Below are 113,046 nucleotides of genomic sequence, written 5' to 3'. Positions count from 1 at the left end.
TAGAGCGCCCGCTTTGGGAGCGGGAGGCCGCAGGTTCAAATCCTGTCGCCCCGACTTCACGGCCCCCGAGAATTCAGGCATCCACACCTTACGACCGACCGCGCGTGCGCGCGGAACAGACGAGGAGAACGAACAGGCATGGTCACCAGCACCGTCGAGAAGCTCAGCCCGACCCGGGTGAAGCTGCACATCACGGTCAGCCCGGAAGAGCTGAAGCCGAGCATCACCCACGCGTACGAGCACATCGCACAGGACGTGCAGATCCCCGGCTTCCGCAAGGGCAAGGTGCCCGCGCCGATCATCGACCAGCGCATCGGTCGCGTGGCCGTGCTGGAGCACGCGGTGAGCGAGGGACTGGACGCCTTCTATCGTGAGGCGGTCACCGCCAACGAGCTGCGCGTGCTCGGCCGGCCCAACGCCGAGGTCACCGAGTGGCCGAACGAGAAGGACTTCTCGGGCGACCTCGAGGTCCAGGTCGAGGTGGACGTCCGCCCCGAGTTCGAGCTCCCCGCGTTCGAGGGCACCACCGTCGAGGTCGAGGCGCTCGAGGTCGACGAGGCTGCGATCGACGAGGAGCTCGACCGCCTGCGCGCGCGATTCGGCACGCTCGTGACGGTGGACCGTCCGGCGGCCTCCGGCGACTTCGTCGAGCTCGACCTGGTCGCGACGATCGACGGTGCCGAGATCGACCGCGCCGAGGGCGTGTCGTACGAGGTCGGCTCCGGCGAGCTGCTCGAGGGCATCGACGAGGCCATCGACTCGCTGACCGCGGGTGAGGCGACCACGTTCCGTTCGAAGCTCGTCGGCGGCGACCACGCCGGCGAGGAGGCTGAGGTCGCGGTCGTCGTCAAGGCGGTGAAGGAGCGTGAGCTCCCTGAGGCCGACGACGACTTCGCGCAGATCGCGAGCGAGTTCGACACCATCGCCGAGCTGCGCGAGAGCCTGTCCGAGCGCGTCTCGCAGCAGAGCGTCTTCACGCAGGGCTCGGCCGCGCGCGACAAGCTCATCGAGCAGCTGCTCGAGCAGGTCGACATCCCCGTCCCGGCCCAGCTGATCGAGGACGAGGTGCACAACCACCTCGAGGGCGAGGGGCGTCTCGAGGACGACGTCCACCGCGCGGAGGTCGCCGAGGCCAGCGAGAAGCAGTTCAAGACGCAGATGCTGCTGGATGCCATCGCCGAGAAGGTGCAGGTCCAGGTCTCGCAGGAGGAGCTCACCCAGTACCTCGTGCAGTCCTCGGCGCAGTACGGCATGGCCCCGCAGGACTTCGTCAACGCCCTCCAGGAGAACAACCAGCTTCCCGCGATGGTCGGCGAGGTCGCTCGGAACAAGGCCCTCGCGGTCGCCCTGGGCAAGGTCACCGTCGTCGACACCAACGGCAAGGCCGTCGACCTGACCGGATTCGTCGCGGTCGAGGACGAGTCCGATGACGCAGCCGACGCCGCCGAGGCCGACGCCGTCGAGGAGAAGCCCGCGAAGAAGGCCCCCGCCAAGAAGGCCCCCGCGAAGAAGAAGGCGGCAGCTGCCGACGACGCCGATGCCGCAGCCGATGACTCCTCGGCCGACGAGGCTCCGGCGAAGAAGGCTCCGGCGAAGAAGGCTCCGGCCAAGAAGGCGCCCGCGAAGAAGGCTCCGGCCGAGAAGGCCGACGCCGAGTAATCGCGAAAGTCACCGATGAGGGACGGGTGCTCCGGCATCCGTCCTTCGTCGTATCCGGCATCCGATCTGCCGAGGGCGAACACGGGCGGGTCGTCCGTGCCGCGCCGGTAGATTCGATGCGAAGCCGAGGAAACAGGAGCACACATGGCCGCAGAACCCCTTGTCGCGACGAGCGTCTTCGACAAGCTGCTGAGAGACCGCATCATCTGGCTCGGGTCGGAGGTGCGCGACGAGAACGCCAACGAGATCTGCGCGAAGATCCTTCTTCTCGCCGCGGAGGACTCGCAGAAGGACATCTACCTGTACATCAACTCCCCGGGTGGCTCGATCACGGCCGGCATGGCGATCTACGACACGATGCAGTTCGTGCCGAACGACATCGTCACCGTCGGCATCGGGATGGCCGCCTCGATGGGACAGCTGCTGCTGACCAGCGGGACGAAGGGCAAGCGCTACATCACGCCGAATGCGCGTGTGCTGCTGCACCAGCCCCACGGCGGGTTCGGTGGAACCGCCAGCGACATCCAGACCCAGGCGCAGCTGATCCTCGACATGAAGCGGCGTCTCGCAGAGATCACGGCGTCGCAGACCGGCAAGCCGGTCGAGCAGATCAACGCCGACGGTGACCGGGACCGCTGGTTCAGCGCTCAGGAAGCCCTGGAATACGGCTTCGTCGACCACATCCGCGAATCCGCGACCGACGTCATCGGCGGCGGCGGAACCGCGAACTGACGATCCGAAGGCGAAAGAGAGAGAACCCGGAATGCACACCCCCACCTTCGGCCCGTCGACCGGTCAGGGCGTCCAGATGCCCGGAAGCCGCTACATCCTCCCGCAGTTCGAGGAGCGCACGGCGTACGGCTACAAGCGTCAGGATCCCTACAACAAGCTGTTCGAGGACCGCGTCATCTTCCTCGGCGTGCAGGTCGACGACGCATCCGCCGACGATGTCATGGCTCAGCTGCTGGTTCTCGAGAGCCAGGACCCCGACCGCGACATCATCATGTACATCAACTCGCCCGGCGGCTCGTTCACCGCGATGACGGCGATCTACGACACGATGCAGTACATCTCGCCGCAGATCCAGACGGTCGTGCTGGGACAGGCGGCCTCCGCCGCCGCTGTGCTCCTCGCGGCCGGCGCGCCGGGCAAGCGACTGGCTCTGCCGAACGCTCGCGTGCTCATCCACCAGCCCGCGATGGGCGAGGCGGGTCACGGTCAGGCGTCCGACATCGAGATCCAGGCGGCGGAGATCATGCGCATGCGCACGTGGCTCGAGGCGACGCTGTCGAAGCACTCGAACAAGTCCGTCGAGGAGGTCCACAAGGACATCGACCGCGACAAGATCCTCTCGGGCGAGGAGGCCGTCACCTACGGCCTCGTCGACCAGGTGCTCACGACGCGCAAGCGCGTGCCGGCGGCGTTGACCTCGTAGCAGCGGATGCCGATCCTCGAAGCCCCGCCCCGGACGCACTCCAGGGCGGGGCTTCGGCGTGCAGCCGGCGGGATCCGACGCGGGTGTGACGACGGCGCGTCGCAATCCCCGCGCTTGTCGGCGGCACCGGTTAGGCTCGGAGGACGGTTCGGGGAGCACTCTCCCTGAGCGGAGAAGGAGGAGCGCAATGGCACGCATCGGTGAAAGCGCCGACCTGTTCAAGTGCTCTTTCTGCGGCAAGAGTCAGAAGCAGGTCCAGCAGCTCATCGCGGGGCCCGGCGTCTACATCTGCGACGAGTGCGTGGAGCTGTGCAACGAGATCATCGAAGAGCGCATGGCGGAGTCCGCCACCGGCGAGGTCGCAGAGTTCGATCTCCCCAAGCCCCGTGAGATCTACGCGTTCCTCGAGGAGTACGTCGTCGGGCAGGAATACGCCAAGCGGGCCCTGTCGGTGGCGGTGTACAACCACTACAAGCGGATCCGCGCCCACGGCACCCTGCAGACCGCTGAACAGCGGGCGGACGACATCGAGGTCGCCAAGAGCAACATCCTCCTGCTCGGACCGACCGGCTGCGGCAAGACCTACCTCGCTCAGACGCTCGCGAAGCGGCTGAACGTCCCGTTCGCGGTCGCCGATGCCACCGCACTCACCGAGGCCGGCTACGTGGGTGAGGACGTCGAGAACATCCTGCTCAAGCTGCTCCAGGCGGCGGACTTCGACACCAAGCGCGCGGAGACCGGCATCATCTACATCGACGAAGTCGACAAGGTGGCCCGAAAGGCCGAGAACCCGTCGATCACCCGCGACGTGTCCGGCGAGGGCGTGCAGCAGGCGCTGCTGAAGATCCTCGAAGGCACCGTCGCATCCGTTCCGCCCCAGGGCGGCCGGAAGCACCCGCATCAGGAGTTCATCCAGATCGACACGACGAACGTGCTGTTCATCGTCGCAGGAGCGTTCGCCGGCCTCGAGGACATCATCTCGTCGCGCGTGGGCAAGCACGGCATCGGATTCGGTGCACCGCTGCACAGCAAAGGCGACGACCTCAACCTCTTCAGCGAGGTTCAGCCCGAGGACCTGCACAAGTTCGGCCTCATCCCGGAGTTCATCGGTCGCCTTCCCGTCGTCGCATCCGTCTCGCCGCTGGACCGCGCGGCGCTCATGGAGATCCTCACCGAGCCCAAGAATGCCCTCGTGAAGCAGTACCAGCGCATGTTCGAGCTCGATGGCGTGGCGCTGGAGTTCGACATCGAAGCGCTCGAAGCGATCGCCGACCTCGCCGTGGCACGCAAGACCGGCGCCCGTGGCCTGCGCGCGATCCTCGAAGACGTGCTCGGGCCGATCATGTTCGAGATCCCGTCGACCGATGATGTCGACAAGGTGGTCATCACCCGCGCGGCGGTGCAGGACGGAGCAGCCCCCACACTGGTCCTGCGCCAGAAGCGCAAGAGCGCCTGACGCTCTCCGCGAGCGACAGCCGGGAGCGCCCGACGACCGGAGGCCGTCGGGCGCTCCGGCGTCAGGCGTTCAGCCCGCGGCGATCCAGCAGCGGGGCGATGTCGGCATCGCGACCGCGGAAGTCGCGGTAGGCCTCGAGGGGGTCCTTCGATCCGCCCACGCCGAGCAGCCGCTCACGGAATCGCTCGCCGTTCTCGCGGGTGAGTCCGCCGTTCTCGCGGAACCACTCGACCGTGTCCGCATCGAGCACCTCGCTCCAGATGTACGAGTAGTACCCGGCGCTGTACCCGCCGGAGAAGACATGGGCGAAGTAGGACGACGAGTACCGCGTCGGGACCGCAGGGTTGTCCAAGCCGATGTCGCGCAGTGCCGCAGCCTCGAATGCCGTGACGTCGATGTCGGTCGACGCCTCCTCGACCGAGAGCGAGTGCCACACCTGATCGAGCCATGCAGCAGCCAGGTACTCGCTGGTGGCGAAGCCCTGGTTGAAGCGCTCCGATGCGTGGAGCCGGTCGACCACGTCCGCGGGGAGCGGCTCGTCCGTCTCGACGTGGCGGGCGTAGGCCGCGAGTACCTCAGGCCAGAAGATCCACATCTCATTGACCTGACTGGGGAACTCGACGAAGTCGCGGAAGACGTTGGTGCCGGCGAAGTGGGGGTAGGTGACGGTGGCGAAGAGCCCGTGCAGGGCGTGGCCGAACTCGTGGAAGAGGGTGGTCACCTCGTCCAGCGTGAGCAGGGTCGGTTTTCCGGGACCGGGACGTGAGACGTTGAGGTTGTTGACCACGACGGGACTGGTGCCGCGCAGGCGGGACTGCGACACGATCGAGTTCATCCAGGCGCCACCGCGCTTGGTGTCCCGCGTGTAGAGGTCGAGGATGAAGAGCCCCAGCGCGGATCCGTCTGCTTCGTGAACCTCGAACACCCGGGCATCGGGGTGATACGCCGGCAGGTCCGGCCGCTCGCTGAACGTGACGCCGTACAGTGCGGTCGCAGCGCGGAAGACGCCGTCGTGCAGCACGCGCTCGGCCTCGAACCACGGGCGCAGAGCAGCCCGGTCGAGGTCGTACTCCGCGGCGCGCACCTTCTCGGTGTAGTAGGCCCAGTCGTGCGCTTCCAGGGCGAAGGGCTCCTCCTCGGCGTCGATGATGCGCTGCAGGGCAGACTGCTCGGTATGTGCATTCGCCGCCGCCGGTGCCGCGAGCCGGCGCAGCAGATCGTGGACGGCCGCGGGGGATCCCGCCGTCTGGTCGGATGTGACGTAGGCCGCGTGCGAGTCGTGTCCGAGCAGCGCGGCGCGCTCGGCGCGGAGCCGGACGATCTCACGCAGTGTGTCGCGGTTGTCATGCTCGTTGCCGCGGGCTCCCCGTGCTCGTGAGGCGTCGAGGATCCGGCGGCGGCTTTCGCGCCGCCTCAGCGACGCGAGGTAGGGGTGACCGGTGAACAGGGTCAGCGTGACCACGAATGCCCCGTCCAGACCTCGGTCTGCGGCCGCTCGCGACGCTGCGGACAACTCGCCTTCGCCGAGGCCCTCCAGTTCGGTCGCATCCTCGAACACCACCGCCAGGTCATTGGTGTCGGCCAGGAGGTTCTTCTCGAACGCGGTCGTCAGCGTTGACAGACGCTGATTGATCTCGGTGAGACGAGCCTTCGCCTCCGCGTCGAGTCCCGCGCCGGCCTGAGTCATCTCGCGGTGGAGGCGCTCGACGAGATAACGCTGCTCGGGGGTCAGCGCGAGATCCTCCCGTGCCGCGTGCACCGCCGACACCCGCTCGTAGAGCCCCGCGTCGAGCTGGATCGAATCGTGGTGCGCGGACATGAGCGGCGCGAGTTCCTGCTCCACCGCCTGGATCTCTGTCGTGGCGTCTGCGGAAGACACCGTGTAGAAGGTCCGCGCGACATCGCCGAGAAGCCGCCCGCTGCGCTCGAGCGCCTCGATGGTGTTCTCGAAGTCCGCAGGGTCCGGTGAACCGACGATCGCGGCCACCTCGGCGGTCTGCTCTGCGAACGCGCGCTCGAAGGCCGGTAGGTAGTGATGGGCGCGGATCGCGGGGTAGTCCGGCAGGAGATAGGGAAGGGGTGACGGAGTGAGAAGGGGGTTGTCGTCGAGCATGCGAGCCAGCCTATGGGGCCGACTCCGCCAATGAGGCCGGCATGCAGAGAAAATATTGCAAAGGAATGCTTGCAAAGGTCCCTTTGCAGTAATACTCTGTGACCATGAGCGAAGAACGAGGCGCCGCCGCTGACGTGCACGACGCGATCGCCCGCGTGGAAGAGCGTCACCGTGGCGACCGCGTGCTCGATACCGGCGCTCTGCGCGCTCTGGCGCACCCACTGCGCGTGCAGATCTACGACATCCTCAGCCAGTACGGACCGCAGACGGCCAGTTCCCTCGCAGAGCGGTTGGGAGAGTCAAGCGGCTCGACCAGCTACCACCTGCGGGCGCTCGCCAAGCACGATCTCATCAGGGAGGTCGAGGGGCGCGGCACCGCTCGGGAGCGCTGGTGGGAGCGGCCCGTGGGCGGGGTGTCGTTCGCGAACCCCGAGGCCATGAAGACGCCCGCCGGCCGCTCCGCCACGCAGTTGATCATGAGCGAGTTCCTGCGCAATCGACAGGAGCAGTTGATGCGGTTCCTGCGCTCGGGTATGGCCGAGGAGGGCGGCGACTGGCACGAGGGCAGCATGGTGTCCACCGCGACCGCGCGGCTCACGCCCGAGCAGAGCAACGAGCTCACGCACCGCATCATGGCGATCATCGACGAGACCGTCGACCGGTATCGCGACCAGACGGGGGAAGACGTCCGCCCCGTCACCATCCGCGCGGACGTCTTCCCCCTTCCCCAACTAGGAGACGCGTCATGAGCACGCTCACCGCAACCCACACCGTCCTCGGCACGACCTCGCTCGATCGGATGCTCCTGCGGGCGGCATCCGGAATCGACCGGCTCGTCGCCGCCCGCATCGTCCGCCGAGTGGACGCGATCGACGCCGCCCCCGCGTGGGAGCGCGCCGACGACGCACGGCGTCGCGCGCAGGCGCTCGGTGCCCTCGGGATGCTTCCACGATGACCGGAGCGGTCGCCTCCGGCACGGTCCGAGACGACACGGTGCGATCGCCGCTCGGCCGCGACTTCCGCAAGCTCTGGACCGCCGCCGCCTTCAGCAACCTCGCAGACGGCATCGGCCGTACCGCGGTCCCGCTGATCGCGACGACGTTGACGCGGGATCCGGTCGCCATCGCCGCCATCGGGGCGCTCGCGTTCGTCCCCTGGCTCGTGTTCGGCCTTCCCGCGGGCATGCTCGTGGACCGGTTCGATCGGCGCCGGATGATGGCGGTCGCCAACGTCCTGCGCGCGGGTGTGGCTCTGGTGCTCGCCGTTCTGACCGTCAGCGGCACCTTGACGATCTGGTGGCTGTTCCTGGCGGTCCTGGTCTTCGGTCTGGGCGAAACGCTCTTCGACAACGCCACGAATGCGATCGTGCCCGCGATCGTGGAGCGCCGCTCGCTGGACCGGGCCAACGGGTGGATGCAGGCCGCACAGGTGACGATCGACAGCTTCATCGCGACGCCGATCGGGGGCGTGCTCTTCGCCGTCTCGCTCGCCCTTCCGCTGTGGGTCGGGGCCGGCGGATACCTCGTGCCGGTCGTCCTGGCTGTGCTGCTGCCACTGAGCGCGTCACGGGCGCTGCAGGCTCACCTGGGTGCTGACGGCGGCGCGCGGGGCGATCGGGAACGACAGCCGACCACCCGGGAGGCACTGGACTATCTCCGCCGCCACCGATTCCTGCGCTCGCTCGTGGGCTTCACCGCGGTCGTCGGCTCGGCGTTCGCCTTCGCGCAGGCGCCCACCGTGCTGTACTTCCTCGACGAGCTCGCGGTGGCGCCGGCTGCGATCGGACTGGTCACGGCCGGAATCGGTCTGGGCGCGCTCGGCGGGTCGCTCATCGCCCCGCGGCTGGTGGCGCGCTTCGGCCGTGGCCCGGTCATGCTCGGCGCCAACGTCGTCGCGGCGATCGGCCTCGCAGGGGTGTGGGCGGCGCCCGGAATCGCCGCGGGAATCGTCTCGTACGCGGTGATGGCCTGCGCGGTGTCGTGCTGGAACGTTCCGTGGGCGTCGCTGCGCCAGGCCCTCGTGCCGCCGCAGATGTTCGGTCGCGTGCTCGGGACGATCCGCACCGTCACGTGGGGTGTCTTCCCCTTCGCGACACTCCTGGGCGGGCTCGTCGCCCGCACGGATCTTCGGCTGCCCTACCTGATCGCCGCGATCGTGACGTTGACAGCCGTCGTCGTCGCCGCCCGTCTGCTGCTTCAGGCGTCGCAGCAGACGGAGCACGGGGCCACCGCGCCGGCGACCGTCAGCTGAGCGGGGACTCGTCCCCGACGTGCGAGACGACCGCGTTGCCGTCGTCGTCGAGTGACACCAGCACGCCGCTGTCCAGCTCGGCGATGGGCTTGCCCTCGAGCCAGGTGAGCGTCCAGCGCGGGCGCGGCTGCCCCAGCTGGTCGCCGGGGATGACGGAGTCCACATCGCGGATGCCGCGAGCAAGGCTGTCCGGCACCGCGCGCGGCGGTTCGTCTCCGGACGTCCATCGGGTTCCGAGTTGCATGTCAGACCTCCTGTGGTGCGAGTTCGATGTGGTCGACGGCGAGGCCGTCACCGCCCGGCACGAGCTCCAGTGACGCGATCCGGCCGACCGCCTTGAGATCGTCGACGGCCAGACGCAGGGCCTCGATCCTGCGGTCGTCCGCGCGCAGCGTGAGCGCGGCGACGGGGGTCTTCTGCGATGCCTTGGCCTCGGTCTTGGCGCGGCGGACGCCGATGAGCGCTTCGCTCGCGGTGGAGAGGATGGCGGCGTCTCCGTCGATACCCAGCGGCTCGGGCCACGCGGACGAGTGGATCGAGCCGTCGTTGAACCACGACCAGGCTTCCTCGGACGCGAACGCGAGCACGGGGGCGAACAGCCGGAGCATGGTCGACATCGCGCTGCGGAGCGCGAGGGCGGCGGATGCCTGTCCCGGATCGGCCTGGTCGTAGGCGCGCTCCTTCACCAGCTCGAGGTAGTCGTCGCAGAACGTCCAGAAGAACGACTCGGTGACTTCGAGCGCCCGCGCGTGGTCGTAGCCTTCCATGGCCTTCGTGGCCTCACGGACGACGCCGTCGAGCGTCGCGAGCATGGACGCATCGAGAGGATGGGTCACTTCGGCGGCGTCGGCGGCGGGGAACGACAAGACGAACTTGGCGGCGTTCAGCACCTTGATCGCCAGGCGCCGGCCGATCTTGATCTGCGTCGGGTTCTGCGGATCGAACGCGGCGTCGGTTCCGAGGCGGCTCGACGCCGCCCAGTAGCGGACAGCGTCCGAACCGTGCTGGGTCAGGATGTCCGCGGGCGTGACGACGTTGCCTTTGGACTTCGACATCTTCTTGCGGTCGGGGTCGACGATGAAGCCGGAGATGGCGGCATCCCGCCACGGCGCGCGAGCATCCTCCAGGGCGCTGCGCAGCATCGTCGAGAAGAGCCACGTGCGGATGATGTCCTGACCCTGCGGGCGCAGGTCGAAGGGTGACACCAGCTGCCACAGTTCCTCGTCGCGCTGCCATCCGCCCGCCAGCTGCGGAGTGAGCGAAGAGGTCGCCCAGGTGTCGAAGATGTCGCTCTCGCCCTCGAACCCGCCGGGGACGCCGCGCTGGTCCGCGCTGAAACCGGGCGGAACGCCCGTGGTGGGATCCACCGGAAGCTGCGCGGCATCGGGCACGATTACTCGGTCGTAGTCCCGTTCCCCGTCGGCGTCGAGGCCGTACCAGACGGGAATCGGCACCCCGAAGAACCGCTGACGCGAGACCAGCCAGTCGCCGGTGAGGCCGTTGGTCCAGTTCTCGAATCGGACCCGCATGAAGTCGGGGAACCATCGCATCTCACGACCGAGACCGATCAGCCGCTCGCGGAGCTGCTCGTCCCGCGCGCCGTTGCGGACGTACCACTGGCGGGTCGACACGATCTCGAGCGGCCGATCGCCCTTCTCGTAGAACTTCACAGGGTGGGTGAAGGAACGGGGCTCGCCGATCAGATCCCCAGAGTCGCGCAGCAGCTCGACGATCTGCTTCTTCGCGCTGAAGACCGTCTTCCCCGCAAGCTGGGCGTAGGCCTGGCGACCGCGCTCGGAGACGATCACGTCGGGGGCCTCGGGCATCACGCGGCCGTCCTGACCCAGGATCGTGCGGTTGGGAAGGTCGAGCTCACGCCACCAGATGATGTCGGTCACATCGCCGAAGGTGCAGATCATCGCGATGCCGGATCCCTTGTCCTGCTGGGCCAGGGGGTGGGCCAGGATGGGCACCTCGACGTCGAACAGCGGCGTGCGCACGGTCGAGCCGAAGTGGGCGCGGTACCGCTCGTCGTCGGGATGGGCGACCAGAGCGACGCAAGCGGGGAGGAGCTCGGGACGGGTCGTCTCGATCTGGATGTCGCCGGAGCCGTCCGAGAAGGCGAACGACACGCGGTGGTACGCCGCCGGCTGCTCGCGATCCTCGAGCTCGGCCTGCGCGATCGCCGAGCGGAAGTCGATGTCCCACAGGGTGGGCGCGAGCGCCTGGTACGCCTCGCCGCGCTCGAGGTTGCGCAGGAAGGCCTGCTGGCTGCTGCGCATGGTGTCGTCCGAGATCGTCCGGTACGTCTGCGTCCAGTCGACGCTGAGGCCCAGGGACCGCCACAGGTTCTCGAAGTGCTTCTCGTCCTCGACGGTCAGGCGCTCGCACAGCTCGATGAAGTTGCGGCGGCTGATCGGGATCTGATCAGCCGCGCGGCTGCTCTTGTTGTCGCCGCCCTCGTACGGGGGAGCGAAATCGGGGTCGTAGGGGAGCGCCGGGTCGCAGCGGACGCCGTAGTAGTTCTGCACGCGGCGCTCGGTCGGCAGCCCGTTGTCGTCCCATCCCATCGGGTAGAAGACGGTCTTGCCGCGCATCCGCTCGAAGCGGACCTTCACATCGGTGTGGGTGTAGCTGAACACGTGTCCGATGTGGAGACTCCCCGAAGCGGTCGGCGGCGGCGTGTCGACCGAGTAGATGCCGTTGCGCCCGACCTGGCGTGCGCGGTCACGGTCGAAGAGGTACGTGCCCTGCTCGTTCCAGCGCGCGTCCCATGCGGCCTCCAGGCCTTCGAGCGCCGGCTTGTCGGGAATGGCGGCCATGGGTTCTCCTCGCGCGATATGTGCGGCACTGTGTGAGCGTGCCTGAGTGTGGGTGACGGTCGATTCTATCCGCCGGGGCGTTAGAATCGACGCACACGCATCGATCCGGCCATCACCGGGGAGCACTCGGAAGAACATCGGGGCCGACACCCTCGACCACTAGAACCGAGCGGGGCAGGCCCGTCACAGCCGCAGTGAGAGAGGGCACTCCTGCTTCTCGAGATGGCGCTGCCGGCGGCATCAGGGTGCGGGAGGGTCAATGCGGGGTGGTACCGCGGCTTCGAAGAGTCGTCCTCGCAGGAAGCATCGCAACCTGCTGGAGTGACATGACCTACCCGAAGTCCTCGTTCGGCCCCGCGGCCGACTCCGTCGTGCCGAGCCCCCGGTTCCCCGCCATCGAGAGCGACACTCTGGCGTTCTGGGAGGCCGACGACACCTTCCGCGCCTCGATCGCCCAGCGCGAGGGCTCACCCGAGTGGGTCTTCTACGACGGCCCGCCGTTCGCCAACGGCCTGCCCCATTACGGTCATCTGCTCACCGGGTACGCGAAGGACGTCTTCCCCCGGTTCCAGACGATGCGCGGCAAGAAGGTCGACCGCGTGTTCGGCTGGGACACCCACGGGCTCCCTGCCGAGCTCGAGGCGATGAAGCAGCTCGGGATCACCGAGAAGGACGAGATCGAGCGCATGGGCGTGGCCACCTTCAACGCGAAGGCCCGCGCGTCGGTGTTGGAGTACACCCGGGAGTGGGAGGACTACGTCACCCGGCAGGCCCGCTGGGTCGACTTCGAACGGGGGTACAAGACCCTCGACACCACGTACATGGAGTCGGTGCTGTGGGCCTTCAAGTCTCTGCACGACAAGGGTCTGGCCTATGAGGGTCATCGCGTTCTGCCGTATTGCTGGCGCGACGAGACGCCGCTGTCGAGCCACGAGCTGCGCATGGACGACGACGTCTACAAGATGCGGCAGGACCCGTCCGTCACCGTCACCTTCCCGCTCGTCGGGCTCAAGGCCGAGGCGCTCGGGCTGACCGGTGTGCGGGCGCTGGCGTGGACGACGACGCCCTGGACCCTGCCGACCAACCTCGCGCTGGCCGTCGGTCCCGACATCCGCTACGTGGTGGTCCCCGGCGGTCCCGCCGGCGCGGCCGACGTGCACCACGCCCCCGACGGCCACGCCGACGAGCCGGCCGAAGCGTACGCGCACCGGTACCTGCTGGCCGAGGAGCTCCTGGCCGGCTACGCGAAGGATCTGGGCTACGACTCGGCCGAGGCGGCTCGTGAGGCCGTCGTGCAGACGGTCCTGGGGTCGGAGCTGGCCGACGTGTCGTACGACCGCCTGTTCGATTACTACGCGGATGCCGATGTCTGGGGGACGCGCGACGCATGGCGGATCCTCGTCGACGACTATGTCTCGACGGCGGACGGGACGGGCATCGTGCATCAGGCTCCCGCATACGGCGAGGACGACCAGCGGATCACCGAAGCGGCCGGCATCCCGCTCATCATGAGTCTCGACGACGGCGGCCGCTTCCTCCCGCAGGTCGCCGACGTCGCCGGTCAGCTGTGGATGGACGCGAACACGCCGCTCATCCGACTGCTCCGGCAGAACGGGCGGCTGCTGCGGCTGGCCAGTTACGACCACTCGTATCCGCACTGCTGGCGCTGCCGGAATCCGCTCATCTACAAGGCGGTCTCGAGCTGGTTCGTGCGCGTGACCGACCTCAAGGACCGGCTGCTCGAGAACAACGAGCAGATCACCTGGGTTCCCGACAACGTCAAGCACGGACAGTTCGGCAAGTGGCTCGAGGGCGCGCGGGACTGGTCGATCAGCCGCAACCGCTACTGGGGGTCGCCGATCCCGGTGTGGAAGAGCGACGACCCCGCGTACCCGCGAGTGGACGTGTACGGCTCCCTCGAAGAGCTCGAGCGCGACTTCGGACGTCTGCCCGTCGACGAGGCCGGTCAGGTCGACCTGCACCGCCCGTTCATCGACGGGCTCACCCGCCCCAACCCCGACGACCCGACCGGCACGAGCACGATGCGCCGCATCGAGGACGTGCTCGACGTGTGGTTCGACTCCGCCTCGATGCCCTACGCACAGGTCCACTATCCGTTCGAGAACCGCGAGTGGTTCGACACCCACGCTCCGGCGGATTTCATCGTGGAGTACATCGGCCAGACGCGCGGCTGGTTCTACGTGATGCACGTCCTGTCGACGGCGCTGTTCGACCGGCCGGCGTTCACCGGTGTGTCCTGCCACGGCATCGTCCTCGGCAGCGACGGCCAGAAGATGTCGAAGTCGCTGCGCAACTACCCCGATGTGAGCGAAGTGTTCGACCGCGACGGATCCGACGCGATGCGATGGTTCCTCATGTCGTCGTCGGTCCTTCGCGGCGGCAACCTTGTCGTCACCGAGGACGGGATCCGCGCGGGCGTCCGCGAATTCATGCTCCCGCTGTGGAACGCGTGGTACTTCTTCGCCACGTACGCCAACGCCGCGGGCGGGCCGGACGGTTCGGGCTATGCGGCGACGTGGCGCACCGACTCGACGAACGTGCTCGACCGGTACATCCTGGCGCTGCTGGGCGATCTCGTCCGCGGCGTCGCCGAAGACCTCGAGGGCCTGGATTCGACGATGGCCGCGGCGAAGCTGCGCGACTTCGCCGAGGCGCTGACCAACTGGTTCATCCGCCGTTCCCGCGACCGGTTCTGGGTGGGGGTGTCGGACGACCCCGCCAGCCGCGAGGCGTTCGACACGCTCTACACCGTGCTCGAGACGCTGACGCGGGTGGCGGCTCCGCTGCTGCCGCTGGTCTCGGAGCGGGTGTGGCAGGGGTTGACCGGCGGGCGCAGCGTGCACCTCGCCGACTGGCCCGACGCCGCCGCGTTCCCTGCCGCCGACGACATCCGTTCGGCGATGGATGCTGTCCGCGAGGTCTCCAGCGTCGCCAACGCGCTGCGCAAGAAAGAGGGCAAGCGGGTTCGTCTGCCCCTCGCGCGGCTCACCGTGGTGCGGCCCGCAGCAGCATCCCTCGCCCAGTTCGATGACATCCTCCGCGACGAGCTGAACGTCAAGGCGGTGGAGCTGGTGGACCAGGGGCCGGGCACGGCGGCGCAGTACGGCATCAGCCACCGGCTGTCGGTGAACGCCCGCGCGGCGGGTCCCCGGCTCGGCAAGCAGGTGCAGGTGGCGATCCGCGCTGCGAAGAGCGGCGAGTGGTCGGAGGCCGACGGGGTGGTGACCGCAGGCGGCATCCCGCTGGAACCGGGCGAGTACGACCTCGTGCTCGAGACGACGGGCCGACCCGAGGGGGAGGCGCTCGCGCTCCTGCCCGGCGGCGGCTTCGTCCTGCTGGACACCGCCACCACGTCCGAGCTCGAAGCCGAGGGTCTCGCACGCGATGTCATCCGAGCCGTTCAGGACACCCGGAAGGCCGCCGGATTCGACGTCAGCGATCGCATCCGCCTGGAGCTGCGCTTCGACGACCAGGCCGACGCGGCCGCGGTCTCGTCGGCCTTCGACGTCGCCGACGTGGCGGGCGAGACGCTCGCCACCACGCACGCCGTCGTCGTCGGGGCGCGGCCGGACGCCACCCCGGGGCACGCCGCGACCTTCTCCGCCGGAGCGTTCGCGAACCAGGGCGCCTTCACCGTGACCGTCGAGCGCGCGACGGAGGCTGCCCGATGAGCGACGATCGGGCGCGCGCCGACCGCGTGTACGAGGCCCTGCTCGAGCGCCAGGGGGAGCGCTGGGTGCAGCCGCGCGTGGAGCGCACGCGTCGTCTGCTGGAGCTGCTCGACGACCCGCAGCGGACGTATCGCGTCATCCACGTCACGGGGACCAACGGCAAGACCTCGACCAGCCGCATCATCGAGAGCCTGGTGCGGGCGCACGGTCTGCGCACCGGGCTGTTCACCAGCCCCCACCTGGAGCGGTTCACCGAACGCGTCATGATCGACGGCGAGCCGATCTCGGATGCCGGGATCGCCGACGCGTGGGATGAGATCGCGCCGTTCGTCGACCTGGTCGACGCGGAGCTGGCAGCCGCCGGGGACGCCGCGCTCACCTTCTTCGAGCTGCTCACCGTCCTGGCGTTCGTCGCGTTCGCCGATGCTCCGATCGACGTTCTCGTGCTCGAGGTGGGCATGGGCGGTGCGTGGGACTCCACCAACACCGCGGACGGCGATGTGGCCGTCTTCGCGCCGATCGACATCGACCACGTCGACCGGCTCGGATCCACGATCACCGAGATCGCCGGCGTGAAGGCGGGCATCATCAAAGACGGAGCAGCCGTCGTCTCGGCACGTCAGGACGCCGCCGCCGCGCAGGTGCTCAGGGACGCGGCGGCGCGACACGGCGCCACCATCGCCTTCGAGGGCGAGGATTTCCGGCTTGCGGAGCAGCGGCTCGCCGTGGGTGGTCAGCTGATCACCGTGCAGGGACTCGGGGGCTCGTACGCCGACGAGTACCTGCCGGTGTACGGCGGACACCAGGGTTTCAACGCGGCGCTGGCGATCGCCGCCGTCGAGTCGCTCCTGGGTGCTCAGCGTCCGATCGCCGGCGACGTGCTGGCAGAGGGGCTCGGTCAGGCGACCTCGCCCGGCCGGCTTCAGCTCGTGGGCGCCGCCCCCACCGTCCTGGTGGATGCCGCGCACAATCCGCACGGTGCCCGCGCCCTCGTCGTCGCGCTGCGGGAATCCTTCGACTTCGACGAGTGGGGCGTGGTGCTCGGGGTCCTCGGAGACAAGGACGCAGCCGGGATCGTGGACGCCCTCGCCCCTGTCGCGACGCACGTGTTCGCCACCGTGCCCGACTCGGACCGCGCGGCCGACGCGGAACTCCTCGCCGACCTCGTGGAGGCCCGCGGCGGCCGGGTCACCGTGCACACCTCTCTTGCGGATGCCGCGGATGAGGCGCGCGCGTGGGCTGCGGCATCCGATCGCCGGGCCGTCGTCATCGCCGGATCGGTGGTCCTGGCCGGCGAAGCCCTGTCGCTCGCCGAATCCGAGGACTGGAAGGCGGGGTGGACGTCGTGACCGCCCCGGCCGAACGCCTCCCGCGTCGCCGTCGCGGAGCCCGGGAGTCGCTGGCGTCCATCGTGCTGGCCTTCGAGTCGGTGATCGTCTTCCTCGGCGGCATGACCGTCTACGGCCTGCGTGCCCTGCCCGAGGGCATCGAGCCCTGGTGGGGCATCGTCGGGGGAGTGGTGCTCGCGGCGCTGATGATCGTCACCGGCCGCCTGGTGCGGTACCCGTGGGGGATCGCCGTCGGCTGGGTGCTTCAGGTGATCGTCGCCCTCGGCGGGCTGCTCGTGCCGGCCCTGCTGCTGGTCGCCCTCATTTTCGGGGGCATGTACGCGTATGCGACGATCAAGGGAGGCGCGCTCGACCGGCGCAATGCCGGGCTCGCCGCAGACCAGCCGAACGGAGACTGACATGGCCACCGAAGAGACCCTCGTCCTCATCAAGCCCGACGGGGTCGCCCGAGGACTGACCGGGGCGATCCTCGCCCGCGTCGAGGCGAAGGGCTACTCGCTCGTCGACCTGCGCCTGGTGGAACCCGATCGCGCCCGTCTGGAGCAGCATTACGCCGAGCACGCCGGCAAGCCGTTCTACGAGCCGCTGGTGGAGTTCATGATGTCGGGCCCGTCGGTGGCGATCCGCCTCGCGGGCAACCGTGTGATCGAGGGGTTCCGCTCTCTCGCCGGCACGACCGACCCGACCACGGCCGCTCCCGGGACGATCCGCGGCGACCTCGGCAGGGACTGGGGGCTGAAGGTTCAGCAGAATCTCGTCCACGGCTCCGACAGCCCCGAATCCGCAGCCCGAGAGCTTCAGATCTGGTTCGGCTGATCTTCGGGCCGTCGTCGGTCAGAACAGCGAGCCCAGGACGTCCAGCTGCAGCTGTGCGAGCACGGCGACGATCGCGTAGGAGATGACCGCCAGCAGCGGCATCCACCCCATGAGCGTCTCGGCGCCCCGCCGGATCGGCGCGGGCGCCGGGACCAGTCCCGACCTCACGAGGTGCAGCAGGACCGCGTAGAACGTCGGAATCGTCACCGCCCAGGTCACCATGCACCACGGACAGAGCGTGCCCAGCACGTAGATGCTCTGGCTGATGAGCCAGAGCACGAAGCCGAAGGCGAACGTCATCCCGGCGGCGAACAGCCACCAGAACCAGCGGGCGAATCGAGCGCCGGCGAGGATCGCCATCCCGACCACGATGGGTGCCACCCACCCCGCCAGCCCGATCACCGGGTTGGGGAAGCCGAACACGCTGCCCTGCCACGCCTCGAGGTTCTTCGTGCACTGGACGAGGACGCTGAAGTCGCACGACGCGATCGCGTCCGGATCCTGCAGGAGGTGGAAGCGCTCCATGGTCAGCGAGAACGCCGCCCACCAGCCCACGGCCCCCGCGATGATCAGCCAGACGGCGAGCGCTGCGGGGCGGGTGTGCGTGCGGGCGTTCGGCATGCCTCGGATTATGGCATCGCGTGCTGTGCCCCTCCTGCCGACTCCCGACTGGCTTCCCGCCCGTGTGTGTCGTCCGGATCACGTGACCTCGCCGAGATGACGGGCTGCGTGCGGGCGGAGCGGGTGTTTTCGCCCCGATCACGCGATCCGGACGGGCGAGGGGACGCGTCGGCACGCAATTCGGGCGGGATAGTGCGATAATGGGGGCTGATCGGTCGCGGCCGCGCCGCCACCGCATCACCGAAGACTTCAGGGCGACGACCGCCCTTGCAGGGAGCATCCCCGCGACACGCGCCGGGATCGCCTCCACACCGAGTGAGTTCGCGGCACCGCAGGTGCGGCGCCGCACGAGATTTCGCCGGGCGACGCGCGGTGCGCCCGCAAGGAGTAAGCCAGTGATGGCCGATGAGACAACCGACCGAGACCACAACCACGACGCTGAGGCGACGCCGGAACCGATGACGGATGCCGCTTCGGCGGCCCCCGGGGAATCCCCGACGAGCGGGGGATCCGACCTGATCGCCGCTGCTGGCGAGGCGCCGGCGGTTGCCGCCGACGTCGGGACGGAGCCGGGCGTCGCCGACACGGACGCCGCCCCCGCCGCTCCTGAAACGGCCGCGGCAGACGGCGAGACCGCTGAGCCCGAGGCGAGCCTCACGGACGCACCCTCCGACGAGAGCTCGACGGACGCACCCTCGGAGCAGGCCGCCGCCGAGCTGACTGCCGCTGAGCAGGCCGCTGCTGAGCAGGCCGCTGCTGAGCCGGCTGCCGCTGAGCCGGCCCCTGCCGAGCCCGCTTCCACTGAGGCGACCGCATCGGAGCCGTCCACGGCGATCCCCGCGCACGCCGAGCCGACGGACGCGGAACCCGCCCCTGAGTCCGGCTCGCCCACCGCGGTGAGCTTGGGACTGCTTCCCGAGACGTTCGTGTCGGCGGTGTCCACGCAGCTCGTGTTCTACGCCCCCGAGATCACGCCGCTGCCCGCGCGTCCGGGCCAGGACCGGGGCCAGGACCGCGGACAGGATCGCGCGCAGGACGACGAGCCGCAGTCCGGCGCGGCCGGGAGCGGGTCGAGCTCCCGCCGACGCGGTCGCCGCCGCGGCGGATCCGGCGGCGACGAGACCCCCGAGGCCGTTGAGCGCGAGCCGCGCAAGCGCGCCGTCGAACTGATCACCGAGCCGCAGCGCATCAAGGGCTCGACACGCCTGGAGGCGAAGAAGCAGCGACGTCGCGACGGCCGCGAGGCCGGGCGTCGCCGGGCGGTGGTGACCGAGGCCGAGTTCCTCGCGCGCCGCGAGGCCGTCGACCGCGAGATGGTCGTCCGCTCGAAGAACGGCCGCGTGCAGATCGCCGTCCTCGAAGACAACGTCCTCGTCGAGCACTACGTCGCCCGCAGCCAGGACGCGTCGCTGATCGGCAACGTCTACCTCGGCCGCGTGCAGAACGTCCTGCCCAGCATGGAGGCGGCGTTCGTCGACATCGGACGCGGACGCAACGCCGTCCTGTACTCGGGCGAGGTGGACTGGGACGCCGTCGAGACCGGCAACCAGCCGCGACGCATCGAGCTCGCCCTCAAGAGCGGCGACAAGGTGCTCGTGCAGGTGACGAAGGATCCGGTCGGACACAAGGGCGCGCGCCTGACGAGCCAGATCTCGTTGCCCGGGCGGTACCTGGTCTACGTGCCCGGAGGCGCCATGAACGGCATCTCCCGCAAGCTTCCCGACACCGAACGAGCACGCCTGAAGAAGATCCTCAAGGAGGTGCTCCCGGAGTCCAGCGGCGTCATCGTCCGCACGGCGGCCGAGGGCGCGACCGAGGAGCAGCTGACGCGCGACGTCCAGCGCCTCACCACCCAGTGGGAGCACATCGGCACTCAGGTCGAGAGCATCCAGGCACCTGCGCTCCTGCACTCCGAGCCGGATCTTCTCGTGAAGATCGTGCGTGATGTCTTCAACGAGGACTTCACGAGGATGCTCATCCAGGGCGAGGACGCGCACCACACGATCTCGAAGTACCTCGAGTCCGTCGCGCCGGATCTTCTCGAGCGTGTCCAGGCCTACGAGGGCGACCACGATCCGTTCGACGAGTTCCGCATCACCGAGCAGATCGAGAAGGCCCTCGACCGCAAGGTCTGGCTGCCGTCCGGCGGATCGCTGGTCATCGACCGGACCGAGGCGATGACGGTCATCGACGTCAACACGGGCAAGTTCGTCGGTTCCGGCGGAAACCTCGAAGAGACCGTCACCAAGAACAACCTCGAGGCGGCCGAGGAGATCGTCCGTCAGCTGCGGCTGCGGGACATCGGCGGCATCATCGTCGTCGACTTCATCGACATGGTCCTGGAGTCCAATCGCGATCTCGTCCTGCGGCGTCTCGTCGAGTGCCTCAGCCGCGACCGCACCAAGCACCAGGTCGCCGAGGTCACCTCGCTCGGACTCGTGCAGATGACACGCAAGAAGCTGGGACTGGGCCTGCTGGAGACCTTCAGCGAGGCCTGCGACGTGTGCGCCGGCCGCGGCGTCATCGTGCACCACGATCCCGTGGTCAAGCACCGCTCCAGCGGCGGTTCGGCGCCTTCTGGTCGTCGCCCCCGCGGTGGCGGGAGCCCCGCGCCGTCCAACGGCAACGGAAACGGCGGCGGCACCCACGTGATCACCGAGGGCGTGAAGTCCGCGCTCGCCCAGATCGCGGCCTCGACGATCCACCATCACGACGAGGTTCCTGCGGCGGAGGTCGCCCCCGTACCCGAGGCGGCGGCCGAGCCGGCCGAGGAGCCGCGGAGCGCCGAGCGTCCGAAGAAGCGCAAGAAGCGACAGGATGCCGGCTCGCGCGCTCCGAAGACGGAGGCCGACCTTCTGCTCGACTCGGTGCTCAACGCGCTTCCCGAGCCGAAGGCGCCCGGCCAGGGACGCGGTCGACGCCGCGTGACCACGGCCGCGCTGACGGGCACTCCGGTCGCCCACACGCCGGACGAGGGCTGATCCTCACCGCCGCTGGGCGCGAGCTCAGCGGCGGTCCCGCGCGCGGACCCGCAGCCCCGAGGCGATGAGCCGGCGGACCAGCTCGTGGCCGGTGACGTGCTGCGCTCCCGCGGCGACGAGACGCGCGTGCGCGTCCTCGGGGACGTCGTAGTGGTCGAGGTCGAAGCCGCGGCGAGGAATGCCGTGGGCCGCGGCGAACGCGTGCAGTTCTCCGAGGTCGGAATCGCTGACCAGGTGAGCCCACAATCGGCCGTGCGCGGGCCAGCGAGGGTCGTCGATCAGAATCGCCACGGGCCGATCCTAAGGGCAGGGCCGGACACGCGGCCCGCGGCTTTTGCCTGTGGTCGCGGCATCCGGTAAAGTATCCCTTTGGTGCGTCGAGAAATCCGCACCGCGTCTTTGTCTGACATCCGAGCGCGTGCGCTCCCAGAAGAAAAACAGGTGTGAAGTGGTTTACGCAGTAGTGCGCGCCGGCGGCCGTCAGGAGAAGGTCGAGGTCGGCACGATCGTCGTCCTGGATCGCCAGGCCGCCAAGATCGGCGACAACATCGAGCTGCCCGCCGTCCTGCTCGTCGACGGCGACGCCGTCACGACCGACGCCGACAAGCTCGCCAAGGTGACCGTCACCGCCGAGGTCCTCGGCGAGGAGCGCGGCCCGAAGATCGTGATCCAGAAGTTCAAGAACAAGACCGGTTACAAGAAGCGCCAGGGGCACCGTCAGGACCTCACGCGCGTCAAGGTCACCGGCATCAAGTAAGCCACAGGAGACGCAGAGATGGCACACAAAAAGGGCGCAAGCTCCACCCGTAACGGTCGTGACTCCAACGCTCAGCGCCTCGGCGTGAAGCGCTTCGGCGGTCAGCAGGTTCTCGCCGGCGAGATCATCGTCCGCCAGCGCGGCACGCACTTCCACCCCGGCGCCAACGTCGGCCGCGGTGGCGACGACACCCTGTTCGCCCTGTCGGCCGGAGCGGTCGAGTTCGGTCAGAAGGGTGGCCGCAAGGTCGTCAACATCGTGGCGGCCGCGGAGTAATCCGCTCGGTCCACACACCTCGGGAGGGGGCGGGCTTCGGCTCGCCCCCTCCCTGCACTCGTACACATATCCACACCGACCCGAGGGGGAGCGCATGGTCACGTTCGTCGATCGCGTGACACTGCATCTGCGCGCCGGCAAGGGCGGAAACGGCTGCGTGTCGGTCCGTCGCGAGAAGTTCAAGCCGCTGGCCGGACCCGACGGCGGCAACGGCGGTCACGGCGGGGACGTCGTGCTCGTCGCCGACCCGCAGGTCACCACGCTTCTGTCGTACCACCACTCGCCGCATCGCACCGCGGGCAACGGTGGTTTCGGCATGGGGGACCATCGCTCGGGCGCGGCAGGCGAGTCGCTCGAGCTGCCCGTACCGGTCGGGACCGTGGTGAAGGACGACGACGGATCCGTCCTCGCCGACATGATCGACCCCGGGATGCGCGTCGTCGTCGCCCCGGGTGGCCTCGGTGGCCTCGGAAACGCCGCGCTGTCGTCGCCGAAGCGGAAGGCTCCCGGGTTCGCCCTGCTGGGCACGCCCGGCTGGGAGGGCGACGTCCACCTCGAGCTGAAGACCGTCGCCGACGTGGCCCTGGTGGGATTCCCCTCCGCGGGCAAGAGCAGCCTCATCGCCGCGGTCTCGGCGGCCCGGCCCAAGATCGCCGAGTACCCGTTCACGACGCTGCACCCCAACCTCGGTGTGGTGCAGGCCGGGGACGTGCGCTTCACAGTCGCCGACGTGCCTGGCCTCATCGAGGGCGCCAGCGAAGGACGGGGCCTCGGGCTGGAGTTCCTGCGGCACGTCGAGCGCTGCACCGCGCTGGTGCATGTGCTCGACTGCGCGACGCTGGATCCGGGCCGCGACCCGCTCACCGACCTCGAGGTCATCCTGGCGGAACTCGCCGCCTACCCCGTGCCGGACGGACAGACACCGCTCCTCGAGCGGCCGCAGCTCGTGGCGCTGAACAAGGTCGACGTCCCCGAGGCCAAGGAACTGGCCGACCTGGTCCGGCCCGACCTCGAGGCGCGAGGCTTCCGGGTGTTCGAGATCTCCACCGTCAGCCACGAGGGCCTGCGACAGCTCACCTTCGCGTTGGGCGGGATCGTGGAAGAGCATCGCGCGGCGGCCGCGGCGACGCCGGCTCCCGAGCGGATCGTCATCCGCCCGAAGGGGTCGGTTCGCGAGTTCACCGTACGTGTCGAAGGCGGCACGTACGGCAACATCTACCGGGTGCTCGGCGAGAAGCCGGTGCGGTGGGTTCAGCAGACCGACTTCCAGAACGAAGAGGCGGTGGGCTATCTCGCCGACCGCCTCGAGAAGCTCGGCGTCGAGGACGAGCTGCTCCGATCCGGCGCGCAGCCGGGCTCGACGGTCGTCATCGGTGAAGGCGACGGAGTCGTGTTCGACTGGCAGCCGGCGCTCAGCTCGGTGGCGGAGCTCATGACCGCTCCGCGCGGAACGGATCCGCGCCTGGACATGAACCCCCGTCGCACGACGTCGCAGCGCCGTGAGCGCTACCACGACATGATGGACGCCAAAGCGCAGGCCCGCGCGGAACTGGAGGCAGAGCGCCTCGCGCAGCGCGGACGGGACGACGAGGAGGAAGGGTGAGCGCACGCGAGCGCGGCGACATCGCCGCCGCACGCCGCATCGTGGTGAAGGTGGGGTCGTCGTCGATCAGCGGCGAGAACTCCGCCAAGATCCAGCCCATCGTCGAGGCGCTCTCCAGCGCCCACGGCCGGGGCATCGAGGTCGTTCTGGTCTCGTCCGGCGCGATCGCCACCGGGATGCCTTTCCTGTCTCTCGACGCCCGTCCCGCCGATCTCGCCACTCAGCAGGCGGCAGCGGCCGTCGGGCAGAACGTCCTCATCTACCGTTATCAGGAGGCCCTGCGGCCGTTCCGCATCGTGGCCGGGCAGGTGCTGCTCACCGCCGGCGACCTCGAGAACGCGACGCACCGTTCGAACGCGCGACGCGCGATGGAGCGTCTGCTGGGCCTTCGCATCCTTCCGATCGTCAACGAGAACGACACCGTGGCCACCCACGAGATCCGCTTCGGCGACAACGACCGCCTGGCCGCCCTGGTGGCCGAGCTCATCGGGGCGGACGCCCTCGTCCTGCTCAGCGACATCGAGTGCCTGTACACCCGCCCGCCCGGTCAGCCGGGCGCAGAGCCGATCCACCGCGTCGCCTACGGTGACGACCTCCACGGGTACGAGTTCGGCTCGGTCGTGGTCAACTCGGTCGGCACCGGGGGAGCGGCCACCAAGGTGTCGGCGGCGCGCCTGGCGACGGCGGCCGGAGTGGGGGTCCTCGTCACGAGCGCGGATCTGGTCTCCGAGGCGCTGGAAGGCGGCGAGATCGGCACCTGGTTCCAGCCGAACCCCGAGCCCGCGGCGCCCGCGCTCACCGGGCCCGTCCGCACCGGCGTCGGTACACTGGCCCGATGACCACGACCCTCACGAGCGCCCGAGAGCGGATGCTGCGGGCCAAGGACGCGTCGCGATCGATCGCTCTGCTCTCCGACGATGCCAAGCGCCTGGCGCTCGAGGCGATCGCGGCCGGTATCGAAGCGGCGACCGACCGGATCGTGGCCGCGAACGTCGACGACCTGCGGCGCGGCGAGGCGACCGGTCTGTCCGTCGCCCTTCGTGATCGCCTGCGCCTGGACGCGCCGCGAGTGCGCGCACTGGCCGGCGCGGTCCGCGACATCGCCGCACTGCCCGACCCGGTCGGTCGCGTGCTGGACGAGCGGGTGCTGGACAACGGGCTGCGTCTGACCAAGATCTCTGTCCCGTTCGGCGTGGTGGGCTCCATCTACGAGGCGCGTCCGAATGTGACCGTCGACATCGCCGCCCTCGCTCTGCGTTCCGGCAACGCGGTGGTGCTGCGCGGCGGTTCGGCGGCAGAGCGCACGAACGCCGCGCTCGTGACGGCGATCCGCGGAGCGCTGGCGGACTGCGGAATCGACCCCGAAGCCGTGCAGAGCGTCGACGAGTTCGGCCGCGAGGGCGCCCGCGAGCTCATGCGGGCGCGCGGAATCGTGGACGTCCTGGTTCCCCGGGGCAGCGCCCAGCTCATCGAGACGGTGGTCACCGAGTCGCAGGTGCCGGTGATCGAGACCGGCGCGGGCGTCGTGCACATCCTGCTCGATGCGACGGCGCCTGTAGACTGGGCGACCGACATCGTCGTCAACGCCAAGGTCCAGCGGCCGAGCGTGTGCAACGCGGTGGAGACGGTCCTCGTGCACCGCGAGGCAGCAGACCGGCTCGTCGGTCCTGTGGTGGAGGCGCTGCAGGCTCAGGGTGTGACGGTTCACGGCGACGCCGCGGTCGCGGCGATCGCCGCCGGGACCGTCCCCGCCACAGCAGACGACTGGTCGACCGAGTACCTCGGTCTCGATCTGGCGATGCGCGTCGTGGACGACCTGGATGAGGCCCTCGACCACATCCGGCAGTACTCCACCCATCACACCGAGGCCATCATCACCCGAGACGACGCCAGCGCCCAGCGCTTCCTCGCCGAGGTGGACTCCGCAGTCGTCGCGGTCAACGCCTCCACGCGCTTCACCGACGGGGGAGAGTTCGGCTTCGGTGCCGAAGTGGGGATCTCCACCCAGAAGCTCCACGCTCGCGGTCCCATGGGGCTCGCCGAGCTCACCAGCACCAAGTGGCTCGCGCGCGGCGCCGGGCAGGTCCGGGCCTGACGGCATAAACTGGATCCGCCCCGTGTCCGGGGCGGACGGAACGGAGTACGAATGACCTTCGCCACGATGATCGCCCTCGCCGCGGAAGAGGCCGAGCACCACGGCAACGTCGCGCTCGAGACCTTCTGGTACGGCGCCGTCGCCCTCGTCGTGTTCGGGGCGCTTGCGCTGGTCACCGTCTCGTACCGCAACGTGGCCAACCGCCACTCGCACAAGGCCGATGCCTACGCGCGTGCCCACGCCAACGACGTCCAGCGGGCGGGGCACGGCCACTAGGGCCGCCTGAATGTCGGCGACGAGATCCCCGAGGATCGGGGTGATGGGTGGGACCTTCGATCCCATCCATCACGGACACCTCGTCGCAGCGAGCGAGGTCGCGCAGTCGTTCGATCTGGACGAGGTGGTCTTCGTGCCCACCGGGCGTCCCTGGCAGAAGATCGATGTGTCGCCGAGCGAGCACCGCTACCTCATGACCGTGATCGCGACGGCGTCCAACCCGCGCTTCACCGTGAGTCGCGTCGACATCGACCGCGGCGGGCCCACGTACACGATCGACACCCTCCGCGATCTGAAGGTACTTCGCCCCGACGCGGACCTGTTCTTCATCACCGGGGCGGACGCCTTGGCGCAGATTCTCAGTTGGAGGGACCATGATGAACTCTGGGACCTCGCCCATTTCGTGGCCGTCTCGCGCCCTGGCCACGTTCTGAGCACCGAGGGCCTGCCGACCGAAGACGTCAGCCAGCTCGAGATCCCCGCCCTCGCCATCTCGTCCACGGATTGCCGCGAGCGGGTGGAGAGCGGGAACCCGGTGTGGTATCTCGTTCCCGACGGCGTCGTCCAATACATTGCGAAGCACCACCTCTACCGGAGCAAGGAATGACTGAACCCGAGCAGCCGGCCACCCCACCGCTCACCCGCAAGCAGCTGCGGGAGATCCGCAACACCGGGGCCAATCCGATCGTCACGACCGCCGCGATCGATGCGGCTACCGCCGGCGGCCAGCAGGAGGCAGTCGCGGTCGAAGAGCCCGCGCCCTCGGACGACACCACGGCCGAGACAGCCGAACCGACGCCCGTCGCTCCGCTGCCACGTGCGGCCGAGCCCGCCGTCGTCGCCGAGCGCCCCGCGCCCGATGCCTCCGTCGACCTCGGAGCATCGCCGCTGACCCGCCGTCAGGCGCGACAGCAGGAGCGGATCCGCACCGCGTCCGTCCCGGTGATCACCCCGGACCTCGTCGCTGCGCACGCCTCCGCCTCGGGCGCCGCGCAGAAGACGGCGGCTCGCGCCGTCCTCGAGTCCGAGCGCCCCGCCGATCGGCCGTCCGAGGACGTGACCACCGAGGCCGACGACCAGAAGGTCGAAGCGGAGGAGACCTGGCTCGGCGAAGGCGGGGCGCCTGCTCCGCGCGAGGACGACGACCGTGCGGCGGAGGAGCCTGAGGCCGAGCGCGTCGTGAACCCCGCGCTCGGCGCCGACCTGCTCGCCGGCGACGCCGCACCGGTGGAGCTGCCGCCCTCGTTCGATCAGCTCCTCTCGCGGTCATCGGCGGGATCGACCAGCACTCCGAACGCCCTCATCGTGTCGCAGGCTCCCGCCGCGGCACCCCTCGTTGCACCGATCACCTCGACCGGCGACGTGCTCATCACCGGGACGTTCAACCTCCCGGAGGGGCTGGGGTCCACCGGTCACGCGCTGGGCACAGCCGACGGCAAAGAGGTGGACGCGGTCCTGGTCGACGGTGAGCTGCCCGCCCACTCGTCGCCGACCCCGATCGCTGCGAGCGCGGCGATCAGCACGTCCAAGTCTGCGGGCGACATCATCAAGCCCCCTGCGCCCGAGAAGGGCAGCCGCCTCATGCTCACCCTCGCGATCACCGCCGGTGCGCTGGCCCTCGCGCTCGTGGGCGTGCTCATCCTCGCCTTCGTGACTGGAGTATTCGCATGACCGCCACCGAGCAGGCCCACCGGATGCTGCAGATCGCGGCAGAGGCCGCTGATGCCAAGGGCGGGGAGGACCTCGTCGCGCTGGACGTGTCGGGTCCGTTGCCGCTGGTCGACGTCTTCCTCCTTGTCACCGGCCGCAACGAGCGGAACGTGGCAGCCATCGCCGACGAGGTCGAGGACCGACTCCTGCAGGAGGGACACAAGCGTCTTCGGCGCGAAGGGCGTCAGGAATCTCGGTGGATCCTGCTGGACTTCGGCGACCTGGTCGTCCACGTCTTCCATGAGCAGGAGCGCATGTATTACGGCCTCGAGCGGCTGTGGAAGGACTGCCCTGTCGTGCCGTTCGAGCTGCCGGCCCACACCCCGCTGGAGTGACGACGCGGGTGCTGTCGTGGTTCGGAGCACGCCCGCGGATGTAGTAATCTAGTGGGGTTGCCCCGCGCGGGTGACAGTGAGGGCCTGTGGCGCAGCTGGTAGCGCACCTGCATGGCATGCAGGGGGTCAGGGGTTCGAGTCCCCTCAGGTCCACCAAAACTCCCGGTAAAGCACTGAATCTTCACTCCCTGATCAGGGAGCTCGAATGTTTGGTAGTCGTTTACTGGACACTTCGCCGGGTAGCCGCAGTGCGCTCTCGGACCTTCTCGAAGTATCTGGAAGGTACGCGGCATCGCCCGCGCACCTTCGCTATATGGACGTCGTTGGCACCTCAGAGTCGGGACACGGGAACTACGTGTCGCTGGCTGAGCTTGCCGCGCAACTCAAAGTCTCCGTGCAGACGATCTACGATCTGCGGAGCAAGGGCCGTGGACCCCGTGGATTCCGCGTCGGCACGCAGTTGAGGTTTCGCGAGAGCGAGATCGACGCGTGGGTGCAGCGCATGGAGCTGGCCGACGAGCAGCGCCACGCCGGCGGTGCGTCGTGAACGGCGGGCGGCCGCGCACGCTGATTGGCTCATACGGAGCTATCAGCGTCAGCAGGCGGGGATCGTCGTACGTGGCGTTGGCGCGCATTCGCGACGCCGACGGGCGCCTGCGCAGAGTGACGGGTGCTGCGCGTACGGAGTCGGCCGCTCGAGCCCGTTTGAAGGAGCGACTCCTGGACAGACCGGGGTTCGGGTCCGGAGGCCTGCTCGATCTCAGCAGCTCCTTCCGTGACCTCGCTGATCTGTGGCTCGAGGATCTGGAGCTGCGCGAGCTGTCCGATGGGACGAAGAAGAACTACCGTGATGATCTCCGCCTCCGCGTGCGGCCGCAGTTCGAGCACTTCGCACTCGGTGAGATCACGACGGGCCGCGTGGAATGGTTCCTGCGCTCTGAGAATGCGGTGTCACCCTCACGCGCCCACCACTCGCGGACGGTTCTCAACCAGCTCTTCGGTTTTGCTCTTCGGCACGACGCGATCCCGCGGAATCCGGTGCAGGGAACGAGTCCATTGCGCCGACAAAAGGGCGAGCGTCAGGCGTTGACCGTCGAGCAGATCAACGCGATCCGTGATGCCGCGGGTCGCTGGCGGACCGGCCCCGACATCAAGGGGCCAAAGCCCGATGGTCAGGTGCGCGACATCATCGAGGTGCTCCTCGGAACCGCTTTGCGCATCGGTGAGTGCCTCGCACTCCGCGTGTGCGATGTCGAGGACGGTCCCAGCGGGATGACGATCTCGGTGAATGGGACGGTCGTGTTGCGCACGGGCAGTGGCGCCGTGCGTCAAGACCACCCGAAGACCGAGCACTCTATCCGCCGGATCGCGGTCCCCGACTTCGCAGCGAACGTCCTTCGAGCACGGCTCGCTGGCATCCCGGCAACCGACCCTCAACGGACCATCTTCGCCAATCGTGCGGGCAAGCCACTGAGCCCGTTCAATGTGCGACGTACCTTCCGAGCGTTCCTCGAGCTGGCGGATCTCGCGGGGGAGGGGATCACCCTTCGCTGGTACCGGCGCACGGGCGCAACCGTCATCGCGCGCGGGGCGAGCGCCGACGCTGCCGCGACCTTCCTCGGCCACGGATCGACTGCGATCACAGAAGGGCACTACATCGAGCCCGACCGCAGCGTGGATCGGGGGCCGGCAGGAATCCTCGAGCGGACCCTACGACGCGTGAACCCCGATACCTCGCTGCTCTCGAACGATGACGGAGCGGGCGATGATCCGGCGCTGGACTTCCTCGACGAGGAAGACATCGAAGCGGCCTAGCAGCTACTCGATCGGTTGCCCTCGATCGTTCGTGCCCCAACTCGCGATTGGCCCGCCGTTCGGGCCGTGGTTCCGCAGGAACTCGCCGTGTACCCGCTCGCACGCGAGGCGGAGGGTTGATGACCAGCCGATGACCTCGCCCCGGAAGCTGGCCTGGTAGCGAACTTCAGTGGCGTTCAGCCGGCGGAGCTCGATGGTGCCGTACACCCGGTCGAAGCCGTCGACCAAGCTCCACGTGCCAGTGGGACCTTCCTGCGCTGCGAGAAGCGGGTGCCACCGGTGCGGTTCGGCCATTGTGCATCCTCCTCCGGCCGAACAAGCACGAGAGTAGCCCCACCAACAGACATCGCCACGCGAGCTGTTGGGCGCGGGATGCGCACCTTCCTGCCATGAGCGATCGTGAGCGGGCTGACGCTGTCCTGGAGCACGTGGCTGTGCTCGCGTTCCTGTACTACCCCGGCATCGAGGTGGATGATCCGAGCTACAGCCTCACCGACGACATCGACTGGTGTCTCGCCCGGCTCGGTGATGTGTCCGACGTCGCGCGCGAACGGATGCGTGCGCTCTTCGCAAGAGCGATCACCGACCCGACCGCGGCGCGCGAGGAGTTGTTCACAGCTCTCTCTGAGCTCGACGGCGCGCTCCTGGTGGATCCGATATGAGTGACGCACATCCGAGCGACGACGAGCGTGCTGCGCGCCTCGCCGCACAGCGGAAGGCATGGAACGAGGCCCACCCGTCCTACTACGCCGAGTACCGTGAGCGGAACCGTGAAGACATCCGCCGGAAGAACCGTGAGCGTGAGCGTGAGCGTGCTCAGCGTGAGCGTGCGGAGAAGGCGCGCCGCCAGAAGGGGATCGATCGCGCGAAGGCCTGGGCTAAGGAACACCCCGAGGAACGCCAGCAGGCACGCGAGCGGTACAAGCAGAAGCACCCGGAGACGTACAAGCAGGCGCAGCGCGACTACTACCACCGCAATCGCGACGCGATCGCTGAGCGCCGGCGTGCGCGTGAGGCCGCTGACCCAGGGAAGGCGAACGAGGCGCGACGTCGCGCGGTCGACCGTGCCCGGGCCGCCGGCCGCGACCCAGCATGGTCGCCCACTCCTGACCAACGCGCGACCTATCGTGAGCGCGAGAACGAAGCAAGGCGCCTGCAGCGGCGCCGCGCGCGCGCCGGGTTGCCCGAGCGACAGCTCCACCGGGTACTAGCGCCAGAGCGACGTCACAACGATGCCGCGGCCGACGCCTTCTTCGCGCAGAAGCGCAGCGGTGAGGACATCGCCCGAATCAGAGATCAGGACGCGCCGACTCCTCCCGATCTGGTGCACGCGTGGCAGGAGCGTTCGGAGACCCGGCGTGTGGTGCGCGAGATCCTAGCGATCGCTGACGAGTACTTCGCCGATCATGAGGTCGAGTTGCGGGCGAGGGTCGCCGAGGTATCCCGCGCGCGTTTCCGGGGCGGCATGCTGCCGCTCGACGTTTACACGGAGCCACGCCGTCACGCTCTCGAGTTCGCAAGCCGGGGCTATCTGCGCGCCAACGCCGCCTCCCCGACATCATCGCTGACGATCTTTCGCTGGCTCACGACCGAGTACGCCCAACGGCGACCCGACATCACGCTTTGATCGATCCGCATTCGGGAATGCTCGGGAGAGCCGAGCGCTTCGCGAATGGCGTCGCCGCGCACCTCTAGGCTGAGCGAATGGTCGACTATGGGGAAGCCGTTGGGGACGGCATTGCCGCAGGGTTCGGAATGCTGTGGGCCGGGATCACGGCGAACCCGTGGACGGTGATCTTGTTCGTAGCGGTTATCGTGGGCGCACTTTGGATACAACTGACACCGCCCCGAAGGCGTCGCCGCCGATGACGGCGACTGCGCCTGCGGACGCGGTCGGCTCTGTCCCCGCTGCGGCAGTGATCTCAGCGTGCCTTAACGCTCAGGCCGGTTTTCCTGCCCGATCCCGGGTGTCGCGCGTGTTCGGTCGGTCCCCGCTGTCGGTCGACTCGCGGCCCTGGTATCTCGGCGCACTCGGTGAGCTACAGGTCGCGGCGCGCCTGGCGAAGCTCGGGCCCGACTGGACGGTGCTGCATTCCGTCCCCATCGGCTATCGAAGGAGTGACGTCGACCACGTCGTTGTCGGTCCTGCCGGAGTGTTCACGATCAACACGAAGTTCCACGACGACGCCCGGATCTGGGTCGGAAGCACGCGGCTTCTGGTCAACGGCCAGAAGACCGACCACTTGCGCAACTCCCGCTACGAGGCGCAGCGGATCGCCAGGAAGCTGATGGCGGTCGTGGGGGAGCCGATCGACGTCTACCCGGCGCTCGTTCTCGTCGGAGCCCGCAGCGTCACTATCCGTGAGCGACCCGTGGACGTGACGGTGCTCCGCGACACCGAGCTGGTCCGCTGGCTCACCCGCCGCGCAGTTACGCTCACGGCTGATGCGCGCGACCGCCTCGCTGAGATGCTGACGCGCCCGGAGACATGGGCTACGTCATCCGGCGCCTCCCCGGAACCGGACCTGACAGCGTTCGCCGCTCTTCGCCGCGAAGTGGGCGTCGCGCGGCGCGTGCGGATGCTGTGGGGAACGGCCGGTCTGTTTGGCGGAATGGTGGTGGCCGCGGCTCTCGCCATCAACGCATACGCAACGCTCCTTGGCGGATAGGTCGCATGATTGACTCATGCCGCTGAGTTCGACCGTCGCGATGCTTCCCGATACTCCCGATTCGCGGCTGCTCGCCGAGTTGAGTTCCTACTCGGACGACCTGTCCGAGGCGAGTGACGCGATCGAGCAGGCGTTGGAAGCAGGACACGAATCGCCGCTTTGGCAGCCGCTGACAAGCTACGCCGTGATCGCCTACATGCGCGCGTTTGCGCACTCCAACGTCCGGTCCGGCCTCCTCGCACACGTTCCCGTCCCTGACGATCTGGTTGAAACGCACGACATGATTCGCGGCTACCGGAACACGACCATCGCGCATTCGCAGTCGGAACTCTCGATGTCATTGCCGCTTGCCTGGCTCACCACAGAAGGCACTGTCCGCCAGGTAGTGCCGATCACGATCCGCCACAATCTTCCACGGACCGCAGCTCGTCGCATCGCGGAGACTGCCGACCGGATGAGCGCCCTTGTGGCTGAGCTGATCAAACCGCTTGCCGAGGGGCTCACCTCCGAGTATCGACACGCAAGCCCTGCCACGATCGCCGGTTGGCCCGTCCCTGATTTCGATCACGAGCGCGCCGACCGATTCACAGCGCAATCAAGGAGGCGGCGCCAGCCGCGATTCGTTGCGTATTGGGACGTCGACGTCGAGCCTGTCGACGACCGCGGTCGTGCGGTCTAGAACGAGCTGAGGCGAGGTGCGGATGAGGCACGCTGTGTCACCGCCGATCCTCCAGCGAGCTGTGCTCGGAGTAGGGAGCATCTCCCCGCCCGTCCATACAGCGGAGACTGTATGATCAGCGAATGCTGACCATAACGACTCGTCTGGACGCGATGAACCGCCTCGGCCGCGCCATGGCCGACGCGTCCCGATCACGGATTCTGATGACCCTGCTGGAGGGGCCAAGTTACCCGGCCGTGCTGGCTCGCGATCTCGACCTGACTCGCTCGAATGTCTCGAATCATCTGACATGCCTTCGCGATTGCGGGATCGTTGTTGCGGAACCGGAAGGCCGTCAGACCCGCTACGAGATCTCCGACCCGCATCTCACTGCTGCCCTCACTGCGCTCGTTGATGTCGCCCTGGCCGTCGATGAGGATGCCCCGTGCCTGGACGCCGCGTGCACCGTTCCCGGTTGCTGTGAGGTTGCATCGTGACCGCCTTGACGACCGAACGCCGGGAGCGGCTGCACCGCCGCGTCCGTTTCATCGTGGCGTTCACCATCACCTACAACGTGATCGAAGCAGTCGTCGCGATCACCGCGGGTGTGCTGGCATCCTCGGCGGCACTGATCGGTTTCGGCCTGGACTCCGTCGTAGAGGTCCTCTCCGCAGTCGCGGTCGCCTGGCAGTTCACGCGAAAGGACCCAGAGCGTTGGGAGAAGGCGACCGTCCGGGCGATTGGACTCGCGTTCTTCGCCCTTGCCGCCTACGTCAGCATCGACGCCATCGTCAGTCTCATCTCGCAAGAAGGCCCAGAGCACAGCCCGCTAGGGATCGGAATCACGGCCCTCAGCCTGCTCGTGATGCCTTTGCTCGCCTGGTTTGAGACCCGCACTGGCCGCGAACTCGGATCCAAGAGTGTTCTCGCCGACGCGCGCCAACTGCTGCTCTGCGTCTACCTGTCCGGAGCCGTATTCGTGGGCCTAATCCTCAACAGCCTCTTCGGATGGTGGTGGGCAGACTCCGTCGCCGCCCTCATCGTCGCCACCCTTGCCGTCCGTGAAGGCATCGAAGCATGGCGCGGCGACGTCGAATCACCCTTCGAAGTGCTCACCGAGATGAAGGACGAATAGGCGCCACCACCACCAGCCTCCTGCCTCGTAACCCTTGCCTTTTGCGACGTCTCATGGAATTGGCCGGGCGATCGCAGGCTGGGTCTCGCCGGCCCCGGCCTGTGGAGCTTGGCGCTTGGTGGCGGCGTTCGGTTATCGCTCAATGTCAGTGCTCGGTCATCCGCGTTTGTCGTTGTGCGGCCGCAACGCGATCCAGAGACCGCAGCGTCGGCATACGTAGGCGGCGGTGCCGTGCAATGCGTGCACTCGGCGCCGGGGTAGGGTTCGGCCGCAGCAGGAACACCGGACCGCCGTGTCAGTGTCCATAGGCGGCGATCGCGTCGACGAGCTGTGCGGTTGTGGGGAGGCCGGCCAAACCGGTCGGAGTCGGATAGACCCTGCAGGCGAGGTCGGTAGTGCGCCCACCGCTCGGGAAGAGATCCTGGCCGTCGATCGTGATGGTGGGCGAACCCGCGAAGGGAACCTGGGCTGCGTCTTCGGGCGTGCTGATCAACCGGAACGTGATTGCCGTCACACCGAGCCCGGTTTCATGCAGTGCTTCGCGGAGACGGTTCCCGGCTTCGATCCAACTCGGGCACTCCTCGATGTGTAGTACCTCGATGTTCATCGCCCCATTCTCCGCCCGAACTGTGGCTCATGGTGATTCCGAGCCCGATTGCGGGTCGATCAGCGGGCCGAGCCCGATGATGAGTTGGACCAGGCGCGCGATGTTTACAAAGCCTCGGTCAGCGATTCCAACTTCGATCGTATGACCAGCACGCCGACATGCGCGGTGATCCTCGGTCGAACGGGCAGTACTCGCTAACCTCACCCGAGCGGGTTCATGCGTGATAACTCGAGTCCCCGGCTTCCGCGATGAACGCATCCTCGACGGCCCGCCTGCGCGCGACGTCTTCGACGACGAACCTGCGGAAGTCAGCTGAACGATCCTCGATGGGGATCTCTTCGACCGACGGCACCGGCTCCTCCCCGGGCCAAGCCGTCTGACGTGTAGCTCTGTCGCGGTCGAGGCGCGAACCGCAGGCGGCGACCCAGTCGTGCAGGCGCTCTCGGGCCTCGGCGAAGTCCTGGTGCCAGCCGAGGGGAGCGGAGCCATGCTGCTCCTCGTCGTAGGCGCAGAGCCAGTGCAGGTGGAGAGCGGAGAGCTCCCAGACGAGTTCGGAGTGGCGATGCCACAGCGGCGGGATGATCGACGGTCCGAGCCCGTAGGTGCGGCGTAGCCAGTTCACCCACCTATCGAGCTCGACCCACTCGAATGCCGCTCGATCCGAGGTGAGCACGTTCCAGTTCACCGGGCGGGGCACGCTCGGCAGGCCATCGGCCTCACCTTCGGGGCCGTCCGGCGTCGGTGGCTCGAACTCGTACCCGGGAAAGTGCAGGGGCTCGTCGGTGGTCATCAGGCGCTCAGATGGCCAAGGGACGGACCGCCGGCTTTGCCGTCGACGGGGCGGATGCCGCCACAGACGGAAGCGCGTTCCGGCGGCGTTGCAGGATGTAGTTTGTGCGCGCGGAGTCGTGGCCGAGGCGCTTCGCGACGAACTCCTCGGTCTCGACCGTCTCGCCGTCGCGTTCCCGCGTCGAGGTGTGCGTGTATCCCTCGGCGATGAATACGTCGCCCTTGTTGAACATCGCGTAAGCCCGCTCCGCGTTGCGGCGGAACATCACGAGGTCGTGGTACGTGGTCTCAGTCTGGGTGAATGTGCCGTCTTCATTGCGTTCGAAGTGCTCCTGCCCGATGCGCACCCAGAACCGGGCTTCGCCTTTCGCGTTGAACGCGAGTTGCGGCTGCGACGCGATGAACCCGGAGAGAGACTGCTGGGTGTGGATAGTCATCGGATGCTCCTACCAAAGGGCCGCAGGTCGGCCATCACCTGGTAGGTGCGTCCCCTATCCCCGCCGCAGTTGTTCCTCGACGCGAGCCCGATCGGCACGGAGGTCCGCGGCGTCGGGGCGGGCAGTCCATTCGCGCATGCGCGTGACGATTGGTGGCGCCGATCTCAGCAATAGGAGGGCCGTGCCGTACGGCAGCGTGCGAATGACGTCGGGCGGCATGATCGGAACCCGGCGTGTTGATCGCTGGTTGGAGCGCATGCCGCGTTCACCGATAGTGATCGAGTCGGTGGCCTCGTCGCGGTCGCCAATCAGGGTGGCGATGTCCTGGAGGTCTCGAGACCCTGAGGCGCCACCGAGCACGATCTTGGCGATGCTCGCGTCCCAGATCGCCGTGGCTGCGTTGTCGCCCCACCGCTGACGGGCCTGCGCGAGCGACTGAAGCACCGGCATCGTGGTGACACCTGTGCCCCCGCCTTCGGCCATCAGGACAGGCAGCGACGGCAGGGGGGCGAGGTTGCCGATTTCATCCAGTGCGAGAAGCAGCGGCGGGTCGAGGCGAGCGCCTGGGGATCTCGCGGCAACGCGCCTCGCGGTTTCTACGAGGTCTTCGACCAGCGCGGCGACGAGGGAGGAGGATGCGCCGGCACCCGCGCCCGTGGCGAGAAGGTACAGGGTGCCGTTGCGTCGGAGAAAGGTCTCCGGATCGAACTGCTCGTCCTCGCTCGGGCTGACTGCATCGAGAACACGAGGGTCAGCCAGAGCGGCCAACGCCAGCGAGACGCCCTGCCAGATCGAGTCGCGCGTACGCGGGTCGGCGTCGATCATCGCCTCAAGCGACTCGGCCCATCCCGTCGCGGCGGCCGGGTTGGATGTGAGGATCGCGACGGCGTCCTTCGCCGCGGCCGGGTCGAGCGTCCAGCGAAAGAGCTCACCCGGTGAGCGGCCGTCGAGCGCAGCGGCGTGCAGCAGCGACTGAAGGGCTGTGCGGGTCTTGCCCTCCCAGAAACCGCCATTCTCCACTCCGACGCTCGACAGGCCTGTACCGGCGGCGAGTCCCGCGGCGCGAATCATGGCGGTGAGTGGGAGCTCGCATCCGCGTACCGGCGACCAACGCAAGCCCGCCGGTACGCCCGGAGCAAGATGTTGCGGATCGAACACGGCGACCGGCCCCCGTCTCATGCGCGAGCGAATGGTGGTCGTGAGGTTGTCCGGCCTGGTGGAGGTCGTGACGACGGCACCAGGTGCATCGAGGATCGCGTTGATGACGATGTGGGCGCCCTTGCCCGACCGGGGAGGGCCGATCACGAGGATCGAGTCCTCGACCGACGTCCACACCTTCGTTCCTCGTGCCACGCCCACGAGATAGCCGACATCCTCGGATCGTGGCTTATCGACCGACGCGCGAAGGTGGGTAGCGCGCTTCAGCAGCGCGTGATCTGAGGCAGCGCGGCGCACCTCAGAGGTAGTCGCGATTCCAGCGATCCGGTTCGGATCGGATCTGGTGTGACGAGTGTGGTTCCGGATGACGCGCCACACCCGCCACCCCGAAACGCTGAGCAGCGCCAGGAACGCTCCGACGACGGCCCAGTACGCAACGGCGTTAAGCCCAGGGGATCCCAGAGCCGCCCCCGGGTCAGCGGGGGAGCCGAGGACACCGAGCCCCGCTGCCAGACCACCTGTCGGCTGCTCCGCTCCTGACACAAAGGCGGCGAGATTGCCGCTCACACGCAGGATGCCGGCGAGCGCGGCGGCTCCACCGAGAGCGAGCAACGCGATATTGGTCAGCCCGTCGGGACCGGAGACATCGACACCGCGGGTCCCGCTCATGTGACGATCCCGAAGATGCACGTGCCAGAGACTCTCCCTACGAGGACGACCTCGCCCTCGGCGCTCGCTCGGCAGAGCCCCGGTTCCAGCAACGCGCGAGCGGACCCGTCCGCAGAAGCCTTGATGTGACGCACGATGATCGCTAGGGCTACCTCTTCGCCCGGGAGGAAACCCTCTTCGCCGTAGACCACGCGAGGCCGCTCGATCAAGGGCGTCGCATCGATGAGTGCTGCGGGTGCGGCCAGTGGCTCCGCCGGAGCGCTCGACCCTCCGTCCCGGACATGCGGCGGCGCACTCAGGGCGACCGAGCCCTGCAGCGGCCGGGTGAGGAGGTCGGTGAAGACTGTGCCGTCTGCCTCGTGGACGACGACCCGCACCGGCGACCCGTGAGCGAGCAGGACCGTGTCTATGACTTCCGCAAAGGACGCGCGGGCCCAGGGTGCCCCGAATCGAGGCGGTTCGAACGGCGTCCCGTCGACGGCGACGGTCATCGTGCCGTCGGCCGAGATCGTCATGGTGATCACGGGAAGGACCGCCGGCACGTGGATCGCGTCGATGGATCGTCGTATTGCGTGCGCTGTCGTCATTTCACGCCCTCCGTCATCCGGCTCGTCGTGTCGAATGCTGCAAGCTCGGCGGGATGCAGTTGGTGCTGAACCACAAAGCTACGATCCTTAATCCGCCAGAGACCTTGACCAGTTGCCAAGCCGGGCAGCAGGCTCTGCTCAGTGCCCGTGAGGCCGAGCGCGGTCGCAGTCGCTCCGAGTTGGTCCGATTCCTGCCGGTAGATGATTCGGGTCTCCGCGTTGGCGAGGAGCGACGATGCGATCGCACGCATGGCGGAACCCTGGTCGCCGACGTTGTCCAGGTCGGAGAGCTTGTGGAAGACGAGCAGGTTCGCGATTCCGTAGTGGCGCGCGAGCCGCCACTGCGCATCCATGCGTCGCAGGAGGGCGGGATGCGACATGAGGCGCCAGGCTTCGTCGTAGATGACCCAGCGCTGCCCACCGTGAGGGTCTAGGAGGGCGGACTCCATCCAGGCGGAGGAGCACGTCATGAGGACAGAGACGAGCGTCGTATTCTCGGCAACGCGCGACAGGTCGAGCGAGATCATCGGCAGGCTCGGGTCGAAGGTGACGGTGCTGGGACCGTCGAACAGTCCGGCGAGATCTCCGGCGACCAGCCGACGGAGTGCGTGCCCAACGACCCTGCCGTCCTCGACGAGGCGGCGGTCGGCTCGCTGGGATACGTCCGGGGAGAGGATGCGTTCCACGACCATCGGCAGAATCGGGGTCTCACATGAGCGGACAGTGTCCGCGAGAGCGAGGTCGATCGCAGTGTGCTCCAGTGGGCTCAGTGGTCGTTCGAGCACGGTCTCGGTCAGGGCGCCGATGAGGTCGCGGCGACGAGAGGCGACCTGACCAGCCCAGCTCTCGTCGGAAACGCCGGATGGGCGATGTCCTTCGTCGAGCGGATTGAGTCGGTTCGCCATGCCGTGCCCGAGCACGATTGCCTGCCCACCGACCGCTTCGGCGACGGCAGTGTGTTCGCCCTTCGGGTCGCCGGGTACGTAGACGCGGCGGCCGAAGGGGATCGAGCGCGTGTAGAGGCTCTTCACGAGCGATGACTTACCGGAGCCCACGATCCCTGCCAGGACGATGTTCGGCGCGGTGATCATCCCGCGTGAGTAAAGCACCCACGGGTCGTAGACGAACGATGCACCCGAGTAGAGGTCCTGGCCGACGAAGACGCCCTGCGAGCCGAGTCCGCCTTCGGCGAGGAATGGGTAGGCTCCGGCGAGCGTCGCACTGGTGTCCTGGTGGCGCGGTATCCGCAGGCGGCCGGGGGTTCGGAGCGCCGTGGGGCGCGACTCGCCGGACGCGGGCAGGTAGGCGGTCGCGCGTAGATCCGCGCGCTGTGCTTCGGCCTCGGCACGGTCGGATGCGGTGGTGGCAGCGCGAGTGGCGGCACTGAGACGCTGGAATGCCTTGCGTCGGGCGCGACGCTCCTTCCTGCGTTCGCCTGCCGGGTCCACGAGCGTTGTGGTGTGTATACGCTCGCCCCCCTGCGCGTTCACAGCGACATCCCGTTGCGGCGGTGAACTTTCGCACCAGACCCCTGGAGGGTGAAGCGTCCAGGGCGCTGAAACGAGTCGTTCGGATTGACGCGGGGCGCGAGCGATTCCGAGACCGGCGGCGCGGCGGCGGCGGAGGATCCCCATGCAATTCGGCCGGAGTGCTGAGATGCCCGATCCAGGGCCAGGCCGGCCCGAGCGACAAGGGTCGACGCACGGCGCAGCGCGAGGGCGGCTGCATGGGCTTCCTCCACCCCGGCCCAATGATCGCCGTCGTCAGTTCGGGCGATCGCGTCCGAGCTGGTGTGCGCGAACGCGAGCTGATCGAGTACCTGTTCGAGCGACCTCAGGCCGCCCAGCAAGTCCCCGACGACCTCGTACGTCTGTGCTGGGTCATCGAACGTGCGCGTGGCGTGCGCGAGAGCGCGCAGTGCGTGACACGCTTCCTCGCCGTCGACGACAGGATCCTGAAATGTAGGCATTGCGTGTCCCTTGCAACAGAAGTCGTCAGTCAGGTGCGCGAGGTGTCCCCGCGCGTCATACGGGCCGGCACAGGGGTAGCGCGGCGACGGTGAACGCTTGCGCCTGCTGACCCACGAGCCTCCGTGTTTCGCAGGCAGCTTGCACGGCGGCCTGCTCGATCGCCGCGACTGCGGCATCGAGCTCGTCGACGCTCGGCGCCGACACTGCCACGAGCCCGGTGAAACGCAGCACGCCGTGACCAGCCGTGAGGTCTGACTCTTGCTGCACGACGTCGTTGTATTCGGCGGTGCGCGCGGCATCCTCGATCTGCCCGACTTTCGCCCGCTGCGCGGCATCCGAGAGAAGCCCCACCTTCTTTCTCCTGATGTCCCTCGCGGCGAGGTCGGCACGGACCGGCGTGCAGGTCAGAGTGAATGTGCGTTGGATACCCGAGGTCAGCAGCAAGGGGGAGAGGAAGCCTGGGTACACCTGTGACCTCGGCCACTCCGAGATCCAGAGGACCGCGTGGTGGGCCGAGTCGGTACGCAGCCGGTCCCAGGTTTCGGAAACTGCGATGGGGCCGGCCGTTGCGAGACATCGACCGATGTCCCCGTGTCTCTCGAGCGCGGGAGCGACTGCGGGATCGTATGCGGAGCGCAGCACGACCGCGACCTCGCCTGGGCTCAGCCATCCTGTGGGCGTTAGGTCGGCTGCCCGCAGTGCTGCCACGAACGTCGTCATCTCCTGACGCAGCACGCTCGCGGCCCCCTTCATGCCACCCCCGGCGACGCGGATCTGGCGGGCCGCCGCGCGCATGTCGAGCGCGAGGGCGATTGTTGTCTCATGCCGTTCGCCGGCAGGGCCGGCGCGCTCAATGAGCTCCTTGTACGTGACCGCGGGCCAAGAGTCATCGTCGACGCCATGCCGGGCCCACCATTCGGCGAGCCCGCTTCCGGAGCTGGGCACTGTGCGCTCGGAGATCTGCACGCGCGCGATGCGGCCCGACCGGCAGACCGTCGCGAGCACTCGCCCCCAGCCGGCCACCCGACGCTCCTGTTCGCCGCTGTCGAGAAGAACGAAAGCCGGATGGGTGATGCCAGCGATCGCCGTCAGGGTCTGAGCGTGAGGATCTTGGATCATGGCGGCGCCCGTCTCGGGGTCGACCCACTCTCGGAGCGCGGCGGCGTCGCCAGGGAGTGCGAGCGTGCCCGCGGGGCGCGGCTTGACCAAGTCCGCGCGGAATCGCAGCTGGCCGCCGACGCTTCGCCACACCCAGCGCGTTGAGATCGGCACCCATTCAATGAGCTTCCGACCACCCACGGGGACGAAGGCAAGAGCGACGCTCGTCACCCAGATCGGTGAGGTGAGGCCGAAGAGGATGCCGCCGCCCAGGTACACCGCACTGGTGAACGCGACTAGCCCGATGGCGAGTGTCACGAGCTGTGTCAGGGAGAGGCCGAGCATCACGCCTCGCTTGGACAGACGGGAGAACTGAACCGGGTGCAGCTGGTTCGAGCGCGGGGGGTTGTTCGCTGTCATGCTGTCGTCCTTTCGGGCGGAGTGGGGATCGGCCGCGGGTGCGGAGTCGGTGTGCGCGGCTGTGGGATCGGTTGCCCGGCCGCCGGGGAGGTCGTCGGTGACGGTGGTATGTCTGTCGGAGTGGCGCCCTCGGTATGTCCCATGGCTGCTGATCCGGTGGCGTTGCCGAGCTTGGGTCCGGCGGAGGCTGCCTTGCCGACCACCTGACCGCCGACGATGACTGCGGCGGCCGGGCCGGCGGCCGCCGCAGCGCCTGAAGTTCCTGCGCCGGACGCTGCTGCACCAGACGCACCCGCGCTGGCACCAGATCCAGCGGTGTTGGCAGCGGCGCTCGTCGCCACCGGGCGCGCCGACTCGCTCGAGGTGCCACCTCCGTCGAGGATCGACTTCGCCGACTTCGCACTCGCGGGGCTAACCGGCACCGGGACGGGCCGATTAAGCGCTCCCTTAGCCTCCTGTTCGGTCGACATCGCGTGGTACATATCGACGCCGACGAACGAGATGAACTTGTAGGTCATGTATGGCGCGAAGGCTGCGACGAGCATCAGTACAACTCCGGCCACAGGATCGCTGATGGAGGCGAGATCAAGGTCGATCGGCGCCGCGGTCTGGTTGATCGCGACGAGGAAGAGGACGACAAGCACGAGCTTGGAGAACACGAGGGCCACAACGAACGCCACCCACTTGCCGAACCAGCCGCGGGTAGCATCCCAGGAGAATCCGGCCAGTGCGATGGGCGCGAACACGATCGCCACGAGGAGCAGGGCTTTGCGGATGAGGAGCGAGAACCACACAATCGCGGTGGCTGCGATCGCGAGCCCTGCGAGGAAGATCGTCATGATCGCGCCGACGCCGGGGCTCGCGATGTTGATCGCGACCAGCCCGGCGGCCATCAGGGCGATTCTGTCGCCCATTCCCTCCATCGTGTTTCCGGTTGCCCGGACGATCCCGATGGCCAACTGATCCGTGACCTCCAGCAGCGTCCCCGTCAGGGCGATCGCGACGAACGATCCGAGCACGGACTTGCCGAGCCCCACAGCAGCCCGGGAGAGCGCGGTTGGATCGCGATGCGCCAATCCGGTGATCAGTTGCAGGCAGAAGAACACGAGCATGACGAACAGCGCGACGCCGAAGAGCAGGTTGTACACCTGGGTGTACTGGTCACCGGTGACGTCGACGAGGGTGGTCGTGTCGAACACCGCCCAGACGGCTTCGAAGAACCACGCGGCGGCTGCGGCGAGCGTATGGGCGAGCCAATCGAAGGGCGCGGCAACGAGCGAAGTGACACCCGACCCGACGGTCTGGCATACCTCGGCGATCGCCGGGATATCGCAGACCCCGCCCACTCGCGTCGTTCCTCTCAATCGGCCGCGTCTTGCTCAGACGGACTGGCCGACACCCCAGAAGAAGTTCACGAGCGTGACCGACGCCCCGCAGATGAGTGCCGCGCCGCACGCTACTAGGACGCCGAGCTTGCCCCGTGAGGCGAGATGGGGGTTCGATGAGTTGGCTCCATACCCCCACGCGACAGCGGCAATGATGAGGGCGAGAACGGCGAGAATGAGCCCGACTGTCATCACTGCGCCGACGATGACGCGGAGTTGCTCGATGCCGGGAAGTCCCGACCCGTTGGGAACAATGTCAATCACGGTCGTGCTCCTTGTCTGCGCAGAAACGAACCTGCGTACAAGGTGCGTGCGGCGTCCCCGAGATCCGTCGACTCGCCCAGTCCGTGCACGCACTCTGGCTAGAGCTGTTGCCCGACCCCAATGAGGAAGTTCATCCAGGCGACCGCCGCGCCGGCAAGTGCCGCTGCGCCGACGGCAACAAGGAGGCCGGTACGGGCTCGCATGGCCGACTGGTAGTTCCCGCTCGTAGACGCGATCGCCCATGTGGCGGCGCAGATGAGGATCGCGAGTACCCCGAAGATCAGGACGTACATGAGGAGCGCGCCGACGATCGCGCGGAGGTCACCCGCTCCTCCAACCGCTCCGAAGTCCGGGAAGATGTCCATTTCGCTCACCTCATGCGCCCGACGCGCACGCTGTCCTGCCAGCGGTAGCGGCGTCCAATCCTTCCGCCCCGTGCTCGGCGAGCCACGGGTCTGCGTCTGTAGCCGGTTCGAACGCACCGCCGGGACGGATCTCGAAGTGCAGGTGCGATCCCGTGGACTTGCCGGATGACCCGACGTCACCGATGTGTGCGCCGGCGGTGACGCGCTCGCCGACCGTCACGTGGACACCCGTTGGCCACATGTGCGCGTACGCCGACGCCACCCGCTCTCCCCTGACCGTGTGCTCGATGACGATCAGCTGTCCGTAGCCCCCATACGGCCCAGCCCAGCTGACGATCCCGTCTGCGATCGCGAAGATAGGCGTGCCGTCTGCCGCAGAGAAGTCGGTTCCTGCATGGAATGCGGGTCGACCGGTCATTGGGTCAGTGCGCCCGCCGTAGCCGCTTGCCCGCACCCACGTGTCGCTCGGGAGGGGAAAGACGATGCGGGTCGTCTCAGGGACGGAATCGAGAGATGTGCCCCCTCCGGGCGACGATGAGGGCGGCCGGGTCAGCGCGACGAGGATGGCTTCCGCGACGGGCTGATACCGCTGGTAGCGGTCGGGGAAAGCTGAGCGCTCGACAGCTTGCGCAGCCGAGCCGGGATCAGCTGACTGCCAACCCGGGATGTCGAGGAGCCCCGCAGGGGAGGGGAAGTTGGGTCCGTCTGCTCCGCCGAAGAATGCGCGCACCTGGTAGTCCGGATCCATGAGCTCGTCGACGGTGCCCCAACCAGAGGTCGGGCGCATCTGAAACAGGCCGAGTGAGTCGTGGTCGCTTCCGACGCCGTCGTTGGGCATGCTGAGCGACGCGGGATGGGCGGGGTTCGCCAGCATCCGCAGGGTCGACTCGGTGAGCGCAGCCATCAGCCCGATCACCACCCCCTGGCGCCCGACACCTTCAATACCGCTGCCTACCGTGATGATCGTCGCGGCACGAGTGAGTTGTGTGTGCCCGAGGGTTACCGGCACCCCGTCGCTCCGTGTTGCAGTCAAGTTCTCCGGGACCTCGGTGACCACGAGCTGGCCGGATGCCTGGCAGGCAGCGAGCGCGGCGGGGGAGAGGACGAGGGGGAGCGCGATCAAGCCGGCGAGCGGCAGCGTGAACAGAACGACCGCGAGGACGATCACGAGCTTCTTCATGTTCGGCGCCCGTCAGCGGAGCGGGTTGTCGACCTCGGACAGCCGGAGCAGGCGGCATTCGTCGAAACTCGGCTCGCAGGCGATGAAGAGGGTGAATGCGATTGGTCGAGAGGTCTCCTGCGCCTGGGTCCCTACGATGCCCGCGCGGTGGCGTGTTCCCGTGATCGTGTACGCGATGGTTCCGGGGAGGATTTGGCCAGGCGTCGCTTGATCGATCGCGTCGTTCCAGGATGCCGGCACGAACGCTTCATCGATGGTGAGCCACTGGCGCGTGCCGTAGCTGCGCAGCGTCATCCAGGCTTCCGGCGTCGGCAGGTAGATGCGTACATCGGAGGCAAGGCCGGCGGTCTCAGCTCCAGAGGGATCGCCTGCATCGACGATCACCTGTGCGTAGTCGACCGGATCGAAGTCGGTGGCGGTGTCCCAATTGATGAGCGCGGAGGCAGCGTCGCGCGCGAAGGACTCGGCATCCGATGTCGAGCGGATCGGCGGAAGCTCTGCGCTCGAGGCGCTCGGTTCGGGCTCACCGGGTGGGGTAGCCGGCGCTGCCGGATCGACAGCAATCGTCGGCGTGCTTGGCGTCGGCGCTAGGGCCAAGCCGTACAGCCCTACGCCGACGAGCGCGGCCAACACACCGAATCCGATTGAGAGGAAAAGTACGAGGCGGCGCCGGGGCCGCAGCGTGGCGACCATTACGCGATCTCCCGCCTCAGTTGCACCCTCGCGCTGCGGAGCGTCGAGAAGAACTCCACGGTGGACGCGAGAGTCGACTCGAACTGCTCGAGTTGCTCGTCAGTCAGTTCGGAGGCCACAGCTGCGACATCGAAGTGCGTCCACCAGAGGTCGAGGTCCTCCCACACACGCACGAACGCCCGGACGGGAAAGACATGCGTCGCGACGGCGCGGGACCGGGTCGTGCGCCGATTCCGCTTGGCTTGCTTGACTCTCGCAAGCGCCGCGCTCGCCAATTGCTCGAGTTCGTCAGGCGGCTCGAAGTCTTCGGGCGCTTCGAAGTCCTCGAATTGTTGTGGCGGTTCCGGCTCAAGGAGTTGCCGGATTCGCGCGTGCGACGCGGCGACACTTCCTCCCTCGTCGATGAGCCGCAGCTCTTCGCTCGCCTTCTCCTTCAGCGCAGGGTCAGCGCCAGGGTCAGCGACAACGCGCTGCAGTTCGGCGATGCGCTCCAGCGTGGTGTACGACGCCTTGCCGGTGACCATTTGGGCTGCCTGCGTGCGACTCTTGCCTGACCTGAACTGCGGTGGTGCCACGGTGGCACCACCGTCACTTCCATGCCGAGCATCGGGACGGCCGAAGCGGGTCGCGGCCTGACGGCGAGTCGCGTCGTCGGCGATGTGATCCTTCAGTTCGGTGTACAGGGCTGCCGCCTCTGTCGGTGTGAGCGGCTTGTGCAGGAGGTTCTCGGCCTGCTCTGCCAACAGCTCGGCGAGCCGATCCGAGATGCCAGACCGCACCCACACCTTGATCGTCTTCTCGCCCAGCCGCTTCAACGCTTCGAGCCGACGAGCGCCACACACCAAGACGCCTTCCGGGGTCACGGTGACCGGCTGCAGCAGGCCGTCGCGGGTGATCGAGTCGGCGAGCTCGTCGATGTCCCCGTATTCGGTGCGGTGTCGCTTCCCGACGACGATCGATTCGATCGATCGTTCGAGCTCGATGTGGCCGGTGTTGGTTCCCACGGTCACCGCCTCGACCGCTCGGCGGGTGCGGCGAGACTGACCGCGAGGACGAGGTCATCATCCGTCAGGAGAGAACGCAGCGGTTCGCCGATCAGCAGGCGAAGCAGGATGCCGCGGCCAGCTGTCGTCCGTGCGACCTCCGGTTCCGGGTTACCGAGGACGGCGCGGAGCAATCCATTCCACGACGCGGACGACAGATCGAGGAGGGTTCTTCCGTGAACGTCGCGCCGGAGCGATTCCCAGGCCGTCGCACGCGAAGGGACCTCGCTGAGCCGTGCGCAGATGTACTCCATCGCCGTGCGCGCCGGCGTGCGCGGCCAGCCGAGCAGGGTCATGAAGGCGATCGCATTCTCGACTGCATCACCTATCCCGGCGCCGTCAGATGTGTGGCCATCATCGGGCACGTCCCCGATCGACTGCACACGAAGTGCCGGGTGATAGTCGCTCAGGGGGTTCTCCCGGTCGCTGAATCGCTCGGGGTCATGGAACGACGAGAACTCCGGCCGGCGCGCCTGGTAGACGGAGCACAGCAGTCCGTTCGCGCGTTCCTCAGCGATCAGCGTCACCTGCACCGCCCGCGTGACTACCGCCCACGGATCGTCGGCATTGCGCACGGACGCAGAGCGCATCGCATCGAACGCCGCTGCGGCAGCATCCCATGGATCAAGCCCGTGCTTGCGAGCGAGCTTGGCGTATCGCCGAACCACGTGCCCCATGAGGGCTGCCGCCTCGGCGTCGCGGCGCCAGGCACCGTGATCTTGCGCGGCCAGACGTTCGAGCAGCTCACGCAGACCCTCCGAGCTCTCGAACGCAGCGGGCTTGCTCGCTGACTCCGACGAGTCGTTCGTCCGCGTCGAGCGCGCCGACGCTGCGCCAGCTGACGGGAAACCCTGGTTCGACATGGCAAACCTCGCTACCGACCGATTCCAGATCGGCGGACCGATCCGTGAAGAGCGCGACCGTTCCCAAACGCCCCGACCGGCGGGAGGCGAAGCGCCCGTTCACGGATTGCTCGGCGAGTTGCTGCGACTCCCTGCGTCGGGATGGTGCGCGCTCGCCGCGCGAGCGAGGACTCGAGGTCGATTCCCTGCCCCGCGACGCGCCCCGTGACGGCGGGAACGAGTTCCGTAGGTCGCATCCAGACGACCTCACTTCGAACCGGCTCAGCGCCGGAGGGGGATAGTGGCTGCCTCGCGAGTGAAGGATCGCCGTGCCGCGCCAGTTCGGAAACCTCCTCGGGGGACGGCTTGCCAGAGAGTTCCCGTTCCCGCTCCGACGTGCCAGGGCGTAGTGGCAGACGAGACTGATCGACTCGCTCGTACTCGTTCATGACGTAGCTCCCTTCTGTACCTCAGGTGTGCCGATCGCCCCCGCGAACCATCGGCCGACTGTCGACGGATGAACTCCCGTGGCGCTCGCGATCTCCTTGTTCGACATCCCGCGCTGACGCATCAGCGCCGCAACGTCTCTGCGGGCACCCTTCTCCGGAATATTGGGCAGCGGGCGAAGTCGAACGACTTCTGTGGATAGGTCCGGTGACGACTCGGTTGTGGAGGAGACCTGAAACCGGAATCGCTGGGTGAGAACGACCGTCAGGTGTGTGATCGCGAGAAGCACCAACGGAGGCACTGCGGCCACAGACGCCGCCAGAACGGGAAGAACGTCGGCGTCGGCCGCGACAAGGGCGTGGATCGAGTTGGCGGCGACCGATACGGCCGCACCGATCATGAGCAGCATCCACGGATACCATGCGCCCCGCTCTCCGGCGAGCGCTACGACGGCAACGGTTCCGACGACGATGATCCCGTCCACGATGAGTGGCCACGCCCACGCCTGCGTCGGCGCGATACCGGAACTGCGAGCGAGGTCCGTGAGTGAAGTGAAGGACAACCAGAACGCACCGACAGCGATGAATACTGTGCCGACAACCGCGGTCCACACGGCAATCCGTCCTGACCGCGGGTCCGTAGCGCCGAGGATCACGAGATCACCTGCCTGCTGAGCGAGCGGGATGCTGGGCTGCCACTACTGATGCGAAAGGGTGGCGTCGGCCCCACCACCGTTCGGTACGCAGATCGAATGGTCGTCAGGATCTCGGCCTGATGCAGCCCCGCGTGCTCCGCCGCCGGTCCGAGCACATTGCGCGCGCTCTGATCAGTGACGCCGTTCTCGGCGAGCCGGCATGCGGCCCAGTAAAGGGCGCGGTTCCGCTCGCCCTCAGCACGTGCGGCCAGCCACGCCGCGAGACGCTCCGAGTCGACATCGCGGCGGGCCTGCGCGGGCATCGCAGCAGCGGCCGGCCTCGGGTCAAGGAACTGTCGAAGCGCCGATCCGTCGATAGACACGGCGTCCCCGCGTCCGGCGCCGATCAGCTCATACGCCGATCTGTTGCCTTCGAACAGCACTTGCGACGGCGGTACGATCACGTAGCCGCCCTCACCCCGGAAGTCGATGCCGGCGCGGGCGGCCTGCCACGATGCCTGAACGCGATCAGGGTCTGCGGGGTAGTAGGCGTGCATCCCACCGGATGCCGTCTTCACCAGCGCCTGCCAGCGATCCACGAGACCTTCCCGGCGAGCGAGTTCGAAGGCAGCGAAACCGCGCACTCGCCCGTGCACATCGATGTCTACGACCTCGACGGCGGAAGCTCGCCCGGTCGGCATTCCGATGTTCGCTTCGGGCCATCGAGACCACCATCGGCCGATCTGGCGGTCGTCGGATGTCGCGTCGTGGAACCCGTGCTCTGTGAGCGGCCGCTTCTCCGCTGGCCGGCAGGGGAAGATCGGGACTCCTGCCGCAGCAAATCGAGCGGCGCCTTCCCGCGGCGAGAGACCAATCATTCCGGCGAACAGCTCGACGGTGTCCATCACAGATCCCGGGCCGAGGCTACGGATTGGACGAACGAGTTCCGACTCCTCGCAGATCGGACATCATCGAACCGTTCCAGCGAACCAGCAAGGCCTGACCGAAGTGCACCGTGACCCGCTTCCCTCGTCAGACCGGGCGGATCGCCTGAGCCGATTTGCACCGTCGGCAATCCCTTGAGGATCGTGACCGTTGCCGTCCGGACTCGCTCACCAGCCGTTTGCACGACTTCCACCGGCGTCTTTCCGTCGACGGATGCTGCCCAGGTCGCCACGTACGGGATGGTGAAACCCGATGTGTCGAGGCCGTGGGCCGCTCCGATCATCAGGGCAACGGACTCCGCCTCGACCTCCCCGATCCCGCGATGGAGTTCGGCATCCGCGTTGTCGGGGCCGTGCAGCATCACGTGCGCCAGCTCGTGCGCCAAGGTCTTCGTCCGAGCCGCGGGGTCTATGTCGCCCCGAACGGCAACGCTCCGCGTGATGTAGTCAGTGATGCCGTTGGCTCCGCCGAGATCGCGATCGCTCCCAACAATGCGAAGTGTGTACCCGTGTCCGCGTACCAAGGACGCCAGGCCGTCCCAAAGGCCTTGTGGCGCCTCGCCCGCGAGCAACTGCGGAGTCGGCGCGTGGGGAATCGGGACACCGCTCGTCTGCGACGCATCCCACACGTATGCAGGCCGCACGCCGATCATTCGCGTGCGCACTTCGTCATTACCTCTCGGGTTCTCGCGAGGCGCAAGACGACGCCATGACTCGGCGACCTGTGGGGTTTGGGACGCAAACCGCCCGAGGATCGGCGCGAAGATCATGTAGCCGGTCTGTCCGCGGTCGACCGACCTGCCGAGCGCCTGCCACTGCCGGAACCCCGCCACGTACGTTGGTGCGGGCTCAGCCACCCTGCCCTGCTCGAACGCAGCGAGGTGTTGCATCCAGATCAGCAGGGTGTTGTTGAACGAACGAGAGCGGAATCGCGCGGCGAACTCAAGAGCTCGCACCCAGTCATCGCTCGTCACCAGCGTGGCCACGGCATCCGCCAGCTGAGCATGCAGCCGTTCGAGCTTCGCCTCAGTGGAACCGACGGCAGCGGATTGGTGAGTCATGGTGTGGGCACCTCCTTCTGAACAGCCGGCATAGCGGCTTCCTGTGGGAGGTACGCGAGATCTCACCGGAGCCGACGGGCGAGCGCGCGAACGACCGACCCGAGACGGTCGCACAACTGTTGAGGCTCTAGCAGGCGTCCCCATGAAACTCGGGCGCGCCCTCGCGCGGCTGGGTGGAGTGCCGGCCACTCCGATCATCAGTGCTGGGTGAGTACCTCCTGGTTGAGCATGCTCAAAGTTGGTGTGGCATGGGCGTGAGGAAGGAATTGGTGACAACTGATCGTTAGTGCCGGGAGGCGCTGGCGGGGAGGATGTCATCATGCCTGGTCCCTATCCCAGAGAGTTCCGCGAGGACGTTGTCGCGGTCGCTCGTAGCCGCGAGAGCGGCGTCACCATCAAGCAGATCGCCACTGACTTCGGCATCAGCGAAGCGACGTTGCAGAACTGGCTCCGTCAGGCCGACGTCGAATACGGCAACCGTCCTGGTCAGACCGCTGCAGACGCAGCGGAGGCGCGGGAGTTGAAGAAGCGGATCCGGTTGCTCGAGCAGGAGAACGAGGTCCTCAGGCGAGCGGCGGCGTATCTGTCGCAGGCGAACCTGCGCCTCGGTGGCTCCCCAAAATGACATACCCGCTCGTTGCTGAGCTCGCCGACGCGGGGATCCCCGTGTCGGTGTCGTGCCGGGTCCTTAAGCTCGCCCGCCAGCCCTACTACCGGTGGAGAGGCGACCCGATCCGGGACGCGGATGTGCTCCGCGCCTATCGGATCAATGCGCTGCACGATGCGCACCACGAGGACCCGACGTTCGGCTACCGATACCTGGCCGACGAGGCGCGCCGGGCTGGCTGGCGGATGAGTCGCCGGACGGCGTGGAAGCTGTGCTCGCAGGCCGGGATCCTCTCGTCCGCGCAACGCCGCCGGCGGGGCAAGGGCAAGAAGGCCGGCCCTCCCGTGTTCGACGACCACGTGCAACGGGTATTCCGTGCCAATGCGCCGAACAGGCTCTGGCTCACGGACATCACGGAACATTGGACGAGCGAAGGCAAGCTCTACTGCTGCGCGATCAAGGACGTGTTCTCGAACCGGATCGTCGGCTACTCGATCTCGGATCGGATGACAGCGAAGCTCGCCGTCGATGCCGTGCGCAACGCCGTCACCCGCCGCGGTGAGGTGGCCGGCTGCATCCTGCACGCGGACAGGGGCAGCCAGTTCCGGAGCAGGGCGATGGCCCGCGAGCTGCGCCGTCACGACATGGTCGGATCGATGGGGCGCGTCGGCGCGGCCGGGGACAACGCGGCGATGGAGAGCTTCTGGTCACTGTTGCAGACGAACGTCCTCAACCAGCAGCGGTGGGCGACGCGGCAGGAGCTTCGCCTCGCCATCGTCGTCTGGATCGAGCGGAAGTATCACCGCCAGCGAGCCCAGGACACCCTCGGCGGGTTGACGCCCATCGAGTTCGAAGCCAAGCTAACCGAGCCGCTCACACTCGCGGCCTAAACCGAAACTGTCACCAGTTCGTTCCTCACGCCCGCCATCGATCAAGGCGCGCGTCGCGTCTTTCTTTTCGGCTGGTCGATGGGAGCACAGGTCGCGCTCCAGCTCGCTGCGCGGCCGCGTTACGGGCGGCTGATCGCTGGGCTCGTGCTTGAGTCGCCCGTTCTCGACTGGGTCGCGACGATCAAGGCGAACTGCGCTCGCGCCGGGTTGCCTGCCGCGGCGGGGCTCCTCGCCCTCCCGTGGCTCATGTCGCCTTTGCTCGCACGCGCAGTCGGCTTGCCTGGCGCCATCTCTCTCGGGGATCTCGACTGGATCGCACGCGCGCGAGAGCTGGCAGTCCCTACTCTGATCCTCCACGGAGCGCATGACGACTCGGCGCCCCCTGCCGTCTCTCGCAAACTTGCAGCACTGCGCCCAGATCTCGTTCAGCTCGAAATCTTCGATGCGGATCACACGATGACGTGGAACTCCGGCCAAGAGCGCTGGCGATCCACTGTCGCCGCCTGGCTATCCAGCCGCTCCTGAGCCCCATCCAGCTGTAATTCGAATGCACTACGCGCGCCGCGGCTGTAGCAGACGGCTTAGCTTGTCCACTGCGCGCACTAGATGTACCCGGCAGGGACGTTGGTGACGTTCTTGTGAGATGAGGAGACCTCCTGGCTTAGTGGAGCTGTCTAGTTCTTCACTGCCAGGAGGTCTCGTGTCTCACGCTAATGCCCGACTGAATGTCCGTGGCCGAGTTCTGCTCGTCGAGCGGGTGCTGGTGCAGCATCGTCCGGTCTCTCACGTCGCCAAAGAGCTTGGGGTGTCGCGTCAATGCGCGCACCGCTGGGTCAACAGGTTCCGGGCTGAGGGTGTCGCCGGCCTCGGTGACCGGTCCTCGCGTCCGCATTCCATGCCGCGCCGGACGCCGCTCGAGGTGGAGTTGCGGGTGGTCACGGTGCGTCGCCAGCTGCGGCAGGGCCCCGATCGCCTCGCCGTGATGACAGGTGTTCCTGCGCGCACGATCACCGCGATCTTGCGCCGGCATCACGTGCCGCGTCTGGTCGAGTGCGACCCGCTCACCGGGGTCGTCATCCGCGCATCGAAGACCACCACTGTCCGCTACGAACGCGCCCGACCGGGCGAGTTGGTCCACATGGACGTGAAGAAGCTGGGCCGCATCCCTGAGGGTGGTGGCTGGCGTGCGCACGGCAGATCGGCCGGCGACACCGCCGCGCGCAAGAAGGCGCGGATCGGGTTCGACTACGTCCACTCACTCGTCGATGATCACTCCCGACTGGCGTACTCCGAGATCCACCCGGACGAGAAGGGCGCGACCTGCGCCGCGTTCCTCGCGCGGGCCGCCGCATACTTCCGAGATCGTGGCATCACTCGCATCGAGCGGGTCATGACCGACAACCACTTCAGCTACCGGCTCTCCAACGATGTCCGCGACGTGCTCACCGCGCTCGGCGCCAAACACGTGCTGATCCGCCCCCACTGCCCCTGGCAGAACGGCAAGGTTGAACGACTCAACCGCACCCTGCAGACCGAATGGGCATACCGACAGATCTTCACCTCGAACGACCAACGCGCCGCCGCACTTGCGCCCTGGATCGAGCACTACAACACTCAGCGATACCACTCAGCCATCAGCGGCACCCCACTCAGCCGGGTGTCACCAACCTGACTGCCGGGTACAACTAGAGCGGGCAATCGGCGAGAGATTTCCGAGTACCACGTCACTGTTGCGGTCGTCATCCGCTGCGTCCTTAGTCCAGCGAGCCAAACGCGCGCCAACAGCGAGGAGCTGACCAATAGTGAGCGGGTTCTGCTTGGTGCAGCTGACGGCGCTCAGCGACGCGGATGCTGGCTTGCCAGTTGCGGGCGCCGGCCGTCGTGCGCATGTCGAGTACCGCGGGGACGGTGACCGCACCTTGACGTCGTGAGATTACTCCGAGCCGTAGCCCCGCCGATCGAGCAGGCGGACAAGCGCGTCGAGAGCGGTTCTCGCACCGCGATTTAGCGCAGATGCACCCGCAAAGTGACGAGCGAGCGGTGGGCTGATTGCGTAGTAGATGCGGATAGCCACCTTTCCGATCGGCGACCGCGCGAGGACGCGATCGCGGAATCGGCGAAGCGTTAAGACTGGGGTCGCATCGTAGGATCCGTAGACCGCGGTTGCGATGTAGCAGCCGCCACGGTCGATTTTCTTGATTTTTGCCATGGTGTCGCGGACGAGCTGCTGGTACTCACGCCAGTCGCGGAGAATTTCGGGATACGCGCGCGGCAACTTGTACGACGCGTTCCCGTTTATGTCGCGGAGGTACCCAACAAGTGCGTGTTCGCTCTCGACGGCGTCGATCATTCGGGCGCCGTGGTCCGAGGTCTGTGACTCGTTGCCGACGATCCGCTCGATGTCACTCAGCAGTCGGTACGCAAGTACAACGTCCCCCGCGCTGGCGACAGTCTTGTATAGCCCGAGGAGTAGCTGAACGTAGACGACCCCTGAAGTCCGAGACAGCTGGACATACCTCGCGGCGGAGTCGAAGAAGTTGCCTTGCCTCTTGCTGGCTACGGCCTCCGCGAGTTGGCTATCCCAGTCCGCTGGGCACCGTTCCGTCGATGTCGATAGGGGGCCGCGAAAGTCATACTCGGTGCGGAGTGCTTGCACCAAAGCGCTCATCTCGGTCAAACGCCCGTCCGCGCGGTAGGGAATGCCACCTCTGGGCGCGAATGTGTAGCTGTCCGGCTGGTCTTCGCGCAGAGTCACGGATCCAGGGGTCTCTCGCCGGCGAGGCCCGGCTTCCAACCACGGTGCTCGAGCGCGGCCTTCGGGAGTCAGGTAGGCGATCGCCCAATGGTCGTGATTCTTGACCAGACTGCTGACCTCGCTTCGAGGCGCTGTCTCGCCACCCCTTACCAACACGAGGCCGGCGTCATACATCGGCCCTGGATCGGCGCCGGCACGAAGCAGTTGCACAACGATGCGTGCGAACTCGCTCGACGGGACATCGGGCATCCGCTGTCCGAGCGGTGATGCCATCTGGGCTGCGATTGTCAGCGGCGTATGGCCTGAGTCGCCTGGATCCGTGTCGCAATCCGCGCCGAGCTCAAGCAGTCCCTCAACGGTGGTCCGACGACCCTTGGACGCGGCATAGAAGAGAACGGAGTCCCCCTCATCGTCGCATGCATCAATGTCCGCGCCGAGATCGGCAAGCGCGGCCACGCTGGCGTCACAACCTGCTCCGGCTGCGAGCATCATCGGCGTGATACCGATATCACGTGCCGAGTCCACTTCTGCGCCGTTCGCGACCAGCAGTCGTATCCCTTCGGCCCAGTCGATGCCCGCAACGGCATGGAGGATCGTAAGCCCAGGCTCGCCCGCGGCGCCTGTGCTGGGAGCATTGGCATCAGCGCCTCGACCGAGGAGAAGACTGAACAGTCCCGCGCTCTTGGTGCCCATCGCATATCGCAGGACGCCATCGCCGTCTTCGTCTGCTGCTGCGGCAAGGTCGGCACCGTTGTCAAGCAAGGAGCGAACCTGGGCTTCGTCGCCTACTGCCGACCAATGGAGGAGTGAGCGCGCCGTGATGGCCGCGTCGGGCTCATCGCGCTGGTCTCCTTCGTCCCGGAACTCCGTCGTCGAGGTGGTCTCGCCTTGCGGCGAGTCGAGTTGATCGTTTGCCTCAGCTCCGGTGAGATCGGCCGGCACCTCGAGCGCAGGCCATCGCCGAGCAGAGAGACCCATCTCGGAGTTCTGCTGGGCCATGTAATCGATACTCGGGCTCTTGAGCACAACGATCGTGCCGCTGCTAGTCAACGCAACAAAGGAGTTATGGCTCCCCTCCATCGTGGCGCCGGCGATCGCAACCACGTTTTCGAGGTCGGCCGGAACCGGGAATCCGCCCGCCCAGCCACCGTCGGAGACGACTGTGCCGTCGTCCAGGATCGCGAGTCGATGCTTCCAGCCGTAGGTGATCGATTTGACATTGCGAAAGCTGTCCGGGACTCCAATAAACGCATGGTCATTTCCCCAGTCGATGACCCAGCCATCGGCGAGGATCGCGGAGCTGTTCTCGTATCCGGCCGAAATGGCGATGACGCCGCTGAGGCCGAACGGGACGTGGCGTTGGTCGGAGTCGGGATGTCCCCACGCAACGACGCTTCCGTCGCTGCGGAGTGCAAGGCTGTGCCACCCCCCGGCCGCAATCGCTGTTACGTCGCGCAGGAAGTATGGGGGCTCAGATTGGCCATCATCGTTCGCACCCCAGCCCACAACGGTTCCGTCGCGGCGTAGTGCCAGGCTGTGGCGCCCGCCAGCGGCGATCGCGACGACACCGCTGAGGCTTTCAGGCACATCGGCTTGGCCAGCACCGCTATGCCCCCAGCCCGCGACAGTGCCGTCGCGCAATAGCGCGAGGCTGTGCACCGAACCGGCGGAAATCGCAACGACCTCATCCAGATCATGCCTGGGCTTGTACGCGTTTCCCCAGGTCCTGATCGTCCCGTCATCAAGGAGCGCGAGTCCATGCTGATCCCCGAGGGCAATCGCGGTGACGGTTCTCGGAGGACGCGCGGGTCGATCAACCATGCGGTGAGCATATCGATCCCGCTAACGCTGCCCCGGCCTTTCATGCGACTGTCGCGCCCAACGAATACGCTTGCCCGAAGCGGAATCGACCCGGCCCGGCCGCGTAGGCCTGGGCGCATCGCGCGTCGAGTGACGGCAACCGCACCGGGCTTCACACCGCTAGCCGAAGAGCGCGCCTCGTGGAGCGGCATCTACTTCCTGACGCCCATCGATGCGGGCCTCAGCGCATACGACATCGCCATCCCCACTCCGTCGGGGCCTGCGCCAGCGTGGCGCATCGATGGCAGCGACTCGCAGTCAACGAGGTGGGCTATCCACATCCATGGGCTCGGCAGCCCGCGAGCCGGAACGCTGCGAGGTGTGCGAGTCACCACCGAACTGGGCTACACGTCCCTCGTCGTCAGCTACAGGAACGATGGCGAGGGCCCGAGACGCGGAACTGGTCGGTCAACCCTCGGCGCCACCGAAGTCGACGACGTGGACGCTGCGATCCGGTACGCCATCAATCAGGGCGCGCGTCAGGTCGTTCTCTTCGGTTGGTCGATGGGAGCACAGGTCGCGCTCCAACTCGCTGCGGGGCCGCGTTACAGGAGGCTGATAGCCGGGCTCGTCCTTGAGTCGCCCGTTCTCGACTGGGTAGCGACGATCAAGGCGAACTGCGCTCGCGCCGGGCTGCCTGCCGCGGCGGGGCTCCTTGCGCTCCCGTGGCTCATATCGCCTTTGCTCGCACGCGCAGTCGGCCTGCCTGGCAGTATCCCTCTCGGGGATCTCAACTGGATCTCGCGCGCGCAGGAGCTGGCAGTACCTACGCTGATCTGCCACGGAGCGGATGACGACTCGGCGCCGCCAGCCGTCTCTCGCAGGCTTGCAGCGCTGCGTCCAGATCTCGTTCATCTCGAAGTCTTCGACGCGGATCACACGATGACGTGGAACTCTGACCAAGAGCGTTGGCGGTCCACTGTTGCTGCCTGGCTTATCGCCGAGGTTACAAACTGACTGATGCTGGAGTAGTGCCCCTTAGCGTGGTGTAGCCCTCTTTTGCCCGGACCGGGCCAGGACCTACCGAGATTGCGCAACAGCCTGTTGCGCAATTGCCGTAGGGCAACATCACCGTGCTCCTGGACAAGCTCCTCGGTCCCGAACTGCGGGACTGGTACGCCGGCCAAACCCTGACGCACGGATGGACCGGTGCCACGCTCGAGCACCCCATCAAGACCACCGCTCACCTGCGGTTCGGCGGGGCGCCGACGAACTTCGATCGCATCCTGGACCCGGGTGCGTCCGAGCTCGCGCAGCAGATCACGAAGGATCCGTACGTCTTCGACTTCCTTCGCATCGAGCCGGGCCACGCGGAGCGGGAACTCGAGCAGGCGCTGGTGGAACGCGCCATAAAGACCCTCGGAGAGTTGGGCAGCGGATTCAGCTTCGTCGGCCGGCAGGTCCCGTTCGACGTGGACGGCGATGAGTTCTTCGTCGACCTGCTGTTCTTCCATCTCGAACAGCTGCGCTACGTCGTAGTGGAGCTCAAGGCAGGTAAGTTCAAGCCGGAGTATGCCGGCCAGCTCGGCTCCTATGTGGAGCTTGTGGAGGGACAGCGACCCAGATCGCATTTGCTTCTGCCAGAACCGCCAGGACGCCAACCTAGAAGGCAGCCCGCCAACGCCGATTAGTCGCCCAGCGAGCAATGGTCCGAGCGTGTAGCCGAGGCTCTTCCACGACCCATAGCGACCGAAGTAGCGCCCCGTGCGACCAGCGCCGGCCAGGCGGGCAACCGTGGCAGACGACGCTGGCGAGAACGCTGCGGTGGCGGCGCCCTGCCCCCAGTCGTGCAACCGCCAGCATGATGGTGTTGTCAGCGCCAAGCCCGAACGGCGACAGTCCCGCAAACGCGAGGAGACCGCCGACGATCACGGGTTTGGCCCCGATCCGATCCGACAGGGATCCGAACAGCGGCTTCAGCAGGAGTTCGGCGACGTCTTACAGCGCCAGGATGTCCATCACCCGTGCGGCGGCGTTGGCACGGTAGCCGAATCATCATCGCCAGCCGAAGGTGGGTACGCTTCAGGAGTCTCCTGAGGGAGGGAGGACGGCGTGAACCTGGAGCTGGCGGTGGTCCTCGCACTTCTGATCGCGGCGATCGTGATGTTCGCGATCGGCCGGCCGCGCATGGATGTGGTTGCGCTATTGATGATCGTCGCGCTGCCGTTGACCGGCATTCTCTCCGTCCCGGAGACTCTCGCGGGTTTCGCCGATCCGAACGTCGTGCTGATCGCCGCGCTCTTTGTCGTGGGTGAGGGGCTCTCCCGCACGGGGGTCACGTACCGGCTCGGGGATTGGCTGGCGCGTACGGCGGGTGCGAGTGCGACGCGGGTGATCGTGCTGCTCATGCTCTGCGTCGCGCTGCTCGGCGCGGTGATGAGCTCGACGGGCGTCGTCGCGATCTTCATTCCGGTCGCGTTGAGCGTGGCATCCCGAACGGGCATCTCGGTCAGGCAGCTGTTGATGCCGATCAGCTTCGCCGGTCTCATCAGTGGCATGCTTACGCTGATCGCCACGACGCCGAACCTAGTGATCGACGCTGAGCTGCGGCGGCACGGTCTGAGCGGTTTCGGCTTCTTCGCCCCCACCCCGTTCGGGCTTGTCATCCTCGCCCTGGGCATCGGCTACATGCTGGTCGCTCGTCGGTTCCTCGGCGCGGAGGCGATCGCGGATGCCGGTTCGCGCACCTCCTTCGGGAGCCTGATCCTCGACTACGGTGTGGACGCCCGCACCCGCCGATATCGAATCAATGCAGGATCGCCGCTGATCGGCCAACGACTGGCGGATGCCGAGTTCGGCGGCGGCGCGATGGTCGGAGTCCTGGTGCTCGAGCGCACCCGCCTTTGGCGTAAGACCGTACGCACCTCCGACGACGACACGATCCTCACGGAGGGCGACATCGTGGTGGTGGACCTGGAGGTGCCCAGCGCGGAGAGACGTCGTCTCCGGCTCGAAGAGCTGGCATTGACACCCGACTTCTTCGAATCGTACTCACGTCAGGTGGGTATGGCCGAGGTCATGATCGCGCCAGACTCGTCCGCGCGCGGCCTCAGCGTGCGGAGCATCCGGTTCCGGGAGAAGCACGATCTCGTCGTGCTTGGCGTCCGTCATCGGCGCGAGGCCGCCGGGCCGGCATTCCCCGTGATCCGCCTCGCCGCCGGCGACACACTGCTCGTCGCCGGCGGCTGGGATTCCATCCACCGGCTCCAGGCGCAGCGCCAGGATTTCATCATGCTCGACCTCCCGGCCGAAGTGAAGGAAGTGGCCCCCGCCGCCAACCAGGCCCCCTTTGCGATCGGCGCGGTGCTCGTGATGGTTGCGCTGATGATGACAGGCATCGTCCCCAACGTGATCGCCGCGCTCATCGCGTGCCTGCTGATGGGGCTCTTCCGCTGTGTCAACATGCCCAGCGCCTACCGATCGATCCACTGGCCGACGATCCTGCTCATCGTCGGAATGCTGCCGTTCGCGCTCGCCCTTCAGCGCACCGGCGGCGTGGACCTCGTCGTCGATGGCCTGCTCGGCGGGCTCGGCGACGCGAACCCGACGATCCTGCTTGGCGGCGTCTTCGTGCTGACCGCCGTCATCGGGCTCTTCGTGTCGAACACTGCGACGGCCGTGCTGATGGGTCCGATTGCGATCGGCATCGCAACACAGCTGGGGGTCTCGCCCTATCCGTTCGCGATGGTTGTCGCTCTGGCGGCTTCCGCCGCGTTCATGACACCCGTGTCTTCGCCGGTGAACACCCTCGTGGTCGAACCCGGCCGCTACAGCTTTCTCGACTTCTTCAAAGTCGGAGCACCCTTCACCATCGTCGTCCTCCTCGTCAGCGTGTTCATGGTGCCCCTCGTCCTCCCCTTCTGACCGACACCACGCGCCCGCCGAGGAGTGCACCCCGTCACGGTTTCACCCGCCAAAAAAGTGACGCCGCCCACCGACGGGTTCAGCGACTTCACTTCTCAACCTCGCGCAAGGATGACGGCGTTCCGAACTGGCGGCGCGCGAGACCGGATCGAAGTGCGTATGCACTCGGGAAGCCCGCAACGCCGGATTCAGAGCGCTGGCGACGACCTCGTTGCACTCCAGCACGCTTCTTTGCGTGACGCACCGAATTGCCTCTGACGGACGCATTGTGATTATCGAAACGGGTGTCTACAATCAGGGGATTGCAATCGCGTCGGCGGCGCACAGGTCACAAAGCAAAAATGAGCTGGAGGCCGACAGCAGTGCAGTCGCTCGCTCACTGCGGTAGCGCAGCGTGCGCTGGACGGGCGATCATGCGTAACCGCACCCTGCCAAGGAGCACGCCAGATGAATATTTCTGAGACCGACCGCTCCCGCGCCGAGGCGCCCGCAGCGTCCTGGGCCATCACTGGGGGGGAGGTGTTGCGCGCTGTCGCTAGCGGGCCAGAAGGCCTGACGGAAGGCGAGTCCGAATCCCGTCTCGCGCGCGACGGTCGCAACGAATTGCCGACTCCGCCCGAGCCGTCCGTCTTCAAGCGTCTGCTGGCCCACTACGCTGACGTTTTGATCTACATCCTCATCGTGGCGGCCGTGCTGAAGGCGATTAGGGGTGACTGGGTCGACTTCACCGTGATCGCTGTTGTGATCGTGGCTACTGGGCTGATCGGCTTCATCCAGGAAGGTCGTGCGGCGTCGGCGCTCGCGGGATTGCGCAAGATGCAGTCGTTGAGCGCGCAGGTACGGCGCGACGGGACCTGGGGAGTGGTCGACTCCGCGACCATCGTCGTCGGTGACGTCGTCCGCGTTCGTAGCGGCGACCGGGTGCCGGCGGACGTCCGGCTGTTAACCTCCGGGCGGCTGCAGATCGACGAGTCTGCGTTGACAGGCGAGTCGGTGGCCGCCGACAAGAGCGATGAGATCGTGGCTGCGGATGCGGGCATCGGGGACCGAACGTCGATGCTCTTCTCAGGGACGATCGTCACCGCGGGCAACGGCGAGGGCGTGGTGGTGGCTACGGGGCGGGACACTGAGATCGGCCGTATCTCGGTGCTCGTGTCCGAGCAGGACCAGATGGACACCCCGCTCGCCCGACAGCTCGCCCACCTGGGTAAGCAGCTGTCGATCCTCATCGGCGTGCTCGCCGTTGTCATGTTGCTCGTCGGCTGGTTCGTGCACGGCCTGGATGTTGATGAGCTCATCTCGGCGGCCATCGGGTTCGCCGTGGCTGCGGTGCCAGAGGGACTGCCCGCCCTGGTGACGATCACGCTAGCGCTCGGCGTGCAGCAGATGGCTAAACGCCACGCAATCACACGCAAGATGGAGGCGGTTGAGACCCTCGGCTGCACGACGACCATCTGCTCTGACAAGACTGGGACGCTCACTCAGAACGAGATGACCGCCCGGACGGTCGTCACGGCAGTAAGCACATACACAGTCGAGGGCACCGGCTATGACCCCGTGGGTCGGGTCGTCAACTCCGACGGCCAGACCGCCGACCTCGCCGTCCACCCCGACCTCTCCGATCTCGTGCTGGCCGCCGGTCTCACCAACGACGCCCATGTCGAACAGACGGAAGACCGCTGGCGGGTTGTCGGCGTGCCGACCGAGGGAGCCCTCGACGTCCTGGCGGCGAAAGCCGGCGCAGCCACCGGCGCCGTGACCCGCGTCGGCGCGGTGCCGTTCGAGTCAACCCACAAGTTCGCAGCCACCCTCGACGAGCTCCCGACCGGCTCAACCCCCGACGGCGTGACCCGATTCGTCCACGTGGTCGGCGCCCCGGACCGCCTTCTCGACCGAGCCGACACCGAGCGCTCTGCCGACGGCGGCACCGCACCGCTCAACCGGGCGGCGTGGGAGGAGCGGATCGACGCACTCTCGGCCAAAGGACTGCGCGTGCTGGCCGCAGCCACACGCCCGGCCGACGGTGTCGACAATATCGCGCTGGGCGACCTCGATGGCGGCCTGACTTTCCTCGGCATCATCGGCATCGTCGACCCACCACGCCCCGAGGCAACTGCGGCGATCGCCGAGGCCCACGCTGCAGGTATCCGCGTGAAGATGATCACCGGCGACCACCGCGGGACTGCGACGGCGATCGCCCGTGAGCTGGGCATCGCCCCAGCGGAGGGCGAAGTTCTCGCCCTGACCGGCGCCGACCTCCAAGCGATGGACGACGACGAACTCCGCCGGGTCGTACGTGACGTGGACGTTTACGCTCGTACCTCCCCGGAGCACAAGCTGCGGATCGTGCGCGCCCTGCAGTCTCACGGCGAGGTCGTCGCCATGACCGGCGACGGCGTCAACGACGCCCCTTCGATCACGCTCGCGGACGTTGGCGTGGCCATGGGCATCAAGGGAACCGAAGCGACCAAGGAAGCGGCGGACATCGTTCTCGCCGACGACAACTTCGCGACTATCGAACGCGCTGTCGAGGAAGGCCGGCGGATCTATGACAACATCCGCAAGTCCGTAGTCTTCCTGTTGCCAACCAACGGCGCGCAGGCCCTTGTGATCATCGCTGCGGTCCTGGCGGGGATTGCTCTGCCGCTTTCCCCGGTGCAAATCCTTTGGATCAACTTGGTCACCGCGCTCACGTTGTCGTTGACCTTGGCGAGAGAGCCCGCAGAGCCAGGCATCATGCGGCGCATGCCGCGCTCAGCGACGGAGCAGGTCCTGTCGTCGCGGGCGATCGCCGTCGTCCTCACCGCCTCGGTCGTCATCGGCGTCGCGACCTTCGTCGTTTACCTTCTCGAGCGCGACCGCACCGGCGATTACGCCGTGGCGCAGACGTCCGCAGTCCTGATGCTCGCCCTCGGCCAGCTCGCTTTCCTTTTGAACTGCCGTCTGCTCAACGGTTCCGCGTTCACTGTTCGGGTACTTACCGGGAACCGCAACCTGTGGATCTCGGCCGGCCTGCTGATGGCTCTGCAGATCATGTTCACCTACGCGCCGTTCATGAACGACTGGTTCGACTCAACCCCCATCGGTTTCCACAGTTGGGCACTGACAGCTGGCCTGGCCGTCGGCGTTTTCGTGGTGATGGAAGGTGCCAAGGCCGTCATCCGACGGATTGGAAACCGCACGCCGCGACAGCAGGGAGCACTGCCCGCAGGAAACGCGACGCATCGGGCTTGACGCTAAGCCTGTATCCACCGGTCGACGTGAGATTCTGACGGCTCGTCAAACCGAGAACGCTCATCTGATCAGGTGCAATAGGACTTGTCTAGAGCTCACTAAGGCTGCTCAGCAGCTCTGGACGTCATAGCCTGAACCCATGCGCGCAACTTTGATTGATGAGCGGGATGTCACGGAGGAGATCCATGACGCGGTGTTCCGCGTGTGGGGCCATCTGAATGGCGATGGCGCGGTCGCAGTGTATGAGATGGAGGGCGCCAGCCTGGTTGAGACTATCGACTGGGCGCGCGCGAACTTTCGTGAGGCCTGGTCCCTTTCAGCCGACATCCGCGGGTCGGACCGAGTCACAGCGGTGTGGCTTGTGGGCTCTGACCCGTCCGACCGCGCGGACCGTTCTGTCTAGATCGTTCTCCAGATTAGGTAGTTGTCACAACACACCGACAGCCGATCAGGTGGGTCCGAATGAGACCGTCACCCTGGTCTCCACTCAGGTTGTCACAGACAGCGTGACCACCTCTTCTTGGCAAGGCTGCGCAAGCCGCCGTGACGGCTCGCGCGCCTCGAGCACCTCGCCATCTCGTTTGCGATCCCGCTCATCGCACGACGATGGTGGTTGTCGCGAGCCGGGCGAGAACCTGTTCACTGGTGGAGCCGAGGAGGAACCGTGCCATCGCCCCGCGGCGGTGCGATCCGACTATGGTGAGGCGCGCGTGCGCCGCGACACGGTTGATGAGGAGGGCCGGTTCGCCCCGTTCAACGACCAGTTCCAGTCCCAAGTCCGGGTACTTCGAGGGAAGCCCACCAACAGAGCCGGCTAGCGTTTCCGCGGCCATGCGGTGCATGATGCCCAGGTAGTCGTCGGGGTAGGACCTGAGACCGAGAGGTACCGTGACTGGCGACCAAGCGCTGACGGCGGTGAGCACCTCTGCGGACCGGTCCGCCTCGGCGGCGGCGAACGCGATGGCGGCCTCGGACACATCTGCTCCGTCGATGCCGACGACGACCCCGGTTCTGCCAGTCAGGTCCAGGTCGGGTACGACGGCGACCGGACAGTGTGCACCGGCGGTGATGCGGATCCCGTGCGGGCCGCGCGCTGGCCCGGTCTCTGGGCCGCGGTAGTCGCTTCCGATGACCAGCAGAGCAGCTCCCTTGGAGGCGTCGATGAGCTGTTCCACCGGTTTGCCCCGCCCGATCCGCGTCTCGACGGGCACGCCGTGCGCTCGGACGCGCTCAGCCTCCCGATCGAGAAGGCTTCGTGTGAGCTGGAGGGCCTCCTCGATGACTGGTCCCTCCCCGCGGACACCTTTCGCGCGGCCGATGATCGATACCAGCTCGAGCCGGTCACCACGCGCTGCAGCTCTCTCCACGGCCCAGTCCACGGCCCGACGAGACGCAGACGCATCCGTCACACCGACAACCAACTTCTCATTCATGTTGCACTCCTTCTACTCGAGGACGAACGCTCGTCCAACTGCAAGGTGAACGTGACGACCACGACACCGTGGCCCTCCGTCTGGTCAGGGTTGTGGTGGGCGATTTGACTGCCCCGATCACTGATCGGACTGGTCATCTCACGACCACGGTCGTCGTGGCGAGTCGGTTGAGGACCTGCTGGCTTGTGGAGCCGAGGATGAAACGCGCGACCCGACCGCGACCATGTGACCCGATGACGGTGAGCCGCGCACGTGATGCGATGCGATTTATCACCAGATCCGCACCGTGACTGCTTTCCACAACCCGTCGCACGTCCAGGTCGGGGTACATTTGCGCGATGCCCGCGATCGATATGGCCAGGGACTCTTCGGTCAACTGTTGCATGTTCGTCAGGTAGTTCTCGGGGTAGGAACGTACCCCGAGTGGGATGGCGACTGGCGACCAAGCGCTGACGGCGGTGAGCACCTCTGCGGACCGGTCCGCCTCGGCGGCGGCGAACGCGATGGCGGCCTCGGACACATCTGCTCCGTCGATGCCGACGACGACCCCGGTTCTGCCAGTCAGGTCCAGGTCGGGTACGACGGCGACCGGACAGTGTGCACCGGCGGTGATGCGGATCCCGTGCGGGCCGCGCGCTGGCCCGGTCTCTGGGCCGCGGTAGTCGCTTCCGATGACCAGCAGAGCAGCTCCCTTGGAGGCGTCGATGAGCTGTTCCACCGGTTTGCCCCGCCCGATCCGCGTCTCGACGGGCACGCCGTGCGCTCGGACGCGCTCAGCCTCCCGATCGAGAAGGCTTCGTGTGAGCTGGAGGGCCTCCTCGATGACTGGTCCCTCCCCGCGGACACCTTTCGCGCGGCCGATGATCGATACCAGCTCGAGCCGGTCACCACGCGCTGCAGCTCTCTCCACGGCCCAGTCCACGGCCCGACGAGACGCAGACGCATCCGTCACACCGACAACCAACTTCTCATTCATGTTGCACTCCTTCTCATCGAACGGGTTCTCAGCCCTGCGTCAACGGCAGATCGGCCCGACGCCGCATCCTCCGTCACGTCGGGCTCCGGGCTGGACAAAGAGGCTGCTGCGCGGTCGAAATGAAGAATCGGGGCGCCGCCGAGGCTGCGGAGCACTGTGTGCAGCGGGCCTCTGTGGAGCTGACCCGAGACACGAGTGGACGGATCCTTCGCGCGAATCTCGCCGACCAGCCGGCAAAGCTGCTCCCTGGCCTGGGAGGCGTGGCAATTCCGTTCGGCGATGGTCTCCCATGCTCGGTCTTCGACGACGCGAATGATACGGACGCCACCGCTTGTGCGAGCAGCGCCAGCCCAGGCGTCCCGAACGGTCTCCGGCGGTTCGCTCTCTCCGGTCAACAGCACGACGGCCCCGGCATCCATGGGACGAGTCGGACAGCCATCTTCAGAACGCGATCGGAGGGGTTGTCCGTGTGCAGTGCTCATGGGTCTCTGCCTCCTTCTTCTACTATCCGGGGGCCAGCCCGGCGCACGTAGGGCCGGAGGTCCTGTTGGCGGGGCCTCCAGCTGTTCCGGTCGAGCACGGCCGGCGGGATCGAGGTTGGGCTGCGAGGTGGTCAAGGATTGCAGGTCTCGCACCATTGCGGGTCGGCGAGGGTTGAGGTGCGTGGTCGGGTGTGGGTGGTGTCGCAGGTGCTGCAGGCGTGGATGTCGGCGGCGGGCAGATGCGTGGGTTGACCGCACGTGCCGCAGGGGAGTCCGGGGATGGTCTTTACTCGCCCGTATCCGGGGCTGCGGCAGCCGGGGCAAGGGGTGGAGAGGCGCCTGGCCATGCGGGAGCAGAGATCTCGGAGGATGTCGGCGCGGGCGGGTGAGCGATGCGCACGATAGTCCGGCAGCACCGACACGGGCACGTTCTGGTCGAGGAGCCGGTTGACGGTGATCTCAAGTTCGGCCGGGCTGTGGGTGTCTTTGTGGGCGTGGGATCCGTGGTCGTGGTGGGCTTGCACGATGACGCCTTGGTGGGGAAAGCCGAGGCTGGTGGCGTAGGAGAGGGCTTGCGCGCTGGTGAGGATGTGCCGGCCCGGGGGCAGGGGGAAGCTGGCGGTGCGGGATTCGACAACCTCGATCCCGCGGTCCTCGTCGAGGAAGAGGACGAGTTCGTTGTGTCGGGTACTCCACCCGTATTCGGTGGTGAAGCTGCCTTCGCTGGCCAAGCCTGCTGTGAGGCCTGCGGTGCGGATTCCGAGGCGCGCTTTGGCGCGCGCGGTTTCTCGTGGGGGGAGGGTGCGAGGAATGTCGCCGGCGAAGGTTCCGAACTGGTCAGTGTCGATTCCGGCCACGCCGAGAACTGTGGCGCCGAGGATTGTGTGGAACGGGCCACGGGCGAGATGTTCTTTGCCGTGCATGGTGGCGAACGCGATGACGGCACCGCGGTAGGGGTGCGGGGTGGGTGTCATTGGAAGTAGTCAGGTCGGCTGACGTAGGTGTCGGTGGCGAACATGACGCCGCTGCAGCTGGTGAACAATTCCCGTGCTGCGGTGATGAGCTCTTCGGCGCGGTCGGTGGGGAGGACGGTGATCAGCATGGTGAGGGTGTCGTAGTCGTTGAACAGCAGCGCACCGGAGTGTTGGCCGTGGTGGCCGATGCCGGAGACGCCGGAGACGGCGGTGTAACCGGTGGCGCCGGCAGCGGTGATCAGGGCGCGGACCGAGGGGGCGTCGCGGCCGGGGACGACGAACTCCACCTTCGTCATTTGGGTCAGTCCGTGCATGAGCGGTTCTCCTTGTTGTGTGTGTGGGCGGGTGGGCTCGACCAGCCGTAGCGGGTGTACCGGTGCCAGGGGGTGTTGGGGGAGGGCGGGCAGTGAGGGTGATCCAGTCGTTGTCGAACAGGCCGCGCAGGACCTGGTTGCCGGAGATGATGTCGCCGATCCTTTCCAGCGGGGCTTGGATGATCACGCTCAGGCGCAACGGTTCGTGCAGGTAGTTGTCGCCGACGGCGACGGATTGCCAGGGCAGTCCGCGGCGCAGGTCGCCGCTGTGGCCGGCGAGGACGCCGATGCCGCCGATGGCGTTGTGGATGGTTTTGGTGCCGGCGGAGAGCAGGTCGGGGTTGAGGGTGGAGAAGTAGTACTGGTGGTTGATCCACTGCGCCACGATCATCGGGGCGGTCAGGATGGTTTCCAGCCCCGTCCCGCCGGGGTCCATCTCGGCGCGGTAGGAATGCAGGAACACCCGGCGATGCAGGTTCACACTGGCGGTCATTTCCCGGGGTCCGATGATCATGGCGGCGTTGCCGGCCAGTCCCAGCTCTGGGTAGACCTCTGCCCAGTCGTGTGCGCGGGCTCTCAGCCGCGCCAGGGACTGGTGCGGGTGTGCGCCGGGGAGGCCAGTGGCTCGCTCGCGGACGAGGAGATCGGCGGCGTCACGTGCGCGCGTGCTGAACTTGGCCAGTTCGGCGGCGTGGGTGCTCGGGACCAGGTGCGGGTCCAGCACGGTGATGGTGTCGGCGACGGTGTTGTGCAGTGCGGCGACGAAGATGGTGTCCTGCGGGATTGTGATCCCGCGGGGGGCGAGCGCTGCCCGGACGGTGGGGTCGTTGAAGATCGCTGCGGCTGCTCGGGCGTTGACTGCGCCTGGGTTTCCGCCGCAGGCGCCGCAGTCCAACGCTGATTGGTAGAGGTTGTTGGTGCTGGTGGATCCGTGTCCGGTGAGGACGATGAGCGGCGCGAACTGGTGCAGTCCCATCATCGTGACCGCAGCTTCGGCCAGCGTCGCACGCTCTTCGAGGCTGAAGGCATCCGAAACGGTGACCTCGCTGGAGGAGGGCGGCGCGATGAGGGTCCGCCACGTGCGGGTGAGGGTGTGGTGCAGGCCGGGGGTGAGGGTGCGGGTGAAGGTGGCGGCGCCGTAGAACCAGCCTGCGGTTTCGGCCAGCGCGAACGGGGTCGCTGTTGCGTTCTCGGTGGTGTGCAGGGCGTGTGCGGCGGCGTCGATGAATCGGAGCCCCTGGCCGCGTCGGTGGGCGCGTTGGGGGCTCGTGGGTGATTCGGTGACGGCGTGGCGGGGACGCAACAGGGCGGGAAGCGAGTCCACCGCCCCGCGGCCCTGGTGGGACGTGAACCGGACGGGGACGCCGAAGAACCCGGCGAAGCCGAGCGTCTCCACCCCCGGTTGCGTTTCCAAGTGACGGCGTACCCCTTCGGAGCGCGGGTCGATACACATCACCACCTGCACCGCCGGCCGGTCCGGTGCGGTGCTGCTCTGGGTGATCGACTGAAGCAATGCGGCCCGATAGTGGCCGTCGTAGGCGGCTTGCCAGGTGAACGGATGATCGGTAGGGGCATGCAGGATCAGGATCCGGGCCACCATCGCCACCTCGGCACGGGTGGGCGCGGTCGCCAGGGTGGCGGAGATCTGTTCGGCGCGCTCCCACAATTCCCTCCCCGGGGCTGGGGTCTCCTCGCCTGCCGGTGTGGGGTGGGCCGCGGAGGGTGACAGGGGCAGGTCGAGGGCATGGCGGAGGGCGAGGCGGACGGCGAGATATTCGGTCAAGTCGATGTCGCTGTTGTGCTCGGACCGCCATTTCAGGTAGCTGGTCCACCCCGGAAGCGCAGCCAGCTCTGCTGTGAGGGTCTCCACGGTGGTCGTGTCTCCGACCCCGAGATGAGTGAGGGTTGCCGTCAGCGCGGGCAGAGCCCGGTCGGGGAGGGAGCGGATCCGCCGTCGTGCCAGCCTGGTCAGGTGCGGGTCGTGGACGGCCAGGGCGTGCCAGGCGCGGTAGAACCCGTGCTGCCGTCCGGGTATCGGCCACTGCGGGTCGGGGTCCACGAATGCGGCCACCCACTTTGTGATGTGCTGCTCGAGCGGATCCGCCGGCGGCGATGTCCTCGGAGTCGGCGGGCGGGTGTCGGGACGGAGCAATTCCGCGACCAGGATCTCTTCTGCCGACCAGGCCATCCCGCCGAGCTCGATGACAGGTAGCCCGGCGAGTTCCCCGATCCGCTCCCGCAGAGCGGTGATCAGGTCGGCGCGCGTGATGCGGCCTGACGCGAACTGGGCGTGGTACCGCGGGAGAGTCTGGGTGAGCGCGACTCCGGGTTCGGCGATGTTCTCGAATCGGGTGCTCTCGTGTGCAGCGAGCGGGTTGAGCGCGATGAACGATCCGATCGGCCAGCTGGCCATGACGTCGTGGGCGGCTTGGGCGACATGGGCCTGGACCAGCAGACTCATCACACGGCCTCCTTCTGACGGGCACGGGCAGGGCCGATCCGGGTGGGCGCGGAGACCGTCGATTCGGCGAGGGTCCGCGCATACAGGGCGCTGTGCATCCGGCTGGCCGTGCGCGGGGAGTTAACGAGCAGCTCCAGACCAAGCAATAGGGCGGCAGGGATCAGCAGCCACCAAGGCGATGCCGGCTGGATTGACGCAGCGGGAGTGATCAGGTGTTCGAAAATGCCGAGGAAGGCGACGTACGAGAATCCCAGGACAGTGAGTCCGATCGCCGCGGCCGTGAGAGTGGCCGCTGTCATCGAGCGGCGCAGCCCGGCTGCGACGGCAACGGCGGCGGTAAAGGCGACGAATCCGAGCAGGGCCAGGCTCGCGGGGGTTGCCTGGGGGGCGAGCATTCCCTTCGCTGCCACGAGCACCGCCACAGGCAGGGCGGTGGCGAGCAGGACCGCTGCGACCGTTCGGGAGCGGGGGGATGGTTCCGGGGCGGGCCAGGTCCGCTGCTCGGCGTGGTTGGCCACTCCGGTGCCGGCGGAAAGGAACAGGGCGGACTTGTAAAGCGCGTGGGCGATCAGGTGGAAGATGGCCGCAGCGAACGCGCCCAGCCCGACAGCCATCATCATGAAGCCCATTTGACCGGCGGTGGAGAACACCAGCCGGCCCTTCACGTCAGGTTTGACCAGCCGAACCGCCGTGGCGTACACCAGCGTCGCCGCGCCGGCTGCGAAGATGACCAGCATCGCCGCAGCCACGGGCGCGATCAGCGGGGAGAACCGGATGACCAGGATGGCGCCGGCGTTCACGACCCCGGCGTGCAGCAGCGCAGAGACGGGGGTCGGGGCCGACAGTGTCGCGGGAAGCCACCGGTGGAAGGGGATCTGGGCGGACCGGCCAAGTGCCGCGACCACCAACAGCAGAGCCACCGCGACGACGATGCCCTCCGGCAGTGTCGCTGACACCGATCCCACCTCTGCGAGGCGAATATCTCTCCCGGCGGCCAGCGTCAGGACCAACACCGCCACCACCAGGGGGGCGTCCGCGATCAGGAAGCTCAGCCCAGTCCGCCGGACCCCTTGACGGGCCTGTGGCAGCGACCCATAGGTGTGCAACAGGAAGACCAGGGAAACGCCCGCCGCGATCCAGCCGATGGTGAAGGTGACCACCGTCCCCGCACACACCATCACCACGGTGCTGCCCGTCAACGCGTTCGCCCACACTGCGAACCATCGTTGCCGTAGGTCGCCGCGCAGGTAGCGGAGCGCGAACATCTGGATCACCGCGCTCAACCACAAGACCAGCGTCAGCATCAGCACCGCCACCGCGTCGCCGGCCCAGAGGCCCCCGGACGGCGGCTGCTGCCCAGCTAGTACCGCCAGCAGCCGGGCGGCGATAGCAGCGAGGGCGCCTGTTCCCGTCGCCCATGCAGCGGCCCGCGCCACGGTCCCGGCCGATGCCGGGAGCAAGGCGGCGACCACGACACCGACCCACGGTGCCGCTATCGCGATCGTGAAGACCACACTCCCCATCAACCACACCCGCTTTCACCTGTCACTGGAAACACGAAAAACATAGCACGTATTGTGATTCGGTAAATGCGTATGCGGAAACAAGTGGGGTGGAACGGTAAGATGGGGTGATGGCGCAGTGGACCTTTCTCACCAATCACGCCCATGTTCTGCTGTGCGTGGCAGCCAACCCGCAGATTCTGTTGCGGGACGTCGCGAGCCTGGTGGGGGTGACCGAGCGTGCGGCGCAACGCATCGTCAGTGAGCTTGAGCAGGAGGGGTACCTGACCCGGGAGAGGGTCGGGCGGCGCAACACCTACCGGCTCAACCCGGACCGTCCGTTGCGGCACCCCCTGGATCGGGGCCATCACATCGGCGAACTCCTGGCCGTCTTCTCGGCGTCGGATGCATCAGAACACGCGCCCAGCGCAGCCTGATCTCAGCCGCGCGTTCGCAAGGGCTCGCCGGTAGGCGCTACGCAGGAGGAGGGGAGCGATGGCCGAGTGGACGTTCTTGACGCATCACGCGCACGTATTGCTCGCGATTGAGGGTAACCCAGACGCGACCGTCCGTGATATCGCTGCGGTGGTCGGAATCTCTACACGCTCGGCGCTCACGATCCTCAACGATCTCGAGAACGCTGGGTATCTGGAGCGGGAGAAGCGCGGACGACGCAACCACTACGTCCTGTATCAGGACCGTCCGCTGCGGCATCCCGCGAACGCCGCGCATACCGTGGACGACCTGATCCGCGCACTGCTGGACATCCACTAGACCCGCTCGTTGTCGCTCGGCTGAACGGGCACCCGGACGCGGTCAGTGCACGAGTGCCTTGAGGGCGATCAGAGCGAGTCCCATTCCTGCCGTTGCGGCGGCGGTTGCCACCTTCACCACCGTGGAGGCATTGCGTTGCCGGGCCGCCCACCATCCCAATATGGCGAGGCTGACGACACCTCCCCACAGAGAAATGTCCACGGCGACATTCATCGAGAGTCCGAGGAACACGGCTACGGTCAGACAGGCGACCGGGACGATGAGTGCCCACAGGAGTCCTGCGGAGCGCTGCAGTCCTTCGCGGACCGCTTCCCGCCAGCTCATCGCACGGTTTCCGACGATCTCGGCGTAGACGTGTGCACCCCAGAACACGAGGACGGTCCCGATGGTGCGGGCGATGAGGACCGGCAGTGTCGGGTTGTAGAGAGAGTACGCGGAAATGAGACCCGCGGTCAGCACGGTCCCGTAAACGGCCTCCGCGTTCATTGCCCGAGACACCCACGGGTAGCGTCGGAGCCCCGCATCGAGGTCGAATCCTGAACCCTTCACCCACCCACCGTATTTCGCCGCGTAGCTGACGAGCAACCGGGATTCAGCGTAGTCGCGTCAGACGGCCGTCACGGCGGCCGGAACTCGTCCATGTGCAGAGCGTGGCTCCGGACCTGTTTCGCGAGCAGACTTGACATGAAGCATGCTTCTCCTGTTTGATGGCTCGAGAAGGGGAGTAATCCTCGCTCCGCATCGTCAATACGTTCCCTCCGCGGGATCCGGTGCGCAGGGGCCCGCCAGGCCGATGAGACCTTCACGAATCTTTCGTGGAGGTCTTTGTCATGACTGTCCCTTTGTGGGCCTGGTTCGCCGTTCTGGGTGTGATCCTGGTCATGCTCGCCGTTGATCTGGTCGCGCACCGTAAGGCGCATGTGATCGGGGTGCGGGAAGCCGCGGTTTGGTCGATCGTCTGGGTGACGCTCGGTGTCGCGTTCGGTGTGCTGGTCTGGTCGCTGTGGGGGGCGGAGTACGGGCAGCAGTACTTCGCCGGCTACCTGATCGAGAAATCCCTCGCGGTGGACAACGTGTTCGTCTGGGCGATCATCTTCGCCGCGTTCGCCGTGCCCCGCGAGTACCAGCACCGGGTACTGTTCCTCGGTGTCCTGGGTGCGCTGATCTTCCGCGGCATCTTCATCGCCGCCGGTGCCGCGCTGATCGAGAACTTCTCCTGGATCCTTTACGTGTTCGCCGCGTTCCTGATCTACACCGGATGGCGGATGTTCCGCTCCCGCAACGACCACATTCACCCGGAGAAGTCCAAGATTCTGAAGGTGTTCCGCCGGTTCGTGCCGATGACCGACGCGTACCACGGGCAGAAGTTCCTTATCCGCAAGGCCGGGATCGTCGTGGCCACCCCGCTGCTAGCAGTGCTGGTGCTGGTGGAGATCACCGACATCATCTTCGCCGTCGACTCCATCCCCGCGATCTTCGCCGTCACGTCCGAACCGTTCCTGGTCTTCACTGCCAACGCGTTCGCGATCCTGGGGCTGAGGGCCATGTACTTCCTCCTCGCCGACCTCATCCACCGGTTCATCTACCTCAAGGTCGGACTCGCGTTCGTCCTGATCTGGGTCGGGATCAAGATGTTGCTTCTGGACGTGCTCTACATCCCCACCACCATCAGTCTCGCCGTGGTCGCCACCATCATCACCGTCTCGATTATCGCGAGCCTCCGCGCTACCCGCGGTCAAGGCCGCCGGGAGGTGCAGACCGAAGCTGCCGGAGCGTTCCGGCTCGCCAGCGACGAGGAGCTCGCTGCGGCCGAGCCGGTCTTCCGCCGCCGGGGCAGAGTGCGCGCAGATGGGAAGGTGAGTTCCGATGACTGACCGTGACCCCTCGGCGGCCCTGGCCCCCGATTCCCAGCCGGTGAGGAGGGGTCGCCGAGGTTCGACGGTGGCAGTGGTTGTGTTGCCGCTGCTCGCGGTGACCGGGATCCTCGTAGTCGCGTGGACTGTCGGTGTCGGTGACCGCTGCGGCGGACCTCTGCCGGGATGCGGGAGCCTGCGCAACGCCGGAGACAATCCGGTTACCTTGCGTGAGGTCACTGATCAATCAGTGACCGAAGTTGTCGTCGCGGCGGGGCAGCGGGTCTTGCTAGGCGGCAAGAGCAACGAGCTGCACGTGGGTGCTGGGCAGTGCCTCATCGTCGAGGGAGGTCCATTCTGGGACGCCCGGACAGTGATCGACCGGACTGCTGCGGCCACCGGTGTGCTGCATCCGATTGATGACTGGGGCGCGCGCGTGCAGCTACACGACGATGCCTGCCCGGATCGGAGCTGATCGTGATTACGAAAGAACACGATCTGTGCTTGCTGCGTCACGGTCAGCTCACCACCCCGATCGACCGCGTCATCGTCGAAGCGCCCGTATGGCCCAATGATCTCCGCTCGTTCGTCGGGGACTGTGATCTGTGCGTGCACATCGCCCTGCCGCGCCAAAGAGTCCGGTGGAACGGACTGTTCACCGCGGTACGGCTCCTCGCAGAGCGCACCGCCCATGTGGGAGTACACGTGCAGCCGGAGCGGGCAGGGTTCAGCCTCGACCCGGCGGTCCTGCTGCATTCTCGCGCTCGACGGCACAGCGAGATTCTCACCGCGGTGCTCGCGGATGCCGCCGCCGCGGGGGTTGAGCTGACCCCCGAGCAGGTGCGCGTCGAAGCCTACTCAGCCACACGTTCTTCCCTCCGCCTCCCACCATCCGCTGGTCGGGCCCAGGCGTGGGGAGTGATGTCCGTAGCCTGGCTCCCGCTCGCCTGACCTGCCACAGGATCGACCAACGTTCGTGAAGCAGGAGGGACGACCACCCGCCCGGAAGAGGCGCAATCACGTTCCACAGCACCCCAGCACCCACACAGAAGGAAGACGCTCATGACCATGTTTGACCGCCTCACCGGCCTGGCCCAACGGGCACTCAACAAGACCCCAGCGCCTGCGAAGACCACCGGCAGCGCACCCCGCGACTGGAAAAGCACACTGCGTGGTGCGGTGGGCCCCATCACCGGCGCCGCGCCCCCCCGCCTGCCCCGGTCAGCGGACCGGCGACACCCGTCCCGCCACCGGGACCCGAGCATCCGCTCACCCCACCTGCCGGCGCACCCGCCGGTACTGCACCCTCGAACACCGTCGGGCTGACCCCACCCCCGGCAAACGATCACGCGCCCGAGCGTGCCGCAGTGGCCCGTTACGAATACCTCCTTCATGCCGCCGAGCCTGCCCAGCTGGAGCGGATCCACGCCGCTGCGTTCCGCCGACTCACTCCCGCAGAACGAAACCAGATCCAGGCGCGACTGCGGACCGAACTCCCCCTCGCAGAGCAGCCCCGCACATCCCAACCGGCTGATCTTGCCCGCACTGCCACCCGCGCCGAGGCAGCTCGGCCGGGTGTTCTGGCAAGGATCCTCGCTCGAACCCCTCGAACAGGAAACGCCACCACCGGGCAGAAGGCCGGCGCGGCCGCCGCCGGTGCTGCCGGTGGGCTCTTGGTTGTCGTCGCCACCGGAGCGATCGGAAGTGCCCTTGCCACGCCCCTTCTTGCCGAAGCGCTCACCGCGGGCGTCGATTTCGATGCGCTTGCCGGTGCGGTCGACCTTTCCGCGCTTGCCACGGGACTGGAGGACGTCACCGCCACGGCCACCGACATTGCCGGCGGGGCGAGCGATCTAGCTGGTGGGGCGAGCGACCTCGCTGCCGGAGCCACAGACAATTTCGCGGGCTGGGGAGAGAACATCAGTGGCTTCGGGGAGCAACTCTCCAACATCGACATCCCGGGCTGGGGAAACCTCTTCGGCAGATGACTAACTACCCCGAAACGGGGCACTCGCGCCACTGAGATTGATGCCACACGGGAGCGGGCGGGTCTTTCGCGCAATCTCACGGTGACTTGGAGTCGGCATGGTCTGCCACTCTTGCTCGCAGGTTGCTAGTCGCCCTGAGCGATGTCCCACGGCTTCGCTGTGCTCGATCTCCACGTCAACTTGGCTCGTTCCTGTGGTGCCATGCTGGCTTGACCTGCATCAGCGGTGCACACTTCCAGCTCGCAGCGCAATTCGGCGCTGTGCTCAGTCTTGGACGAAGGGGGAATGATGATGGCGTTAGTTGACAACGAAGTGTACGTGAACGGCGTTCGTACAGAGAGCCCGGCGAACCTGGATGAGACCTTTGAAACGATGCGATCTCGTGGCGGGATGGCATGGATCGGGTTGTATCGGCCGAACGAGGCCGAGGTGCGCGCAGTCGCCGAGGAGTTTTCGCTGCATCCGCTCGCGGTCCAGGACGCGCTGACCTGGCATCAGCGGTCCAAACTGGAACGCTACGGTGACACCCTGTTCGTGGTTCTGCGCCCGGCCCGCTACCTCGATGCTGTGGAAAAGGTTGAGTTCGGCGAACTGCATCTGTTTGTCGGCCCGGACTTCATTGCCACTATTCGGCACGCCGAGTCCCCAAACCTGGCTCAGGTCCGTCACCGCCTGGAGAGCACGCCCGAACTGCTGTCGATGGGGCCGGAGGCGGTGCTCTACGCCATTATCGATGAAGTCGTCGATGAGTACGGACCAGTTATCGCCGGTCTGGAAAACGACATCGATGAGATTGAGAATCAGCTGTTTGCTGACGAAGACGGCGTGTCACGGCGCATCTATGAGCTCTCCCGCGAGGTGATTGACTTCCAACGCGCCTCACAGCCGCTGGTCGGCATGCTCGAGGCGCTGTTGCGCGGCTCAGAAAAGTACCAGGTTGATAGTGAACTGCAGCGCTACTTGCGGGGCGTGCTTGACCACGCCCTCCGCATCGTCGAGCGATCGGCGTCGTTCCGAACCATCCTCGAGAACGCGCTCACCGTTGACGTCACGCTGCTCGCGCAACGGCAGAACGACGAGATGCGGCGGATGACAGAACTCAACCTCGCGCAGAATGAGGAAATCAAGAAGATCTCTTCGTGGGCGGCGATCATCTTCGCCCCAACCCTGGTCGGCACCGTCTACGGGATGAACTTCGAGTACATGCCCGAACTCGGGTGGGAACTGGGCTACCCCTTCTCGCTCGTTCTGATGGTCGGTGTCGCCACCGGGCTGTACGGCGTCTTCAGGTGGAAGCGGTGGCTTTGATCGGATCATGCCGGTAGCGTTGAGTCGGCCGCAGATTGGGTATCCGCTTCGCGTAATGTCCTGGCCCAATCCTAGGAGGACCCTTGCCGGACGTCAGACCTAGGGACGCCGCGGGGGATCCGTCAGCTGCCATACGAACCGACTGGCACGATCGGTCAGTCGATCAGACCGTCCGTGAGCTTGAAACCGATCTCCGGGCGGGTTTGTCGGATGCGGAGGCGACTAACAGACTGCGGCGTTTCGGGCCGAATGAACGGGCGTGAGGAAGGAATTGGTGACAACTGATCGTTAGTGCCGGGAGGCGCTGGCGGGGAGGATGTCATCATGCCTGGTCCCTATCCCAGAGAGTTCCGCGAGGACGTTGTCGCGGTCGCTCGTAGCCGCGAGAGCGGCGTCACCATCAAGCAGATCGCCACTGACTTCGGCATCAGCGAAGCGACGTTGCAGAACTGGCTCCGTCAGGCCGACGTCGAATACGGCAACCGTCCTGGTCAGACCGCTGCAGACGCAGCGGAGGCGCGGGAGTTGAAGAAGCGGATCCGGTTGCTCGAGCAGGAGAACGAGGTCCTCAGGCGAGCGGCGGCGTATCTGTCGCAGGCGAACCTGCGCCTCGGTGGCTCCCCAAAATGACATACCCGCTCGTTGCTGAGCTCGCCGACGCGGGGATCCCCGTGTCGGTGTCGTGCCGGGTCCTTAAGCTCGCCCGCCAGCCCTACTACCGGTGGAGAGGCGACCCGATCCGGGACGCGGATGTGCTCCGCGCCTATCGGATCAATGCGCTGCACGATGCGCACCACGAGGACCCGACGTTCGGCTACCGATACCTGGCCGACGAGGCGCGCCGGGCTGGCTGGCGGATGAGTCGCCGGACGGCGTGGAAGCTGTGCTCGCAGGCCGGGATCCTCTCGTCCGCGCAACGCCGCCGGCGGGGCAAGGGCAAGAAGGCCGGCCCTCCCGTGTTCGACGACCACGTGCAACGGGTATTCCGTGCCAATGCGCCGAACAGGCTCTGGCTCACGGACATCACGGAACATTGGACGAGCGAAGGCAAGCTCTACTGCTGCGCGATCAAGGACGTGTTCTCGAACCGGATCGTCGGCTACTCGATCTCGGATCGGATGACAGCGAAGCTCGCCGTCGATGCCGTGCGCAACGCCGTCACCCGCCGCGGTGAGGTGGCCGGCTGCATCCTGCACGCGGACAGGGGCAGCCAGTTCCGGAGCAGGGCGATGGCCCGCGAGCTGCGCCGTCACGACATGGTCGGATCGATGGGGCGCGTCGGCGCGGCCGGGGACAACGCGGCGATGGAGAGCTTCTGGTCACTGTTGCAGACGAACGTCCTCAACCAGCAGCGGTGGGCGACGCGGCAGGAGCTTCGCCTCGCCATCGTCGTCTGGATCGAGCGGAAGTATCACCGCCAGCGAGCCCAGGACACCCTCGGCGGGTTGACGCCCATCGAGTTCGAAGCCAAGCTAACCGAGCCGCTCACACTCGCGGCCTAAACCGAAACTGTCACCAGTTCGTTCCTCACGCCCCTGTGAGGGCGTCGCGCGGTCGAGGGCTCGGTGCGGTCGATGGTCGTTGTAATCGACGCGGAACCGGTCCAGCTGTGTTTGGAGCTCGAGGATCGTGGTCGCGGTGGGCTGCTGGGCGAGCCAGCGTTTCTGGGTTTGATGGAACCGTTCGATCTTGCCCTGGATCTGGGGGTGACCGGGTGAGCCGTTCTTCTGCTTGACCCCGAGGGCGGGCAGGAGGTGTTCGAACGCGTTTCGTCCGCCGCCGAACCGTGCCGTGTAGACCCGGCCGTTGTCGGTCAGGGTGGATGCGGGGATCCCGTGTTCCTCGGTCGCGGCCAGGAACGTCGTCACGACATCGTCGCCGGTGACGGGGCGGTGGGCGGTGCAGGACAGCAGCAGTCGGGAGTGGTCATCAAGCCAGTTCAGGATCTCCGCGTCGGTGCCATCCGCCAGACGCCAGTGGGTGAAGTCGGACTGCCAGGTCTCGTTCGGTTGGGCAGCTTCGAACCGGACGTAGGAGGAACGCGGACGCTTGCGCGGTTCCGGGGTGATCAGCCCCGCTCGGGTCAGGATGCGGTGGATCGTCGCGTGCGACGGGACGGGAAGCCCTTCACGATCCAGATGCCAGGAGATCGTGACCGGCCCGGCATCGAACCCGTGAGCGATCAGTTCCGCGCGGAGACGGAGGACGCGTTCGACAACCTCGGGTGGCGTGGCGTGCGGGTTTGTTTTCGGTCGCCGCGACTGCGGATCGACGGCCTCGATACCGCCCTCCCGGTAACGGGCCAGGAGTCGATGCAGCTGCCTCCGCGACAACCCGTACTGCACGGCCGCTTCGGTGACGGTGAGCTGATTCGCGATGATCTTCAGGACCACGACCCGATGCTTCGACATGCATCGGACTGTGACCTATGTCGCGAGACACCAGCGACACATCACCTGTGACATATGTCGTGAACCCGGACACCCTCAGGTCCACCGCACGAAACGCCCTCGGATTCCGGGGGCGTTTCGCGGTTTCGGCCCTGTGTCCTTGACCACACGACGGTGGGCACACCAGAGTGGACGCGACGTCTGGAGGCAGCCCATGACCGCCGTGACCCCGTTCCTGTGGTTCGACCACGACGCCGAAGCGGCGATCGCGTTCTACACGTCGCTCGTTCCGGACTCGGAGGTCGTGTCGATCGGTCGCTATCCCGACGAGGTGCCGGGAATGGGCGGCGCGGTGATGCACGCGCATTTCCGGCTCGGCGGACGTGATTTCTTCGCGATGGATGCCGGTCCCCAGTTCCCGTTCACCGAGGCGGTCTCCCTGTATGTCTCGTGTGCCGACCAGTCCGAGATCGACCGCTACTGGGACGCTCTGACGGCGGACGGCGGCCAGGAGCAGCCGTGCGGCTGGCTCAAGGACCGCTGGGGTCTGTCGTGGCAGATCATCCCCGACCGACTGGTCGAACTGATCCGCGATCCCGACCCCGTTCGCGCCCATCGCGCCGTCCAGGCGATGCTCGACATGCGGCGGATCGACCTGGCCGCGCTCGAGGCCGCGGTGTCCTCTCCGTGAGGTGCGGCGCATAGGCTGGAAGGATGCCTCGCCTGAACCGTGCTTTCGCGATCGCGTCCGGCATGGCTGCCCTGTCGACGGCCCTCGCGCTGCACGCGTCGCCCGCGGCGGAAGAGGCATCCTGGCTCTCGTCGGCCGCGCCGGACGCGTCGGTCCACGTGATAGCCGCCGACGACGAGTCGACCTCGCGCACGGCCGAGGACATCGTCGCCGCCATGTCTGTCGAGCAACGGGCCGCATCGGTGGTCATGGGACACGTCGCAGGCACGGACCCCGATCGGCTGGCCGCATACATGCGCGACACCGGCATCGGCGGCTTCATCCTCATGGGAGCGAACGTGCCCGGAGATGAGGAGCGCCTTCGCGAGATCACCGCGGCGCTCACCGTCGACCAGAGCCTGCCGCCGCTGCTGGCCATCGATCAGGAGGGCGGCGACGTCACTCGGCTCCCGTGGGACGGGTTCCCGTCATCGCTGACGCTCAAATCGGCCACGCCGGACGAGGCCGAACAGGCATTCTCGGCCCGGGCGGCGCTCGTCATGCGCTCGGGCATTGGCGTCAACTTCGGCATCGTCGCCGACGTGGCGCCAGACCGAGCGTCCTTCATCCATCGCCGATCCCTCGGGACCACCCCGTCGGAGACCGCCGACCGCGTCGCCGCCGCCGTCGCGGGTGAGGCGCCCGGGGTGCTCTCCACGCTGAAGCACTTCCCGGGCCATGGTGCGGCTCCCGGGGATTCGCACGTCGGCATCCCACGGACCTCGCTGTCGCGGGATGCGTGGGAGAGAACGGACGGGCGTCCGTTCGTCGCCGGCGTCGAGGCGGGCGCGCCGCTGCTGATGTTCGGTCATCTCGCCTACACCGACGTGGATGACGCGCCGGCGTCGCTCTCCCCGGAGTGGCACCGCATCGCCCGCGAGGATCTCGGATTCGACGGCGTGGCGATCACCGACGACCTGGGGATGCTCCAGGCGTCGGGTGCCCGCTCATTGCGAGATCCCGTGCGCAACGGAGTGCGGGCCATCGCGGCGGGAAACGACATGGTGCTCACGGTCATGTTCTCGGACGCGCGCACGGCGCCGCGCATCGCCGCCGGCATCGCCGACGCCGTCGCGGACGGCTCTCTGCCCGCCGAGCGTCTCGACGACGCGGCGCAGCGGGTCATGGAACTGCGCCTGCGGATCGCGGATGCGGGAGGCGCGATGCTGCCGTGTCAGGTGTGCGAGCCGGTCGGCTGATCGGTACGGGGAAGCGGCTCGATCAACTCGGGACCGTTGTTGCGGACGTTCCCCACCGCCTTTCCCACGACATGGTCGTCGAGGGTCTCGGCCACCGCCGGAGCCGCGTCGATGGCGGCGTCCAGCACATCACGGACATTGTCGGTGGTGGGATCGAGCCAGGCGTCGGCATGGTCCGGATCCATGAACAGCGGCATCCGATCATGGATGGAGCCCAATCGCCCGATCGAGTCCCGGGTCAGGATCGTGAAGCTCAGCAGCCAGCGATCCGCGTCGTCGTCCGCCTTGGACTCATCGCGCCACCATTCGTACAGCCCCGCCAGGAACACGGGGGAGCCGTCTGCGGCATGGATGAAATGGGGGACCTTCGCATCCCCTTCCCGCTTCCATTCGTAATAGCCGGATGCCGGTACGACCGCGCGTCGCTTGGCGAGCGCTCCGCGGAACATGGGCTTGTCCTCGAGCTCCTCGGAGCGGGCGTTGAATGCCCGCGCGCCGATCGAGGGGTCCTTCGCCCAGCCGGGCACCAGCCCCCATCGCGCCGATTCCAGACGCCGGGTGGGAGGTTCCGTGTTGGCGGAGTCGAGCACGATCGCGACGCGATCGGTGGGAGCGACGTTGTAGGACGGTGCGGGGAGGTCGTCGCCCTCGACGTCGACGCGGAGAACGCCGACCAGCTCGGATCCGACTGCCGCCACGACGAAACGTCCGCACATGCCCCCAGCGTACGGCCGCCCGACGACATCGTCAGCGTTCGACGATCCCGACGTCTTCGAGCCGCTCGAGCAGGCCCGCGCCGTCGGATTCGGTGACCCACGGGACCGCCGCCGCGGAGTGGTCGTTGACCGCGGTGCGGCCACCCGCGAGGACCGCCTCGGCGGGTGAGAGCCGGCGGATGGCGACGCCTGCGACGTTTCCGGGGTGTTCGCTGGTGAAGGTCGTGTAGAGCTCGTCATCGTGCTGGCCGTCGTCGCCGATCAGCAGCCACTTCACGTCCGGGAACTCCTGGGCGAGGCGACGCAGATTGGTGGACTTGTGGATCTTGCCGCTGCGGAACCAGCGGTCGTGCGTCGGGCCCCAGTCCGTCAGCAGCATGGCGCCCGACGGGAACAGGTGGCGTCGCAGGAAGCGGATGAGCGTCGGCGCCACATTCCACACGCCGGTGGAGAGGTAGATCAGCGGCGCACCCGGATTCTCCCGCACGATGCGCTCCAGGAGCACCGCCATCCCCGGCACCGGCTGACGGGCGTGCTCGTCGACCACGAAGGAGTTCCACGCCGCGATGAGCGGTCGAGGAAGCGCCGTCACCATGACCGTGTCGTCCACGTCCGACACGATCCCGAACTTCTGATCGGGCGCGACGACGAACGTGCGGGTCTCGACGGGGTCGCCCCCCTCCACGGACATCGTGAACGTCTGCCACCCGGGCTCGAGGCTCGCCGGCAGCACCGCGTCGATGACGCCGCCCCGATCGGAGACGACCTCGTGGGTGACACCGCCGATCGTGACCTGCACCTGGGCGAACCCGATGGGGACGGCCGCGAAGCTGCGCCAGCCGCGCACGCTCGCGAACTCGCCTTTGCCCGGTCGCGGCGACGGCGGGAGGATCAGCACCCTCCCGAGGACGCGCACCCAGTCGGTGCGCGCGTAGCCGGGGAACGGCGTCACGCTCGGCGTGAGGCCGCGCGCGCGGGCCCGGCGCTCTCGCCACGAGTGGAATCGGTGCTCCAACCGGGCGAGCCACAGGACGTCGGGGCGCAGGGAGGCGTCGGAGTTCGGCATCCCCGTCAGTCTTTCACGTCGTCCTGAACCGTGTCGGCGTGGCGGTCGTCCGCGTCGATGTGCTTGCGCTCCACCCGCTCGATGACTTTCTTGCTGAGCCATATCAGCACCAGGAACGCAGCGATGATCGCGACGAAGATGTATCCCGCCGAGTGCAGGGTCTCGGAGAGCTCGCGGTAGGTGCCCGCCGCCGCGGCGGCCACCGACACGTAGAGCACGGCCCAGAGCGTGCATGCCGGCAGGGTCCACGCCAGAAAGCGCCGATAGGGGAATCCGCTCATGCCGACGGTGAGGGGCACGAGAGAGTGGAGGACGGGCAGGAACCGCGAGAGGAAGATCGCCGGCCCGCCTCGACGGCGCAGGTAGCGTTCGGATCGGACCCAGTTCGCTTCGCCTATCCGGCGCCCGAGCCGGGAGCGGCGGATGGCGGGGCCGAGGAGGCGGCCGAGCCAGAAGCCGATGCTCTCGCCGATGAGGGCGCCCAGCACCACCGATACACCGAGGAGGACCCCCTCGAGGGGTGAGGCCACCGCGGTGCCGGCGACGATGACGATGGTGTCTCCCGGCACGATGAGTCCGATCAGGACGCTCGTCTCGAGCATGATCGCGAGTCCGGCCAGCACTGTGCGCAGCACCGGGTCGACGCTCTGCACGGCATCCAGGAGCCATGTCAGGAACTCGTTCACGCCACGAGCCTAGAGCGCGATCGAGGGCCCTAGCCTGGGAAGATGACCGACTCGCTGGTCGCCGTGCCCCTGGCGAGGTGGGCCGACCCCGCCGACGTGCACGGCGGGATCTTCGCCCGGGCGTACGCGGGATTCTGGCTGGATGCCGGTCCGCGCTCCGAGGAAGGCTGGAGTTTCGTCGGCGAGGGGGCGCCCGTCGCCGCGGAAGAGGTCCGTCCCGCGCGTCTGGCATCGGAGCCGCGGACCCCTTGGCCGGCCGGTCCGTTCCGTGGGGGACGGGTGGGCTGGTTCGACTACGAGGATGCCGCCGCGAGGGCGGGCGCACCGGTCCATCGGCGGGGCGCAGAATCCGCGCTGTGGATCCGCGCCACGCGGTGGGTGGCCTTCGACCACGCCCGCCGACGTGCGTGGGCGGTGGCCCCCGCGAGCGAGGCGGCCGCCCTGGCGACCCGCGCGGCCGGTGCCCGTCGAGAAACGGACGCCCCGGCATCCGATCGCGTCGTCCGCGCGAACGCCCGGCACGGGCCCGACGAGTACGCGGCGCTCATCGAGTCCGCACGGGGGGCGATCCGCGAGGGGGACGCCTACCAGCTGTGCCTCACCACCCGCTTCGACGTTGCGGGCGGATTCGACCGCACCGCTGTCTACGCCCGCCTGCGTGCCGCTCATCCGGCGCATCACGGGGGTCTGGTGTGGTGCGCCGGGCGGGCGCTGGCCAGTGCGAGTCCGGAGCGCTTCCTGCAGGTCGCAGACGGCCGGGTGTCGACGTCCCCCATCAAGGGAACGCGGGGTCGCGGCGCCACCGCAGAGGAGGACGCCGCTCTCATCGCGGAGCTCCGGACGAGCGAGAAGGAGCGTGCGGAGAACATCATGATCGTCGACCTGATGCGCAACGATCTGTCGCGCGTGTGCACGCCGGGGTCGGTCGGCGTCGACGCGCTTCTCGAGGTCGAGAGCTATCCGGCGGTTCATCAGCTCGTGAGCACCGTGTCGGGGCGGCTCGCCCCCGGCATCACCGTCGACGATCTGCTCGATGCCGCGTTTCCCGCAGGCAGCATGACCGGCGCACCCAAGCTGTCGGCGATGACGATCCTCCACGATCTCGAGGGTGCGTCGAGGGGCGCGTTCGCCGGATGCTTCGGCTGGGTCGGCGATGACGGCACCCTCGATCTCGCGATGGTCATCAGGTCGATCGTCCTCCACGAGGACGGGGCCTACGTCGGTGCCGGCGGCGGGATCACCTGGAAGTCCGCCGCCTGGGAAGAGGTCGGGGAGGTCGCTCTCAAGGCGCGCGGACCGCTCGCCGCCCTCGGGGCGGGTCTGCCGGCCGAGTGGGCCCGCGTGGAGGTCCGGTAGCCTGGTCCCTGCGCTCCGCGTCTCCGTCATGCCCAGGATTGGTACCCGCTCCGTGAGTCAGACTTCGCCCGAAACCGCCGTGCCCGCCGAGAGCGGGCACGACACCCACGCCGTGCAGCAGAAATGGCAGGCCCGGTGGGCCGAGGCCGATCCGTTCCGTGCGGGGGGAGACGACGACACGCGCCCGCGCAAGTACGTCCTGGCGATGTTCCCGTATCCCTCGGGCGACCTGCACATGGGTCACGCGGAGAACTACCTCTACTCGGACATCGTCGCGAGGGCGTGGCGGCACCGCGGCTACAACGTGCTGAACCCGATCGGGTGGGACTCGTTCGGCCTCCCCGCCGAGAACGCCGCGATCAAGCGCGGAGCCGACCCCCGCGACTGGACGTACGCCAACATCGCGCAGCAGAAGACCGGCTTCCAGCAGTACGGCGTGTCGTTCGACTGGAGTCGTGTGCTCCACACGAGCGACCCCGAGTACTACCGCTGGAATCAGTGGCTCTTCCAGCGCATGTACGAGCGCGGTCTGGCCTACCGGAAAGAGAGTCCGGTCAACTGGTGCACCAACGACCAGACGGTGCTCGCCAATGAGCAGGTCGTCGACGGCCGCTGCGAGCGGTGCGGCGCCGAGGTGATCAAGAAGAAGCTGACGCAGTGGTACTTCAAGATCACCGACTACGCCGACCGGCTGCTGGACGACTTGAATCAGCTCGAGGGGTTCTGGCCGCAGAAGGTCATCCAGATGCAGCGCAACTGGATCGGTCGTTCGGTCGGTGCCGACATCGACTTCGAGATCGAGGGACGCGACGAGAAGATCACGGTCTTCTCCACGAGACCCGACACGCTGCACGGCGCGACCTTCTTCGTCGTGGCCCCGGACAGCGACCTCGCGGCCGAACTGGCCTCGGGCGCGTCCGCCGAGGCTCGCATGCGTTTCCAGGACTACCTCGACCGGGTGCAGCGCGAGACCGACATCGAGCGGCAGAGCACGGATCGGCCCAAGACCGGTGTGTTCCTGGAGCGGTACGCGATCAACCCCGTCAACGGCGAACGCCTGCCCATCTGGGCCGCGGACTACGTGCTGGCGGACTACGGTCATGGCGCGGTGATGGCCGTGCCCGCGCACGACCAGCGAGACCTCGACTTCGCGCGCGCGTTCGACCTGCCCGTCAAGGTGGTCGTCGACACGACAGCGCCCATCACCGGCGCCATTCCGGTCATCGAGCTCGATGCCGACGGCGAGCCGGTCGACCCGTCGCTGGCGGGCGACGGTCTGGATGACATCCACCCCGCCCGGACCGGCGTCGCGCTGACGGGCGAGGGGCGCATGATCAACTCCGCGTCGCTGGACGGTCTCTCCAAGCGCAACGCCATCGCGCGGATGATCGACCAGCTGGAGGCTTCGGGCGATGGCCGGGCGGCCAAGACCTATCGCCTGCGGGATTGGCTCATCTCGCGTCAGCGATTCTGGGGGACGCCCATCCCCATGGTGCACACCGACGACGGGCGCATCGTCCCGGTTCCGGATGACCAGCTGCCGATCCGCCTCCCCGAGGCCAAGGACCTGGATCTGACCCCGAAAGGCACCTCGCCGCTCGGCGGCGCGGCCGAGTGGGTCACGACCGTCGACCCCGAGTCCGGGAAACCCGCCCGCCGCGACCCCGACACGATGGACACCTTCGTCGACAGCTCGTGGTACTTCCTCCGCTATCTCTCACCCACCAGCACCGACGAGCCGTTCTCGACCCGCGAGGCGGACAAGTGGGGACCCGTCGACTTCTACATCGGCGGTGTCGAGCACGCGATCCTCCACCTCCTGTACGCGCGCTTCCTCACCAAGGTCCTGTTCGACATGGGACTGGTGGAGTTCACTGAGCCCTTCTCGAGCCTCATCAATCAGGGGATGGTGATCCTGGGCGGGGCGAAGATGTCCAAGAGCAAGGGCAACCTCGTGCTCTTCCAGGACGAGCTGGACGCCCACGGCGCCGATGCGCTCCGCGTCGCCCTGGCCTTCGCCGGGCCGGTGGAGGACGACAAGGACTGGAACGACGTCTCGACCACGGGGGCGCAGAAATTCCTCGCCCGCGCGCTCCGCGTCGCCCGCGACGTCACGAGCGAGCCGGACGTGGTGTGGGCCGAGGGCGACGCCTCCCTCCGCCGCGTCACCCACCGCCTGCTGGCCGACACTCCCGGGCTGGTCGAGCAGACCAAGTTCAACGTCGTCGTCGCTCGTCTCATGGAGCTCGTCAACGCGATCCGCAAAGCGATCGACACCGGCGCGGGCCCCGCAGACCCCGCCGTGCGGGAAGCCGCCGAGGTCACGGCCATGGTGCTGGACCTCGTCGCGCCCCACACCGCGGAGGAGATGTGGGAGATCCTCGGCTACGAGCCCTTCGTCGGCCTGGTGCCGTGGCGGGCCCCCGACACGACGCTGCTCGTGGAGGACTCCGTGACGGCCGTCGTGCAGATCGACGGCAAGGTACGTGCGACGCTCGACGTGTCGGCGCGCATCGACGCCGCCGAGCTGGAGGCCCTGGCCCGAGGCGATGAGCGCGTGGTGCGATCGCTCGGCGACAAGCAGATCGTCCGTGCGATCGTCCGCCCGCCCAAGGTGGTCAGTTTCAGCACCCGCTAGCTTCTCCTCCCCAAACGCTCTCGGCCGCGCGCCCGTCCACGGATACGCTCGGGCGCGCGGCCCGCCGGTGGGTGCAGGGTTGACTGCGAGGCGTGGGCAACGCTGAGGGGGAAGCGCCGGCCGACGCCCGGCGCCGCCTCGGTCTGGGCGCCGCGGTCGTGCTCGTCATTGCTGCACTGGCGGTGACGGTGGGGATCGGGCTCGTCCGCAGCGCGGCATCGCCGGTCGACGTCGTGCCGATGGAACCGGCGGAGGACTCGGCCGCGCCGAGCGAGGAGCGCTCTGCACGCGAGCTCTACGTGCACGTCTCGGGTGCCGTCGGCGCTCCGGGACTCTACGTTCTGCCGGCGGACGCGCGAGTCGTGGACGCCGTCGCCGTCGCAGGCGGCTTCACGAGCGACGCCGACCGCGCCACCGTCAACCTCGCGCGACCGCTCGCCGACGGAGAGCAGCTGCACGTCGCGGTCGAGGGCGAGGCGAGCGAGGGCGCGCAGGGCGCGGGTGCTCCTCTCGCCGGCGCGGCTGCGCCGCCCGGGACCGGCGCCGGCCTGATCGACCTGAACACCGCGGACCTGAGCGCCCTCGACACGCTGCCGCGCATCGGTCCCGCACTCGCGCAGCGGATCATCGACTGGCGGGAGGAGAACGGACGATTCACTAGCGTGGACGATCTGCTCGCGGTGCCGGGCATCGGTGACGCGGTCCTCGCCGGCCTCCGCGATCTGGTGACGGTGTGACCGCCGACCTGCAGCGCGCGCTGCGGCTCGTGCCGGTCGCCGCGGCCGCATGGCTGGCAGCCGGGATCACGATCGCCCACCCTGACACCGCGCCGACGATCGGGGCGTGCGCGTGGTGCGCCGCCCTGGTCGTCCTCGTCGCCGCAGCCGTGGTCCGCACGCGAACGACGGGACGCCGGCTCGTCGTCGCGGTCCTCGCCCTCTCGCTCGCCGCCGCGGCCGCGACCCATGTCGCTGCCGCAGAGCCCGCCCGTGCCGCCGCGCGTGAGGTGGCAGGCGGGTCCGGACGCCACGTCGAGGTCGACGCCGTCGTCTCGGGGAAGGTGGAGCCGCGCCCGGGCGGGAGGGTGGCGTTCGACGCCGTCACCGAGCGCATCCGCGCGGGTGAGCAGGTTCGTCGGACGGCCGTGGCGGTCACGGTGTGGATGGACGCCGGGGAGGCGGGTCAGCTCGACGTCGGCAGCGCCATCAGCGTCGCCGGCTCCGTCCGGGACGCCAGACCCTCCGATCGGGCGTTGTTCGTGGTCTCCGCGGCCGAAGGCGGAATCTCGCTCCGCGCTCCGCCGCCGCCGATCCTTCTCGTCGCGGCGGAGCTGCGGCGCGGGCTCGTCGGCTCGGCCGCCGGCCTCCCGGGTCCGGGAAGCGGCCTGGTGCCGGGGCTGGCCGTCGGAGACACCAGCGCGGTGAGCGACGAGCTCGATGCGGCGATGAAGGCCGCCTCCCTGTCGCATCTCACCGCCGTCTCGGGTGCGAACTGCGCGCTCGTCGTCGGGATCGTGTTCGCCCTGTGCGCCGCCCTCGGGGCCGCTCGGGCCGCGCGGGTGGGCGCGTCGGCGCTCGCGCTGGCGGGGTTCGTCGTCCTGGTGACGCCCGAGCCGAGCGTGGTGCGCGCCGCGACGATGGCGGGCATCGCCATGGCGGGACTGCTCCTGGGCCGGACGGGAGTCGGAATGGCGGTGCTGTCGCTCGCGGTGGGCCTCCTGCTGGCGGTCGACCCGTGGCTGGCATCGTCCCTCGGCTTCGCCCTCTCGGCGTGCGCGACCGCATCGCTGCTCCTGCTCGCGCGGCCGCTGGCGGCCGGACTTGCTTGCCGGATGCCGCGTCCGCTCGCACTCGCCCTCTCGGTGCCGCTGGCGGCGCAGCTGGCGTGCGGCCCCCTGCTCGTCCTGATCGAGCCGGTTGTCCCCACGTACGGGGTGGTGGCGAACCTGCTCGCGGGCCCCGCGGCGCCGGCCGCGACGATCATCGGACTGCTGGCATGCCTCGCCGGGCCGGTGCCCGTCGTCGCCGACGGCCTCACAGCTCTCGCGTGGCTCCCCGCATCCTGGATCGCAGGCACCGCTCTCACGGTGACCTCACTGCCGTTCGGCTCCATACCGTGGGTGGAAGGGCTCGCGGGAGCGGGTCTTCTCGCGGGCGTGGGCGCCGGCGTCGCCGTGGTGATCTCGCGCCCCCATGGCGGAAGGCTGCGCGGTCTCGTCGGCGCGGGACTGGCGGCGGTGACCGGAGTCGTCATCGGCGCAGCCATGCTCACGACGTGGGCCGCACCCTGGACTCTCCCGCCGGAGTGGGCGGTGCTGGCCTGCGATGTGGGCCAGGGTGACGCGCTCGTGCTCCGCAGCGCCGCCCGGGTCGCCGTCGTCGACACGGGACCCGACCCCGAGGCGCTGACCTCATGCCTCGCGCGCGCGGGTGTCCACAGTGTCGACCTGCTCGTGCTGACGCACTTCGACGCCGATCACGCGGGCGCGGCGTCCGTGCTCGCCGGCCGCGTCGGGACGGTGATCCATGGACCGGCCGACGCCGACGGCCGGCAGACGATCGCCGCGCTGGTGGCGGAGGGGGCCACGGCGGCGCCCGTACACGCCGGGATGACCGGAGTCCTCGGCGACGCGCGATGGCGGGTGCTCTGGCCGCGGGCGCACAGTCGCGCGTACGAGCCCGGCAACGACGCCAGCGTCGTCATCGAGATCGCCGGGGCCGGCATCCCGCACTCGCTCCTGCTGGGCGACCTCTCGGCCTCCCCACAGGAGGGTCTGGTGCGCGACGCCATCTGGGACCCCCCGTACGACCTGGTGAAGGTCGCCCACCACGGCAGTGCAGACCAGTACGCCGAGCTGTACCGGCAGGCCCGGCCCGCGGCCGCCGTCATCACGGTCGGTGCCGGCAACACATTCGGGCATCCCCGGGCCGAGGTGATCGATCTCCTCGGCGGGATCGGCGCGCACCTCTCGCGAACCGATCGCCACGGCATGGTGGCGGTGTGGGCGACCGATGAGGGGTTGCGCGTGTGGCGCGAGCGGGACGGTGTCGTGCCCGCTGACTAGGCTGAGGGGATGGCATACAGCGCGCGTCGGCCCGCGTCGAAGACGCGAAGCGCGATTCCGCAGATCTCGTGGCGAACCCCGCAGCCGGCGCCCATCGTGCTGGTCTCGGGCCCCGAGGACGTGTGCGCCGAGCGCGCGATCGCCGGCGTGCGGGAGTACCTGCGCGCCGAGGACGCCAGCCTCGAGGTCTCGGACGTCCGTGCCGACGACTACGGCCCGGGATCCCTCCTGGCGCTGACGTCTCCGTCGCTGTTCGGCGAGCCGCGCCTCGTTCGCGTGACGGGTGTCGAGAAGTGCTCCGATGCCTTCCTCGCCGAGGCGATCTCCTATCTCGAGGCACCGCAGGACGGTGCCACCGTGATCCTCCGGCACACCGGCGCGAGCGTGCGCGGCAAGAAGCTCCTCGACGCCGTTCGCGCGGGGACAGGCGGCGGCGTCGAGATCGCCTGCCCCGCGATCAAACGGGAATCCGACCGGTTCGACTTCGCGGCAGGGGAGTTCCAGGCGGCGCGCCGCCGCATCGCGCCGACCGCCCTGCGGACCCTCGTCTCCGCCTTCGCGGACGATGTGACCGAACTCGCCGCAGCCTGTCAGCAGCTGATCGCCGACGTCGACGGGGACGTCACGGACGAGGTGGTCGAGCGCTACTACGGTGGTCGCGTCGAGACCTCGGCGTTCACGGTGGCCGACACGGCGATCGCGGGCCGCTACGGCGAAGCTCTCCTCGCGCTTCGGCACGCGCTGGCCTCGGGCGCCGACCCGGTGCCGATGGTGGCGGCGATCGCGTCGAAGCTTCGCACCATGGCTCGGGTGGCCGGCAGTCGCGAGCCTGCGGCGGCGCTGGCGGCCCGCATCGGACTCAAGGACTGGCAGGTCGATCGTGCGCGCCGGGACCTCTCCGGCTGGACCGAATCCTCGCTCGGCACGGCCATCCAGGCCGCGGCGCGCGCAGATGCCGAGGTGAAGGGCGCGTCACGGGACCCCGTGTTCGCACTCGAGCGCCTGGTGACCGTCATCGCCACGCGCGGCGAGAGCATCGCTCAGCGCTGAGGGCGGCCCGCTGTCGGTCGCGGTCGGTGACCGGAACGACGAAGGCCCGCCCCTTCCGGGGCGGGCCTTCGTCTGCAGCGCGGGCTCAGAGAGCGGCGACCTGCTTGGCGATCGCCGACTTGCGGTTGGCGGCCTGGTTCTCGTGGATGACGCCCTTGCTCACGGCCTTGTCGAGCTTCTTGGACGCCTTCGCGAGAGCCTTCTCGGCGGCGGCCTTGTCGCCTGCGGCGACGGCCTCGCGGGTGCGACGCACCTCGGTCTTCAGCTCGCTCTTGACGGCCTTGTTGCGCTCGTGCGCCTTCTCGTTGGTCTTGTTGCGCTTGATCTGCGACTTGATGTTCGCCACGTGTCGACGTTCTTTCGTTCGGAGTTTGATCGATGGTGTTGTCGGTTGGCACGAGAGGGGCACCGCGCGACGGTCGTGAGGGAAGAACCCACACGCAAGCCAATCAGCGAGTTTATCAGGTTCGCTCGAGTGTCGTGAGCGCGACGTTCAGCACGGCATTGAACACGTCGGGCCGCATGGCCGTCACGAGGTGCGTCGTGCGCGGAACCACGACCAGCTCGGCGTGGCGGGCGATTCCCAGGAACAGCTTCTCGTTGACGCGCAGCTGATCGTACTGGCCGTTGACGAACCACATGGGCGCGTCGATGCGGTGGAGGGCCGTCAGCAGGTCCAGCACCGACAGGCTGCGCAGGGCGACGTCCTGCATGTCGTAGGCGTACCCGCCGGCGCCGAAGTCGAAGCGCGTCTCGGGGGGCAGGGTCCGATCGAGCACGCGGTCGGCCAGCCACTGCCCCCGTCCGGGGAGCCGGTCCAGGCCCCGGGCCAGGAAGCGGTACGCGGTCAGCCCGACGCCGCGCGGCACCGCGGTGCACGACGCCGCGACGAAGCCGGCGATCGGGGGTCGCTCGGGGGCGCCGGCGTACTCGATCGACACGAGACCGCCCATCGAGTGACCGACCAGCAGGACCGGACCGCGCCCGGCGGCGGCGCGCACCGCCGCGTCGACGGTGTCGATGGCGCCCTCGAGCGTGAAGGTCTCGCCCATGCGGGTGCCGTGACCGGGCAGGTCGACCGCCGTCACCGGGTTGCCGCGCGCCTCGAGATACGCGGTCTGCGCGCGCCACATCGTCGAAGACGTGCGGATGCCGTGAACGAGGACCACCTGCACAACCATGGTTCCACGCTAATCACCCTCTGAGCGATCGGGCGTCGCCCCGCCCGGTAGAATTCGACGGACATGTCCCCCCGCGCCCACACCACGCTCGAGCCCGCGGCCACGCCCCCCGAGCGCATCCGCAATTTCTGCATCATCGCCCACATCGATCACGGCAAGTCGACACTCGCCGACAGGATGCTGCAGATCACCGGTGTCGTGTCGGATCGCGACATGCGGGCGCAGTACCTCGACCGCATGGACATCGAGCGCGAGCGCGGCATCACGATCAAGTCGCAGGCGGTGCGCATGCCGTGGTCGGTGCCCGTCGAGGGTGCGGCGGACTCGGTGTTCGCCCTGAACATGATCGACACGCCCGGCCACGTGGACTTCACGTACGAGGTGTCTCGGTCCCTCGCCGCGTGCGAGGGGGCGATCCTCCTCGTCGACGCCGCCCAGGGGATCGAGGCTCAGACGCTCGCGAACCTGTACCTCGCGCTCGAGAACGATCTGCAGATCATCCCGGTGCTCAACAAGATCGACCTTCCTGCGGCGGACCCCGAGAAGTTCGCCCTCGAGCTGGCGGGCCTGATCGGCGGCGACCCCGAGGACGTGCTGCGGGTGAGCGGCAAGACGGGCCAGGGCGTCGAGGAGCTCCTGGACCGGATCGTCCGCGACATCCCCGCCCCTGTCGGCGATGCCGACGCGCCGGCACGCGCGATGATCTTCGATTCGGTCTACGACTCGTATCGCGGTGTCGTGACGTACGTCCGCATGGTCGACGGCAAGCTCGAGCCGCGCGAGCGGATCCAGATGATGTCCACCCGCGCCACGCACGAGCTGCTCGAGATCGGCGTGTCCAGCCCCGAGCCGACGCCCACACGTGGTCTCGGCGTCGGCGAGGTGGGCTACCTCATCACCGGTGTGAAGGACGTGCGGCAGTCCAAGGTCGGCGACACGATCACGAACGCCCGCAAACCGGCATCCGATGCCCTCTCGGGGTACACGGACCCGAAGCCGATGGTGTTCTCGGGCATCTATCCGATCGACGGCAGCGACTACGGCGACCTGCGCGAAGCACTCGACAAGCTGAAGCTCTCGGACGCCTCGCTGCAGTACGAGCCCGAGACCTCGGTGGCGCTGGGCTTCGGCTTCCGCTGCGGGTTCCTCGGCCTCCTGCACCTGGAGATCATCACCGAGAGGCTCTCGCGCGAGTTCGACCTCGACCTCATCACGACCGCGCCGAGCGTCGTCTACGACGTGCAGACCGACATCGGCGAGCACGTGATCGTCACGAACCCCAGCGAGTATCCCGACGGGCGGGTGGCGACGGTGTCGGAGCCCATGGTGAAGGCGGCCATCCTCACGCCCAAGGACTACGTCGGCACCGTGATGGAGCTGTGCCAATCGCGGCGCGGCTCGCTCCTGGGCATGGACTACCTCAGCGAGGACCGTGTCGAGCTGCGCTACAACATGCCCCTCGGCGAGATCGTGTTCGACTTCTTCGACCAGCTCAAGTCCCGCACGCAGGGCTACGCGAGCCTGGACTATGAGCCCATCGGCACGCAGGAGGCGGACCTGGTGAAGGTCGACATCCTGCTGCAGGGGGAGAAGGTGGACGCCTTCAGCTCGATCGTGCATCGCGACAAGGCGTACGCCTACGGTCTGATGATGACCGAGCGGCTGCGCAAGCTCATCCCTCGACAGCAGTTCGAGGTGCCGATCCAGGCCGCCATCGGTGCCCGCATCATCGCCCGTGAGAACATCCGCGCCATCCGCAAGGACGTCCTGGCCAAGTGCTACGGCGGCGACATCACGCGCAAGCGCAAGCTGCTCGAGAAGCAGAAGGAGGGGAAGAAGCGCATGAAGATGGTCGGCCGCGTGGAGGTCCCCCAGGAGGCGTTCATCGCGGCGCTGTCCGGCGACGTCGAGGGCAAGGAGAAGAAGTAGCACACGGCCTCGACCGTCCGCTCACACCGGGCGCGCAGGGGCCGCGGCTACGCTGACATCATGCGCCGCGGGACGTTCAAGGACGAGACTGTCGACTATGCCGCTGTCGGGGCCAGCCAGGCGCCGGACCTGATGCAGTACCCGCCCGAGCGCAGCATCCCCGCCCAGGAATCGTGGCGGATCGGCAGCGGAGAGGCCCGTTTCCGCACGGCCTCGGACTCGCTGCTCTCGTGGGGAGCCCAGCGCGGCGCCGGTCTGACGCTGAGCGACGTGCGCCCCGCCTCCGGCCCGATGTACGCCGGGGTCAGCTTCGACGCCGAGGGCAATGCGATCGCGCCGAGCCGCACCGACGCTGATCAGAGATTCGACCAGGACGGCACGCCCTACGTCGCCGGCGGAACGACCATCAAAGTCGACGGCCGTGTCCGCGGGCAGCGGGCGGATGCCGAGCTGCGGGTGATCTTCACCATCGAGGAGCCGCGCCGCGTGGGGTTCGCGCTCGGCACGGTGGGCGGGTCGGTCGTCAGCGGCGAGGAGTCGTTCACGGTCGACTGGTACGACAACGACGAGGTCTGGTTCACCGTCCGCGCGTTCGACGCCCCGGCGGCCCTCCTGTACCGGCTCCTGCCCGCGTTGGTGCGCCGCCGGCGGCGCGAGCTGTTCACCGGCTACCTGCGCGCCATATCGCCCCTGTACGCCACCCCCGCGTGAGCCGCTGATGGGCGCCGCGTTGCCGGTGGGGGAGGCCGTACCCGAGGACGGGTCGCTGCCGGAAGGTCACGACGTCGACCGCGCCGTGTCTTTCAGCGCATATGTGCATGTGCCGTTCTGCCGAGTCCGATGCGGGTACTGCGACTTCAACACCTACACCTCGGGTGAGCTGCGCGGCGCGCGCCAGGATCGCTACGCCGACGACGTGCTGGCCGAGATCGCCCTCGCCGGGGCCGTCCTGGACCGCGCGGGGGGCCGGCGACCGGCGTCGACGGTGTTCTTCGGCGGAGGGACCCCCACGCTCCTGCCGCCCGGAGACCTCGCCCGCATGCTCAGGGGCATCGCCGAGCAGTTCGGAGTGGCGCCGGGAGCAGAGGTCACCGTGGAGGCGAACCCCGACACCGTCGACGACCGCGTGGCCGAGACGCTCGCCGCCGCCGGCGTGACCCGTCTCTCCATCGGCATGCAGTCCGCTGTGCCGCACGTCCTGCGGACCCTGGATCGAACCCATCGGCCGGAGAGCGTGGCCGTGGCGGTCGCCGCAGCGCGACGGGCGGGCCTCGCGGTGAGCCTGGACCTCATCTACGGCACCCCGGGAGAGACGCTGGAGGACTGGCGCGCGTCGATCGACGCGGTGCTCGAACTCGAACCCGATCATGTCTCGGCCTACGCCCTCATCATCGAAGACGGCACGGCGCTGGCGCGGCGCATCCGACGGGGCGAAGTGGCGATGCCCGACGACGACCTGCAAGCCGACATGTACGAACTGGTCGACGGACGGCTCGGCGCGGCTGGATTCGAGTGGTACGAAGTCTCGAACTGGGCGCGGACCGACCGGGCCCGCTCGCGCCACAACCTCGCGTACTGGCGCGGCACGGACTGGTGGGGCTTCGGGCCGGGTGCTCACAGCCACATCGCCGGCGTCCGCTTCTGGAACGTCAAGCATCCCGCCGCCTACGCCCAGCGCCTCGCCGCCGGAGGGTCGCCCGCTGCGGGGCGCGAACGACCGGACGCCGCGACGCTCCACCTCGAGCGGGTTCTGCTGCGCACGCGCATCAAGGACGGCCTGGACGTGAGCGACCTGTCCGACGCAGGCCGGTCCGCGGTCGCCGGCCTGATCGCCGACGGGCTCATCGAGGGCCCGGCAGCGGTGAGGGGGCGGGTGATCCCGACGCTTCGGGGACGCCTGCTGGCCGACGTCGTCGCCCGCGCGCTGACGGAGTGACACGGCGCCACGCGAGAAGGTGACGGCCGTCCGCGATCGCGGCGATGCGTCGCGGTAATATTGGCACTCGCGCAAGACGAGTGCCAGCAAGGGGGAACCATGGTCAGTGAGAGAGGCCTGCAGGTTCTTCGCGCCATCGTGCAGGACTACGTCGACACTCGAGAGCCCGTCGGCAGCAAGGCCATCGTCGAACGTCATGCGTTCGGAGTGTCGGCTGCGACCATCCGCAACGACATGGCCCTGCTCGAAGACGAGGATCTCATCGCCGCCCCGCACACCTCGTCGGGCCGCGTGCCCACGGACAAGGGCTACCGCGTGTTCGTCGACCATCTCGCGGAGCTCCGGCCGCTCAGCCCCGCCCAGCGGCACGCGATCGCGTCGTTCCTGGACGGGCCCGGTGACCTCGACGACGCCCTCGCGCGAACGGTGCGCGCGCTGTCGCAGCTGACCGGCCAGGTGGCGATCGTGCAGTACCCGTCGTTCGCGCGTGCCACGGTGTCGCACGTCGAGCTGGTGCAGCTGGGGGACGGACGCATGCTGGTGATCGTCGTCACGGACACCGGTCGCGTCTCGCAGCGGCTGGCATTCGTGCAGAGCGAGTTCGACGAGTCCGATCTGGCGCGGATGCGCGCCGAGATCGGCACGATGCTCGTCGGGCGCGCCGTGCGCGACGGGGTCCAGCGCATCGACGACCATCTCGGCTCCGCGACCGCGGGCGCGTCCGCCCGCGACGCGGCGACGTCCGCGATCCTCCGCGTCGTCGGTGAGGAGCTCGAGGAATTCCGGCAGGACCGATTGGTCATGGCCGGCAGTGCGAACCTCGCCCGGCGCGAAGCGGACTTCCGGGGCAGCATCTACCCGCTGCTGGAGGCCATCGAAGAGCAGGTGACGCTGCTCAGGCTTATGGGCGAGATGGTCGCGGACGAGCACGGGCTGGCGGCGAGCATCGGTCGTGAGAACGAGCCGTTCGGCCTCGGCGAGGCCTCGGTGCTCACCAGCGACTACGACGCGACGGGGGAGCGCGCCCGGGTGGGCGTCCTCGGACCGACGCGCATGGACTACCCGAGCAACCTGGCGGCGGTGCGCGCGGTCGCGCGCTACCTCACCCGCCTGCTCGACGAGGACGACGGCGCCCGCTGACCGCGGCGCCACCGACATCACGATGCCGCGCGACACGCGGCGGGGAAGGCGACAGTGGCTGACCACTACGAAGTACTGGGGGTCTCTCGCGAGGCGACCCCTGACGAGATCAAGAAGGCGTACCGGCGCCTGGCCCGGCAGCTGCACCCCGACGTGAACCCGGGGGACGACGCTGCGGAGCGGTTCAAGCTGGTCACCCACGCGTACGACGTGCTCAGCGACCCCGATCAGCGGGCGCGATACGACATGGGCGGTGACAACAGTCCGTTCGGCGGAGCCGCCGGGTTCGGAGGCTTCGGCGACATCTTCGAGAGCTTCTTCGGCGCCGCCGGCGGCGGTGCCCGGGGCGGACGACCGCGGTCGCGCCGGGAGCGCGGACAGGACGCGCTGGTGCGCGTGTCGCTGGAGCTCGGGGACGTCGTCTTCGGCGTCCATCGCGACATCGACGTCGACACCGCCGTGCTGTGCGAGACCTGCCAGGGGTCGTGCTGCCAGCCGGGGACGTCGCCGGTCACGTGCGACATCTGCCACGGATCCGGCCATGTGCAGCGCCAGGTCCGAAGCCTCCTCGGCAACGTCGTCACCAGCCAGCCCTGCAGCATCTGCCACGGGTACGGCACCACCATCCCTTACCCGTGCGCGACGTGTCAGGGGCAGGGCCGGGTCCGCGCCCGTCGCACGGTGTCCCTCGACATCCCCGCCGGCGTCGAGAGCGGGCTGCGACTCCAGCTCCCCGGCTCGGGCGAAGTCGGGCCGGCGGGTGGGCCCAACGGCGACCTGTACGTCGAGATCACCGTCGCCCCGCACGAGGTTTTCAGCCGCGACGGGGACGACCTGCTCGCCACCATCGAGGTGTCGATGCCCGATGCGATCCTGGGCACGACGACCACCATCACGTCGCTCGACGGCCCGGTCGACCTCGAACTGCGACCGGGCGTCCAGGGCGGCGACGTCCTCACGATCAAGGGCCGTGGCATCACCCCGCTGCGGGGTACCCAGCGCGGCGATCTGCGGGTGGGCGTCCACGTGGTCACGCCCACCCGGCTGGATGCCAAGGAGCGTGCCCTCATCGAGGAGTTCGCGAGACGGACCAAGGCGCCCGGACCGCAGCTGTCGGAGTTCCATCAGGGCCTGTTCGCGAAGCTCCGGGACCGATTCCGGAACGGCTGATCCGTGGCCCTGCACTTCGTCATCGAGGATGCCGCCACGGCCTCGCCCGGCGACATGCTGACGCTCGCCGGTGCTGAGGCCCATCACGCGGCCACCGTGCGCCGCGTGCGCCCGGGTGAGCACGTCACCGTCGGCGACGGGCACGGCACATGGCTCACCGGTACCTGCGAGAGCGCCGGCGGCGGGGAAGTGAGCGTCCGGATAGCGACGCGTGAGGACCGGCCGGCGCCCGAGCGCCGGCTCGTCCTCGTGCAGGCCCTGGCCAAGGGCGACCGCGACGAGCTCGCGGTGCAGGCGGCCACCGAGCTGGGCGCCGACCTGATCATCCCGTGGCAGGCCTCCCGCAGCGTGTCGAGGTGGGACGGCCCGAAGCGCGAGAAGGGACGCGCGCGGTGGGCGACGATCGTCCGCGAGGCCGCCAAGCAGGCCCATCGTGCCTGGATTCCGGAGGTCGCTGAGGTGACCGACGTGCGCGATCTGGAGCAGCTCGCGCATGGGGGAGGGATGCTCGTGCTCGAGCCCACCGCACAGAGCCGTCTCTCCGAGATCGACCTCGGCGCCGACGGCGACATCGTCCTGGTGGTCGGGCCCGAGGGCGGGCTCGCCCCGGACGAGCTCGACAGGCTCGTGGCGGCGGGCGCGCGCGCCGTGCGCCTCGGAGAGACGGTCCTGCGCACGTCGACGGCCGGGCCGGCCGCACTCGCCGTGGCGAGCACGAGGCTCGGCCGCTGGTGAACCGCCGTCGATAGACTGGAGCGCATGAGCGAACCGTCGATCTTCATGCGCATACTGCGGGGAGAGATCCCTGCCGAGATCATCGCCGAGACCGAGAACGCGTTCGCCATTCGCGACATCGCCCCGCAGGCGCCGGTGCACCTGCTGGTCATCCCCAAGTCCGACCGCTTCCGCGACGTGGTGGAGCTGGCCGCCGGGGACCCGGACCTGCTGTGCGAGCTCGTGGGCCTCGCGAACGCGGTTGCGAGCGAGCATGCCGACGGGGATTTCCGCCTCGTCTTCAACACCGGCCCCGGTGCCGGACAGACGGTCTTCCACGTGCACGCGCATGTGCTGGCCGGTGGCCTGGAAGAGAAGAGCGTCGGTGCCTGACGAATCCCCGATGACCGACCGGGTGTACGCCGACGGCGTCGCCATGGTGCAGTTGCTCGGCCCCCAGGATCGCCTGCTGCGCGTCGTCGAGAAGGAGCATCCCGACGTCGACGTCCACGTGCGCGGCAATGAGATCACGCTCACCGGCGAACCGGATGCCGTCGCCGCCGCTCGAAAGCTCGTCGACGAGCTCCTCGCGATGACGCGCACCGGACAGGGCCTCGACCCCGCGGATGTGACCTCCTCCAGTCGCATTCTCCGCGCAGACGGCGGACAGCGCCCGTCGGAGGTCCTCGGGGAGTCGATCCTGTCGTCCAGGGGAAAGGTGATCCGCCCGAAGACACTGGGACAGAAGGCGTACGTCGACGCGATCGACGAGAGCACGATCGTCTTCGGCATCGGCCCGGCCGGTACGGGCAAGACGTATCTCGCGATGGCCAAGGCCGTCCAGGCTCTTCAGCGCAAAGAGGTGAGCCGGATCATCCTCACGCGCCCGGCGGTGGAGGCCGGCGAGCGTCTGGGGTTCCTTCCGGGCACGTTGACCGACAAGATCGACCCCTACCTGCGGCCGCTCTACGACGCTCTCAACGAGATGATGGATCCGGAGCTGGTGCCCAAGCTCATCGCGACGGGTACCATCGAGGTCGCGCCCCTGGCCTATATGCGCGGGCGGACGCTCAACGACTCCTTCGTCGTGCTCGACGAGGCGCAGAACACCACTCCCGAGCAGATGAAGATGTTCCTCACCCGCCTCGGCTTCGGCACCAGGATGGTGGTCACCGGCGACATCACGCAGATCGACCTGCCCCAGGGCGCCTCCGGTCTGCGGCTGGTGACGCGCGTGCTGAACGAGATCGACGACATCCACTTCGCCTACCTGACCAGCCAGGACGTGGTGCGCCACACGCTGGTCGGTCGCATCGTGGATGCGTACAGCGAGTACGACGAGCGCCGCCTCGCCTCCCGTCGGGAGCGCGACGAGGCGGGCGAGCTGTCCAATCGCGCCGAGCGCCGCTCGCACGCGCGCCCGGGCGGCCCACGCGACCATCTGCCGAAACGAGGACGCGCATGACCATCGAGATCAGCAATGAGTCCGGCGTGGCCGTGGACGAGACGGTGCTGCTGCGGCTGATGGAGCACAACTTCGCCGAGCTCCACGTCAGTCCCGACGCCGACGTGGCGATCCTCATGGTGGACGAGGGCGCGATGGAGTCCCTGCATGTGCAGTGGATGGATGAACCCGGTCCCACGGATGTGCTCAGCTTCCCCATGGACGAGCTGCGCCCGGGCACGGAGGACCAGCCCACCCCGCCCGGACTCCTCGGCGACATCGTGCTGTGTCCCCAGGTGGCCGAAACGCAGGCGATCGCGGCGAAGCATTCGATGATGGACGAGATGGTGATGCTGACCACGCACGGTCTGCTCCACCTCCTCGGCTTCGACCACGCCGAGCCGGACGAGGAGAGGGAGATGTTCTCCCTCCAGAAGGACCTCATCATCGGCTTCCAGGCGACCGAGCGCCGCCGCGGGCGCGCATGACCCCGGCCCTCCTCCTCATCGCCGCTGCCCTCCTGCTGGCACTGGGCGCCCTCATGGTGGCGCTGGATGCGGCCCTCGGCGTCACATCGCGTGCGGACCTGCTCGAGTGGGGCACAGCGGGTCGCAATGCCGCGTCGCTGCGGCGGATCGCCATCGACCCCGAGGCGCACGCCAACGCGGTCGCCTTCATCCGCGTGCTGGCCGAGACGACCGCCGCGGTGCTGGTGACTGTCGCGCTCACGCTGACCTTCGACAGCATCTGGTGGGCGATGCTCACTGCTGCGGTGATCATGACGGGAGTCTCGTACGTCGTCGTGGGCGTGAGCCCGCGCAGCGTCGGACGGCAGCACGCCACCGGCCTGCTGCGCGCGGCGGCACCCGTGGTGCGCGGGGTACGGATCCTGCTCGGACCGCTGGCGCACGGGCTGGCCGCGCTCGGCACGCGACTGACCCCGGGTGTCCGACGCGGGGCGAACTTCGCGTCCGAGGAGCAGCTGCTGAGCATCATCGACGACGCCGCCGAGAACGAGCTCATCGAGGAGGATGACCGCGAGCTCATCCACTCGGTGTTCGAGTTCACCGACACCTATGTGCGAGAGGTGATGGTGCCTCGGACCGACATGGTCACGACCGACTCCTCGGCGACGACCCGCGACGCGATGGGGATCTTCCTCGAGAAGGGCGTCTCCCGCATCCCGATCGTCGACGACGAGGCCGACGACGTCATCGGACTGCTGTACCTCAAGGATCTCGTGCAGTTCGGGTTCCGCGACGAGGCGGGGTGGCGCGACGCGCCGATCCTCCGCATCGCACGCCCCGCCGTCTTCGTGCCCGAATCCATGAAGGCCGAAACGCTGCTGCAGCAGATGAAGCGTGACGCGGTCCACGTCTGCATGGTCATCGACGAGTACGGCGGCGTGTCGGGTCTCGTCACCCTCGAGGACCTGATCGAGGAGCTCGTCGGAGAGATCGTCGACGAATACGATCCGCGCGGCGACGAGGTGGTCGAGATCGAGCCCGGCCGCTACCGTGTGAGCGCCCGCATGAGCCTCGACGAGGTGGGCGATCTGTTCGGCCTCGAACTGGAGGACGAGGACGTCGACTCCGTCGGCGGGCTCCTCGGCAAGGCGCTCGGACGAGTACCGCAGCCGGGGGCGTCGGGCGAGTTGGCCGGTCTGGTGATGACGGGCGGAGCCTCGCGCGGCCGAGGCCGCCTCGCGACCGTCATCGTCGAGCGCGCCGCTGACGACGACGGCGAGGGCGATCGGCCCTCGCCCGCCATGGGGGACGTCCCCGTGCGCCCGCGGACCGGTGAGGTGCGCACGACCAGGAAGGCCAGCACATGACCGAGGCCACAGCCCCCGGCGGGTCCGCGACGAGATCCGGCTTCGCCACCTTCGTCGGCCGGCCGAACGTCGGCAAGTCCACGCTCACCAACGCGCTCGTCGGTGAGAAGGTGGCCATCACCAGCGACAAGCCGCAGACCACGCGGAGGGCGATCCGCGGCATCCTCAATCGCGCCGAAGGCCAGCTGGTCCTCGTCGACACCCCCGGGCTCCACCGCCCGCGCACCCTTCTGGGCCAGCGACTGAACGATCTCGTGGAGCAGGTCCTCGGCGATGTCGACGTGATCGGCTTCTGCGTCCCCGCCACCGAGAAGGTCGGTCCGGGCGATCGGCGGATCGCGGAGTCCCTCGACGGCTACCCGCGGGCGAAGAAGGTGGCGATCGTCACGAAGACGGATGCCGCGACGCGGGAACAGGTCACCGAACGCCTCATCGAGGTCGACCAGCTGCGGGCCGACTGGGCTGCGGTCATTCCGCTTTCGGCCCTCACCGACGAGCAGTTGGACGTGCTCACCGACGAACTGCTCTCGCTCATGCCCGAGGGCCCCCCGCTCTACCCCGAAGGCGTCGTCACCGACGAGACGGTCGAGGACCGCATCGCCGAGATCATCCGGGAGTCGGCGCTGGAGGGCGTCCGCGATGAGCTGCCCCACTCCATCGCCGTGGTGGTGCAGGACATCTCGGCCCGCGAGGACTCGGACCTCACCGATGTCTACGCCGACCTCATCGTCGAGCGCGACAGCCAGAAGGCGATCATCATCGGCCACCGGGGCTCGCGCCTGCGTGACGTCGGTGCGCGTGCGCGGTCCCAGATCGAGCCGCTCCTCGGCGCGCGCGTCTTCCTCTCGCTGCACGTGCGTGTGGCGAAGGAGTGGCAGCGGGACCCCAAGCAGCTGGGCCGGCTCGGATTCTGAGGCCTCGTCCGCTCCGCACGCCGCGGAGCGGACGACCCCGTCAGCCCTCCAGTGCCCGCAACGCGGAGCGGACGACGACGACGCCTTCGCCGTAGGCGGCGTCGACCGCCTGCTGGATGCTGCCGTCATCCCAGACGACATCGACCCACAGCCAGCCGTTCTGCGCAGCGGAAGCCAGGATGGCATCGCCCATCGAGGTGTGGATGTCCTCCTGCACGTCGAGCAGCTCGTCCTCCGAACTCCCGCCCGGCTCGCCGCCCGTGGGATCCGGAGCCATCATCGGGTCGTAGAGGGCCAGGAGGACGGGCTCCTGCGTGACGGCGATCGCTTCTCCGTCGTAGGTGCCCTGGACGGCGTACGCGCCCCATGTCACGCCCTCGGCCGTCTCGCTCCCGGGGACGCCGTCCCAGCTCCAGCCCGTGAGCGGGACGCCTGAACACTGCGGCGGGTAGGACTCCATCACGCCGCCGAGGCACAGACGCGTTCCGTCCGCGTCCTCGAGCACGGTGCCCTGCCCGACCACCTCGGTCTCGGGCGGCGCCGGCGATGCGGATGCCGGGGACGCCGGATCCGGCTGCGCGGCGGGCCCCGCCGGGCCGACGGGAGTCGCGCATGCGGCGAGGAGGGGGATCAGGACGGCGACCGCAGCCATCGCCCATGCAGCAGATTGTCGAGAATGACGGCTCATGCCCTGCCAGTGTCGAGCAGATCGCGATCGTCTCAGTCATCTCGGAGACATCCTGGTACCATCGACCCATGCGCGTCGGCGGGCTTCTCCTCCTTATCCGCCGCGACGAGACCTCGTTCTAGGGCCACTCTCGTCGCGGAGCTCGTCGTCGGCCCGCACCATCAGGCTCAGAGCCAGCCCGATCGTCCGTCGATCGAGGCCGTCATCGGAAGCGACGAATCATGGAGAACACGCAGAAGCCCTCCGGCATGCCGGTGCACAAGTACCGGCCCTACCACGAACAGATCCGCGTCGATCTGCCCGACCGCACGTGGCCGGCGCGCCGGATCACGGCCGCACCCCGCTGGTGTGCGGTGGACCTGCGCGACGGCAACCAGGCGCTCATCGACCCGATGAGTCCCGAGCGCAAGCGCATCATGTTCGAACTCCTGGTGAAGATGGGCTACAAGGAGATCGAGGTCGGGTTCCCGTCCGCGAGCCAGACCGATTTCGACTTCGTCCGGCAGCTGATCGAAGAGGACCTCATCCCGGATGACGTCACGATCCAGGTGCTGACCCAGGCGCGCGCGCATCTCATCGAGCGCACGTACGAGTCGATCCGCGGAGCCAAGCAGGCCATCGTCCATCTGTACAACTCGACCAGCATCCTCCAGCGCGAGGTGGTGTTCCGCAGCGACCGCCAGGGGATCATCGACATCGCCCTCGAGGGCGCCCGGCTCTGCCGTCGGTTCGAGAAGACCATCCCCGACACGAAGGTGTTCTACGAGTATTCGCCCGAGAGCTACACCGGCACCGAACTGGAGTTCGCAGTCGACGTCTGCAATCAGGTGCTCGAGATCTTCGAGCCGACGCCCGAGCGGAAGGTGATCATCAACCTGCCCGCCACCGTCGAGATGGCGACACCGAACGTCTACGCCGACTCCATCGAGTGGATGTCGCGCCACCTCGCCCACCGCGAGAACGTCATCGTCTCGCTCCACCCGCACAACGACCGCGGAACCGCGGTCGCCGCGGCCGAACTGGGGTACATGGCCGGAGCGGACCGCATCGAAGGATGCCTGTTCGGCAACGGCGAGCGCACCGGCAACGTCGACCTCGTCGCACTCGGGGTGAACCTGCTGACGCAGGGGATCGACCCGCAGATCGACTTCGGCGACATCGACCAGATAAAGCGAACCGTGGAGTACTGTAACCAGCTCCCGGTGCCCGAGCGGAGCCCGTGGGCCGGGGACCTGGTGTTCACCGCCTTCAGCGGGTCGCACCAGGACGCGATCAAGAAGGGGCTCGAGGCGATGGAGGCGCGCGCCGCCGCCGCCGGCGTCTCCGTCGACGAACTCGAATGGGCCGTGCCGTATCTGCCGATCGACCCGAAGGACCTCGGGCGGTCGTACGAGGCGGTGATCCGCGTGAACTCCCAGTCGGGCAAGGGCGGGGTCGCGTACCTGCTGAAGTCCGACCACGCGCTGGATCTGCCCCGACGCCTCCAGATCGAGTTCTCGGGAGTCGTCCAGGCCAAGACCGACGCCGAGGGCGGCGAGGTCACGAGTGATCAGATCTGGTCCATCTTCACCGACGAGTACCTGCCTGCCGGCGAGGCCGATCAGCGATGGGGACGGTTCGAGCTGCTGTCGACCCGCACCCAGAGCGACATGTCGGGCGACGTCGAGCTCGAAGTCACCCTGCGCGACGGCGACGAGCGCTCGGCGGCATCCGGTCACGGCAACGGCCCGGTGGCCGCGTTCCTGGAGGTGCTGCGCGGTCACGGCTTCGACGTCACGGTCTACGACTACGTCGAGCACGCCCTCAGCGCCGGTGGCGATGCGCAGGCCGCGGCGTACGTCGAGCTCCAGGTCGACGGCGAGAGGCTGTGGGGCGTCGGCATCGACGGAGACATCTCGACCGCGTCGCTCAAGGCGATCGTGTCGGGTGTGAACCGGGCGATCCGCACACGCGTGAGAACGGGCGAGCTCGCGAGCGTCTGACCCTCAGTCGCGCGCCGTCGGGATCGCTGCGGTCTCGACGGCGACGCGGCGCCGGTAGAGCGCCCGCTGCTCGGGCAGCGAGATGTCGAAGATGACGGCGAGCAGGCGGAGGATCGCCGTCACCACGACGGCGATCACCGCCGCGATCACGACGTCCATCCCGAGGGCGTTGGCCACCGCCAAGGTGACGCAGCCGGCGGCGGCGGCTACGGCGTAGAGGGATCCGACGTGCATGATCGCCACGGGGAGTCCCATGATGACATCGCGGAGCACCCCGCCGCCGACCGCCGCGCAGACGCCGACGAAGACCGCGGGCACGATCGGAAGCCCGAGCACCAGGGCCTTGCTCGTGCCGAAGGCGCCGAACATGCCGATGACGAGGGCGTCCAGGCCCACGATGACGGCGTTGAGCCGTCGGAAGACCCCCGCCAGGAGCATGCCGACAAGCGATGCGCCGATCGCGGTGAGCAGGTACCAGTTGCTCTGCAGCGTGGCCGGCGCCACCCCCAGCAGCAGGTCGCGGATGAGTCCGCCGCCCATGCCGAACACGAACCCGATGATCGCGACACCGAGCAGGTCCAGCCGGCGCTGCCCGCGGAACCCGGAGGCGAAGATCGCACCTTGGATGCCGCCCAGGGCGACCGCGGTGAGGTCGGCCCACAGGGGGATGACGATCATCGGGGCGTCCACCCCCTCATTATCGGCCCGCACGCGGCCCGCCTGCGCCCGGATGCGCACGGGAGCGCGGATAATCGAGGGGTGCCCACCTACCGCGACGAAGTCGTGGTCCTGCGCACCCACAAGCTGGGCGAGGCCGACAGGATCGTGACACTGCTGAGCCGACGGCACGGCAAGATCCGCGCCGTCGCGAAAGGCGTTCGTCGCACCACATCGCGGTTCGGCGCGCGACTCGAGCCGTTCATGGTGGCCGATGTGCAGCTGTACGAGGGTCGCTCGCTCGACATCGTCCAGCAGGCGGAGTCGCTCGGATCGTACGGCGCCGACATCGCCGTCCACTACGACCGCTACACCTCGGCTCACGCCATGGTCGAGGCGGCGGACCGGCTCAACGAAGCCGAAGCGACGGCGCAGCAGTATCTGCTCCTCGTGGGCGGCCTGCGGGCGCTCGCCCGTGGCGAGCACGCCTCGCGCAGCATCCTCGATTCCTATCTCCTGCGCGCGATGGCGCTGTCCGGGTGGGCTCCGGGTCTGGCCGAGTGCGCCCGCTGCGGAGCACCCGGGCCGCACGAGTCGTTCGTCGCGCAGCTCGGCGGCATGGTCTGCCGGGACTGCGCGCCTACGGGGGCGGCGCGGCTCGATCCCGCCGCTGCCCGCCTGCTGGAGGCGCTCATGGCGGGGGAGTGGGATGCCGTGGACGCGGCCTCGTCGGGGGCGTCGGCTGCGGCATCCGGACTCATCGCGGCCTACGCGCAGTGGCACCTCGAGCGCGGCATCCGCTCCCTCGCCCACATCTCGTCGGAGACCGCCCGATGACGCCCAAGCCGTACACCCATCGCGACGCCGTGCCGTATCGGCCCCTGGACTGGACGGGGGCGACCCCGCCGCGATTCCCGGCCGGCGGGGTGCCGCGGCATGTCGCCATCGTCATGGACGGCAACGGGCGATGGGCCAATCGCCGGGGCCTCACACGGGTCGAGGGACACAAGGCGGGCGAGGAGGTGCTCCTGGACGTCGTCGCCGGCGCGATCCAGGCCGGCGTCACCCACCTCAGCGTGTACGCGTTCTCGACGGAGAACTGGGCCCGATCGCCGGACGAGGTCCGCTTCCTCATGGGCTACAACCGGGACGTGCTGCACCGGCGCCGGGACCAGCTCAACGAGTGGAACGTGCGGGTGAGGTGGTCCGGGCGGAAGCCGCGGCTGTGGGGCTCGGTGATCAGGGAGCTGCAGTTCGCCGAGGAGCTGACCCGCGCCAACACCGGCCTGACTCTCACGATGTGCATCAACTACGGCGGACGTGTGGAGCTGGTGGACGCCATGCGCCGCATCGGCGAGGACGTGGCCGCGGGCAGGCTCAAGCCGTCGGCCATCACCGAGAAGGTGATCCGCCGGAACCTGTATCAGCCCGACATGCCCGACGTCGATCTGTTCATCCGCTCCAGCGGAGAGCAGCGGACCTCGAACTTCCTGCTGTGGGAATCCGCCTATGCGGAGTTCGTCTTCCTGGACACGCTGTGGCCGGACTTCTCACGCGCGGATCTGTGGCGCGCGATAGAGATGTACCTCGACCGGGATCGCCGGTTCGGCGGCGCTGTCGACAAGCCGGGCGCTGCCGCGATGCGCGTCGGCGGCGACTCGGGCCGCGTGGCGGAGACCGGGGAATAGCGACGAGGGCTCCCGCCGTTGGGACGGGTGTGACCGAGAGAATGCGCATCGATGTCTGGAGCGACATCGCCTGCCCCTGGTGCTACATCGGAAAGCGGAACCTGGAACGGGGGATCGCCGAGACCGCGGATGACGAGGATGCCCCTGACGTCGACGTCGTCTACCGCTCCTTCGAACTCTCGCCGGACACGCCCGCGGACTTCGTCGGCGGCGAAGCGGACTACCTCGTCGCCCACAAGGGCGTGACGCATGAGCAGGCGCAGCAGATGCTCGACCGCGTGACGGCGGTGGCCGCCGAGGCGGGGTTGAACTACCGCTTCGACGCGCTCCATCACACCAACACGGCGCGCGCGCATGAGATGCTCCACTTCGCCAAGGCGCACGGCCGCCAGCGCGAGATGGCCGAGCGACTGATGTCCGCCTACTTCACCGAGGGCAGGCACCTGGGGCGCGATGACGAGCTCGTGGCGCTGGCGGAGGAGGTCGGTCTCGATGCGGCCGAGGCGCGCACCGCGCTCGAAAGCGGACGCTTCATCGACGCGGTGCGCGGCGACCAGGCGCAGGCCCAGGCGTACGGGATCACGGGCGTGCCGTTCTTCGTGATCGATGGAAAGTACGGCGTCTCGGGGGCCCAGCCCCCGGCAGCGTTCGCCCAGATCGCGCGCCAGGTGTGGGCGGAGCGACGCGAGGCCGCCTCCGTCGAGTGACGGCGGCGGCGGTCAGGAGGCGAGAGCGCCCTCGATCGCCGCGACGATCCGCGGATCGTCCGGCGTCGTGCCGGGACGGAACCGCTGCACGCTGCCGTCGGGCGCGACCAGGAACTTCTCGAAGTTCCACTGGACACGGCCGGCCTTGCCGTCAGCGTCGCGCGCCTCGCGCAGCGCAGCGAACAGCGGCGCCGCCTTCTTGCCGTTGACCTTGACCTTGGCCATCACGGGGAACGTCACGCCCCAGGTGGTCGAGCAGTACTCGAGGATCTCATCCATAGAGCCGGGCTCCTGGCCCATGAACTGGTTGCACGGAAAGCCGACGACGGTGAAACCGCGGTCGGCGTAGGCGCGCTGGAGCTCTTCGAGCTGCGCGTACTGGGGTGTGAGTCCGCAGCGCGAAGCGACATTGACCACCAGCGTCGTCCGCCCGGCGTACTCGTTCAGCGTCGCGGTGCGGCCGTCGGCCGTCTCGAAGGGGATTTCGCGGACGTCGGTGGCGATGGCGTCGGTCATGCTCCCAGGCTAAAGGGCCGGGGACGGGTCGGGCCCGCTCCGAGCGCGCACACCGGGGAGTCTGTGAGAATGGACGACGTGTCTGCCGTCATCGCCCCTTCGCGTCCTCTGCGCATCGGACCGATCGCGCTCGACGCCCCCGTCGTGCTGGCTCCGATGGCCGGGATCACGAACACGGCCTTCCGCCGACTCTGTCGCGAGTACGGCGCCGGCCTGTATGTGAGCGAGATGATCACGTCCCGCGCGCTCGTCGAACGCAACGCGACCACCATGCGCCTCATCACGCACCACGAGTCCGAGAAGCCGCGGTCCATCCAGCTCTACGGCGTCGACCCCGTCATCGTCGAGTCTGCGGTGCGGCTGCTGGTCGAAGAGGATCGGGCCGATCACATCGACCTCAACTTCGGCTGCCCCGTGCCCAAGGTCACCCGCAAGGGCGGGGGCGCCGCGCTGCCCTGGAAGCTCGAGCTCTTCCGCGACATCGTCACCCGGGCGGCTCGCGCCGCCGGCAACGTGCCGTTGACGGTGAAGATGCGCAAAGGCATCGACTCGGATCACCTGACGTATCTCGATGCCGGGCGCATCGCCGAGGACGCCGGCGTCGCGGCCGTGGCACTGCACGCGCGAACGGCGGCCGAGTTCTACTCGGGCACGGCGGACTGGAGCGCGATCGCGCAGCTGAAGGAGGCCGTCACCGGCATCCCCGTCCTCGGCAACGGCGACATCTGGTCGGCCGAGGACGCCGCGCGGATGATGGCCGAGACCGGGTGCGACGGAGTGGTGGTCGGACGCGGCTGCCTCGGACGCCCGTGGCTGTTCGGAGATCTTGCGCGTGCTCTCGGACAGGGGCCGGCAGCGGGCCCGGTGGATGCGACGCTGGGCTACGTCGCGGCGGCGTTCCGCCGGCATGCCGAGCTCCTCGTCGACTTCTTCGAAGACGAGGGCCGCGGGTGCCGTGACATCCGCAAGCACGTCGCCTGGTACTTCAAGGGATATCCCGTCGGGGGCGACACGCGCGCTCGCCTGGCCACGGTGTCAAGCCTCGCGGAGATCGACGAGCTCCTCGCCACGCTCGATCTGGCCGCGCCGTACCCGGGCGCCGCCGCGGAGGGGCAGCGGGGACGCGCCGGCACACCCAAGCGCCCCGCGCTTCCCGAAGGCTGGCTGGACTCCCGCGACCTCGCCGAGGGGGGCTCCCGTGAGCTCGCCGAAGCAGAACTCGATCACAGCGGTGGCTGAGGCCGTGGCGCCGGGGGGCGG

Annotated in this window: 107 protein-coding genes, 2 tRNA genes and 4 pseudogenes (2 of these 113 running past the window's edge); 72 read left to right on the top strand and 41 right to left on the bottom strand. The window is 68.0% G+C overall.

All coding sequences use genetic code 11. The annotated features are described in order from the left end of the window. The 5 genes from NFR93_RS02985 to clpX all read left to right on the top strand — a co-directional run. A tRNA-Pro gene (locus NFR93_RS02985) sits at nucleotides 1–54 on the top strand (it extends 20 nt beyond the left edge of the window). Nucleotides 55–138: 84 nt separating this feature from the next. Continuing rightward, on the top strand, nucleotides 139–1,659 hold the full coding sequence (gene tig / locus NFR93_RS02980; protein WP_251449897.1) for a trigger factor: 1,521 nt from the start codon (nucleotides 139–141) through the stop codon (nucleotides 1,657–1,659). Nucleotides 1,660–1,803: 144 nt separating this feature from the next. Continuing rightward, a complete protein-coding gene (locus NFR93_RS02975; RefSeq protein WP_251449895.1) occupies nucleotides 1,804–2,391 on the top strand; it encodes an ATP-dependent Clp protease proteolytic subunit in 588 nt (195 codons plus the stop codon). Nucleotides 2,392–2,422: 31 nt separating this feature from the next. Next, complete coding sequence (locus NFR93_RS02970) at nucleotides 2,423–3,094, top strand: ATP-dependent Clp protease proteolytic subunit (protein ID WP_251449894.1); 672 nt, start codon at nucleotides 2,423–2,425, stop codon at nucleotides 3,092–3,094. A gap of 187 nt (nucleotides 3,095–3,281) precedes the next feature. Next, a complete protein-coding gene (clpX, locus tag NFR93_RS02965) occupies nucleotides 3,282–4,550 on the top strand; it encodes an ATP-dependent Clp protease ATP-binding subunit ClpX (protein WP_251449893.1) in 1,269 nt (422 codons plus the stop codon). A gap of 61 nt (nucleotides 4,551–4,611) precedes the next feature. Here the strand turns inward: clpX and NFR93_RS02960 are convergent, their stop codons facing one another. After that, a complete protein-coding gene (locus NFR93_RS02960) occupies nucleotides 4,612–6,663 on the bottom strand; it encodes a M3 family metallopeptidase (protein ID WP_251449892.1) in 2,052 nt (683 codons plus the stop codon). 104 nt (nucleotides 6,664–6,767) lie between these two features. On the opposite strand from NFR93_RS02960, the gene NFR93_RS02955 reads away from it, so the two are divergent. The 3 genes from NFR93_RS02955 to NFR93_RS02945 are packed head-to-tail and all read left to right on the top strand — an operon-like array spanning nucleotide 6,768 to nucleotide 8,913. Further along, on the top strand, nucleotides 6,768–7,412 hold the full coding sequence (locus NFR93_RS02955) for an ArsR/SmtB family transcription factor (RefSeq protein WP_251449891.1): 645 nt from the start codon (nucleotides 6,768–6,770) through the stop codon (nucleotides 7,410–7,412). Then, nucleotides 7,409–7,618: a hypothetical protein gene (locus NFR93_RS02950; protein WP_251449889.1), complete on the top strand. Its 210-nt coding sequence runs from the start codon at nucleotides 7,409–7,411 to the stop codon at nucleotides 7,616–7,618. Before NFR93_RS02955 ends, NFR93_RS02950 begins: the two co-directional genes overlap by 4 nt. Then, nucleotides 7,615–8,913 (top strand): MFS transporter, encoded by a 1,299-nt coding sequence (locus NFR93_RS02945; protein WP_251449887.1) that lies wholly within the window; start codon nucleotides 7,615–7,617, stop codon nucleotides 8,911–8,913. The genes NFR93_RS02950 and NFR93_RS02945 overlap by 4 nt, the downstream gene beginning before the upstream one ends. Here NFR93_RS02945 and NFR93_RS02940 read toward each other — a convergent pair. Then, entirely contained in the window at nucleotides 8,906–9,157 is a 252-nt protein-coding gene (locus NFR93_RS02940; RefSeq protein WP_251449885.1) for a hypothetical protein, read from the bottom strand. The two genes, NFR93_RS02945 and NFR93_RS02940, sit on opposite strands and share 8 nt — an antisense overlap. A 1-nt stretch (nucleotide 9,158) precedes the next feature. Next, nucleotides 9,159–11,735, bottom strand: a complete 2,577-nt coding sequence (gene valS, locus NFR93_RS02935) for a valine--tRNA ligase (protein ID WP_251449883.1) — start codon at nucleotides 11,733–11,735, stop codon at nucleotides 9,159–9,161. A 326-nt stretch (nucleotides 11,736–12,061) separates the two neighbouring features. Here valS and ileS point away from each other — a divergent pair, with 326 nt between their 5' ends. The 4 genes from ileS to ndk are packed head-to-tail and all read left to right on the top strand — an operon-like array spanning nucleotide 12,062 to nucleotide 17,592. Continuing rightward, complete coding sequence (gene ileS / locus NFR93_RS02930) at nucleotides 12,062–15,427, top strand: isoleucine--tRNA ligase (RefSeq protein ID WP_251449882.1); 3,366 nt, start codon at nucleotides 12,062–12,064, stop codon at nucleotides 15,425–15,427. Then, nucleotides 15,424–16,776 carry a bifunctional folylpolyglutamate synthase/dihydrofolate synthase gene (locus tag NFR93_RS02925; protein ID WP_251449880.1) on the top strand — a complete coding sequence of 451 codons (1,353 nt, stop codon included), beginning with the start codon at nucleotides 15,424–15,426 and terminating at the stop codon, nucleotides 16,774–16,776. The genes ileS and NFR93_RS02925 overlap by 4 nt, the downstream gene beginning before the upstream one ends. Continuing rightward, a complete protein-coding gene (locus tag NFR93_RS02920) occupies nucleotides 16,764–17,174 on the top strand; it encodes a DUF4233 domain-containing protein (protein WP_251449878.1) in 411 nt (136 codons plus the stop codon). The genes NFR93_RS02925 and NFR93_RS02920 overlap by 13 nt, the downstream gene beginning before the upstream one ends. Before the next feature lies 1 nt (nucleotide 17,175). Further along, on the top strand, nucleotides 17,176–17,592 hold the full coding sequence (gene ndk, locus NFR93_RS02915; RefSeq protein ID WP_251449876.1) for a nucleoside-diphosphate kinase: 417 nt from the start codon (nucleotides 17,176–17,178) through the stop codon (nucleotides 17,590–17,592). Between the two features lie 18 nt (nucleotides 17,593–17,610). Here ndk and NFR93_RS02910 read toward each other — a convergent pair whose 3' ends face one another. Beyond that, the gene (locus tag NFR93_RS02910; RefSeq protein WP_251449873.1) at nucleotides 17,611–18,213 is read right to left on the bottom strand and encodes a vitamin K epoxide reductase family protein; all 603 of its coding nucleotides are present in this window, start codon (nucleotides 18,211–18,213) and stop codon (nucleotides 17,611–17,613) included. A gap of 398 nt (nucleotides 18,214–18,611) precedes the next feature. Here NFR93_RS02910 and NFR93_RS02905 point away from each other — a divergent pair, with 398 nt between their 5' ends. Then, complete coding sequence (locus NFR93_RS02905) at nucleotides 18,612–21,194, top strand: Rne/Rng family ribonuclease (protein WP_251449871.1); 2,583 nt, start codon at nucleotides 18,612–18,614, stop codon at nucleotides 21,192–21,194. 24 nt (nucleotides 21,195–21,218) lie between these two features. Here the strand turns inward: NFR93_RS02905 and NFR93_RS02900 are convergent, their stop codons facing one another. Beyond that, on the bottom strand, nucleotides 21,219–21,485 hold the full coding sequence (locus NFR93_RS02900) for a DUF4031 domain-containing protein (protein WP_251449869.1): 267 nt from the start codon (nucleotides 21,483–21,485) through the stop codon (nucleotides 21,219–21,221). A 157-nt stretch (nucleotides 21,486–21,642) separates the two neighbouring features. On the opposite strand from NFR93_RS02900, the gene rplU reads away from it, so the two are divergent. From rplU to NFR93_RS02840, 12 genes are all read left to right on the top strand, one after another. Beyond that, nucleotides 21,643–21,951, top strand: coding sequence for a 50S ribosomal protein L21 (rplU, locus tag NFR93_RS02895; protein WP_251449867.1), 309 nt, complete (start codon nucleotides 21,643–21,645; stop codon nucleotides 21,949–21,951). Nucleotides 21,952–21,969: 18 nt separating this feature from the next. Beyond that, on the top strand, nucleotides 21,970–22,227 hold the full coding sequence (gene rpmA / locus NFR93_RS02890; RefSeq protein ID WP_251449865.1) for a 50S ribosomal protein L27: 258 nt from the start codon (nucleotides 21,970–21,972) through the stop codon (nucleotides 22,225–22,227). Between the two features lie 94 nt (nucleotides 22,228–22,321). Beyond that, complete coding sequence (gene obgE / locus NFR93_RS02885) at nucleotides 22,322–23,830, top strand: GTPase ObgE (protein WP_251449863.1); 1,509 nt, start codon at nucleotides 22,322–22,324, stop codon at nucleotides 23,828–23,830. Further along, complete coding sequence (gene proB / locus NFR93_RS02880; protein ID WP_251449861.1) at nucleotides 23,827–24,669, top strand: glutamate 5-kinase; 843 nt, start codon at nucleotides 23,827–23,829, stop codon at nucleotides 24,667–24,669. The genes obgE and proB overlap by 4 nt, the downstream gene beginning before the upstream one ends. Next, on the top strand, nucleotides 24,666–25,925 hold the full coding sequence (locus tag NFR93_RS02875) for a glutamate-5-semialdehyde dehydrogenase (protein ID WP_251449859.1): 1,260 nt from the start codon (nucleotides 24,666–24,668) through the stop codon (nucleotides 25,923–25,925). Before proB ends, NFR93_RS02875 begins: the two co-directional genes overlap by 4 nt. A gap of 51 nt (nucleotides 25,926–25,976) precedes the next feature. Further along, complete coding sequence (locus tag NFR93_RS02870; RefSeq protein ID WP_251449857.1) at nucleotides 25,977–26,201, top strand: hypothetical protein; 225 nt, start codon at nucleotides 25,977–25,979, stop codon at nucleotides 26,199–26,201. A 10-nt stretch (nucleotides 26,202–26,211) separates the two neighbouring features. Then, nucleotides 26,212–26,808, top strand: a complete 597-nt coding sequence (nadD, locus tag NFR93_RS02865; RefSeq protein ID WP_251449855.1) for a nicotinate-nucleotide adenylyltransferase — start codon at nucleotides 26,212–26,214, stop codon at nucleotides 26,806–26,808. Further along, nucleotides 26,805–27,872, top strand: coding sequence for a hypothetical protein (locus NFR93_RS02860; protein ID WP_251449853.1), 1,068 nt, complete (start codon nucleotides 26,805–26,807; stop codon nucleotides 27,870–27,872). Before nadD ends, NFR93_RS02860 begins: the two co-directional genes overlap by 4 nt. After that, a complete protein-coding gene (rsfS, locus tag NFR93_RS02855; protein WP_251449851.1) occupies nucleotides 27,869–28,246 on the top strand; it encodes a ribosome silencing factor in 378 nt (125 codons plus the stop codon). Before NFR93_RS02860 ends, rsfS begins: the two co-directional genes overlap by 4 nt. Nucleotides 28,247–28,326: 80 nt before the next feature. Further along, nucleotides 28,327–28,402: transfer RNA gene (locus tag NFR93_RS02850), tRNA-Ala, on the top strand. A 199-nt stretch (nucleotides 28,403–28,601) separates the two neighbouring features. Further along, nucleotides 28,602–28,793 (top strand): helix-turn-helix transcriptional regulator, encoded by a 192-nt coding sequence (locus tag NFR93_RS02845; protein WP_251449849.1) that lies wholly within the window; start codon nucleotides 28,602–28,604, stop codon nucleotides 28,791–28,793. A gap of 158 nt (nucleotides 28,794–28,951) precedes the next feature. Beyond that, on the top strand, nucleotides 28,952–30,061 hold the full coding sequence (locus NFR93_RS02840) for a site-specific integrase (protein ID WP_251449847.1): 1,110 nt from the start codon (nucleotides 28,952–28,954) through the stop codon (nucleotides 30,059–30,061). Between the two features lie 3 nt (nucleotides 30,062–30,064). Here the strand turns inward: NFR93_RS02840 and NFR93_RS02835 are convergent, their stop codons facing one another. Continuing rightward, a complete protein-coding gene (locus NFR93_RS02835) occupies nucleotides 30,065–30,355 on the bottom strand; it encodes a hypothetical protein (protein WP_251449845.1) in 291 nt (96 codons plus the stop codon). A gap of 95 nt (nucleotides 30,356–30,450) precedes the next feature. On the opposite strand from NFR93_RS02835, the gene NFR93_RS02830 reads away from it, so the two are divergent. The 6 genes from NFR93_RS02830 (at nucleotide 30,451) to NFR93_RS02805 (ending at nucleotide 34,523) form a co-directional block, all read left to right on the top strand. Further along, nucleotides 30,451–30,723 (top strand): hypothetical protein, encoded by a 273-nt coding sequence (locus tag NFR93_RS02830; RefSeq protein ID WP_251449843.1) that lies wholly within the window; start codon nucleotides 30,451–30,453, stop codon nucleotides 30,721–30,723. Continuing rightward, complete coding sequence (locus tag NFR93_RS02825; RefSeq protein ID WP_251449841.1) at nucleotides 30,720–31,688, top strand: hypothetical protein; 969 nt, start codon at nucleotides 30,720–30,722, stop codon at nucleotides 31,686–31,688. The genes NFR93_RS02830 and NFR93_RS02825 overlap by 4 nt, the downstream gene beginning before the upstream one ends. A gap of 157 nt (nucleotides 31,689–31,845) precedes the next feature. Next, complete coding sequence (locus NFR93_RS02820; RefSeq protein ID WP_251449839.1) at nucleotides 31,846–32,730, top strand: nuclease-related domain-containing protein; 885 nt, start codon at nucleotides 31,846–31,848, stop codon at nucleotides 32,728–32,730. A gap of 16 nt (nucleotides 32,731–32,746) precedes the next feature. Next, entirely contained in the window at nucleotides 32,747–33,409 is a 663-nt protein-coding gene (locus NFR93_RS02815; RefSeq protein ID WP_251449837.1) for a hypothetical protein, read from the top strand. A 122-nt stretch (nucleotides 33,410–33,531) separates the two neighbouring features. Next, nucleotides 33,532–33,885: a Cd(II)/Pb(II)-sensing metalloregulatory transcriptional regulator CmtR gene (gene cmtR / locus NFR93_RS02810; RefSeq protein ID WP_251449835.1), complete on the top strand. Its 354-nt coding sequence runs from the start codon at nucleotides 33,532–33,534 to the stop codon at nucleotides 33,883–33,885. Continuing rightward, on the top strand, nucleotides 33,879–34,523 hold the full coding sequence (locus NFR93_RS02805) for a cation diffusion facilitator family transporter (RefSeq protein WP_251451447.1): 645 nt from the start codon (nucleotides 33,879–33,881) through the stop codon (nucleotides 34,521–34,523). The genes cmtR and NFR93_RS02805 overlap by 7 nt, the downstream gene beginning before the upstream one ends. A 295-nt stretch (nucleotides 34,524–34,818) precedes the next feature. Here the strand turns inward: NFR93_RS02805 and NFR93_RS02800 are convergent, their stop codons facing one another. The 18 genes from NFR93_RS02800 to NFR93_RS02715 all read right to left on the bottom strand — a co-directional run bounded on the left by NFR93_RS02800 (nucleotide 34,819) and on the right by NFR93_RS02715 (nucleotide 51,116). Then, the gene (locus NFR93_RS02800; RefSeq protein WP_251449834.1) at nucleotides 34,819–35,130 is read right to left on the bottom strand and encodes a thioredoxin family protein; all 312 of its coding nucleotides are present in this window, start codon (nucleotides 35,128–35,130) and stop codon (nucleotides 34,819–34,821) included. 214 nt (nucleotides 35,131–35,344) lie between these two features. Further along, nucleotides 35,345–35,920 (bottom strand): hypothetical protein, encoded by a 576-nt coding sequence (locus NFR93_RS02795; RefSeq protein ID WP_251449832.1) that lies wholly within the window; start codon nucleotides 35,918–35,920, stop codon nucleotides 35,345–35,347. A 7-nt stretch (nucleotides 35,921–35,927) separates the two neighbouring features. Further along, complete coding sequence (locus tag NFR93_RS02790; protein WP_251449830.1) at nucleotides 35,928–36,356, bottom strand: single-stranded DNA-binding protein; 429 nt, start codon at nucleotides 36,354–36,356, stop codon at nucleotides 35,928–35,930. A gap of 54 nt (nucleotides 36,357–36,410) precedes the next feature. Beyond that, the gene (locus NFR93_RS02785; protein ID WP_251449828.1) at nucleotides 36,411–38,183 is read right to left on the bottom strand and encodes a type IV secretory system conjugative DNA transfer family protein; all 1,773 of its coding nucleotides are present in this window, start codon (nucleotides 38,181–38,183) and stop codon (nucleotides 36,411–36,413) included. Continuing rightward, entirely contained in the window at nucleotides 38,180–38,674 is a 495-nt protein-coding gene (locus NFR93_RS02780; RefSeq protein WP_251449825.1) for a hypothetical protein, read from the bottom strand. The genes NFR93_RS02785 and NFR93_RS02780 overlap by 4 nt, the downstream gene beginning before the upstream one ends. A gap of 92 nt (nucleotides 38,675–38,766) precedes the next feature. After that, nucleotides 38,767–40,260, bottom strand: coding sequence for a putative type IV secretion/conjugal transfer ATPase (locus NFR93_RS02775; protein WP_251449823.1), 1,494 nt, complete (start codon nucleotides 40,258–40,260; stop codon nucleotides 38,767–38,769). Next, nucleotides 40,257–40,739, bottom strand: a complete 483-nt coding sequence (locus tag NFR93_RS02770; RefSeq protein ID WP_251449821.1) for a hypothetical protein — start codon at nucleotides 40,737–40,739, stop codon at nucleotides 40,257–40,259. Before NFR93_RS02770 ends, NFR93_RS02775 begins: the two co-directional genes overlap by 4 nt. 55 nt (nucleotides 40,740–40,794) lie before the next feature. After that, on the bottom strand, nucleotides 40,795–42,258 hold the full coding sequence (locus NFR93_RS02765) for an SCO6880 family protein (protein WP_251449819.1): 1,464 nt from the start codon (nucleotides 42,256–42,258) through the stop codon (nucleotides 40,795–40,797). Continuing rightward, nucleotides 42,255–43,604, bottom strand: a complete 1,350-nt coding sequence (locus tag NFR93_RS02760) for a conjugal transfer protein TrbL (RefSeq protein WP_251449817.1) — start codon at nucleotides 43,602–43,604, stop codon at nucleotides 42,255–42,257. The genes NFR93_RS02765 and NFR93_RS02760 overlap by 4 nt, the downstream gene beginning before the upstream one ends. Before the next feature lie 33 nt (nucleotides 43,605–43,637). Further along, nucleotides 43,638–43,907 carry a DUF6112 family protein gene (locus NFR93_RS02755; RefSeq protein WP_028495551.1) on the bottom strand — a complete coding sequence of 90 codons (270 nt, stop codon included), beginning with the start codon at nucleotides 43,905–43,907 and terminating at the stop codon, nucleotides 43,638–43,640. A 98-nt stretch (nucleotides 43,908–44,005) separates the two neighbouring features. Next, entirely contained in the window at nucleotides 44,006–44,272 is a 267-nt protein-coding gene (locus tag NFR93_RS02750) for a DUF6112 family protein (protein WP_251449815.1), read from the bottom strand. A gap of 10 nt (nucleotides 44,273–44,282) precedes the next feature. Continuing rightward, nucleotides 44,283–45,452, bottom strand: coding sequence for a M23 family metallopeptidase (locus NFR93_RS02745; protein ID WP_251449814.1), 1,170 nt, complete (start codon nucleotides 45,450–45,452; stop codon nucleotides 44,283–44,285). Between the two features lie 12 nt (nucleotides 45,453–45,464). After that, the gene (locus tag NFR93_RS02740) at nucleotides 45,465–46,145 is read right to left on the bottom strand and encodes a hypothetical protein (protein WP_251449812.1); all 681 of its coding nucleotides are present in this window, start codon (nucleotides 46,143–46,145) and stop codon (nucleotides 45,465–45,467) included. Then, entirely contained in the window at nucleotides 46,145–47,149 is a 1,005-nt protein-coding gene (locus NFR93_RS02735; protein WP_251449810.1) for a ParB N-terminal domain-containing protein, read from the bottom strand. The genes NFR93_RS02740 and NFR93_RS02735 overlap by 1 nt, the downstream gene beginning before the upstream one ends. A 2-nt stretch (nucleotides 47,150–47,151) precedes the next feature. Then, entirely contained in the window at nucleotides 47,152–48,051 is a 900-nt protein-coding gene (locus NFR93_RS02730; protein ID WP_251449808.1) for a hypothetical protein, read from the bottom strand. Between the two features lie 424 nt (nucleotides 48,052–48,475). Further along, nucleotides 48,476–49,132: a DUF2637 domain-containing protein gene (locus NFR93_RS02725; RefSeq protein WP_251449806.1), complete on the bottom strand. Its 657-nt coding sequence runs from the start codon at nucleotides 49,130–49,132 to the stop codon at nucleotides 48,476–48,478. Continuing rightward, complete coding sequence (locus NFR93_RS02720) at nucleotides 49,129–50,016, bottom strand: bifunctional DNA primase/polymerase (RefSeq protein ID WP_251449804.1); 888 nt, start codon at nucleotides 50,014–50,016, stop codon at nucleotides 49,129–49,131. Before NFR93_RS02720 ends, NFR93_RS02725 begins: the two co-directional genes overlap by 4 nt. After that, the gene (locus NFR93_RS02715) at nucleotides 50,016–51,116 is read right to left on the bottom strand and encodes an ArdC-like ssDNA-binding domain-containing protein (RefSeq protein ID WP_251449802.1); all 1,101 of its coding nucleotides are present in this window, start codon (nucleotides 51,114–51,116) and stop codon (nucleotides 50,016–50,018) included. The genes NFR93_RS02720 and NFR93_RS02715 overlap by 1 nt, the downstream gene beginning before the upstream one ends. 319 nt (nucleotides 51,117–51,435) lie before the next feature. Here NFR93_RS02715 and NFR93_RS02710 point away from each other — a divergent pair. From NFR93_RS02710 to NFR93_RS02705, 3 genes and pseudogenes are all read left to right on the top strand, one after another. Beyond that, nucleotides 51,436–52,613: pseudogene (locus NFR93_RS02710) on the top strand (IS3 family transposase). A 36-nt stretch (nucleotides 52,614–52,649) separates the two neighbouring features. Next, nucleotides 52,650–53,138, top strand: a complete 489-nt coding sequence (locus tag NFR93_RS15960; RefSeq protein WP_285814553.1) for an alpha/beta hydrolase family protein — start codon at nucleotides 52,650–52,652, stop codon at nucleotides 53,136–53,138. A gap of 175 nt (nucleotides 53,139–53,313) precedes the next feature. Then, complete coding sequence (locus NFR93_RS02705; RefSeq protein ID WP_251451445.1) at nucleotides 53,314–54,285, top strand: IS481 family transposase; 972 nt, start codon at nucleotides 53,314–53,316, stop codon at nucleotides 54,283–54,285. Nucleotides 54,286–54,546: 261 nt separating this feature from the next. On the opposite strand, the gene NFR93_RS02700 is transcribed toward NFR93_RS02705, so the two are convergent. Continuing rightward, nucleotides 54,547–57,189 carry a CFI-box-CTERM domain-containing protein gene (locus tag NFR93_RS02700; protein WP_251449800.1) on the bottom strand — a complete coding sequence of 881 codons (2,643 nt, stop codon included), beginning with the start codon at nucleotides 57,187–57,189 and terminating at the stop codon, nucleotides 54,547–54,549. Nucleotides 57,190–57,318: 129 nt separating this feature from the next. Here NFR93_RS02700 and NFR93_RS02695 point away from each other — a divergent pair, with 129 nt between their 5' ends. From NFR93_RS02695 to NFR93_RS02670, 5 genes are all read left to right on the top strand, one after another. Further along, nucleotides 57,319–58,185, top strand: a complete 867-nt coding sequence (locus tag NFR93_RS02695) for an alpha/beta hydrolase family protein (protein WP_251449798.1) — start codon at nucleotides 57,319–57,321, stop codon at nucleotides 58,183–58,185. Between the two features lie 116 nt (nucleotides 58,186–58,301). Beyond that, the gene (locus NFR93_RS02690) at nucleotides 58,302–58,859 is read left to right on the top strand and encodes a PDDEXK nuclease domain-containing protein (RefSeq protein WP_051526156.1); all 558 of its coding nucleotides are present in this window, start codon (nucleotides 58,302–58,304) and stop codon (nucleotides 58,857–58,859) included. Nucleotides 58,860–59,280: 421 nt separating this feature from the next. After that, a complete protein-coding gene (locus NFR93_RS02680) occupies nucleotides 59,281–61,092 on the top strand; it encodes an SLC13 family permease (protein ID WP_028495562.1) in 1,812 nt (603 codons plus the stop codon). A gap of 447 nt (nucleotides 61,093–61,539) precedes the next feature. Next, entirely contained in the window at nucleotides 61,540–64,326 is a 2,787-nt protein-coding gene (locus tag NFR93_RS02675) for a cation-translocating P-type ATPase (RefSeq protein WP_251449796.1), read from the top strand. A gap of 139 nt (nucleotides 64,327–64,465) precedes the next feature. Next, entirely contained in the window at nucleotides 64,466–64,729 is a 264-nt protein-coding gene (locus NFR93_RS02670; protein ID WP_028495563.1) for a hypothetical protein, read from the top strand. Nucleotides 64,730–64,919: 190 nt separating this feature from the next. On the opposite strand, the gene NFR93_RS02665 is transcribed toward NFR93_RS02670, so the two are convergent. From NFR93_RS02665 to NFR93_RS02645, 6 genes and pseudogenes are all read right to left on the bottom strand, one after another. Next, nucleotides 64,920–65,759, bottom strand: coding sequence for a universal stress protein (locus NFR93_RS02665; protein WP_028495564.1), 840 nt, complete (start codon nucleotides 65,757–65,759; stop codon nucleotides 64,920–64,922). A 133-nt stretch (nucleotides 65,760–65,892) separates the two neighbouring features. Then, nucleotides 65,893–66,735 carry a universal stress protein gene (locus NFR93_RS02660; protein ID WP_251449794.1) on the bottom strand — a complete coding sequence of 281 codons (843 nt, stop codon included), beginning with the start codon at nucleotides 66,733–66,735 and terminating at the stop codon, nucleotides 65,893–65,895. A gap of 613 nt (nucleotides 66,736–67,348) precedes the next feature. Next, nucleotides 67,349–68,191, bottom strand: coding sequence for a DUF6671 family protein (locus tag NFR93_RS02655; protein ID WP_251449792.1), 843 nt, complete (start codon nucleotides 68,189–68,191; stop codon nucleotides 67,349–67,351). After that, nucleotides 68,188–68,487, bottom strand: a complete 300-nt coding sequence (locus NFR93_RS16095; RefSeq protein WP_502846248.1) for a P-II family nitrogen regulator — start codon at nucleotides 68,485–68,487, stop codon at nucleotides 68,188–68,190. Before NFR93_RS16095 ends, NFR93_RS02655 begins: the two co-directional genes overlap by 4 nt. A 130-nt stretch (nucleotides 68,488–68,617) precedes the next feature. After that, a pseudogene (locus NFR93_RS02650) lies at nucleotides 68,618–70,966 on the bottom strand (DUF2309 domain-containing protein); the annotation flags it as partial. Beyond that, nucleotides 70,966–72,480, bottom strand: a complete 1,515-nt coding sequence (locus NFR93_RS02645; RefSeq protein ID WP_155947952.1) for a proton-conducting transporter transmembrane domain-containing protein — start codon at nucleotides 72,478–72,480, stop codon at nucleotides 70,966–70,968. The pseudogene NFR93_RS02650 and the gene NFR93_RS02645, both read right to left, overlap by 1 nt. Nucleotides 72,481–72,599: 119 nt before the next feature. Here NFR93_RS02645 and NFR93_RS02640 point away from each other — a divergent pair, with 119 nt between their 5' ends. Both NFR93_RS02640 and NFR93_RS02635 read left to right on the top strand, forming a co-directional pair. Next, the gene (locus NFR93_RS02640) at nucleotides 72,600–72,905 is read left to right on the top strand and encodes a helix-turn-helix transcriptional regulator (protein WP_036272261.1); all 306 of its coding nucleotides are present in this window, start codon (nucleotides 72,600–72,602) and stop codon (nucleotides 72,903–72,905) included. A gap of 58 nt (nucleotides 72,906–72,963) precedes the next feature. Further along, nucleotides 72,964–73,242, top strand: a complete 279-nt coding sequence (locus NFR93_RS02635) for a helix-turn-helix transcriptional regulator (protein ID WP_251449788.1) — start codon at nucleotides 72,964–72,966, stop codon at nucleotides 73,240–73,242. A gap of 42 nt (nucleotides 73,243–73,284) precedes the next feature. Here NFR93_RS02635 and NFR93_RS02630 read toward each other — a convergent pair whose 3' ends face one another. Beyond that, a complete protein-coding gene (locus tag NFR93_RS02630; RefSeq protein WP_155947953.1) occupies nucleotides 73,285–73,791 on the bottom strand; it encodes a hypothetical protein in 507 nt (168 codons plus the stop codon). A 281-nt stretch (nucleotides 73,792–74,072) separates the two neighbouring features. Here NFR93_RS02630 and NFR93_RS02625 point away from each other — a divergent pair, with 281 nt between their 5' ends. From NFR93_RS02625 to NFR93_RS02600, 7 genes and pseudogenes are all read left to right on the top strand, one after another. After that, complete coding sequence (locus NFR93_RS02625; protein ID WP_251449785.1) at nucleotides 74,073–75,116, top strand: TerC family protein; 1,044 nt, start codon at nucleotides 74,073–74,075, stop codon at nucleotides 75,114–75,116. A 67-nt stretch (nucleotides 75,117–75,183) separates the two neighbouring features. Continuing rightward, entirely contained in the window at nucleotides 75,184–75,570 is a 387-nt protein-coding gene (locus tag NFR93_RS02620; RefSeq protein ID WP_251449784.1) for a hypothetical protein, read from the top strand. Between the two features lie 2 nt (nucleotides 75,571–75,572). After that, a complete protein-coding gene (locus tag NFR93_RS02615; RefSeq protein WP_251449782.1) occupies nucleotides 75,573–76,046 on the top strand; it encodes a hypothetical protein in 474 nt (157 codons plus the stop codon). Nucleotides 76,047–76,462: 416 nt separating this feature from the next. Further along, nucleotides 76,463–77,083, top strand: coding sequence for a hypothetical protein (locus NFR93_RS02610; protein WP_251449780.1), 621 nt, complete (start codon nucleotides 76,463–76,465; stop codon nucleotides 77,081–77,083). A gap of 291 nt (nucleotides 77,084–77,374) precedes the next feature. Further along, on the top strand, nucleotides 77,375–78,391 hold the full coding sequence (locus tag NFR93_RS02605; protein ID WP_251451442.1) for a magnesium and cobalt transport protein CorA: 1,017 nt from the start codon (nucleotides 77,375–77,377) through the stop codon (nucleotides 78,389–78,391). Nucleotides 78,392–78,474: 83 nt separating this feature from the next. Then, nucleotides 78,475–78,654 carry a cation-transporting P-type ATPase gene (locus NFR93_RS16035; RefSeq protein ID WP_353049894.1) on the top strand — a complete coding sequence of 60 codons (180 nt, stop codon included), beginning with the start codon at nucleotides 78,475–78,477 and terminating at the stop codon, nucleotides 78,652–78,654. Nucleotides 78,655–78,715: 61 nt separating this feature from the next. Further along, nucleotides 78,716–79,893 (top strand): annotated as a pseudogene (locus tag NFR93_RS02600) (IS3 family transposase). Nucleotides 79,894–79,929: 36 nt separating this feature from the next. Here the strand turns inward: NFR93_RS02600 and NFR93_RS02595 are convergent. Continuing rightward, nucleotides 79,930–80,802: pseudogene (locus NFR93_RS02595) on the bottom strand (IS481 family transposase); the annotation flags it as partial. 193 nt (nucleotides 80,803–80,995) lie between these two features. Between NFR93_RS02595 and NFR93_RS02590 the strand changes: the two are divergent. Both NFR93_RS02590 and NFR93_RS02585 read left to right on the top strand, forming a co-directional pair. Further along, nucleotides 80,996–81,472: a VOC family protein gene (locus tag NFR93_RS02590; RefSeq protein ID WP_251449776.1), complete on the top strand. Its 477-nt coding sequence runs from the start codon at nucleotides 80,996–80,998 to the stop codon at nucleotides 81,470–81,472. A gap of 23 nt (nucleotides 81,473–81,495) precedes the next feature. Further along, on the top strand, nucleotides 81,496–82,710 hold the full coding sequence (locus tag NFR93_RS02585; protein ID WP_251449774.1) for a glycoside hydrolase family 3 N-terminal domain-containing protein: 1,215 nt from the start codon (nucleotides 81,496–81,498) through the stop codon (nucleotides 82,708–82,710). Here NFR93_RS02585 and NFR93_RS02580 read toward each other — a convergent pair. Genes NFR93_RS02580 through NFR93_RS02570 form a run of 3 tightly spaced genes read right to left on the bottom strand, consistent with a single transcriptional unit; the run spans nucleotide 82,686 to nucleotide 85,178 of the window. Next, entirely contained in the window at nucleotides 82,686–83,426 is a 741-nt protein-coding gene (locus NFR93_RS02580; protein WP_251449772.1) for an SOS response-associated peptidase, read from the bottom strand. The genes NFR93_RS02585 and NFR93_RS02580 overlap by 25 nt on opposite strands. A 31-nt stretch (nucleotides 83,427–83,457) precedes the next feature. Beyond that, complete coding sequence (locus NFR93_RS02575; protein WP_251449770.1) at nucleotides 83,458–84,492, bottom strand: App1 family protein phosphatidate phosphatase; 1,035 nt, start codon at nucleotides 84,490–84,492, stop codon at nucleotides 83,458–83,460. A 5-nt stretch (nucleotides 84,493–84,497) separates the two neighbouring features. Beyond that, a complete protein-coding gene (locus NFR93_RS02570) occupies nucleotides 84,498–85,178 on the bottom strand; it encodes a DedA family protein (protein WP_251449768.1) in 681 nt (226 codons plus the stop codon). A gap of 42 nt (nucleotides 85,179–85,220) precedes the next feature. On the opposite strand from NFR93_RS02570, the gene NFR93_RS02565 reads away from it, so the two are divergent. The 5 genes from NFR93_RS02565 to holA all read left to right on the top strand — a co-directional run bounded on the left by NFR93_RS02565 (nucleotide 85,221) and on the right by holA (nucleotide 93,286). Next, nucleotides 85,221–86,534, top strand: a complete 1,314-nt coding sequence (locus NFR93_RS02565; RefSeq protein ID WP_251449765.1) for an anthranilate synthase component I family protein — start codon at nucleotides 85,221–85,223, stop codon at nucleotides 86,532–86,534. A 28-nt stretch (nucleotides 86,535–86,562) separates the two neighbouring features. After that, complete coding sequence (leuS, locus tag NFR93_RS02560; RefSeq protein ID WP_502846247.1) at nucleotides 86,563–89,172, top strand: leucine--tRNA ligase; 2,610 nt, start codon at nucleotides 86,563–86,565, stop codon at nucleotides 89,170–89,172. 92 nt (nucleotides 89,173–89,264) lie between these two features. Further along, entirely contained in the window at nucleotides 89,265–89,909 is a 645-nt protein-coding gene (locus NFR93_RS02555; RefSeq protein ID WP_251449763.1) for a ComEA family DNA-binding protein, read from the top strand. Beyond that, nucleotides 89,906–92,236 (top strand): ComEC/Rec2 family competence protein, encoded by a 2,331-nt coding sequence (locus tag NFR93_RS02550; RefSeq protein ID WP_251449761.1) that lies wholly within the window; start codon nucleotides 89,906–89,908, stop codon nucleotides 92,234–92,236. The genes NFR93_RS02555 and NFR93_RS02550 overlap by 4 nt, the downstream gene beginning before the upstream one ends. Before the next feature lie 9 nt (nucleotides 92,237–92,245). Continuing rightward, nucleotides 92,246–93,286 (top strand): DNA polymerase III subunit delta, encoded by a 1,041-nt coding sequence (holA, locus tag NFR93_RS02545; protein ID WP_251449759.1) that lies wholly within the window; start codon nucleotides 92,246–92,248, stop codon nucleotides 93,284–93,286. An 85-nt stretch (nucleotides 93,287–93,371) separates the two neighbouring features. On the opposite strand, the gene rpsT is transcribed toward holA, so the two are convergent. Then, entirely contained in the window at nucleotides 93,372–93,632 is a 261-nt protein-coding gene (gene rpsT / locus NFR93_RS02540; protein ID WP_251449757.1) for a 30S ribosomal protein S20, read from the bottom strand. 115 nt (nucleotides 93,633–93,747) lie between these two features. Further along, nucleotides 93,748–94,467, bottom strand: coding sequence for an alpha/beta fold hydrolase (locus NFR93_RS02535; protein ID WP_251449755.1), 720 nt, complete (start codon nucleotides 94,465–94,467; stop codon nucleotides 93,748–93,750). Between the two features lie 63 nt (nucleotides 94,468–94,530). Here NFR93_RS02535 and lepA point away from each other — a divergent pair, with 63 nt between their 5' ends. The 11 genes from lepA (at nucleotide 94,531) to era (ending at nucleotide 105,548) form a co-directional block, all read left to right on the top strand. After that, nucleotides 94,531–96,396 carry a translation elongation factor 4 gene (lepA, locus tag NFR93_RS02530; RefSeq protein WP_251449753.1) on the top strand — a complete coding sequence of 622 codons (1,866 nt, stop codon included), beginning with the start codon at nucleotides 94,531–94,533 and terminating at the stop codon, nucleotides 96,394–96,396. A gap of 60 nt (nucleotides 96,397–96,456) precedes the next feature. Next, the gene (locus tag NFR93_RS02525; RefSeq protein ID WP_251449751.1) at nucleotides 96,457–97,107 is read left to right on the top strand and encodes a DUF1990 domain-containing protein; all 651 of its coding nucleotides are present in this window, start codon (nucleotides 96,457–96,459) and stop codon (nucleotides 97,105–97,107) included. Nucleotides 97,108–97,114: 7 nt separating this feature from the next. Then, the gene (hemW, locus tag NFR93_RS02520; protein WP_251449749.1) at nucleotides 97,115–98,332 is read left to right on the top strand and encodes a radical SAM family heme chaperone HemW; all 1,218 of its coding nucleotides are present in this window, start codon (nucleotides 97,115–97,117) and stop codon (nucleotides 98,330–98,332) included. A 99-nt stretch (nucleotides 98,333–98,431) separates the two neighbouring features. Further along, the gene (gene hrcA / locus NFR93_RS02515) at nucleotides 98,432–99,472 is read left to right on the top strand and encodes a heat-inducible transcriptional repressor HrcA (protein ID WP_251449747.1); all 1,041 of its coding nucleotides are present in this window, start codon (nucleotides 98,432–98,434) and stop codon (nucleotides 99,470–99,472) included. Between the two features lie 54 nt (nucleotides 99,473–99,526). Beyond that, nucleotides 99,527–100,642 (top strand): molecular chaperone DnaJ, encoded by a 1,116-nt coding sequence (dnaJ, locus tag NFR93_RS02510; protein WP_251449745.1) that lies wholly within the window; start codon nucleotides 99,527–99,529, stop codon nucleotides 100,640–100,642. Between the two features lie 3 nt (nucleotides 100,643–100,645). Continuing rightward, nucleotides 100,646–101,377 carry a 16S rRNA (uracil(1498)-N(3))-methyltransferase gene (locus tag NFR93_RS02505; protein ID WP_251449744.1) on the top strand — a complete coding sequence of 244 codons (732 nt, stop codon included), beginning with the start codon at nucleotides 100,646–100,648 and terminating at the stop codon, nucleotides 101,375–101,377. 24 nt (nucleotides 101,378–101,401) lie between these two features. Continuing rightward, the gene (locus NFR93_RS02500) at nucleotides 101,402–101,749 is read left to right on the top strand and encodes an HIT domain-containing protein (RefSeq protein WP_251449743.1); all 348 of its coding nucleotides are present in this window, start codon (nucleotides 101,402–101,404) and stop codon (nucleotides 101,747–101,749) included. 10 nt (nucleotides 101,750–101,759) lie between these two features. Continuing rightward, nucleotides 101,760–102,821 (top strand): PhoH family protein, encoded by a 1,062-nt coding sequence (locus NFR93_RS02495; protein ID WP_251451438.1) that lies wholly within the window; start codon nucleotides 101,760–101,762, stop codon nucleotides 102,819–102,821. Beyond that, nucleotides 102,818–103,288, top strand: a complete 471-nt coding sequence (gene ybeY / locus NFR93_RS02490) for an rRNA maturation RNase YbeY (protein ID WP_251449742.1) — start codon at nucleotides 102,818–102,820, stop codon at nucleotides 103,286–103,288. The genes NFR93_RS02495 and ybeY overlap by 4 nt, the downstream gene beginning before the upstream one ends. Then, a complete protein-coding gene (locus NFR93_RS02485; protein ID WP_251449741.1) occupies nucleotides 103,285–104,634 on the top strand; it encodes a hemolysin family protein in 1,350 nt (449 codons plus the stop codon). Before ybeY ends, NFR93_RS02485 begins: the two co-directional genes overlap by 4 nt. Continuing rightward, nucleotides 104,631–105,548 (top strand): GTPase Era, encoded by a 918-nt coding sequence (era, locus tag NFR93_RS02480; protein WP_251449740.1) that lies wholly within the window; start codon nucleotides 104,631–104,633, stop codon nucleotides 105,546–105,548. Before NFR93_RS02485 ends, era begins: the two co-directional genes overlap by 4 nt. Before the next feature lie 40 nt (nucleotides 105,549–105,588). On the opposite strand, the gene NFR93_RS02475 is transcribed toward era, so the two are convergent. Then, nucleotides 105,589–106,236, bottom strand: a complete 648-nt coding sequence (locus NFR93_RS02475; protein ID WP_251449739.1) for a hypothetical protein — start codon at nucleotides 106,234–106,236, stop codon at nucleotides 105,589–105,591. A 221-nt stretch (nucleotides 106,237–106,457) separates the two neighbouring features. Here NFR93_RS02475 and leuA point away from each other — a divergent pair, with 221 nt between their 5' ends. Further along, nucleotides 106,458–108,218, top strand: a complete 1,761-nt coding sequence (leuA, locus tag NFR93_RS02470) for a 2-isopropylmalate synthase (RefSeq protein ID WP_251449738.1) — start codon at nucleotides 106,458–106,460, stop codon at nucleotides 108,216–108,218. A 3-nt stretch (nucleotides 108,219–108,221) separates the two neighbouring features. Here leuA and NFR93_RS02465 read toward each other — a convergent pair whose 3' ends face one another. Then, complete coding sequence (locus NFR93_RS02465) at nucleotides 108,222–108,896, bottom strand: trimeric intracellular cation channel family protein (RefSeq protein WP_502846270.1); 675 nt, start codon at nucleotides 108,894–108,896, stop codon at nucleotides 108,222–108,224. 81 nt (nucleotides 108,897–108,977) lie between these two features. Between NFR93_RS02465 and recO the strand changes: the two genes are divergently transcribed. From recO to NFR93_RS02450, 3 genes are read left to right on the top strand one after another with little or no spacing between them, the layout of a single operon-like run. Beyond that, nucleotides 108,978–109,712, top strand: a complete 735-nt coding sequence (recO, locus tag NFR93_RS02460) for a DNA repair protein RecO (RefSeq protein ID WP_251449736.1) — start codon at nucleotides 108,978–108,980, stop codon at nucleotides 109,710–109,712. Continuing rightward, nucleotides 109,709–110,563: an isoprenyl transferase gene (locus tag NFR93_RS02455; protein ID WP_251449735.1), complete on the top strand. Its 855-nt coding sequence runs from the start codon at nucleotides 109,709–109,711 to the stop codon at nucleotides 110,561–110,563. Before recO ends, NFR93_RS02455 begins: the two co-directional genes overlap by 4 nt. A 29-nt stretch (nucleotides 110,564–110,592) precedes the next feature. Then, entirely contained in the window at nucleotides 110,593–111,270 is a 678-nt protein-coding gene (locus tag NFR93_RS02450) for a DsbA family oxidoreductase (protein ID WP_251449734.1), read from the top strand. A gap of 12 nt (nucleotides 111,271–111,282) precedes the next feature. Here NFR93_RS02450 and NFR93_RS02445 read toward each other — a convergent pair whose 3' ends face one another. Further along, nucleotides 111,283–111,786 (bottom strand): glutathione peroxidase, encoded by a 504-nt coding sequence (locus NFR93_RS02445; protein WP_251449733.1) that lies wholly within the window; start codon nucleotides 111,784–111,786, stop codon nucleotides 111,283–111,285. Nucleotides 111,787–111,855: 69 nt separating this feature from the next. Here NFR93_RS02445 and dusB point away from each other — a divergent pair, with 69 nt between their 5' ends. Together dusB and NFR93_RS02435 are read left to right on the top strand one after the other, a co-directional pair. Beyond that, complete coding sequence (gene dusB / locus NFR93_RS02440; RefSeq protein WP_251449732.1) at nucleotides 111,856–113,025, top strand: tRNA dihydrouridine synthase DusB; 1,170 nt, start codon at nucleotides 111,856–111,858, stop codon at nucleotides 113,023–113,025. After that, a protein-coding gene (locus NFR93_RS02435) for a deoxyguanosinetriphosphate triphosphohydrolase (protein ID WP_502846269.1) crosses the window boundary here: on the top strand, nucleotides 113,018–113,046 show its beginning. The gene runs 1,321 nt beyond the window's last position; the window shows 29 of its 1,350 coding nt (coding positions 1–29); its start codon is at nucleotides 113,018–113,020; its stop codon lies beyond the right edge, outside the window. The genes dusB and NFR93_RS02435 overlap by 8 nt, the downstream gene beginning before the upstream one ends.

Origin of the sequence: Microbacterium sp. Marseille-Q6648 (assembly GCF_943181415.1) — a bacterium.
In the GTDB taxonomy this organism is placed as follows: Bacteria; Actinomycetota; Actinomycetes; order Actinomycetales; family Microbacteriaceae; genus Microbacterium.
The sequence above is the reverse complement of the archived record's forward strand: the minus strand, read 5'-3'. Positions and strand labels throughout refer to the sequence as shown.

Bases quoted from the DNA above. Each gene is read 5' to 3' on its own strand.
- clpX (WP_251449893.1), top strand. From the start codon at position 3,282: ATGGCACGCATCGGTGAAAGCGCCGACCTGTTCAAGTGCTCTTTCTGC.
- NFR93_RS02445 (WP_251449733.1), bottom strand. From the start codon at position 111,786: ATGACCGACGCCATCGCCACCGACGTCCGCGAAATCCCCTTCGAGACG.
- era (WP_251449740.1), top strand. From the start codon at position 104,631: ATGACCGAGGCCACAGCCCCCGGCGGGTCCGCGACGAGATCCGGCTTC.
- nadD (WP_251449855.1), top strand. From the start codon at position 26,212: ATGTCGGCGACGAGATCCCCGAGGATCGGGGTGATGGGTGGGACCTTC.
- NFR93_RS02905 (WP_251449871.1), top strand. From the start codon at position 18,612: ATGGCCGATGAGACAACCGACCGAGACCACAACCACGACGCTGAGGCG.
- NFR93_RS02605 (WP_251451442.1), top strand. From the start codon at position 77,375: ATGGCGTTAGTTGACAACGAAGTGTACGTGAACGGCGTTCGTACAGAG.
- NFR93_RS02825 (WP_251449841.1), top strand. From the start codon at position 30,720: ATGAGTGACGCACATCCGAGCGACGACGAGCGTGCTGCGCGCCTCGCC.
- NFR93_RS02625 (WP_251449785.1), top strand. From the start codon at position 74,073: ATGACTGTCCCTTTGTGGGCCTGGTTCGCCGTTCTGGGTGTGATCCTG.
- NFR93_RS02590 (WP_251449776.1), top strand. From the start codon at position 80,996: ATGACCGCCGTGACCCCGTTCCTGTGGTTCGACCACGACGCCGAAGCG.
- NFR93_RS02975 (WP_251449895.1), top strand. From the start codon at position 1,804: ATGGCCGCAGAACCCCTTGTCGCGACGAGCGTCTTCGACAAGCTGCTG.
- NFR93_RS02945 (WP_251449887.1), top strand. From the start codon at position 7,615: ATGACCGGAGCGGTCGCCTCCGGCACGGTCCGAGACGACACGGTGCGA.
- dusB (WP_251449732.1), top strand. From the start codon at position 111,856: ATGGACGACGTGTCTGCCGTCATCGCCCCTTCGCGTCCTCTGCGCATC.
- NFR93_RS02660 (WP_251449794.1), bottom strand. From the start codon at position 66,735: ATGAATGAGAAGTTGGTTGTCGGTGTGACGGATGCGTCTGCGTCTCGT.
- NFR93_RS02925 (WP_251449880.1), top strand. From the start codon at position 15,424: ATGAGCGACGATCGGGCGCGCGCCGACCGCGTGTACGAGGCCCTGCTC.
- ybeY (WP_251449742.1), top strand. From the start codon at position 102,818: ATGACCATCGAGATCAGCAATGAGTCCGGCGTGGCCGTGGACGAGACG.
- NFR93_RS16095 (WP_502846248.1), bottom strand. From the start codon at position 68,487: ATGACGAAGGTGGAGTTCGTCGTCCCCGGCCGCGACGCCCCCTCGGTC.
- NFR93_RS02455 (WP_251449735.1), top strand. From the start codon at position 109,709: ATGACGCCCAAGCCGTACACCCATCGCGACGCCGTGCCGTATCGGCCC.
- NFR93_RS02780 (WP_251449825.1), bottom strand. From the start codon at position 38,674: ATGACCGTCGCCGTCGACGGGACGCCGTTCGAACCGCCTCGATTCGGG.
- NFR93_RS02485 (WP_251449741.1), top strand. From the start codon at position 103,285: ATGACCCCGGCCCTCCTCCTCATCGCCGCTGCCCTCCTGCTGGCACTG.
- NFR93_RS02860 (WP_251449853.1), top strand. From the start codon at position 26,805: ATGACTGAACCCGAGCAGCCGGCCACCCCACCGCTCACCCGCAAGCAG.
- NFR93_RS02740 (WP_251449812.1), bottom strand. From the start codon at position 46,145: ATGGTCGCCACGCTGCGGCCCCGGCGCCGCCTCGTACTTTTCCTCTCA.
- NFR93_RS02670 (WP_028495563.1), top strand. From the start codon at position 64,466: ATGCGCGCAACTTTGATTGATGAGCGGGATGTCACGGAGGAGATCCAT.
- holA (WP_251449759.1), top strand. From the start codon at position 92,246: ATGGCATACAGCGCGCGTCGGCCCGCGTCGAAGACGCGAAGCGCGATT.
- hemW (WP_251449749.1), top strand. From the start codon at position 97,115: ATGGGCGCCGCGTTGCCGGTGGGGGAGGCCGTACCCGAGGACGGGTCG.
- NFR93_RS02525 (WP_251449751.1), top strand. From the start codon at position 96,457: ATGCGCCGCGGGACGTTCAAGGACGAGACTGTCGACTATGCCGCTGTC.
- leuA (WP_251449738.1), top strand. From the start codon at position 106,458: ATGGAGAACACGCAGAAGCCCTCCGGCATGCCGGTGCACAAGTACCGG.
- ileS (WP_251449882.1), top strand. From the start codon at position 12,062: ATGACCTACCCGAAGTCCTCGTTCGGCCCCGCGGCCGACTCCGTCGTG.
- NFR93_RS02950 (WP_251449889.1), top strand. From the start codon at position 7,409: ATGAGCACGCTCACCGCAACCCACACCGTCCTCGGCACGACCTCGCTC.
- NFR93_RS02730 (WP_251449808.1), bottom strand. From the start codon at position 48,051: ATGTCGAACCAGGGTTTCCCGTCAGCTGGCGCAGCGTCGGCGCGCTCG.
- NFR93_RS02745 (WP_251449814.1), bottom strand. From the start codon at position 45,452: ATGAAGAAGCTCGTGATCGTCCTCGCGGTCGTTCTGTTCACGCTGCCG.
- NFR93_RS02575 (WP_251449770.1), bottom strand. From the start codon at position 84,492: ATGCCGAACTCCGACGCCTCCCTGCGCCCCGACGTCCTGTGGCTCGCC.
- NFR93_RS02765 (WP_251449819.1), bottom strand. From the start codon at position 42,258: ATGACAGCGAACAACCCCCCGCGCTCGAACCAGCTGCACCCGGTTCAG.
- cmtR (WP_251449835.1), top strand. From the start codon at position 33,532: ATGCTGACCATAACGACTCGTCTGGACGCGATGAACCGCCTCGGCCGC.
- NFR93_RS02500 (WP_251449743.1), top strand. From the start codon at position 101,402: ATGAGCGAACCGTCGATCTTCATGCGCATACTGCGGGGAGAGATCCCT.
- NFR93_RS02940 (WP_251449885.1), bottom strand. From the start codon at position 9,157: ATGCAACTCGGAACCCGATGGACGTCCGGAGACGAACCGCCGCGCGCG.
- NFR93_RS02665 (WP_028495564.1), bottom strand. From the start codon at position 65,759: ATGAATGAGAAGTTGGTTGTCGGTGTGACGGATGCGTCTGCGTCTCGT.
- NFR93_RS02635 (WP_251449788.1), top strand. From the start codon at position 72,964: ATGGCCGAGTGGACGTTCTTGACGCATCACGCGCACGTATTGCTCGCG.
- NFR93_RS02800 (WP_251449834.1), bottom strand. From the start codon at position 35,130: ATGAACATCGAGGTACTACACATCGAGGAGTGCCCGAGTTGGATCGAA.
- valS (WP_251449883.1), bottom strand. From the start codon at position 11,735: ATGGCCGCCATTCCCGACAAGCCGGCGCTCGAAGGCCTGGAGGCCGCA.
- NFR93_RS02535 (WP_251449755.1), bottom strand. From the start codon at position 94,467: ATGGTTGTGCAGGTGGTCCTCGTTCACGGCATCCGCACGTCTTCGACG.
- NFR93_RS02565 (WP_251449765.1), top strand. From the start codon at position 85,221: ATGACCGACTCGCTGGTCGCCGTGCCCCTGGCGAGGTGGGCCGACCCC.
- NFR93_RS02910 (WP_251449873.1), bottom strand. From the start codon at position 18,213: ATGCCGAACGCCCGCACGCACACCCGCCCCGCAGCGCTCGCCGTCTGG.
- NFR93_RS02465 (WP_502846270.1), bottom strand. From the start codon at position 108,896: ATGATCGTCATCCCCCTGTGGGCCGACCTCACCGCGGTCGCCCTGGGC.
- NFR93_RS02750 (WP_251449815.1), bottom strand. From the start codon at position 44,272: ATGGACATCTTCCCGGACTTCGGAGCGGTTGGAGGAGCGGGTGACCTC.
- NFR93_RS02580 (WP_251449772.1), bottom strand. From the start codon at position 83,426: ATGTGCGGACGTTTCGTCGTGGCGGCAGTCGGATCCGAGCTGGTCGGC.
- NFR93_RS02795 (WP_251449832.1), bottom strand. From the start codon at position 35,920: ATGACCACCGACGAGCCCCTGCACTTTCCCGGGTACGAGTTCGAGCCA.
- NFR93_RS02655 (WP_251449792.1), bottom strand. From the start codon at position 68,191: ATGACACCCACCCCGCACCCCTACCGCGGTGCCGTCATCGCGTTCGCC.
- NFR93_RS02875 (WP_251449859.1), top strand. From the start codon at position 24,666: ATGACCACGACCCTCACGAGCGCCCGAGAGCGGATGCTGCGGGCCAAG.
- NFR93_RS02960 (WP_251449892.1), bottom strand. From the start codon at position 6,663: ATGCTCGACGACAACCCCCTTCTCACTCCGTCACCCCTTCCCTATCTC.
- NFR93_RS02870 (WP_251449857.1), top strand. From the start codon at position 25,977: ATGACCTTCGCCACGATGATCGCCCTCGCCGCGGAAGAGGCCGAGCAC.
- rpmA (WP_251449865.1), top strand. From the start codon at position 21,970: ATGGCACACAAAAAGGGCGCAAGCTCCACCCGTAACGGTCGTGACTCC.
- NFR93_RS02585 (WP_251449774.1), top strand. From the start codon at position 81,496: ATGCCTCGCCTGAACCGTGCTTTCGCGATCGCGTCCGGCATGGCTGCC.
- NFR93_RS02640 (WP_036272261.1), top strand. From the start codon at position 72,600: ATGGCGCAGTGGACCTTTCTCACCAATCACGCCCATGTTCTGCTGTGC.
- ndk (WP_251449876.1), top strand. From the start codon at position 17,176: ATGGCCACCGAAGAGACCCTCGTCCTCATCAAGCCCGACGGGGTCGCC.
- NFR93_RS02835 (WP_251449845.1), bottom strand. From the start codon at position 30,355: ATGGCCGAACCGCACCGGTGGCACCCGCTTCTCGCAGCGCAGGAAGGT.
- rsfS (WP_251449851.1), top strand. From the start codon at position 27,869: ATGACCGCCACCGAGCAGGCCCACCGGATGCTGCAGATCGCGGCAGAG.
- NFR93_RS02970 (WP_251449894.1), top strand. From the start codon at position 2,423: ATGCACACCCCCACCTTCGGCCCGTCGACCGGTCAGGGCGTCCAGATG.
- lepA (WP_251449753.1), top strand. From the start codon at position 94,531: ATGTCCCCCCGCGCCCACACCACGCTCGAGCCCGCGGCCACGCCCCCC.
- NFR93_RS02955 (WP_251449891.1), top strand. From the start codon at position 6,768: ATGAGCGAAGAACGAGGCGCCGCCGCTGACGTGCACGACGCGATCGCC.
- hrcA (WP_251449747.1), top strand. From the start codon at position 98,432: ATGGTCAGTGAGAGAGGCCTGCAGGTTCTTCGCGCCATCGTGCAGGAC.
- NFR93_RS02790 (WP_251449830.1), bottom strand. From the start codon at position 36,356: ATGACTATCCACACCCAGCAGTCTCTCTCCGGGTTCATCGCGTCGCAG.
- NFR93_RS02770 (WP_251449821.1), bottom strand. From the start codon at position 40,739: ATGCCTACATTTCAGGATCCTGTCGTCGACGGCGAGGAAGCGTGTCAC.
- NFR93_RS02720 (WP_251449804.1), bottom strand. From the start codon at position 50,016: ATGGACACCGTCGAGCTGTTCGCCGGAATGATTGGTCTCTCGCCGCGG.
- NFR93_RS02675 (WP_251449796.1), top strand. From the start codon at position 61,540: ATGAATATTTCTGAGACCGACCGCTCCCGCGCCGAGGCGCCCGCAGCG.
- tig (WP_251449897.1), top strand. From the start codon at position 139: ATGGTCACCAGCACCGTCGAGAAGCTCAGCCCGACCCGGGTGAAGCTG.
- NFR93_RS02700 (WP_251449800.1), bottom strand. From the start codon at position 57,189: ATGGTTGATCGACCCGCGCGTCCTCCGAGAACCGTCACCGCGATTGCC.
- NFR93_RS02830 (WP_251449843.1), top strand. From the start codon at position 30,451: ATGAGCGATCGTGAGCGGGCTGACGCTGTCCTGGAGCACGTGGCTGTG.
- NFR93_RS02715 (WP_251449802.1), bottom strand. From the start codon at position 51,116: ATGACTCACCAATCCGCTGCCGTCGGTTCCACTGAGGCGAAGCTCGAA.
- NFR93_RS02475 (WP_251449739.1), bottom strand. From the start codon at position 106,236: ATGAGCCGTCATTCTCGACAATCTGCTGCATGGGCGATGGCTGCGGTC.
- obgE (WP_251449863.1), top strand. From the start codon at position 22,322: ATGGTCACGTTCGTCGATCGCGTGACACTGCATCTGCGCGCCGGCAAG.
- NFR93_RS02815 (WP_251449837.1), top strand. From the start codon at position 32,747: ATGCCGCTGAGTTCGACCGTCGCGATGCTTCCCGATACTCCCGATTCG.
- NFR93_RS02785 (WP_251449828.1), bottom strand. From the start codon at position 38,183: ATGAGCGGGACCCGCGGTGTCGATGTCTCCGGTCCCGACGGGCTGACC.
- NFR93_RS02495 (WP_251451438.1), top strand. From the start codon at position 101,760: ATGACCGACCGGGTGTACGCCGACGGCGTCGCCATGGTGCAGTTGCTC.
- leuS (WP_502846247.1), top strand. From the start codon at position 86,563: ATGCCCAGGATTGGTACCCGCTCCGTGAGTCAGACTTCGCCCGAAACC.